Below are 112,832 nucleotides of genomic sequence, written 5' to 3'. Positions count from 1 at the left end.
CTAGTGTTCAAGGTTCCTTCGATTCGCTAGGGATCGCAGGCTAAGACGGGAATACGGTGCGGTTTGCCATGATGGCAAAACAAGGCCGGAGCTGCCCCCGCAACTGTAAGCGGCGAGCAACTGTCCGATTTCAGGTCACTGAGGCATGACGCTTTGGGAAGGCTGGGGGCAGGGTGCTTCGACCCGCGAGCCAGGAGACCTGCCTTGAACGAAACGTCCACGGGCGGGGTGTCCGGAAGGTCGCGTATATGTGAGGCGGATCAAATCCGCACCTGTTGCGCTGCCCCCGGAAGTCCGCATGAGCACTTCGGGGTTGAAGTCATGTCGAGAGCATCAAAGCCGCCGCCCGCGCAAATCCCGCGAGGGATCGAATCCGGCGTGTAAAACGCCAACTTTGCCAGATCAATATCGAGCGTTACCCCGGACGCCGCAAGGCGCCCGATCCTAGTTCTGCGTCCGGAATCCATTGACATCACGAGGAACATGATGAGCGTTACCGTTTACAGCAAGCCTGCCTGCGTTCAGTGCACCGCCACATATCGCGCCCTCGACCGCCTGGGCGTCGACTATCAGATCATCGATATCTCCGAGGATGCCGACGCGCTCGATCGCGTTCGCGGCATGGGCTACATGCAGGTTCCGGTCGTCGTTGCCGGCGAGAACCACTGGGCGGGCTTCCGTCCCGATATGATCAGCGCGCTCTCCTGATCGGAGAAGAGCGGTGGGCCTGATCGTCTATTATTCCAGCCGGTCTGAGAATACCCATCGTTTCGTCGAGAAGCTGGGACTGCGCGCGGCGCGCATTCCCGTAGGCGTTGAGGACATCCACATTCGCGAACCCTATGTGCTGATCTCGCCCACCTATTGCGGGGATGGCGGCCCCGGGATCGTAAAGGGAGCCGTGCCCAAGCAGGTGATCCGTTTCCTCAACGATGCGGAAAACCGCTCCAACATCCGTGGCGTCATTGCTGCGGGCAACAGCAATTTCGGCGAGACCTATGGGCTTGCCGGCGACGTGATCTCGCAGAAATGCCAGGTGCCTTACCTCTACCGGTTCGAGCTTCTGGGGACTGCCGAGGATGTCGCCAATGTCAAAGACGGGATGGGACGATTTTGGACACAGGAACAAATTTGAAGCGAGATGCGGGCGCAAAACCGCTAAAGGCAGCGGACGCGCTGGATTATCACGCGCTGAACGCGATGCTGAACCTCTATGACGAGCAGGGCAAGATCCAGCTCGACAAGGACCGCATGGCGGCCAAGCAGTATTTCCTGCAGCACGTGAACCAGAACACGGTGTTCTTCCATAATCTCCGGGAGAAGCTCGATTATCTGGTGACCGAAGGCTATTACGAGCAGGAAGTGCTCGACCAGTATTCCTTCAACTTCGTCCGCGACCTGTTCGACGAGGCCTATGCCAAGAAGTTCCGTTTCCCGACTTTCCTCGGCGCCTTCAAATATTACACCAGCTACACGCTGAAGACCTTCGACGGAAAGCGCTATCTGGAGCGCTATGAAGATCGCATCTGCATGGTGGCGTTGGCACTTGCCGAAGGCAATGAGCAGCTTGCCCGTGATCTGGTCGAAGAGATCATCACCGGCCGCTTCCAGCCGGCAACGCCGACTTTCCTCAATGCCGGCAAGAAGCAGCGCGGCGAGCTCGTCTCGTGCTTTCTGCTGCGTGTCGAAGACAATATGGAATCGATCGGCCGCTCCATCAATTCGGCGCTGCAGCTTTCCAAGCGCGGCGGTGGCGTGGCGCTATCGCTGACGAACATCCGCGAGGCTGGCGCGCCAATCAAGCAGATCGAAAACCAGTCTTCCGGCATCATCCCCGTCATGAAGCTGCTCGAAGACTCGTTCTCCTATGCCAACCAGCTCGGTGCTCGGCAGGGTGCGGGTGCCGTTTATCTCAACGCCCATCACCCTGACATCATGCGCTTCCTTGATACCAAGCGCGAAAATGCTGACGAGAAGATCCGTATCAAGACGCTGTCGCTCGGCGTCGTCGTGCCCGACATCACTTTCGAGCTCGCCAAGAACAATGAGGATATGTACCTCTTCTCGCCCTACGACGTGGAACGGGTCTATGGCGTGCCCTTCACCGAGATATCGGTGACGGAGAAGTATCGCGAGATGGTGGCGGATGCCCGTATCACCAAGAAGAAGATCAAGGCGCGCGAATTCTTCCAGGTGATTGCCGAAATCCAGTTCGAGAGCGGTTATCCCTACATCATGTTCGAAGACACGGTGAACCGGGCAAACCCGATCGCCGGCCGCATCAGCATGAGCAATCTCTGCTCTGAAATCCTGCAGGTCAGCGAAGCGAGCACCTTCAACGACGACCTTTCCTACAAGGTGATGGGCAAGGATATCTCGTGCAATCTCGGCTCGCTGAATATCGCCATGGCTATGGATTCGGCCGATTTTGGCAAGACGATCGAGACCTCGATCCGCGCGCTGACGGCCGTTTCTGACATGAGCCACATCTCATCCGTACCTTCGATCGAGAAGGGCAATGACGACAGCCACGCGATCGGCCTTGGCCAGATGAACCTGCATGGATACCTCGCCCGCGAGCGCATCCATTACGGTTCGGAAGAGGGCGTCGATTTCACCAATATCTATTTCTACACGGTGACCTATCACGCGCTGCGCGCCTCCAACCGTCTGGCGGTCGAGCGTGGTGCGGGCTTCAAGGGCTTCGAGAATTCGAAATATGCCTCTGGCGAATATTTCGACAAATATACCGAGCAGGGATGGAAGCCGGCGACCGAGAAGGTTCAGGCGCTTTTCGACGGTGCCGGCATTCATATCCCGACGCAGGAAGACTGGCTGGAGCTGAAGAAGGCCGTGATGGCCTCCGGCCTCTATAACCAGAACCTGCAGGCGGTGCCGCCGACGGGCTCGATTTCCTATATCAACCACTCGACTTCCTCGATCCATCCGATCGTCTCGAAGATCGAGATCCGCAAGGAAGGCAAGATCGGCCGCGTCTATTATCCGGCGCCGTTCATGACCAACGACAATCTCGACTACTATCAGGATGCCTACGAGATCGGGCCAGACAAGATCATCGATACCTATGCTGCGGCTACCCAACATGTCGATCAGGGCCTGTCGCTGACGCTGTTCTTCCGCGACACGGCAACGACGCGCGACATCAACCGCGCCCAGATCTATGCCTGGAAGAAGGGCATCAAGACGATCTACTACATCCGCCTTCGCCAGATGGCGCTGTCCGGCACCGAGGTGCAGGGCTGCGTATCCTGCACGCTTTAAACGACCGGAGATAATGATGAACATGCAATTCAAACCGGTCAGCCGCGTGCGCGCCATCAACTGGAACCGTATCGAGGACGACAAGGATCTCGAAGTCTGGAACCGTCTGACCGGCAATTTCTGGCTGCCGGAAAAGGTGCCGCTGTCGAACGACATTCCCTCCTGGGGGACACTGACGCCGGCCGAGCAGCAGCTGACGATCCGCGTCTTCACCGGGCTGACTCTGCTCGATACGATCCAGAACGGTGTCGGCTCGGTGAAGCTGATGGCCGATGCGGCAACGCCGCATGAGGAAGCGGTGCTCTCCAACATCTCCTTCATGGAGGCGGTGCATGCGCGCTCCTATTCCTCGATCTTCTCGACGCTCTGCCTGACGCCCGATGTCGACGATGCCTATCGCTGGTCTGAAGAGAACGAATTCCTGCAGAAGAAGTCGGCGCTGATCATGGAGCATTATGCTTCCGGCGATCCCCTGAAGAAGAAGGTTGCGAGCGTCTTCCTCGAAAGCTTCCTCTTCTATTCCGGCTTCTATCTGCCGATGTACTGGTCGAGCCGCGCCAAGCTCACCAACACGGCCGACATGATCCGCCTCATCATCCGCGACGAGGCCGTGCACGGCTATTATATCGGCTACAAGTTCCAGCGCGGACTTGAAAAGCTTTCCGGAGAGCGACGCCAGGAGATCAAGGATTTTGCCTTCGACCTGCTGCTCGAGCTCTACGACAACGAAGCGAAATATACCGAAGCGCTCTATGACGGCGTCGGGCTGACCGAGGACGTCAAGAAGTTCCTGCATTACAACGCCAACAAGGCGCTGATGAACCTCGGCTATGAGGCGCTGTTCCCGGCTGACGCCTGCAAGGTCAATCCGGCGATCCTGTCTGCGCTTTCGCCGAATGCCGATGAGAACCATGACTTCTTCTCGGGCTCCGGCTCCTCCTATGTCATCGGCAAGGCGGTGGCGACCGAGGACGAAGACTGGGATTTCTGAGGTTTATCTTTACGAAGCCTCTTATCATTCGGTCCGCTATCGCCCACATTCAGCGCGGTGTATTCGTTGAATGTGGCGTAGCGGGAGTTTTTTATGAGGCCCTCTTTCGAAGCGACTGATCCGGCAAGTGAAGCTGCCGAAGGCGTCTGGCCAATCCGCAGGCGCCGAATTCTCGATTGGCTGATCAACGAGACCCGCAACGAGCGTTTCATCGACAATATCCTGGTGGAGATGTGCAAGCGGCTGCTGGCAGCCGGCGTGCCGGTGAACCGGTCGAGCTTGCATTTCCGCACGAACCATCCGCAATGGATCGGCGCTCGCATCCTGTGGGTGGAAGGCATGGAAGAGGCAAAGATCGACACCTTTGCTTACGGGGTGGAAACCACGCCGCAATTCCTCAATAGCCCGGTCAACGAGATCCACAAAGGCGCCAACGAGGTGCGGAAGAACCTTGAGGATTTATGGGAGGGCGACGACTATCCCTTCTACCAGGAACTGCGCGACGACGGCTATTCCGAATATATCGCCTGGCCGATCGATCATACGTTCGACAAGCGCCACGTCGTTACGTTCTCCACCAATAGGCCAGGCGGTTTTACCGGCGAACACGTGGATTTCCTGCGCGATCTGCTGCCGGCTCTCACTCTCGTCAGCGAGATCCGGCTCAAGAACATCATGGCGCGCACGCTGCTGCAGACTTATGTCGGGCCGCATGCGAGCGAACAGATTCTCTCCGGCGTCATCACCCGCGGCAGCGGCACGACCGTCGGCGCGGCGATCATGATCTGCGACCTGCGCGATTTCACGGCGATCTCCGATCTCTGGCCGCGCGATGACGTGATCCAGTTGCTCAACGACTATTTCGATGCCATGTCCGATCCGATCGAGCGGCATGGAGGCGAAATCCTGAAATTCATGGGTGACGGACTGCTTGCTATCTTCCCGCTGTCGAAGCCTTCGGCCTGCGAGGATCTGCTGACGGCGATCCGTGAAGGGCAGGAGGCGATGGCGAAACTGAATGAGCAACATCAGCGTTTGGGACGTGATCCGCTGCGCTACGGCGTCGGCGTCCACGTCGGCGACGTCATGTACGGCAATATCGGTTCGCGTCGGCGGCTGGATTTCACCGTCATCGGCCCAGCAGTCAACGTCGCCTCGCGGCTTGAAACCTTGACCAAGGAGGTCAAGCGGCCGGTGCTTCTGTCGCGCGCTTTCGTTGAGATGGCGACCTGCACTGAAGAGATGGACAATCTCGGCACCTTTCCGCTGCGCGGGCTCGGAGAGCCGGTCGACGTCTTTGCCTTCCGCGAGAAGCCGATAAACGGTCGTGACGCGGCTTAGGCTTAGGCCACCGGAAAATTGATCTGCGGTGGCAGGAGCAGGCTCTGGCTCTCCGCTGCCGGATTGCTGATGCGCTGGAGAAGCATCTGGCCGAGATGTTCGCCTGCCTCGACCAGATCCTCGTAGATGGTTTCGATCTTCGGCTGAAGATGCGTGAGGAGATGTGACGTCTCCTTAGCAACGATATCATAGTCCTCCGCCAGGACGTGGCCCGCATCGCCCATGGCACTGACAAGCGCCAGCGCGGAAACCTCGCCCGGGCAGACAAAGCCATCGGGAACATCGGGGGCTGCGGCGCGGGCGCGGAAGAAATCCCTGATCTCGTTGGCCGGTGAATCGAGCGTGACCGCTTCCGATATCTCGTAGGCGACGCCTGCCTCGCGCACGGCGGTCATGAAGCCATGAAGGATGTGCTGGCTGAAGGTCAGCCGCTTCGGCGGCATGATGACCGTAACCTTCTTCCTGCCCTTGGCGATCAGGCGCCGCGTGGCTTCATAGGCGAAAGCATAATTGTCGTAATCGACGTAGGGATGCGGCGTCGAAAATTCGGTGCGCCCGTGGGACACGAAGGGAAAGCCGACCTCCTGCAGCATCCGCACCCTCGCATCGAAGGGTTCCGTCCGCGTGAAGATCAGGCCGTCTGCGAAATTGTTGCGGACGATATATTCTGCCGCTTCGAGATCCGTCGTCGACAGGAAGTTCGGGGCGACGACGAGGTGATAGGATGTCTCTTTCAGCACCTTGGCGATGCCGTACATAATGGCCGTGCCGAAGCCGACCACTTCCTGATGCGGGTCGAGAAGAATGCTGATGACGTTGGTGCGGCCTGTCTTGAGGCGCTGGGCGGCGCGGTCCGGCAGGTAGCCGATCTCGCGGGCAATGCGATGGACGCGCTCGCGAGTCTCAACTGATATTTGCGGCGCGTCGCTGAGTGCGCGCGAAACCGTCGTCACCGCAAGACCGGTCAATGTCGCGATGGTACGCAAGGTCGGCTTGCCGCGCTTTTGCGCACCATCCGGATTTTCACCGCGTTGCAGTTGGGACGATTCGGTCACTGGGGACATTCCGTGCTGGATCGCGGCTACAATAACACGATGAAACCGGCACGCAATCAATCAATGCAAACGATTTAAATTTTTACAGTTTCTTAGGCGATCAGAAAAAAGGCAAATAAAATCAATATTTATCGGACTAATCATATTTTTCTCGGGAGTCGAGGAAGGACTTGACGTGACCGCGTTTATAACGTTTTAAATTGTTAACCGCGCTGGGAGGTGCGGTGTAGTGTGGTGTTTAGCCGCCCTCACGGCGGAAGACATCGTGGCGGCCGAGGTGGGTCTCGCCGCCACTTACGAACGGGAGGATATTCATGCGCAAGTTTTTGAGCTCGGCAGCTCTTGCTGTCGTGATGATGGCTGGTTTCGGCAGCGCTCACGCGGCTGACGTCAAGGAAGTTCAGATGCTGCACTGGTGGACATCAGGCGGTGAAGCCGCGGCGCTTAACGTGCTGAAGCAGGACCTTTCTAAGGAAGGCTTTGCCTGGAAGGACGTGCCGGTTGCCGGTGGTGGCGGCGACCCCGCCATGGTCGCGCTGAAGGCGATGGTGGCTGCCGGTAATCCGCCGACCGCCTCGCAGATGCTCGGCTATACCGTGCTGGACTATGCCGCAGCCGGCACGATGGGCGACATCACCGACATCGCCGTCAAGGAAGGCTGGGACAAGGCGGTTCCTGCCGCCCTGCAGAAGTTCACCGTTTATGATGGCAAATGGGTGGCGGTGCCGGTCAATGTCCACTCGGTCAACTGGCTGTGGATCAACAAGGCCGTCATGGACAAGATCGGCGGCACCGAGCCGAAGACCTTCGACGACCTGATTGCGTTGCTCGACAAAGCCAAGGCGGCCGGCGTCATTCCGCTCGCCCTTGGCGGTGAGAACTGGCAGGAAGCAACCATGTTCGACTCGGTCGTGCTGTCGACCGGCGGGCCTGAATTCTACAAGAAGGCGATGAACGATCTCGACGAGGAGTCGCTGAAGTCCGACACGATGAAGAAGTCGTTCGATAGTCTGGGCAAGCTGATCACCTATGTCGACCCGAATTTTTCCGGTCGTCAGTGGAATCAAGCGACCGGCATGGTCATCAAGGGTGATGCACTAGTGCAGGTGATGGGTGACTGGGCCAAGGGCGAATTCAAGGCTGCCAACATGGCCGCCGGCACCGATTTCCTGTGCTACCGCTTCCCCGGCACCGACGGCAGCGTCGTCTACAATTCCGATATGTTCGGCATGTTCAACGTATCTGACGACCGCAAGGCAGCACAGGCAGCACTTGCCACCGCCACCTTGTCGAAAAGTTTCCAGTCGGCCTTCAACGTCGTCAAGGGCTCGGTTCCGGCGCGTACCGACGTTCCGGACACCGACTTCGATGCTTGCGGTAAGAAGGGCATAGCCGATCTTGCCGCTGCCAACGAGAAGGGCACCCTGTTTGGCTCGCTCGCCCAGGGCTATGGCGCGCCTCCGGCGATCGCCAACGCCTATAAGGATGTAGTGACCAAGTTCGTCCATGGCCAGATCAAGACGTCCGACCAGGCCGTCGAAGAACTCGTCAAGGCAATTGACGACGCTCGCTAATATTCCACCGACCAAGGCTTTCCCGCACTCTTGCGGGGAAGCCACAGCCCCTGCGGTGCGGGGAGGAGATGACCACATGAGTACAGTTGCGACCACGGATCCGGTCCTGACGTCGAAGTCTTCAACCCGCTCGTCTATTCGCGGCCGGCTGCAGGACGCTCTGCCGAAGATCGTATTGGCGCCGAGTTTCTTGATCACCGTGATCTTCGTCTATGGCTTCATCGTCTGGACGGCCTATCTCTCCTTCACCAATTCCAAGACCTTTCCATCCTATGCAATCACGGGCGCGCGTGCCTATCAGCGCCTCTGGCGCTGGACCTTCGAGAGCGATCCGCCGTCCTCGTGGTACACGTCGATCACCAATATGGGGATCTTCGGTTTCCTCTATATCTTCATCTGCCTCGGGCTCGGGCTGCTGTTGGCGATCCTTCTCGACCAGAAGATTCGCGGCGAAGGCGTGCTGCGGCCGATCTTTCTCTATCCTATGGCGCTGTCCTTCATCGTGACCGGTGTTGCCTGGAAATGGTTCCTCGATCCGGGCCTCGGCCTGGAGCAGACGCTGCATCATCTCGGCTGGACGAGCTTTCACTTCGATTGGATCAAGAACAAGGACTTCGTCATCTACACCGTCGTCATCGCCGGTGTCTGGCAGGCTTCCGGCTTCGTCATGGCGATGTTCCTCGCGGGCTTGCGGGGCATCGACGGTGAGATCATGAAAGCGGCGCAGATCGATGGCGCCACACCGTTCCAGCTCTACCGGCGCATCGTCATTCCGCTGCTGCGGCCGATCTTCCTCTCCGCCTTCATCGTGCTCGCCCATATGGCGATCAAGTCCTACGACCTCGTGGTGGCGCTGACCTCCGGCGGGCCCGGTGGCTCGGCGTGGCTGCCTTCCAATTTCATGTATGAATACACGTTTAAGCGGAATGAAATGGCTGTCGGTTCTGCAAGCGCCATCATCATGCTGATGACCATCTCGGCGATCATCGTTCCCTATCTCTATTCCGAACTGAAGGAGAAGGCGCGATGAGCAGCGTGACCTCTTCCGATATCGCGCGCACGCATGGCGGCAATGGCGGCCGCTGGATTGGCCGCGTCATCATCTACGGCCTGCTGCTGATCTTCGCCGTTCTCTACCTGATGCCGCTCTTCGTCATGCTCACCACCTCGTTCAAGACCATGGACGAGATCCAGAACGGAAATATGCTGGCGCTGCCGCAGTCACCGACGCTTGATCCCTGGCTCAAGGCCTGGGGGGAGACCTGCGTCGGTCTTACCTGTGCCGGCATCAAGGGCTATTTCTGGAACTCGATCAAGATGGTCGTGCCGGCTGTCGCGATCTCGACCGTTCTCGGCGCGCTCAACGGTTATGTGCTGACCAAGTGGCGGTTTCCCGGCGATACGCTGGTTTTCGGCCTGATGCTGTTTGCCTGCTTCATTCCGTTCCAGTCGGTGCTGCTGCCGATGGCGACCATTCTCGGCGCACTCGGCCGCTTCGGCATGACGCTTCAGAACGCGACCGGTTTCAGCTTCGGCTTCGGCAATCCGACGGTCAACCTGGTTTTCGTGCATGTCGTCTACGGTCTCGGCTTCACGACACTGTTCTTCCGCAATTTCTATGAGGCCTTTCCGACGGAACTTGTGAAGGCCGCGCAGGTCGATGGCGCGAGCTTCTTTCAGATCTTTCGCCGTATCATGCTGCCGAATTCGCTGCCGATAATCGTGGTGACGGTCATCTACCAGTTCACTAATATCTGGAACGACTTCCTCTTCGCCTCGGCCTATGCCGGTACGGGTGACTCCATGCCGATGACGGTGGCGCTCAACAACGTCGTCAATACCTCGACCGGCGTGGTCGAATATAATGTCAACATGGCTGCGGCGATGATCGCGGCCGTTCCTACGCTCATCGTCTATATCCTCGCCGGCCGCTATTTCGTGCGTGGTCTGATGGCGGGCGCCGTCAAAGGGTGATCCATGGCTTTCCTTGAAATTTCCGGTCTCAAAAAGCGCTTCGGCGCCGTCGACATTCTCAAGGGGATCGACCTGGAACTCGAAAAGGGTGGCTTCCTGGTGCTGGTCGGCCCGTCCGGCTGTGGCAAGTCCACGCTGCTCAACACCATCGCCGGGCTGGAAGCGATCACTTCGGGTGAGATCCGCATCGATGGCCGCTCCATCAACGGTTTGCACCCGTCCAAGCGCGATATCGCCATGGTATTCCAGAGCTACGCGCTCTATCCGAACATGACCGTGGCCGGCAATATCGCCTTCGGCATGGAAATTCGCGGTGTGCCGAAGGATGAGCGCGAGAAGGCGATCAAGCAGGTCTCCGACATGCTGCAGATCGGCCATCTCCTGGATCGAAAGCCTTCGCAGCTTTCCGGTGGCCAGCGGCAGCGCGTGGCAATGGGCCGCGCGCTGGTGCGCAATCCGCAAGTGTTCCTGTTCGACGAGCCGCTCTCCAACCTGGATGCGAAGCTGCGCGTTGATATGCGCACGGAAATCAAGCGCCTGCACCAGCGCATGGGAACGACGATCGTCTACGTCACTCATGACCAGATCGAGGCGATGACGCTGGCGACGAAGATCGCGGTGCTGAAGGACGGCGTGCTGCAGCAGTTCGGTACGCCGGCGGAAATCTACAACAGCCCGGCCAATGTCTTCGTAGCAGACTTCATGGGCTCGCCGGCGATGAACCTGCTCAACGCGACCGTCGAAAACGGCGACGGCGGCTTGCAGGTCTCGCTGGAGCGGCCCAATGCCGAGCCGTTGAAGCTACCGGTCAATTCGGGCAGTAACAGCCTTACCGGCTACGCGGGCAAGCAGGTGATCTTCGGCATTCGTCCCGAAGCATTGACGGACCCTGACGGGGCCGACCGCAAGGCGAAGTCGGTCGTTCATGGCGACTGCGCTATCGAAGTCGTGGAACCGGCCGGTTCGGATACGTTTGCCGTCACCAAGCTCGGCGGCAAGTCGGTGGTGGCGCGCCTTGGAGCGGATACCGGCATTCTGCCTGGTCAGAACACCCGCCTTGCCTTCAATCTCGACAAGGCGGTGTTCTTCGATCCTGCCAGCCAGCTCAGGATCGCGTAGAGCAATTCCAGCAAAAGTGTGCAGCGGTTTTGCGTCCCGAATTGCGTGAAAGCAAAAAGGCAGAGCATTTCCGTAATTCGAAGAAAAACGGAAATGCTCTGTCGGCCGTCAGACGGCCGCCACCGAAAGCGTTACCGGTGCGAAGTGGCTCGATGTCGCTTCGACCGTGATTTCGCCTGTCAAGCCGGTTGCTTCCAGCCAGAAGCCCGTCGTGCCGCCCTGGAGCGGTACGGTCGTCGGACCGACAATCTTGGCAGGGCCTTTGACCGTCAGCGTTACAGCATCGTTCAGGAAGGGCAGGCGCTGGCCGCGCTGGTCGAGCGCGCGGATAATGACACGGGTCGTGTCGCGTTCGCGGGCCTTCAGCGTGGTGCTGTCGGGCGCGACTTCCAGTGCGGTCGGCAGCGGATCGGCTGCCAGCGTCAGTCTGGCCACGGGCTCTCCGTCGATGAAGCCGGTGAATTCACCGTCGATCCATTCCAGACCCCAGCGGCCGAGTTCATCCTGGGTGAAATGGCGATGGTCGAGCACGACGGGTGGATGCGGCAGGTGCGGATAGTTCTCGCGATCCGGACCGATGCGCTTGGTCAGCGAGCCGTATTTCAGCTCAACCTCGTCACAGTTGGTCAGGATGATCAGCGGCAGCACACCGCCGATGCTGCGTTCGCCGCGCGCCCAGAACGTGACCGGCTTCATGATGATTTCATCTGAGGGGTCGCACTGGCTGGCATAGGCGTATGCCGCGAATTTCGGTTCGCGGAACATGTCCATGACGCCGTGATAGCAGATGCGGTCGCCGGAGCCGAAATCCTTGTGGGTATTGTAGTCGAACATGCACCAGCCGATCGCGCCCGAAATATCGGGGTCGCCGTAAGCAGCGTTCAGCACTTCCAGGTGGCGGCGCACATGCTCGGCCTGGCGCTGCTCGGCATCATGCATCTTGGTCGGATGCATGTGGCCGTTGAATTCGGTGATGATGTAGGGGACCTTGTAGGAGAGGCCGGTATTTTCTTGCTGGCCGCGCAGCGCCGTGCGCGGGCGGTTGGCACCCGGCAGTTCCTCATTGCCCAGGATGAAGTCGTTCATCGTATAGACGTCTTCCAGAAGCTCGCTTTCGGTCAGGTAGCGAACGCCGCCAGTCTGGCGCGTGGAATCGAGCTCATGGGCCAGCCGGTTGGTCGCAGTATAGAAGTCGTGGCTGTCGAGCGACTCGTTGATGCGCACGCCCCAGATGATGATCGAGGGGTGATTCCAGTCGCGCTCGATCATGCGGCGAACGTTTTCGACGGACTCTCTCTGCCAATCGAGATCGCCGATATGCTGCCAGCCGGGGATTTCTTCAAAGACGAGCAGGCCGATGCGGTCACACTGGTCGAGGAACCATTTCGACTGCGGATAGTGCGAAGTGCGCACGATATTGCACTTCAGCACCTTTTTCATGATGTCGGCGTCACGCTCCTGTGCGGAGCGGCCGGCTGCATAACCGATATAAGGGTAGGCCTGATGGCGGTTGAGGCCCTGAAGCTTCACGGACCGGCCATTGAGCAGGAAGCCTTCCGGCGTGAATTTGGCGGTGCGGAAGCCGAAATGGGCGGATGCCCTGTCCGAGCCATGTTCGGTTCTGAGATCAACGACAACTTCGTAGAGCGCCGGGTTTGACAGGTCCCACAGTTCGATGCCCGTCAGTCCGCCGAACGAGAGCGTCGTCACGGAGCCGATCGTTTCACCGGCAGCACTTGCGAGCACGATACCATCGGCACCCTTCAGCGAGGCCGTAACGGTCGCGGCATAGGTCAGGCTCTGCGGATTGGCGACATCAACGCGGACCGTGGCCGACTTCATGTCGGACAGAACGTCATGTGTCTCGATCTTGAGATTGCGGATGGAGACTTTGTCGGTGACCTTCAGCCAGACGTCGCGATAGACGCCAGCATAGGTGAGGTAGTCGATGCGACCGCCGAAGGGCGGGATGGCGGGGTTCTCGCTGCCGTCGATCTTGACCGTGATCAGGTTCTCGCCCTTGACGAGTTTGCCGGTCAGGCGGGCTTCGAAGGGCGTATAGCCGTCCTTATGGGCAATGATCTCTTCGCCGTTCAGGTAAACGACGCTGTCGGCCATGGCACCATCGAAGAGGATGGAGACTTCACGGCCTTCGAATTCCGGCAGCCAGCGCAGCACCTTCTGATAGGTGAAGGCGCGCTGATAGCGTTTCTCGTCGAAATAGTTGAACGGCAGCTCGACAGCCGTATGCGGCAGGCTGACCATATGGTCGCCGTCGAAAGCCTCGGTCAGGCGCTGGCCAAAGCCTTCGTGGAAGCTCCAGGATTCGTTGAGGGAAACGACGGAACGCATCTCAGGCTCCCCGGCAAGCGGCAGGGGAGGGGCGGCGCCTGGCCGCGGCGCGTGAAAGGGTGATCATCGATATTCCTCCTCGATGCGAATGACTGGAGTCGCCCCTCAGGCGGTTGAACCCCAGCGGGGTGTGCAGGCAAGCGTAATGCTGTGCGGGCCTTCATCGCCGGCCTCATGGCGTTCGATCACCTCGACGACCGCGTCCATGAAGGCCACGTGGTCGAGGCTCAGCGTCGTCAGGTCGTTGCAGTCCCAGGCGGCCATGGCAATGCCATCCTGGCCGACGATGGCGATATCCTCAGGCGTATTCTTTCCAAGCACGCGGCGGGCGGCATCGCGCGCGCCGATCGCCATCACGTCGTTGCCGCAGATGATGGCATCGACCTTGGAACGGTGCAGCAAGAGAACGGCCTCCTTGAAGCCGGAATCGTAGGAATAATCGCCGAAGGCTTCCGCTTCGAAGGCAAGGCCGTGACGCGCCAGAGCGTCGGCAAACCACTTGCGGCGTAGCTTGTCGATCCAGCTCGACTTGGTGCCGGAGAGATAGGCGAAGCGCCGTTTTCCGTCGCCGACGATCTTGTCGATGATCTCGCCAGCGCCGACCGCGCCATCGATGCGGATGTTGGAGACATCCTCGTTTTCCAGCGGCTCGAAGGAAACGATAATCGGCTTCGTCGTGTGGAAGATGTCGACGGCGTCCTGCATGGACACCATGTCTGAGAAGATGACGACGTGATCCACCTGGTAGGTCGAGGCAAGCCGCATGAGCTGCAGCCGATCCGAATGATCGGCGCAGCAGAGAATGATGGGCAGGAGCTGGCGGGCCTGCAGGCGATGGACGAGAAGCTGCTGCTCCTCGGCCTCGCAGGGGTTGCCGATGGCGTTGACGACGAGCGCGACGAGGCGCGAACGCTGGTTGTTGAGGGAACGGGCGATCGCGTTCGGCTGATAGCCATATTCACGGGCGACGGCGAGGATGCGGTCACGCGTGGCGCTGCCGATCCTCGAATCCGGCGAAAAGGCCCTCGATATCGTTGCCGAGGAGACGCCGGCGAGTTTCGCCAGTTCCTTCGAGGTGATCCGCCGTCTGTTCGTTCCGCTCATCGTCTTGCGCCTATGCGGTGATCCTGACGGGTACGCCGTCGGCCGCTGCCGATTCCTTGATTGCATCCCAGAGCCTAGCGAATCTGAGACCCATTTCAACGGAGCCGGAGTTTTCCATCGTTCCGGCGCGGATGGCGAGGAAATTCTTCATGGGATTGCCGAGAATCTCGGCCTCTTCACGCGGTTCGCTGGTGCGCCCTATGCTGATTTCACGCCAGCCGCCCCAGGCGTCGATGCGCACGATCGCCTTCGAATAGAAGAAGGTGATGTAGGAGGCGCAGCCGGGAGGGCCTTCACCGGCGGCCGTCAGCGTCGCCAGCGCGCCGTTCTTCAGCCGGGCGGAGACGGCGGTGGCGATATCTACCTTTTTGCCGTGGTTGTTCATATAGGCGGAGACGCTGTCGAAATCGGAATTGGCGAGCAGGCAGACGGTGTTCATCATGTGCGCGCCGGTATCGAACATGAAGCCGCCGCCGGAGATTTCGGGCTGCTGCTTCCAGTGCCCGTCATAGTTCGAAGACCAGCTTTCCCAGATCATTCCGGAGATGGCGATCAGTTCACCGAATTCGCCTGACAGAGCGCGTTTGCGGGTGTCGAGCACTAGTGGTGAGAGGCCGCCCTGGAAGGCGGTGACGATTGTCACGCCGCACTTCTTCTGTGCCGCGATCAGCGTCTCGGCCTCGGCGACCGTGGTCACCATCGGCTTTTCAAGGAAGAGATCGAGGCCGGCTTCGGCAACGGCCGTTGCCTGCTCGGCATGGGAAGCGTGCGGGGTCGAGACATAGATGATGTCGAGTTCGTCGCGGCATTTTGTGAGCAGATCCCGGTAATCGGCGAAGCCCTTCGGCTCCGGCGCGCCGGCCGCCGTGCAGACGTCAATCAGGCGCTTGCGGGAGGCTTCGCTGGTGTCGGCGAGTGCTGCGAATTCAATTTCCGGCATCCTTGCCCAGCTCTCTGCATATTCAGCCGCTTTCAAGCCGGCGCCGATGACGCCGAGGCGCAATTTCTGAGACATCGAAATCCTCCCTGATATCGTTGTGCAAACGATTACACAAACGGTACATTTGATGCAAGTCATAAATAATACAGTAAAATCAATTAGATAATTTTGCGGCGATAAAGGATTTAAAAATCATCTTGTCAGCATTCAGAATGCGTGTACATTTTCCTCACCGGTGCTGGAGGGCGCCGTGGCTCTAAAAAAGGGAGGACTTCCGTTGAAGAAGACGGTTATCGGTGGCCTGTGCGCCATCCTGCTCAGCGCGGTTTCGACGCTGGCGCATGCTGAAACAATTCGTATCGCCAATCACGGTCAGGCCGGCATCGACGCGATGAAGTCGACCGTTGAGCGGATCGAGAAAAAATACGGCGTAACGGTCGAGGTTGTCGAATATCCGGCGCCGGACAAAGACTATCTCACCAAGCTTCTGACCGAGCTCGGTGCCGGCAATGCACCCGATCTCTTCTCCATTCCGACGACGGCCGCCGTTGCCGACATGGTTGAGGCCGGTTACCTCGCGCCCGTGACCGCCGAATTCAAGGCCTGGGACGGTTATGCCAATTTCTATGACGTCGCCAAGCAGCTCGCCGTCAGCCCTGACGGAGAAACCTATGTGATGCCGTTCATGCTCGGCATCCAGGAAATCTATTTCCGCAAGGACGTTCTCGAAAAGGCCGGCATTTCCACGGAACAGCCGAAGACCTGGCAGGAGCTCCTCGACCGCGCCGCCGAGGTGAAGCAGAAGACCGGTTCCTACGGCCTGCTCTTCCCGGCCGGCGTTTCCTGGGGCAGCGGTGCCTTCGATGAAGGCTTCCAGCACCTGATCGTCGGCTCCAAGACGCCACAGCTGGTCGATGCTGACGGCAAGCTCGATCTGAATGGCGAAGGCGTAAAGGATGTCTTCAACGTCTACAAGACGCTGATAGACAAGGACCTGATGCCGGTGCAGCCGCTTCTCGGGCCGGAGCCCTGGGTCGTGCCGAAGTACGAGATGTTCCCGGCCGGCAAGCTTGCCGCCACCACCTGCGGTTCCTGGTGCTACATCTTCGACTGGGGTCGCGAGAGCAAGAACCCGATCCCTGACGTGACCAAGATCGTCGGCACCTGGACCGTTCCGGGCCAGAGCGGCGGCCAGTACGTGCTTGCCAACCTCGCCGCTCCGTGGGCCGTCAACTCCAAGTCCGCCAATGTGGAACTTGCCAAGAAGGCACTGATGGAAATCGGCTCGGTCGAAACGCAGGTTTCCTATGCTGCCCGCATCGGCAACATTCCGGCCAGCAGGGATGCTGCCAAGGATCCGGAATTCCAGAAGCTGACGGAACTGGTTCCGATCCATGCTGCTGCCGGAAACGGCGTCTTCCTGAAACAGGCTTCCGGCTTCGGCACTGTTGCCGAAGGCGTGGCGCGCGCCACGGAAGCCCTGCTGCGCAAGGAAACGGATGCTGCCGGCGCCCAGAAGATCCTTGTCGACTACGTCAAGGAAACGCTCGGCGACGACATGGTCAAGTAAGCCACTGATATCTTTCTCCCGCCCAGGACGGGGACGCGGCATGATCGCCGCGTCTTCCCGCTTTCATTCGATAAGCCGGATTCATTCGATAAGGTTGTGAGCTTCAATGGCCCGAAACTCTCATGAAAAGCGAACCGAGCGCCAACTCTTGCTGGTTCTGCTGCCGTCGCTGATCCTGCTTCTGGCCTTCGTGATCTATCCCGCTCTCTATTCCGTCTATCTGAGCTTTACCAATGAGGCGCTGACGGGGGCTGCGGCGCTGCGGCCGCGCTTTGTCGGCATTCGCAACTACACGCGTCTGCTCAACGATGCGAAGTTCTGGAATTCGCTGTTCGTTACCTTCGTCTTCGTCATGGGTTCGGCCGTCATCGGGCAGTTCGTGCTCGGGTTGATATCGGCCATGGCGCTGCGCCGACCGATCCGTTTTCGGCGGTTTTTCTCCTCGATCATTCTTCTGCCGAACGCGGCACCTGAGGTCGTTGCCGGCTTCATGTGGATTTCGATGCTGGCCGGCGGCGAGCATGCCACACTGTCGCGCATCGTCGCCTTCTTCGGCATCGATCCTGCCGACTGGCTGAACGCTTTTCCGCTGTCGATGATCATCATTGTCAATACCTGGCGCGGCATCGCCACCGCGATGATCCTGCTGACGGCCGGCCTCAGCACTATTCCCTTCGAGATCTACGAGGCGGCGCGCATGGATGGCGCAACACCCTCGCAGATGTTTCGCCGCATCACCCTGCCGCTGATGATGCCGACGATCCTGCTCTACATGCTGATCTCGGCCGTCTCCACCATTGCCGTCTTCGGCCTTGTCTATGCGCTGACGCGCGGCGGGCCTGGCGGAGCTACGGAGGTGGTCAGCATCTATATCTATAACCAGTCGTTTACGGCCTTCCAGCTCGGTTACGGCGCTGCGGTCGCGGTCGTCGCGCTCCTCATCTCGCTGATCCTGGGCATCGGCTATGTGCGCGCCATGAAAGTGGAGGTCTGACATGGCCGTTATTTCTCCGAGCGAAGGGGCTAACAAGACCCGCTCCGATCTGCTTGCCTATGCAACGCTGTCGATCATCTCGATCTTCTGCGCCGTGCCCTTCTTCTGGGTGCTGCTTGCCTCCTTCGACGGCAATGCGCAGCTCTTCCTGCGCTGGCCGGAGCAGTGGACGCTTGCAAATTACGCGCGCGTCTTCACCAAGGAGGACGGGGCGAAGTGGCTGTTCAACTCGCTCTTCGTGGTCGGCGGCGCGACGCTTATCGTCATGGTTCTGGCGGGGCTCGGCGGCTATGCGCTGTCGCGCACGCGGGCCTGGTGGAAGCTGCCGTTCCTCTACGCGATCCTGCTGATCCGCGTGCTGCCGCCGACGGCACTCGTCGTGCCGCTCTACAAGTTTCTGCTGACGCTGAACAATGCGGAAGGCGCGATTCTCAGGCCGATCTTCGGCAGCTATGCCCGCGATATCATGCGGTGGACCGGGTTCATCGACGGCTATCTCGGCATCATGCTGGTGCTTGCTACCATGCAGTTGCCGCTGGGCCTCTGGATCATGAAGACCTTCTTCGACGGCTTGCCGCGCGACTATGAGGAAGCGGCCGTCATGGACGGGGCGACGATGATGCAGCGCATCCGCCGCGTGCTGATCCCGCTTGCCATGCCGGGGCTCGCGGCTGCCGGCCTCTTCGCTTTCATGTCGGCTTGGGGCGATTTCCTGCTGCCGCTGATCTTCCTGTCGTCGCCGGAGCTGCAGACGCTGCCGCTCGGTCTCTTCCGCGCCTTCCTGCGTATCAACGAGATCGATTACGGCCTGCTGACGGCTCTCGCCTTCATTTACCTGCTGCCGGCCGTCGTCGCCTTCGGCTTTGCGCGGCGCTTCCTCGTCCAGACCTTCGCGGGCGGTGTGAAGGGCTGAGATCAAGAAAGAGAAACGAATGATCAATCTCAGAAACGTTCGCAAATTCTACGGCGCGCTCGAAGTCATCAAGGGCGTCGATATCACAGTGGAAGACGGCGAGTTCGCCGTGTTCGTCGGCCCGTCCGGCTGCGGCAAGTCCACGCTGTTGCGCATGATCGCCGGCCTCGAAGGTATCGACGAGGGCGATCTGGTGCTGAACGGCCAGCGCATCAACGATGTGCCGCCAGACAAGCGCGGCATCGCCATGGTGTTCCAGTCCTACGCGCTCTATCCGCATATGACGGTCGCGGAAAATATCGGCTTTTCGCTGAGCCTCAAGAAGGTGCCGGAAGCCGAAATCAAGAAGCAGGTCGAGGGCGTCGCCGAAATCCTGCAGCTGACCGACTATCTCAACCGCAAGCCGGCAGCCCTTTCCGGCGGCCAGCGCCAGCGCGTAGCGATCGGCCGCGCCATCATCAAGAAGCCGTCGCTGATCCTGTTCGACGAGCCGCTGTCGAACCTCGATTCGGCGCTGCGCGTGCAGATGCGCGCCGAGCTGCAGCGCCTGCATCGCGAGCTGAAGGCAACCGTCGTCTATGTGACGCACGATCAGGTCGAGGCGATGACGATGGCCGATCGCATCGTGGTGCTTAACAAGGGCGTCGTCGCCCAGCAGGGCGCGCCGATGGAGCTGTATCACCAGCCGGAAAACGAGTTCGTCGCGACCTTTATCGGCTCGCCGAAAATGAATGTGCTGCCGATGACGGCGACGCGTCGGAATGCCGGCAAGGTGCATCTGGAAAGCCCGCTCGGCCTTGCCATCGATCTCTCGGATGCCAATGGCGCCGTGCCGCAGGGCGAGGCGAAACTCGGCATCCGGCCGGAGCATCTGAAGCTCGCACCGCAGGGGCAGGGCGATTTTTCGGCCGAGGTCGTCATCGTCGAGCGGCTCGGCGTCGAGACCTATCTGACGGTCGGTTCGCAGCAGCAGCCGATCGTCGTGCGCACCGAGGGCGACATGACCATCCGTCCCGGCGATCGTGTGTCGCTGACGGCAGAGCGCGCCGGTTGCCATCTGTTTGATTCCGCCGGCCGGGTCATCCGGTCGGCGACCGCCTGAACTATTAGGGCTTGAAACATCGAGGCCCAGAACATCGAGGAATAGCATGACAATCAAGGTCACGATCTGGAACGAAGGACGCCACGAACAGGTCCACAAGGAAGTTCAGGATATCTATCCTGATCGTATCGACGGCGCGATCGCCGCCGGTATCGCCCATCCCGATTTCGAGATCCGCCGCGGCACGCTCGACGATCCGGATGAAGGCCTGCCGGATTCCGTGCTCAACGATACCGACGTGCTGCTCTGGTGGGGTCACATGGCGCATGAGGAGGTCAGCGACGGGCTGATCGACCGCGTCCAGCAGCGGGTGCTGAAGGGCATGGGCCTGCTGGTCCTGCATTCCGGCCATCATTCCAAGCTCTTCCGCCGGCTGATGGGCACCAATGCCAATCTCTCGTGGCGCGAAACGCCTGAGGGTGATCTGGAGCGTGTCTGGGTGGTCAATCCCTCGCATCCGATCGCCGAGGGCCTGCCGCCCTATTTCGAGGTCAATGCCTCGGAAATGTATGGTGAGCCTTTCGACATTCCGCAGCCCGACGAACTGGTCTTCATCTCCTGGTATTCTGGCGGCGAAGTGTTCCGCAGCGGCTGCACCTTCCAGCGCGGCCGCGGGCGCATCTTCTTCTTCAGCCCGGGCCACGAGACCTATCCGATCTATCACGACAAGACGGTGCACAAGGTAATTTCGAACGGCATCCGCTGGGCGCAGCAGAAACACACGGATGGCCGCATCCTCGAAAACTGGCACCGCAAGGAGCCGCTGCATGGCCGGCCGGACAAGGTGAAGGCTTAAATAGTTCCTCCGCGGGGGCTGGGGTCATGATGGCTTCGGCCTCCGCGAGGGGTAAACGATGGAGGCAGAAATGCAGACTGTTTCGATGAAGGCTGATGGAGATGCCTTTCTCAGCAAGGCATTCTGGGTTTCCATCCATCGCGATCTGCCGCAGCGGCTCGATACGCTGGCGAGGCTTGCCGCCGAGCGGCCCGATGTCTTCGCCTTCGAAAGCAGCCAGAAGATTGCCGAGCGCTGCAATGTCTCGCAGACCAGCGTCATCCGCTTTGCGCATCATCTCGGCTTTGACGGTTTTGCCGAGATGAAGCAGGTTTTCCAACAAGGTCTCAGGGCCGCAGTCCGCAAAGGATAGGTTTACGGGTACTGCGCGCCGTTCGTCGTCGTATAGATCGAATAGAGCGATTGCGTCGCGGTGATGAAGAGGCGGTTCTTCTTCGGGCCGCCGAAGGTGATGTTGGAGACGGTCTGCGGCACCTTGATCTTGCCGATCAGCGTGCCGTCAGGCGCAAAGCAGTGCACGCCGTCGGCCGCACTCGTCCAGAGATTTCCGGAGACATCGAAACGGAAACCATCCGGCACGCCGCTGTCGATCGAGCAGAAATAGCGGCTGTTTGTCAGCTTGCGGCTATCCACGACATCGAAGACGCGGATATGGCGTGGGACTTCGTGATTGGAGGAGCCGGAATCGGCGATGAAGAGCTGGCGTTCGTCGGGCGAGAAGGCGAGGCCGTTCGGCTGGATGAAATCGGTGACGACGGCTTCGATCTCGCCGGTTGCGGCGTCGATGCGGTAGACGTTGCGGCTTTCCTGCTCTTCCGGAGATTTGTGGCCTTCGTAGTCTGACATGATGCCGTAGCTTGGATCGGTAAACCAGATCGACCCGTCGGATTTGACCACGACGTCGTTCGGCGAATTCAGCCGTTTGCCGTTGTAGCTGTCGGCAAGAACGGTAATGCGTCCATCAGGCTCAGTGCGGGTCACACGGCGTCCGCCGTGCTCGCAGGAAACGAGACGGCCTTGCCGGTCACGGGTATTGCCGTTGACGTAGTTGGAAGGCGAGCGGAATACGGAGACTGTTCCATCCGGCACCCAGCGCATCATGCGCTCGTTCGGAATGTCGCTCCAAAGAAGGCAGTTCAGATCGGAAAACCAGACCGGACCCTCGGCCCAGCGGCAGCCTCTGTACAGTTCTTCCAGTACCGCGCTACCGGCGATCAGCGCCCCGAAGCGCTCGTCTCTGACGTCATAAAGCTCGCTTCCAGCCATGCCCGATTCCTCCCAGATCGATGTTGCATCTTCGTAGCGGCAAATGATTGAATCTGCTATAGCCCGGCGGCAGAAAGCGTCGAGCTATGGGTGTTTTTACGCAACTCCGAACGCAAAGCCGCTGCACAGTTTTGCTGGAATTGCTCGTGAATTTTCAAAGCGCGGCAACAGGATGCGGCGAACCGTCATAGGCGCCCCAGATCGACTGATCGAAGCAGATGACGGAGCCGGTCATGAGGCCGGATTCGGCTGACGAGAGATAGGCGCAGGCGCGAGCCACTTCTTCCGGGTCGACAAGCCGGCCGAAAGGCTGACTTGCGGCGGCCTTGGTGAGCCAGTCATCCGAAGCCTTGTGAAACTCTCTCTGGATGCGGTCTTCGCCCTCGGAAGCCATCCAGCCGATATTCAGGCCATTGACGCGGATGCGGTTACGCAGCAGCGCATAGGCAGTGTTCTTGGTCAGCGTTTCCAGCGCACCCTTGGAGGCGCAATAGGCGGCGATGAAGGGCTGGCCGGCCTTGGCGGACATGGAGCCGATATTGACGATGGTGCCTTCGATCTTCTCGCGACGCATAACCTTGACCGCTTCCTGCATGAGGAAGAAGGGGGCGCGGACATTGACCGCGAACATGGCATCGAAGAGCTCGGGGCTGGTATCGAGGATCGTGCCGCGGTCGGTGATGGCAGCGGCATTGACCAGAGCATCGACGCGGCCGAAGGTCTGATCACAGACATGGACGACATTTTGCGCGTCCTCGACCTTGCCGAGATCGGCCTTGACGTAGACTGCCTTCGCGCCTGTCTTTGACGAAATCTCCTCGGCTTTCGCCTTGCCCTTGGCCTCGTTGCGGCCGCAGATGACGATGCCCTTGGCGCCGCGTTCGGCAAAGAGGCGGGCGATGGTGGCGCCGAGGCCCTGTGTGCCGCCGGTGACGATGGCGATCTTGCCGTCGAGGCGGGCGTAATCCGTGCTCATGTGTCTTTTCCTCCTGATATGCGAATGGCCCCTTACCGGCGGTAAGGGGCTCTGGGATGATGGTGTTGTGATGGCCGTGTCAGCTCAGCTTCCTGGCTGCCTGTTCGGCAAGTGCCTCGGTGAAGGTGTGGTCGCTCCAGTTTTCGGCGAGGGCCTCGTGCATCAGCTGGGCCTGTGTCTTCGGCGCGAGGCCGCCGAGCGGCGGGTCGCGGTCGAGATTGGTCGGGAAGGAATAGCCCTCCGCGCAGGAGGCGACGGCGTTGGCGATCTCGCCTGCCGAAAGCTTGCCCTTCAGCGCCTTGAGGGCAGGGAACAGTTTTGCGCTCATGCGCTCGCGATTGACGGTTTCCATCGCCCGGCCGAATGCAGAGGAGACCTGCAGCAGGTTCGCCACACGCTTGACATCCTTCGAGCGGTTCGTGCCGGCGGCATGGAAGAGGGCGGGATTGAAGAAGACGACATCGCCCTTTTCCAGCGGCAGCTGGATATGGTTCTGGTCGAAGTAATCCTTGAATTCCTGGCGCTTGAGGGCGAGGTAGCCCGGCTGATAGGTCTGGCTGTGCGGCAGGAAAAGCGTCGGGCCGCTTTCGAGCGGCATGTCGCAATGAGCAACCGCGCCCTGCAGCGTCAGCACCGGCGAGAGGCGGTGAACATGCGCGGGGAACTGCTCGATCACCTTGGATGACTGGAAGCCGAGGTGATAGTCGCGGTGGGCCGATTGTGCGGCACCACCGGGGTTCACGCGGTTGACCTGCGCCGTCATCTGATAATGTGGGCCAAGCCATGCCTCGCTTGCCAGCGCCACGATGGCATTGCCGTAGTAGCGGGCGAAATTCTCAGGATCGGCCAGGCAGTGTTTTTCCAGCGAGTTCCAGATGCGGTCGTTGGCGCCCGGCTTGGCGAAATGGTCGCCGCCGCCGGTCGAGGTGCGGTGCTGCTCCTCGATGATCTCGTCGAAGATCACGCTCGCCCGGTCAATGACCCCGGTGTCTTCGTAGGCATGTTTGAAGACGACCACGCCGGGGCCGATGCCGAAGGCCTCGCAGATTTCGGCGAGAATGGCGCTACGGCCTTCCGGCGTCGATACCGCCTCGATCACCTTAGGGCTGTCATAGATCAGCACGTTCTTCTCGACGGCTGAGGCCGTCGGATAGTCGGCAAGGATAGTGGTCTTTTCGGCGAGCGCACGGAAATCGTCGAGATCGCAGGCGTCCTCTGTCAGCCAGACGCGGTCGGCGCGCAGTTTTTGCGGGTCGTCGGTTTTCATCGGGTGATCCTCCATTTCCGATGGATGGACTATACGCCGCTGACGATCCTGATATAGATCAGGAATCCATCAAAAATCCATCAGAACGCCGGGGTATGACTGCGGCATGGCCCATCCCTTTCTCGTCAAGGATATCGCTTTCCAGGCCGGGCTCAGCACGGCGACCGTCGACCGGGTGCTGAACGGCCGGCCGGGTGTCAGGCGGCAGACCGAGATGCGGGTCAAGGCGGCGATCGCCGAGCTCGAGAAACAGGCGGGCGCCGATGTGGCCGGCCGCAAGCTCACCATCGATATCGTCATGGAGACGCCTGACAGGTTCAGCACGGCGGTGCGGGCAGCTTTCGAAGCAGAGGTCGCGACATTCCTGCCGACCATCTTCCGCTGCCGGTTTCATTTTGCCGAAGTGATGCGGGCGGCGGAACTGGTGCAGCTTCTCGATCGTATCCGGCTGCGCGGTACGCATGGCATCGTGCTGAAGGCGCCCGATGTGCCCGATATCGTCGCGGCCGTCGCAAGGCTCGATGCTGTCGATATTCCGGTCGTCACCCTCGTCACTGATCTGCCGAATTCGGCGCGCTCCGCCTATGCCGGCGCCGATAACCGGGCGGCCGGCGGGACGGCCGCCTATCTCATCGGCCGGCTCATCGGGGCTTCCGGCGGCAAGGCGCTGGTTACGCTGTCGAGCGGCCGGTTCCGCGGCGAGGAGGAGCGGGAGATCGGCTTTCGCCAGGTGATCCGAGGCCATTATCCGTCGATCGGCATTATCGAGGTGAGCGAAGGGCATGGCACAGATGCTGCGACCGGCACGCTCGTTGCTGCCGCCCTTGCGGAAGATGCTGCAATCAACGCCGTCTATTCGGTCGGCGGCGGTAATCGCGCGGTGCTTGCGGCCTTCGAGGCAGCGGGCCGGCCGGTCTCGATTTTCGTGGCGCATGATCTCGATGCCGACAACCGCGCTCTGCTTGCCGAACGGCGGATCGATTTCGTGCTGCATCACGATCTGAGGACAGATGCGCGTTCGGCCTTTCGCGCCATCATGGCCCGCACTATCCCTGCCGGCAGGACGGCGCAGGCGGCGTTTTCGGCCGTCGAAATCGTCACGCCCTACAATATGCCGGCTCTGCAATAGTCTGTTCGGGTTGATTGTCTTTCCATCGGCGGCAGATTCACGCTACAGCTTGGTGATAATGAGGAGCGCGCATGGACTATAGCGACGTCAGCACAATTGCGGCTTGGGTGACGGAACAGGGCCTGAATGGCGTGTCTGAAGCGGAGTTGCTGATCGGCTTTTGCCAGGCCTGCCGCAAGGCCGGCATGCGGCTCGATCGTGCCATGGCGCTGATGGACACGCTTCATCCTGTCCATGAAGGCCGGGCCTTCCGCTGGGACAATTCAGAGGCCTTCGAAGGTGAGTTCGAATACGGACCTTCGAGCGAAGGTCAGGGACTGGATACCTGGCGTCGCTCGGCTTTCTATCATCTCTGGACAACAGGCACCAAAGAGGTACGGCGCAGGATCGGTTTTGGCGATCCGACCGATTTCATCATGCTGGAGCAGATCCATGCGTCGGGCCATACCGATTATGTCGCCATGGCGCACCGTTTCGCGCCGGCCGGCACGATCGGCGAGATGGATTGCTTCTTCTCGCACTTTTCCACCAAGCATCCCGAAGGCTTCTCGGAGCATGATCTCGCCATCCTGCGCAAGCTGGTGCCGGTGCTGGGACTCGCGATCAAATGCGTGGCGCTCGCCCGCATCGCGCGCACCATCGCCGAGGTCTATCTCGGCGAGGATGCGGCGCGCCAGGTGATGGACGGCAAGATCTCGCGCGGCAAGACTGAGCGGATTTCGGCCGCGCTCTGGTTTTCCGACCTGCTGAACTACACGAAGATTTCGGACAATTCGGCCCCGGAAGAGATCATTCCGTTGCTCAATGAATATAGCGAGGTGGTGATCACCGCGATCCATGAGGCCGGCGGCAATGTGCTGAAGCTGATCGGCGACGGCGTGCTTGCCATCTTCAAGGGCGAGGATCCGGCGCAAAGCTGTTCTGCGGCTCTGCAGGCGGAGCGTCTGCTGCGGCAGAAGCTTGCGGCGCTGAACGCGGCGCGCGAGGTGGACCGGCGGCCGACGACCGATGTCTATATCGGCCTGCATATCGGCGATGTCTTCTACGGTAATATCGGCAGCCAGGACCGCCTTGATTTCACGGTCATCGGCCCGGCCGTCAACGAGGTGAGCCGCATTGCCTCGATTTGCCGTTCGGTCGATCTCAACGTGCTGATGTCGTCGGATTTCGAAGCGGCGATCCCCGAGGCGGAGCGCAATCTTCTCGCCTGTATCGGCCGCTATGCTCTGCGCGGCGTCAAGCGCCCGCAATTGCTTTACACGCTGGAAAGCGCGCGGCTGAACGGCTGACCAGCAAGATCCATCCGCGTTCAGAGCCCGCATAGGATGCATAAGATGCAGGGGCAGTTTCCCACGCCTTCTAGGAAATGTCAGATTCGTCGTGTGTCATGTGAATGTTTGACATTTCTCCACGAAAGTAGGAAGAAACCTATGCAAGTTATGCATCCTATGCACTCTGCTGATGGTCCGGTCGGCCTGAGGCATAGGCGACTCGAATTCATTGCCCGAGCGATGGACCGGATCCGTTGCGGATCGTTTCACATTTTCGCACGACAGGCTTCAAGCTTAGGCAAGATCTGCGAGGCTTGAGTGCCTGCATAGGCTGCAGGGGCCGCATAGGCACTTCCCTACGCCTTACAGGAAATGTCGGATTATGTATCCGTCATGTGAATGTCTGACATTTTTCCACATACGACCAAAAATGCCTATGCAGCCTCTGCTGCCTATGCACAGTGCCGCTCATCCGGTCGGCTGTTCGCTCCGAGCAACTGCTCTAACGCAGCAATCCCTGTCCGCCGTCGATCCAGACGGGCGTGCCGGTAATATGCCTGGCGCGTTCGGAGGCGAGGAAGAGGATCGTTTCGGCGACATCATCGCTTGATCCCGCCCTGCCGCCGGTGATCGGGATTTCGCCCTCCGGCCAGATGACGGGCACTTCGGTTTCCTCGCGATGGCGCGATGTGGTGTTGGCGGAAATGCTGGTGTCGATCGCGCCGGGACAGACGGCGTTGACGCGGATGCCGTGTTTGCCGAGCTCCAGCGCCAGTTGCTGCACCATGGCGACCTGGCCGGCCTTGGTGGCTGCATAGGCCGTGGCGCCCGGCGTCGTGAAGGTGCGTGTGCCGTTGATCGAGGAGACGACGATGATCGAGCCGCCGTTCATCTTCAGATAAGGGACGGTCAGATGCAGGGTTAGATAAGTGCCGCGCAGGTTCACGGCCATGGTCTGATCCCACTCGTCGGGCTTGAGGTCGTCGATCGGCGCCCAGACGCCATTAATGCCGGCATTGGCGACGACGATGTCGATGCCGCCGAGGCTTTCGGTCATCCTGTCGATGGCCTTGCGCATCTGCGCTTCATCACTGGTATCGGCGGTCAGTTCGATCGCCTGGCCGCCGGCGGCAATGATCTCCTGGCAGGTCTGTTGCACCTCGCTTTCGGTGCGGCTCAGCACCGCCACCTTTGCGCCTTCGGCGGCGAGCTTCAATGCGGCTGCTTTGCCGATGCCGGAGCCTGCGCCGGTCACCAGTGCGATCTTTCCCTGCAACTCCATAAACCGCTCCTCTTCGCGCTTGCCGGTAAGGCAATGAATTGGAGCGGCTCTTGGTTCCGGTACGATCGTTCCACGAGATTATTTCAGAAGGCTATGACGCAGCGCCCACTTTTCCGGTCCGTGAACGGCGGCGAAGAGCAGGCCCGCTAGGAAACTGAAGTGATCGACGAAGAAGCCGAACTCGGCCTGGTTCTGCTGCCAAAGCGACGGGCCATGAAAAGAGAAGGCGAGGAAGATCACATAGACAGCTGCGAGCAGGCACGCTTCGCTGAAGAAGGCGCCTGTGATGAAGGCAAGCGCCAGCGCGATCTCGAAGAAGGCGGCGACCCAGGCGAGGAATGTCGCCATCGGAAAGCCGGCCGAGGTGATGTAGCCGGCGGTCGCGCCGATATCGGCGAACTTGAAGCCGGCGGCCATGAAGAAGATGAAGCTGAAGATGATGCGGGCAATGATGATTGCGATTGCTCTGGCCATGTGGAATCTCCTCTTTGAGCTTCCACCATGACGGATGAGGTGTCCGCTATCCGACAGGGCGAATGAAAAAGGACCGCTTTCGCGGCCCTTCTTTTTTTACCATTCGGCGAAGCTGCCATCTTCGTGGCGCCAGATCGGGTTGCGCCAGCGGTGGCCTTCCTTGGCGCGCTCGATGACATAGGCTTCGTCCACTTCGACGCCGAGGCCTGGGCCTTGCGGAATGGAGACGAAACCGTCGGCGTATTGGAAGACTTCCTTGTTGGAGATGTAGTCCAGGATGTCGTTGCCCTTGTTGTAGTGGATGCCGAGGCTCTGTTCCTGAATGAAAGCATTGTAGGAGATGGCATCGACCTGCAGGCAGGCGGCAAGCGCGATGGGACCGAGCGGGCAATGCGGGGCGAGCGCCACGTCATAGGCTTCGGCCATGGCGGCGATCTTGCGGCATTCGGTGATGCCGCCGGCATGGGAAAGATCGGGCTGGATGATGTCGACATAGCCGTCGGAGAGAACCGACTTGAAATCCCAGCGGGAATAGAGGCGTTCGCCGAGCGCGATCGGTGTCGAGCAATGATTGGCGATTTCCTTCAGGGTTTCGCGATGCTCTGAGAGGACCGGTTCCTCAATGAACATCAGCTTGTAGGGCTCGAGTTCCTTGGCGAGAACCTTGGCCATCGGCTTGTGCACACGGCCGTGGAAATCAACGCCGATGCCGATATGCGGGCCGATCGCCTCGCGGATGGTCGCAATAGTCTCGACCGCCTTGTCGATCTTCTCGTTGGTATCGACGATCTGCATCTCTTCACAGCCGTTGAGCTTGATCGCCTTGAAGCCGCGGGCGACGACGTCCTTGGCGTTGCGGGCGACATCAGAGGGGCGGTCGCCGCCGATCCAGCTGTAGACCTTGATGCGATCGCGCACCTGGCCGCCGAGCAGCGAATGGATCGGCTGGCCGAGCGCCTTGCCCTTGATGTCCCAGAGCGCCTGGTCGATGCCCGAGATTGCCGACATGTGGATGGCGCCGCCGCGGTAGAAGCCGCCGCGATACATGACTGTCCAGTGGTCTTCGATCAGGAAGGGGTCCTTGCCAACAAGATAATCGGCGAGCTCGTGAACGGCGGCCTCGACGGTTAGAGCACGACCTTCGACGACCGGTTCGCCCCAGCCGACGATGCCCTCATCGGTTTCGATTTTCAGAAACAGCCAGCGCGGTGGGACGATGTAGGTGGTCAGTTTGGTGATCTTCATGGAAATCGTGCTCTCGTTTCGCTTCGTGTTCCCATCAGCGGCCGAGCCGCCGATATTGTTCTGAGTTCTGTTATTTCGTCATTTCTTTATCTCGTTCGGCCGGCGGCGGTCAGGTCGCGTTTGGCGAGGTCGAGAATTCGGTTGACGCAATCGCGCGCGCCCGCCGCGTCCCGCAGACGCAGTGCCTCGACCACCTTGCCATGCAGGGCAAGCGCCTCGCGGTGATCAGGCATGGCGAGGTTCGAGGCGTGGAGCGCAAATTTCAGGGCGGCATGGATGGCGCTGGAGAGGCGATGGAAGACCTGGTTATGGCTCGCCTTGAGAAGCACCGTATGGAAGAGGAGGTCGGCCTCGGTGAAAGCTTCGGAATCGTCGCGCGCCGACTGCATGCGTTGCCAGGCATCGTCGAGATTGGCGATCTCCTGGGCGGTCGCGCGGCTTGCAGCATATTCGGCGGCAGCCGGCTCGATGGTGCGGCGGGCTTCAAGAATGCTGGCAAGCAAGTCGAAATCGCCCAGATGCGGTCCCATCCATTCCAGCACATCCTGATCGAGGATATTCCACTCGTCCTTGTCGCAGACGGTGGTGCCGATGCGCGGCTTGCCGCGCACAAGTCCCTTGGATTCCAGAACCTTCAGGGATTCGCGTATGACGGTGCGGCTGACGCCATGGAGTTCGCAGAGATCGTTTTCGCGCGGCAGCAGTGTACCGACAGCATAGCGGTTGGCGCAGATATCTTCGGCAATCGCCGCCGTGACGTTACGGCGAACGCGCGGCCGGCGCTCGGGCGCCGAGCTCTTTTCGTCGCGTCTTGCTGCAGGCTGCATCGAAAGGCTCCTCGTGACCGGTCTTTTAAAGCAATCATCATACATAAACAATGCTCTTGTATGATGATTGGCATTCAATCTGGTGTCGTCTTCCGCGGATAGAGGACTATATTGCCGGTCGTAAGGGCAGAATGTCCTTCGCGGTGGAGCGGCGCAACGCTTCGACAATCAATCGAAACAGGAGGACGGCATGCAGATCAATCGTACAGCTTCGGCCCAGTGGTCGGGTGGTCTCAAGGACGGAAAGGGGCAGATCTCGACCCAGAGCGGCGCGTTGAGCAATTATCCCTACGGCTTCGCAAGCCGCTTCGAAGGCATTGCCGGCACCAACCCGGAAGAGCTTATCGGCGCTGCCCATGCAGGCTGCTTTACCATGGCGCTGTCGCTGATCCTCGGCGAAGCCGGCCTCAAGGCCGACCATATGGAAACCTCGGCCAAGGTGACGCTGGAAAGCGTCGAAGGCGGCTTTGCCATCACTGCCATCCACCTGTCGTTATCGGGCAGCATTCCAGGCGCCGACCAGGCGAAGTTCGAAGAACTTGCCGGCATGGCGAAGGCTGGTTGCCCGGTTTCCAAGGCACTTTCCGCCGTTCCTATCACGCTCGACGTCAAGCTCGTCTGATCTTTCAAACCTGTTTTCGTTGCTATGCCGCAGCTGCCCAGGCTGCGGCATTTTTGTTTGCATCGCAAAATCATTGACAAATGAAGGATGATATTTTACGACTGACGAAATTCAAAATTCGTCAGTCGTTAATATCGGGCCTGAAACCATGAATGACATCGCGGAAAATACGCTGGACGTCACACGGCAGGAAAATATCACCCGCATCCTGGATGCGGCCGAGCGGCTTTTCCGCCACTACGGCTATTCCAAGACGACCGTCGCGGATGTGGCCCGCGACCTTGGCATGTCGCCTGCCAATATCTACCGTTTCTTCGCCTCCAAGGTTGAGATCCACCAGGCGATCTGCGGACGCATGCTGGCGATGAGCTATGAGCTTGCAGCCAATATCTGCGATCAGAAGATCAGCGCTCCCGACCGGCTGCGCCAGTTCGTGCGCAGCCAGTATCAGCTGACGCTCGACACCATGCTCGATCAGCAGAAAGTGCATGAGATGGTGATCGTCGCGATCGAACGCGACTGGCATGTCATCGAGAAGCACATCGACTCCATTCACGCATTGATTGCCGACGTTATCCGCGACGGCATCGCTGCCGGTGAATTCGCCGACCAGGACCCCGAGGTCGCCTCCCGCTGCTTCGGAGCGGCGACCATCAATCTCTGTCACCCGCAAATGGTTGCCCAATGTCTTGCCAAGACAAACCGGGCGACCGTGGACGAACTGATCGAATTTGCGATCAGGGCACTCAGAAAATAAGCGCGGCAAAGACCGTCAAGAAAAACCCGAAACGATCAGGAGTGCGAAAGATGTTTTCGCTCAAGACCTTCAGCAACCGCGTGCCGTCCGTCATGAGCCTCGCGCTCCTTAGCGCGGTCGGGCTCGGCGTCGCCGGCTGCACGGAAGAAAAGGCAGAGGTCAAGGACGTTATCCGTCCGGTCAAGGTGGTCGAAATCGCCAAGGCCGGCGATACCCGTACGCTGGATTATTCCGGATCGGTAAGGGCGCGCACGGAAATGAACCTCGGCTTCCGCGTCGCCGGCAAGATCACCGAGCGTCTCGTCGATATCGGCGAACAGGTGAAGCCGGGTGACGTTCTCGCACGGATCGACTCGACCGACTACCAGCTTGCGGTGAAGACTGCCGACGCCAATCTCGCCGCTGCCGAAAAGGCTGTCGAGACCGCTGATATCGTCAACCGCCGCGCCGAGCAGCTGTTCGACAAGAATGTAGCGCCGAAATCCCAGGTCGAGCAGGCTTCGCTCAGCCATGACCAGGCGATTTCGAGCCGCGATGCTGCGGCTTCCGCGCTCGACCAGGCGAAGAACCAGGTGAGCTACACGGAACTCAAGGCGGACCATAGCGGTATCGTCACCACCATCAATGCCGATGTCGGACAGGTCGTGGGATCCGGCACGCCGGTCGTTGCCGTTGCCGTCGATGGCGAGAAGGAAGTGCAGATCGCGGTGCCGGAAAACGATATCGCCCAGTTCAAGCCCGGCAAAACCGTGAAGGCGAGCTTCTGGTCCGATGACAAGCTGGTGCTTGATGGCACCGTTCGCGAGGTCGCGGGCAGCGCCGACCAGCAGTCGCGCACCTTCGCTGTGCGTGTCAGCCTGCCGAACGACCCGCGCGTGCTGCTCGGCATGACGGCGACGATCGAGGCCGATGTCAGCAACAGCGATACGTATGTCTCCATTCCGCTCAGCGCGCTGGCGCAAAAGGACGGCAAGAAGGTCGTTTGGACCGTCGATCGCGGGACGGCGACCGTACACTCCCGTGGCATCGAGGTCGCCGATTTCACTGGTGATGGCGTGCGCGTAACCAATGGGCTCGACAATGGCGATCTCGTCGTTGCCGCTGGTACCCAATTCATGAGCGAAAACCTGAAGGTCAAGCTTCCCGATCAGCAATCGGCTGCCGCCGAAACGGACGCAGCCGTCCGCTGAACGGCTCAAGGAGAGGGAACAGGATCATGGACGCCAACAGCACTGAAAAGCGCCCCTTCAATCTTTCGCGCTGGGCGATCGGCCATCCGGGCATCGCACGCTTCCTTTTCGGTTTGATCCTGATCACCGGCGTGCTCGGCCTGACGCGCATGGGCCAGAAGGAAGATCCGGACTTTACCTTCCGCGTCATGGTCGTCCAGGCGCTCTGGCCGGGCGCTTCCCTTCAGGACATGGAAGACCAGGTCACCAACAAGATCGAGCGCAAGCTGCAGGAAACCCCGCATCTCGACTGGGTAAAGTCCTATACACGCGCAGGCAGCACGATCATCACGGTGCAGGTGAAGGGCGATACGGATTCCGCCCAGGTGGCCGATGCCTTCTACCAGGTGCGTAAGAAGGTCGGCGATATCAACGGCGACCTGCCGCAGGGCCTGCTCGGCCCGTATTTCAACGACGAATTCGGCGATACCTTCATCACGCTGCATTCGATCAGCGGCGACGGCTATTCCTATCCTGAGCTGAAAAAGTACGCGATCCAGGCGCGTGACATGCTGCTGACAACGCCGGGTGTCGAAAAGGCGGTCATCATCGGCGACCAGCCGGAGAAGATCTATATCGACGTCTCCTCCAAGGCGCTCGCCGAGCGCGGTCTGACGATCCTCGACCTGCAGAATGCCATCAAGGGCCAGAACGCCGTCGATCCTGCGGGCAGTGTCGATACCGGTCTGCGTTCGGTGCGCATCTCGGTCGAAGGCAATGTCCACAAGGTGGAAGATATCCGCGAACTGCGGCTGCGCTCCGGCAATCAGGTGACACGCCTCGGCGATATCGCCACCGTCACGTCCGGCCTCGAAGATCCCTACCAGCGCAAGTACCGCTATAATGGTCACGACAGCGTGCAGGTCGGCGTCGTCATGGCCAAGGGCTTCAAGGTCACTGACGTCGGCAAGGACGTCGACGCGACCTACAAGCGCTTCGAGGACTCGCTGCCTTATGGCGTCTCTGTCGACCAGATTTCCAACCAGCCTGACGTCGTGACCGATGCGGTCAGCGAATTCATGCATGCGCTCGGCGAAGCTCTCGCCATCGTGCTCATCGTCTCGTTCCTGTCGATCGGCTGGCGCTCGGGTCTGGTAATCGCCATCGCCATTCCGCTGGTATTGGCTGCGACCTTTGCCATCATGTACGAACTCGGTATCGACCTGCAGCGCATTTCGCTCGGCGCGCTGATCATCGCACTCGGCCTGCTGGTCGACGATGCGATGATCGTCGTGGAACTGATGGAGCGAAAGCTCGAGGAGGGTCTCGTCAAGATCGATGCGGCGAGCTTCGCCTATTCCTCGACCGCCTTCCCGATGCTGACGGGTACGTTGATCACCACGGCCGGCTTCATTCCCGTCGGCTTTGCGGCATCGACGGCCGGCGAATATGTGCGCTCGCTCTTCTATGTCGTCGGCATTGCGCTGGTGACCTCCTGGTTCGTGGCGGTCTATTTTACGCCATGGCTCGGCTACATGATCCTCAAACAGCGCAAGCATGCCGGCGAGCATCATGACGTGTTCGACACCCGCTTCTATCGCGGCCTGCGTCGTACAGTCGGTTGGGCGGTCCGCCATCGCGTCATCGTACTTGCGCTGACGCTTGCCACTTTCGTCACCAGCCTATGGAGCTTCCAGTTCATTCCGCAGAACTTCTTCCCGCAGTCCTCGCGTCCGGAAATCCTCGTCGATCTCTGGCTGCCCGAGGGCACCAGCATCAAGCAGGTGGAAGTCGAAGCCAAGGCGCTGGAAGCCAAGATGATGGACGATCCCGACAAGAAGTTTATCGCCACCTATATTGGCGAAGGTGCGCCGCGCTTCTTCCTGCCGCTCGACCAGCAGCTTCGCAACCCGAACTATGCCCAGCTCCTGATCATGGCCAATGACGAGCCGGCCCGCGAACGGCTGATCACCAAGCTCAGGACGATCCTCGCGGAAGATTTCCCCGACATCCGCGGCAAGGTCGATCGTCTCTTCCTCGGCCCGCCGACGGGCTGGCCGGTGCAGATGCGCGTGATGGGTCCGGATCGTGCCGAAGTGCGCAGGATTGCCGATCAGGTGAAGGAGCGCTTCACCAGGGATCCGATACTCGGTGCCGTTCATGACGACTGGCTGGAACCGGTGCCGGCGATGAAGCTGGTCATCGACCAGGACCGTGCCCGCGCACTCGGCGTCACCTCGCAGCGCGTTCGCCAGATGCTGCAGACCGCCATGTCCGGCGCGCCGCTCGACGACTTCCGCGATGGCGAGGAGACGGTCTCGATCGTCGCCCGCGAGCCGGACGCGAACCGTTCGCTGCTCTCGGCCGTCAACTCGGTCTATGTGCCGACGGATTTCGGTGGGTTCGTCCCGGTCTCACAGATCGCCAAGGTCGTGCCTGTCGTTGAACAGGGTCTCGAATGGCGGCGCGATCGCCTGCCGACGATATCGGTGCGTGCAACCCTGCCCGACAATGTCCAGTCGAACGACGTGGTGACCAAGCTCTATAACGACATGCAGGACCTGCGCGACAGCCTGCCTGCCGGTTACAAGATCGAGATCCAGGGCGGTGCCGAGGACTCGGCCGAAAGCCAGGCCTCGATCGCCGCCAAGGCGCCGATCATGCTCGTCGTCATCATGATCCTGCTGATGGCCCAGTTGCAGCACTTCGGCAAGGCGATGCTGGTCTTCGCCACCGGTCCGCTCGGCATCATCGGCGCGGCCTCGGCCCTGCTGATCAGCGGCGCACCCTTCGGCTTCGTGGCGATCCTCGGCGTCATCGCGCTGCTCGGCATCATCATCCGCAACTCGATCATCCTCGTCGACCAGATCGACCAGAATATCAAGGCGGGCATGCACAGGCAGGAGGCGATCATCAGCGCGGCCGTGAACCGCTTCCGGCCGATCACGCTGACGGCGCTGACGGCCGTGCTTGCGCTGATTCCGATCTCGCGCGGCGTCTTCTGGGGTCCGCTTGCCTACGCCATGATGGGCGGCATCCTGGTCGCCACCGTGCTGACCATCCTCGTGCTGCCGGCCGGCTATGCCCTGTTCTTCGGTCGTGAGCCGAAGGCCAGGAATAACGAACATGCCAATGCCAACCAGGAAGAGGCGGATGGGGATATCCATCATCCGCCGGCATTGGCAGCCGAATGAGGCAATGGCGCGGTCGAGGCCGCGCCATTTTTGTTTCGGCCCATAGGGTTCGGCAGGTAGCCGGTACAGCCTGATATTTTCCAGCGGCCGAGAAGACGGTGGCGCTAAACGGGAGTAAAGATCGCTCTATATAAGCTGGAGGGAGGTATGACCGTGGCCGATTACCGTCTGGAAGCGAGCTGGAGTCCGGTCGAAGGAAGCTTTGGGCGTTTCACCTTCACGCTATTCAATCTGTCCGCCAAGCCGCTGTCCGGCTTTACGCTTGCCTACACGTCGTTAACCCGCCTGGCGGACAAGCATGTCGCCGAGGGTGCGACACTGAAGCGGCGCGTGGCGAATTTTCATGAGTATTCTCCGCCCGAGGGGCTCACCATCAAGCCAGGTGGCAGCTGGCAGTTTACGGTGGAAGGCCTGACGAACGGCCCGAAACATGTCACGTCGGGCATCAAATCCGCCTACCTCACGCTAGCCGATGGCCGGCACGTGCCCGTCAGCTTTGGCGATCTGATGCTCGATGGTGCGGAGCGCGGCGAATTGCCGGAGCTTCTGCCGAAGGGTGAGGTGACTGAGCCATATTCGTTGCTGCCCTGGCCCTTGCACCTGTCGCTGCGGCCGGGCGATGTGCCGCCCGTCGCACTTTATCCGGCAGCCGGCTCGAGTGCCAAGAATATCAGGGCCGTGGAGAAGGTGCTCGCCCTCTACCAGCGGCTCTTTCCGGCGGACAACGTGCCTTTCACGCTGCAGCCGGTTCAGGGGGGCCGACAGATCCGCTTCAGGGGGGAATCCTCGATCATGGAGGCGGCCTATGAGCTACGTTTCACGGCACAGGAGATCATTCTTGGTACCGATGATGCGGCCGGGTTGCTTTACGGGTTGATCAGTCTTGTGCAAATGCTGCATGGGGCGCGCCATGATCCGGAAACCTTCCAGTTTCCGGTCTTCGGCACTATCGCCGATCAACCCCGCTACGTATGGCGCGGCTGTCATCTCGATGTCAGCAGGCAGTTTTATCCGGTCCCTGATATCAAGCGGCTGATCGATATCCTCGCCTGGAACAAGCTCAATATTTTTCACTGGCATCTGACCGACGATGAAGCCTGGCGGTTGGAGATCAAGGCCTATCCCGAGCTTACGGAGATCGGTGCGAAGCGCGGGCCTGACGAAGTTCTATTGCCGCAGCTCGGCGATGGCGCGGAGCCACGTTCAGGATTTTACAGCCAGGATGATGTCAAAGGGATCGTTGCTCATGCAGGCATGCTGCGTGTCGAAGTCGTGCCGGAGATCGATATACCCGGTCACAGCTCCGCCGCACTCCTCTCCCTACCGCAGCTCGTCGATGGACAGGAGGCACCGGACGGCTACCGGTCGGTGCAGGGATATCCCAATAATTCGCTCAATCCAGCGGTTGAATTCACCTATGAGTTCCTCGGCAAGGTGTTCGACGAAATGCTTCCGCTCTTTCCGTCCGAATATATTCATATCGGCGGCGACGAGGTGCCACATGGCTCCTGGCTTGCCTCGCCGCTTTGCAGAACGTTGATGGAGCGTGAGAAGCTTGCGGGTACGGCTGAACTGCAATCCTATTTCCTCCGACGGATCAAGGCGATGCTTGCCAAGCGCGGCAAGAAGCTTGCCGGCTGGAACGAGGTTTCTCAGGGCGGCGGCGTCGATCGCGTGGGCACGCTGCTGATGGCCTGGGAAAAACCTGACGTCGGCATCGAGCTGGCACGTGAGGGTTATGATATCGTCATGACGCCGGGTCAGGCCTACTATCTCGACATGGCGCAGGCAGAAGACTGGGGAGAGCCGGGTGCCAGCTGGGCCGGCTTCACGCCACCGGAAAAGACCTATGCTTACGAAGCCGAAGGCGAATTGCCGGAGGAGCTGAGAGAGCGGATGCGCGGTATCCAGGCCTGTATCTGGGGCGAGAATTTCGTCTCGCGGGCCTATTTCAACAGGCTGGTCTTCCCGCGGCTGCCGGCCATCGCCGAAGCGGCCTGGACTCCCTGTCTGCGGAAGGACTGGCTGCGCTTTGCCGCGATCGTCCGGATGTGGCCGACGCTTTAGAACTCTGTTTCTACGCGATCCAGCAAAGCGCCGCACCGTTTTATTGGAATTTCACTATGCAGCTTCAGCCTTGAGGCCCAGAAGGGCCGCGCCGATCAGGCCCGGTTCGATACGGCATTCACTGCGCACGACCAGCGGGCGATCGAATTTCCGCAGGATACGAGCGCGCACCGCCTGATCCAGCTCCGCCAGAAGCGGCTCCACATTCGAAAGACCGCCGCCGACGGGCACGATGGTTGCGCCTGTGATGTTGATGGCGAGTGCTAGTGGCGAGGCGACGAGATCGACATAGACGTCGATCGTGCGATTGGCCTTTTCCTCGCCATTGCGCCAGTTGGCGATGATTTCCTCGCTGGAGAAGTCGAGATCGTGCAGCGTCTTGTGCAGGCGTTCCAGACCACGCGCGCCGCCGACGGTATCGACACAGCCCTTCTGGCCGCAGCCGCAGGCATAGGCGGGGATGGCAACTGGCGGAGTGCCGGCCTGCGATGCGATGATCGGGCCATGGCCCCACTCGCCGGCAAAGCCGCCCGACGCATTGATGAGGCGACCATCTGAGACGACGCCGCCGCCGACGCCGGTGCCGAGGATGGCGCCGAAAACGATACGATGGCCGCGACCGGCGCCGAGTTCGGCTTCCGCCATGGCGAAACAATCGGCATCATTGGCGATCAGCACAGGCAGGCCGAGTTCATCCTCCAGGTCGGCGGCGAGGTTGCGGTCGTGGATGCAGGGGATATTGGCGACGATGAGGCGCTGCGTGTCCGGGTCGACGACACCGGCAATCGAGAGAGCAATGCGCAAGGGCTGTTCGCCGGTCTCGGCGATGATGTTCTTCAGCGTCTCGACGAAAGCCGGGAAGTCATCCTTGGGAGTCGGGCGGCGGCCAAGCGGTACGATGTCGGATTCCGAACGCGCAATCCCGCCCTTGATGGCGGAGCCTCCGATATCGAATGAAATAATCATCTGATGTCTGCCAATTGTCTGTGCTTGGCGTCTGCTCGCACTCTTGGCGGCGAATTACAAGGATTATTCGATAAATGAACAAAGCCTGATCGTTATGAGCTGATAATTTGATCCGCCAAGGTCATGCTATTGGCATATTGCATGGGCAAGCTTCCTATCATTCACCCTTCCGACGCCGGATCCATGACAATCGAAAATACCGAAACTCACAGAACCACCGCCCGCAGGCCGCGTCCGAAAGGCAAGCGCCTGTCTTCCATCCTGCGACAGATGGCGGCGGATCGAAGCCGCGAACGCGTGTCGATCGGCGACCTGTTCCAGACGATGGGCGACCGGGCGATCGGCGCGCTGATGCTGATCTTTGCGCTGCCGAACGCCTTTCCGACGCCGCCCGGCACCTCGTCGCTGCTCGGAGCACCGCTGATCTTCCTTGCCGCACAGCTTACCTTCGGCCTGAAGCCGTGGCTGCCGAAGGCGATTGCGGCGCGCTCCATGCTGCGGGAGGATTTCGAGACGATCGTCGGACGCATTCATCCCTGGCTTGCCTGGGCGGAGCGCATGCTGCAGCCACGATTGAGCATTTTCGTCGAGCCGCCGGCGGAATATCTGGCTGGCTTCTGCTGTCTGGTGCTGGCGATCGTTCTCGTGCTGCCGGTGCCGCTCGGCAATATCCTGCCGGCGATTGCGATTTCGCTCTTCGCCTTTGCCATTCTTGGCCGAGACGGGCTGTTCTCGCTTCTCGGCTTTGCCATGACGGCAGTCTCGCTCATCGTTGCCGGCGGCGTGATCTACGGTCTCGTCAAGGCGGCCATCTACATCGTCATGCAGTGGTTTGGATAAGGAAGCGACTGCTCATTTTTTCAACGCCCTCGACATTTGCCCGATTTTTGTTTTGATCTGGCGCCAGATAGACTCAAAGAAATTAATCGGCGGCGATAGATGGTAAAAAGAGCGGAGACTTCCGGACGGCTGGACGATGCGGCGCGCGCCGGCTGGCTTTATTATGTCGCCGGCCGCACACAGGATGAAATCGCATCCTCGATGGGTATTTCGCGCCAGTCGGCGCAGCGGCTCGTTTCGCTTGCCGTGGCCGAGCGGCTGATCAAGGTGCGGCTCGACCATCCGATTGCCGCCTGCCTTGAGCTCGGCAACCAGCTGCGCAAGAAATTCGGTCTGCGGCATGTCGAGATCGTTCCGAGCGATCCCGGCTCATCGTCGACGACGGTTGGCATTGCCGAAGCGGCTGCTTCCGAAATCGAGCGCTGGCTGAAGCGCCCCGATCCGATCGTGCTTGCCGTCGGCACCGGACGAACGCTGAAAGCGGCTGTCGACCAGCTGCCGGCGATCGAATGTCCCAATCACCGTATCGTCTCGCTGACCGGCAATATCGCGCCGGATGGTTCGGCCGCCTATTACAACGTCATCTTCAGCATGGCCGATGCCGTCAAGGCGCGGCACTATCCGATGCCGCTGCCGGTTCTCGTCACCTCGGCGGAGGAGCGGGAGCTTCTGCACGGTCAGCAACTCGTGCGCTCGACGCTGGCGATCAGCGCGCAGGCGGATGTGACCTTCGTCGGTATCGGCGAACTCGGCATCGATGGCCCGCTCTGCGTCGATGGTTTCCTTGAAAAAGACGAGATGATGGAACTGATGCGCGACGGCGCCGTGGGTGAGATCTGCGGCTGGATTTTCGACGTGGACGGCAGGCTGCTCGACAACCCGATCAACGAGCGTGTTGCTTCTGCTCCCATCCCGCCGCGCGATTCGTCCACGGTCATCGGAATTGCCAAGGGCAAGCGCAAGTTCAAGGCGATCAGAGCTGCCATCACAGGCCATCAGGTGAACGGTTTGATTACCGACGAAGAGACGGCTGAGTTTTTGCTCAGTAGTTGAGCAAAAATATATTCCCTTTAAATCAATGAGATAGATGTTTTGTTCGGCGTCGCAGCAACGATTGCCGATTGACAAAATCTGCCCGCTGATGAGTAATTGCCCATGAGCAAAGCGAATGCTCACACTCATCTTCTGGGAGGAAGATATGACATTGAGAACTTTCCTGCTGGGCGCTTGCTCAGCAATGGCGTTTGCCGGCATGGCTTCGGCCGAGACGCTGACAATCGCGACCGTGAACAACGGCGACATGATCCGGATGCAGAAGCTGACGGATGACTTCAAGGCGAAGAATCCCGGCATCGACCTTGAATGGGTAACCCTCGAAGAAAACGTTCTGCGCCAGAAGGTCACGACCGACATCGCGACCAAGGGCGGCCAGTACGACGTCCTGACGATCGGCACCTATGAAGTTCCGATCTGGGCAAAGCAGGGCTGGCTTCTGCCGCTCGACAACCTCGGCGACAGCTACGACGTGAATGACCTGCTGCCGGCCATCCGCAGCGGCATCAGCCAGGACGGCAAGCTCTATGCAGCTCCGTTCTACGGCGAAAGCTCCATGGTCATGTACCGCAAGGACCTGTTCGACGCTGCCGGCCTGAAGATGCCCGATGCGCCGACCTGGGATTTCATTGCAGATGCTGCAAAGAAGGTCACCAACAAGGACAAGGAAATCTACGGCATCTGCCTGCGCGGCAAGGCCGGCTGGGGCGAAAACATGGCCTTCCTGACGGCTATGTCGAACTCCTTCGGCGCCCGCTGGTTCGATGAACAGTGGAAGCCGCAGTTCGATCAGCCCGAGTGGAAGGACACGCTGACCTTCTACGTCAACCTGATGAAGGAAGCCGGCCCTCCCGGTGCTTCTTCCAACGGCTTCAACGAAAATCTGGCGCTCTTCCAGACCGGCAAGTGCGGCATGTGGATCGACGCAACGGTTGCTGCCTCCTTCGTAGCCGATCCGAAGCAGTCGCAGGTCGCCGACAAGGTCGGCTTTGCGCTGGCTCCGGACAAGGGCCTCGGCAAGCGCGGCAACTGGCTCTGGGCCTGGAACCTCGCCATCCCGGCAGGCTCTCAGAAGTCTGAAGCCGCCGAGAAGTTCATCGCCTGGGCAACGAGCAAGGACTACACCAACCTCGTTGCTGAGAAGGAAGGCTGGCTGAACGCACCTCCCGGTACCCGCAGCTCGCTCTATGCGAATGCCGACTACCAGAAGGCTGCTCCCTTTGCGAAGATGACGCTCGACAGCATCAACTCCGCCGATCCGACCAAGCCGACTGTGAAGCCGGTTCCCTATGTCGGCGTCCAGTTCGTGGCGATCCCGGAATTCCAGGGTATCGGCACGGCTGTCGGCCAGCAGTTCTCCGCAGCTCTTGCCGGCCAGATCTCGGTCGACCAGGCCCTGCAGAGCGCGCAGCAGCTGACCACCCGCGAAATGACCAAGGCGGGTTACATCAAGTAAAAACCTCCTGAGACGTACGGAATGCTTGACATTCCGCACCTCTGGGCCGCCGATTGCCCGAACTGCATCGGCGGCCGCTTTTTTCAAAGCTGTTTCGCAGCCATTTCCGCTTCAGATCAGACCGGTGATTGCTATGGCAACGTTCCACACTCGCTCCGCAGCACGCCTGATGATAGCACCTTCCGTGGTGCTGCTCTTCGCGTGGATGATCGTCCCGCTGGCGATGACGATTTACTTCTCCCTGCTGAACTACAATCTGCTCAGCCCGGGCATGGAGAATTTCGTCGGTCTCTTAAACTACCAATACTTCCTCACCGACCCGGCCTTCTTTGCCGCGCTCATCAACACGCTGGTTCTGGTTGCGGGCGTGCTCGTTATCACCGTGGTCGGCGGCATTCTCTTCGCATTGCTGCTCGATCAGCCGATGTATGGCCAAGGCATCGTGCGCATCCTGGTCATCGCGCCCTTTTTCGTCATGCCGACGGTGGCGGCCCTTGTCTGGAAAAACATGTTCATGAACCCGGTCAACGGCCTCTTCGCCTATATGGCGAAGGCTGTCGGCCTGCAGCCAATCGACTGGCTGGCCAGCGTACCGCTGTTCTCCATCATCCTGATCGTCGCCTGGCAGTGGCTTCCCTTCGCCACGCTCATCCTGCTCACCGCGCTGCAGTCGCTTGACGAAGAGCAGAAGGAAGCCGCCGAAATGGACGGCGCCGGCCCGATCTCGAAGTTCATCTACATCATCCTGCCGCACATGGCCCGCGCGATCACCGTGGTCATCCTAATCCAGACGATCTTCCTGCTGTCGGTCTTTGCCGAAATCCTGGTTACCACCAATGGCGGTCCGGGCACGCAGAGCACGAACCTCACCTATCTCGTCTATGTCCAGGCGCTGCTGCAGTTCGATATCGGCGGGGCATCCGCAGGCGGCATCGTTGCCGTCGTGCTCGCCAATATCGTCGCGATCTTCCTCGTCCGCCTCGTCGGCAAGAATCTGGAGGCTTAAGATGGCTAGGAAGGTTACTACCCAACGCAAGGTCATCATGACCGCGATCGCCTGGGCACTCGGCATCCTGATCTTCTTCCCGATCCTCTGGACGTTCCTGACGAGCTTCAAGACGGAGGCGGATGCCATCGCCTCGCCGCCGCAGTTCCTGTTCTTCCACTGGACGACGGAGAACTATGCGGAGGTGCAGAGCCGCTCAAACTATCTCAGCCACTTCATGAATTCCGTGGTGATCTCCTTCGGCTCGACGCTGATCGGTCTCATCATCGCCATTCCGGCCGCCTGGGCCATGGCCTTTGCGCCGACCAAGCGGACGAAGGATGTGCTGATGTGGATGCTGTCGACAAAGATGATGCCGCCCGTCGGCGCGCTCATCCCGATCTACCTCATGTTCCGCAATTCGGGCCTGCTCGATACGCGCACCGGTCTGGTGATCGTTCTGACGCTGATCAACCTGCCGATCATCGTCTGGATGCTCTACACCTACTTCAAGGAAATCCCCGGAGAAATCCTGGAAGCCGCCCGCATGGACGGCGCCTCGCTCGCCAAGGAAATCATCTACGTGCTGACGCCGATGGCGGTGCCGGGCATTGCCTCGACGCTGCTGCTCAACATTATCCTTGCCTGGAACGAAGCGTTCTGGACGCTTAACCTCACGGCCTCCAAGGCGGCACCGCTCACGGCCTTCATCGCCTCCTATTCGAGCCCGGAAGGTCTGTTCTATGCCAAGCTTTCGGCGGCTTCGACCATGGCGATTGCGCCGATCCTCATCCTCGGCTGGTTCAGCCAGAAACAACTTGTCCGCGGCCTGACTTTCGGCGCGGTGAAATAAGATCATAGGGAGAGAAACATGGGCAGCATTACCCTTCAAAAGGTTTCGAAGGTCTTCGGCGAGGCCAAGGTCATCCCTTCGATCGATCTCGATATCAGGGACGGCGAGTTCGTTGTCTTCGTCGGCCCGTCGGGCTGCGGGAAGTCCACCCTACTGCGCCTGATCGCCGGCCTCGAAGATGTCTCCGGCGGCAAGATCGTCATCGACGGCAAGGATGCGACCGAGAAGGCGCCATCCGAGCGGGGTCTGGCGATGGTGTTCCAGTCCTATGCGCTCTACCCGCATATGAGCGTGCGCAACAACATCGCCTTCCCGCTGAAGATGGCGGGCATGGACAAGACAGAGATCGACCGCAAGGTGGACGATGCCGCCCGCGTGTTGAATCTCGGCGACTATCTGGATCGCAAGCCGCGCCAGCTTTCGGGCGGCCAGCGTCAGCGTGTCGCCATCGGCCGCGCTATCGTGCGCCAGCCTTCGGCCTTCCTCTTCGACGAGCCGCTGTCGAACCTCGATGCGGCGCTGCGCGTCAACATGCGCATTGAAATCAGCGAGCTGCACCAGCAACTCAAGACGACGATGGTCTACGTCACCCACGATCAGGTGGAAGCCATGACTATGGCCGACAAGATCGTGGTGCTCAACAGGGGCAATATCGAGCAGGTCGGTTCGCCGCTGGAGCTATACCGCAGCCCGCGAAACCTCTTCGTTGCAGGCTTTATCGGCTCGCCCAAGATGAATTTCATCAAGGGGCAGAATGCTGCGCAGCTCAATGCGCACACGATCGGCATCCGTCCCGAACATGTGCTGCTGTCGACCGAAAGTGGCGACTGGAAGGGCAGGGTCATGGTGGCCGAACATCTCGGCTCCGACACGTTCCTGCATGTCGATGTCGAGGGTATCGGGATGGTGACGGCGCGCAGCAACGGCGATTTTGCTTCCAAGGCCGGCGACACGGTCTACCTGACGCCGGACAAGACGCGCATTCATAAATTCAACGAGAGCGGCCTCGCCATCTGAGGCGGCCGCGGCTGGGGGCAGACATGCGGACCGGGCGCTCTCGTCCGGCCGCGCTACCGGGAGGACGAAAGCCCTTTCGCAAGACCTTCAAGAGGACTGAAACATGACGTGCAAATTATCGCTGGCAACGCTCGCCGAGGCAGCAAAGACTGCAGCCATTCCGGCCTATGACCGGGCGTCGCTGAAAGCCGGCATCGTGCACTTCGGCGTCGGCAATTTTCATCGTGCCCACCAGGCGATCTATCTCGACGACCTCTTCAACGCCGGCAGTGACCACGATTGGGCAATCATCGGCGCCGGTGTGCTGCCTTCGGATGCGGCCATGCGTGACAAGCTCGCGGCGCAGGATTTCCTGACGACCGTCGTCGAGCAGGACAACAACAAGACGGCGGCGCGGGTGACTGGGCCGATGATCGATATTCTGCCGGTCGGTGAACCCGCTGTTGTCATCGCCAAGCTTGCCGATCGTGAGATCCGGATCGTCTCAATGACGATCACCGAAGGCGGTTACTTCATCGATGCCTCGGGCAAGTTCAATCCGGCGCATCCGGCGATTGCCGCCGACGGACAGAACCCGGCGATACCGAAGACGGTCTTCGGCCTGATCGTTGCCGGCCTGAAGGCGCGTAAAGACAAGGGCATCGCGCCCTTCACCGTCATGTCCTGCGACAACATTCCCCATAATGGCGTCGTCACTGCGAATGCCGTCGTCGGCACGGCGAAGCTCTCTGATCCGGCTTTTGCCGACTGGATCAAGACCAATGTCTCTTTCCCGAACGGCATGGTGGACCGCATCACGCCGGCAACCAGCCAGCGCGAGATCGATTTCCTCAAGGAGAATTTCGATATCGAGGACAACTGGCCGGTCTATTGCGAAGAGTTCAAGCAGTGGGTGCTGGAAGACAAGTTCCCGATGGGCCGCCCGGCGCTTGAGAAGGTCGGGGTTACCTTCGTGCCCGATGTCACGCCCTATGAGCATATGAAGATCCGAATCCTCAATGGCGGCCATGCGACGATCGCCTATCCGGCGGCGCTGATGGATATTCATTTCGTGCATGAGGCGATGGAGAATGATTTGATCCGCGCCTTCCTCGCCAAGCTCGAGAACGAGGAAATCATCCCGATCGTGCCGCCGGTGCCGGATACGTCGCTCGCCGATTATTTCAAGCTGATCGAGCGCCGCTTCCTCAACCCGAAAATCGCCGACACGATCCCGCGCCTGGCGCAGGACGGTTCCAACCGCCAGCCGAAATTCATCCTGCCCTCGACGCTCGACAATCTGCGCCAGGGCAAGGATGTCGTCGGCCTCGCGCTCGTCTCGGCGCTATGGTGCCGCTACTTCTTCGGCAAGAGCGACAGCGGCAAGGAGATCGTCTTCAACGATGCCAGTGCCGACCGTCTGCATGAGGCGGCGGTGAAGGCAAAGGACGATCCGGCAGCCTTCCTCGTCTTCGACGATATTTTCGGCGACGTGGCGAAATCAGATCTTTTCCGCAAACGTTTCACCCACGCGCTGAAAACCTTGTGGGAAAAGGGCACGAAGGAAACGTTGCAGCTCTATCTCGACGGCAAGCTCGCAGTGTAAGGAATCACGGTGGCGACGTTTCTGCCGCCATCCCGGCCTTGCGGACAAAGCAGGACGGTTGCGTCCGAACTGAACTCAGGTTGGGTCTTCCATGGCTGATGCTGAACCACGGCTGGTCATTTTCGATTGCGACGGTGTGCTCGTCGACAGCGAACCGATTTCGATCAGCGTTCTCATCAAGGCGATGGCCGATCTCGGCGTGGCGATTACCGAGGACGAGGCCTATGAACGCTTCCTCGGCAAGAGCCTCGCAACCCTCATCTCCATATTGGAGACGGAATTCAACGTGCATGCCAACGAGGAATTCCTGGAAAGCATCCGCACCAATCTCTATGCCCGTTTCCGCACTGAGCTGAAGGCCATGCCGGGCATTGGCGATACGATCGATGCGCTTGGCGTTCCCTGCTGTGTTGCATCGTCCAGCCAGGTCGAGCGGATCAAACTGTCACTCTCTGTCACCGGACTGCTTCCGAAGCTGCCGAACATCTTCAGCGCCAGCATGGTCAAGCGCGGCAAGCCGGCGCCTGATCTCTTCCTTTATGCGGCCGACCAGATGCATGTGGAACCCCGTGACTGCATCGTCATCGAGGACAGTCCGGCGGGTATTGCTGCAGCCAAGGCGGCGGGCATGACGGTCTTTGCCTTTACCGGCGGCTCGCATGCAAACTTTGCCGGCTACCGTGAGGAACTCGACCGTCTTTCACCGGAAGTCGTGTTTGACGCCATGCCGGAATTGATACACCTTGTCCGCAAACAAAAGCTGGACGGGACTCAGCATTGATGCGTGATCATGTGGTTGCGGTGGATGTCGGCACGAGCAGCGCACGCGCCGGTGTCTTCGATACGCATGGCCGCCTGCTTGCCAAGGCTGAGCATCCGATCGTCATGAACCGGCCGCGCGAGAACCATGCCGAACATGATTCCGAGGATATCTGGTCGGCCGTTTGCACTGCCGTGCGTACAGCTATGGACCAGTCAGGCATTGGGGCTGCCGCAATCGGCGCGATCGGTTTCGACGCCACCTGTTCGCTTGTGGTGCGCGATACCGAAGGCAGGCAGATCAGCGTTTCCACTGGCGGTGAGACGCGGTTCGATACGATCGTGTGGCTCGATCATCGGGCCCTGAAGGAAGCCGATTTCTGTACGGCGACGAAGCATGAAGTGCTGGAACATTCTGGCAATGTCATGTCGCCGGAAATGGAAATGCCGAAGCTGATCTGGCTGAAGAAGAAACTGCCGGCGACCTGGGAGAAAGCCGGATACTTCTTCGACCTTGCCGATTTCCTGACCTGGAAGGCAACCGGCTCGGCTGTCCGATCCCGCTGCACGCTGACGGCCAAATGGAATTACCTAGCTCATAAGGAAAGGGGCTGGCAGCAGGATTTCCTGCAGCAGATCGGTCTTGAGGATTTATTGCTGCGCGGCAGGCTGCCTGAGGAGACAGTGGCCGTTGGGGAGAGCATCGGCAAGCTGACGCCGCAGGCTGCCGAAGCGTTGGGCCTGACCACCGATTGCCATGTTTCGTCCGGGATGATCGATGCCTATGCCGGCGCGCTCGGCACACTCAGCGGCTATGCCGGCGATCCGGCAAAGCTCGAGCAGCAGCTTGCGCTGATTGCAGGGACATCGAGCTGCATCGTCGCCTTTTCCCTTGAGCGGAAGCCGAGCGAGGGAATGTGGGGGCCCTATTACGAGGCGGTTTTTCCGCAATCGTGGCTCGTCGAGGCTGGCCAATCGGCGGCCGGTGCGCTGCTCGATCATATCGTGCGCATGCACGCGGCGGGTGGTGAACCGACTGCGGCGCTGCACCAGAGGATCGTCGCCCGCATCGCCGAACTCAGAACAGAAGAGGGTGACGCGCTCGGTGCAAGGATCTTCATTCTCCCGGATTTTCACGGCAATCGGTCGCCACTGGCCGATCCGCATGCTGTCGGCGTCATCAGCGGGCTGACGCTCGATACCTCCTTCGACGGGCTCTGTGCGCTCTATTGGCGGACCGCGGTCGGAATTGCGCTTGGCATCCGCCACATCCTCGAAAAGATGAGAGATCACGGCTACGTGCCGGATACGCTGCATGTGGCCGGCGGGCATGTGAAGAACCCCGTTCTGATGGAGCTCTATTCGGATGTGACGGGCTGCAAGGTCATCGTACCTGACATGAACGAGGCGGTACTGCTCGGCACCGCGATCGCCTCATCGGTTGCCTGCGGCTTACACAAGGATTTGGCGACGGCTGGCAAGGCGATGTATCCTGGCGGCTCTGTGCGGCTTCCCGACAGGAGCAAGCAGGCGCTTTACGATCACGACTATCGCCGATTTCTTGCCATGTATCGCCATCGGGCGGAACTGGAAGCGGTGGAATAGTTTAGCGATTTGCCGTTTCGCCGAGGATAGTTGCAAATTCCACCATGCGTCGGCGGCGTTGGCTTGCCTCTTCGCCGGCGCCCAAAATGACCGCCTCGGACAGACAATCGAGCAAGGCGATCAGCGGCGGCAGGTTATCCATGTCGGGCGCGCGGGCAGGCGGCAAAGGCAGGACGACGTTTGACTGTTCGGGCAGCCAGTCCGCATGCTGCGCGGAAATTAGGATCACCTTGTAGCCGTAACGCCGGGCAGTGCGCGCAAGCAGCCGTGACCTGGCGAAGCGCCGACAATCGATGATGACGAGCACGGCGTCCTCGACGAAGGAACGGGCGAAAAGCTCCGCGAAGCGGTTACCCGCGCCGTCGATCGCACGCACGCTGTCGCGGGCCAGGGTCAGTCGCTGGCAGAAATGATTGGAGAAGCCGGCGAGTCTGGCATGGGTGGCGACGAAAACCTCTCTGGAGGCGCCGATCATCGCGACGGCTTCACTCCAATGCGGCTGTGCGGTCAGATGATAGATGTGATGCAGCGCTTGTATCTGCTCCGCCACGAGAACGGCGAGCGGCTTGCCTTCCGACGCATCCGTCTGCAGCTCCGTCATCGCGCTCTGGAACTGGACGGGTGAGGTCGTTGCCGTCTCGCGGATCTCCACCTTGACGCTGTCCAGGCCCTGGTAGCCGAGCGCTCGCAGGAAACGGCCGACCGTCATCGGCGAAAGATCAAGCCGGTCGGCAACCGACGCAGCGGTTTCGAACGGCAGGTCGTTCAAATGTTCGGTGAAATATTTCGCGATTCGTCGTTCGGCGGGCGTGCCGGATTTCGCGTATTGCCTAAGTTTCTCTACAAAATCTTCCACGTCGCAGCCTCCCCCATTTCCTCAGAGGCCTTCCGTGGATTCATGCAGAGCCGAATCCTTGTTTCTTAATATTGTCCGGAAGCTCTTCTTAGGCCCACACGTATTTCCAACATTGAGAACTATATATTAGCATGTAATTTTCGACAAGTTTTCTATTCAAGCATGTAATTTTCAACTGACTTGCCGGGAGGACGCCGGCTCCCTACATCACGCTGCGTAACGGAGACGCCAGAGAATGATCCTTGACGCCGCTCGCCTTTCGCTTGCCAACCTGTTTGCGCCGGAGACCCGGTCGGCTTTCTGGAAGGTTCTCGGACTGACGGTGCTGGTGTTGATTGGCTTGTGGTTTGCGCTGCGCGGCCTGTTCATCAGTTTTGTATTTCCCTGGGTGGTCGGGTTCTTTCCCGAGATGCCTGACTGGGCCGGTTGGCTCAGCTTCGTTTTCCTTGTCGCCGCCGGGATCGGCCTTGCGCTCGGGCTGGCGCTGCTGCTCTCGCCGGTTACGGCGCTGATTGCCGGCCTCTTTCTCGACGATGTCGCCGAGGTGATCGAAAAAAGGGACTATCCACAGGATGCGCTGGGCAAGGCCATGCCGCTCGGCCCCGCGATGGCGAGCTCGATCAAATTCCTCGGCGTCGTGATCATCGGCAATATTATCGCGCTCTTCCTGCTCTTCATTCCCGGCGTCAATCTCGTGGCCTTCTTCCTCGTGAACGGCTATCTGCTCGGGCGGGAATTCTTCGAGTTCGCGGCGATGCGCTTCCGTTCGCCGCCGGAGGCGCGGCTGTTTCGCGCCAAGCATGGTCCGACCGTCTTTCTTGGCGGTCTGATGATTGCACTTTTCCTGGCGATTCCCATTGTCAATCTGCTCACGCCGCTCTTTGCGGCAGGCATGATGGTACATCTGCACAAGCTGGTTTCGGCTCGCGATCCCGGTTTCAAGGTCTAGCTGGGCAGCGCTGCGGCATCATACATCGCCGCAAATTCTGCACTCGGCGGGATCGGCTTGATGATATCGATCAGCACGCCATTCGGGTCGGCGGTGATGAAATGGCGCTGGCCGAAATCCTCGTCGCGGATCTCCCGGAGGATCGGCAGGCCTGCCTCCGTGCAGGCGGCATAGATGGCATCCACGTCCTCGACCTCGAAATTCAGGAGCAGGCCGGAAACCTTGCCGCGGCCCGCAGCCGGGATGGTTTCGTGGCTGCCGTCGAGCACGGCGAGTGTCACATGCTCATCCTCCGTCGATTGCAGATGAACGTACCAGTCGCTTTCGAAGAGTGGCTGGAAACGGAAATGGCGGCAATAGAAGGCAGCCGTGCCGGCAACGTTATCCGTCATGATGACGGGATAGTAGCTCGTCGATTTCATCCTTTTCCTCCTTTTGATTTTACGTACACATTGTATGTTTTTTTATTTAACATACAGGCAGATTGTATGTAAAGAGGAGTGATGAGCCGCAGCAATCGCGAAAGAACCGAACAGACCAGGCAGGCCCTGATGGATGCCGCGCGGCGGCTTTTCGTCGAGAAGGGATATGCCGAGACGGCCACGCCCGATATCGTTGTAGAGGCCGGTGTCACGCGCGGTGCGCTCTATCATCACTTCGAAGACAAGAAAGCGCTCTTTCGGGCCGTGATCGAAAGGGAGGCGACCGATGTCGCCGACGAAATCGAGCGGCGCACAAAGCGTCAAATCGAACCGCGTGACGCACTGCTTGAAGGCGCCGCGGCCTATTTCGATGCAATGGATGTGGAAGGGCGGACGCGACTGCTTCTGCTTGAGGCGCCGGCGGTCATCGGCTTGCCCGCGACTGCGCAGATCGATGCCGAGAATGCGGAGGCGACATTGAGGACAGGGCTCGAAGCCTTGCTGCCGCAGGCCAGTGCTTTGCTCGGACCACTGACGACGATGCTGTCAGCGGCTTTCGATCGCGCGGCGATCGCCATCGAAGCAGGCGGCAGTCGTGAGGACTACGAGCAGGCGATAGCTGCCTTACTCGACAGCCTCGCCGATCACCTGCGGCGGTAACTCGACCAATGGTGCGGGGATATCGCTGCTCTTCTCCGGCGATTTGCAGATATCGGCGATGACGCAGCGCTCGCATTCCGGGCGACGGGCCTTGCAGGTATAGCGGCCGTGCAGGATGAGCCAGTGATGGGCGTGATAAAGGTATTGCTTCGGCACCACCTTCATCAGCCGGTCTTCAACCTCGTCCGGCGTCTTGCCAGGTGCGAGCCTGATGCGGTTGGCGATGCGAAAGATATGGGTGTCAACCGCCATCGTCGCCTGGCCGAAGGCCATGGAGAGCACAACATTGGCGGTCTTGCGGCCGACGCCCGGCAGGCGAACCAGTTCCTCGCGCGTCTCCGGCACCTTGCCGCCGAATTCATCGACCAGCATCTGCGAAAGCGCGACGACGTTCTTCGCCTTGTTGCGGTATAGGCCGATCGTCTTGATGTATTCGCGAACCTTCTCCTCGCCAAGATCGAGCATTTTCTGCGGCGTATCGGCGATCTTGAAGAGCGCGCGAGTCGCCTTGTTGACGCCGGCATCCGTCGCTTGCGCAGAGAGTGCCACTGCCACGACGAGGGTGAAGGGATTGGTGTGTTCCAGCTCACCTCGCGGCTCCGGACGCTGGATGGAGAAACGGCGGAAGATCTCCTCGCGCTCGGCTAATGAATAGGCGGTTTTCACCGCCGCCGCCGGCTTGCGGCGGACGATCACATTCGAGTTTTGCGACGATTTGGTAACGGATTTGAGTTTCGGATTCGCCATGGAAAATCTATACTCACTGGCCATGATGGAAGGCAACGTCGACAGCCGTAACGATCAGCCTGTTTTCGCAGCCGAACTTTTTCCCTACCGCTCGCTCGGCCGGAAGGGCTTCAAGGTGTTGCTCAGTGTTTCCGGCGCCATCTGCTTCGTGTACGGCATGTTTTTCATCGTCACCGGTGCTTGGCCAATCGGCTTCTTTTTCGGGCTGGATTTCCTGCTGCTCTACGGCGCCTTCTGGCTGAGCTACCGATCCGGCAGGGTGCGGGAAGAGGTGACGGTTTCGCGCACAGATGTGTCCGTGCGCAAGTTCTCTCCGTCCGGCCGTATGATCGAGCACCACTTCAATCCATTCTGGACGCGCTTCCTCGTGCGGCGGCATCAGGAAATCGGCATTCTCTCCATGCATATTTTCGGGGAGGGCAAACGTACGGATGTCGGCTCCTTCCTCAATCCCGACGATCGGGAGAGCTTCGCCAAGGCTTTCAAGCGCGCGCTGGCAACGGTAAAACAGCGTATCTGAGGCATTGCGTAAGAATCAGGGCGCAAGAAACGGGTGGCTTGGCTGCCCGCCCTTGATTATCTCCTTTGTAAAGGAGAAAGACGATGAACATGATCGCGAAGCTCGACACAGATATCACTCCTGATGGCCCTGATTACGATATCGTCCGTCAGGTCATCGAACTCATCAGCGAGGAATATCGCGACCAGCCGTCGCTGGAAGCGATTGCCGCTCGGCTGCACCAGTCGCCGACGCAGCTCCAGAAGACCTTTACCCGCTGGGCCGGCCTTTCGCCGAAAGCCTTCCTGCAAGCCGTGACGCTCGACCACGCCAAGCGGCTGCTGCGCAAGGAAGAAATGCCGCTGCTCGAAACCTCCATTGAGGTGGGTCTTTCCGGTCCCAGCCGCCTGCACGACCTGTTCGTGACACATGAGGCAATGTCTCCGGGCGAATGGAAGGCGAAGGGCGGCGGGCTGACGATCCGCTACGGGTTCCACACCTGCCCCTTCGGGACGGCCCTCGTCATGGTGACAGACCGCGGCCTCGCAGGCCTCGCCTTCAGCGATTCCGGTGATGAGAAGGCCTGCCTTGAGGATATGACCTGCCGTTGGCCGAATGCGGAATATGTGGAAGACCGTCAAGCGACGGCGCCTTATGCCGAGCGTATCTTCCAGCCGGGCCGTTGGACGTCGGACCAGCCGTTGCGGGTCGTGCTGATCGGAACGGATTTCCAGGTCAGCGTCTGGCAGAGCCTTCTGAAAATCCCCTTCGGCAAAGCCGTGACCTACAGCGATATTGCCAAGGACATCGGCCGGCCGACTGCCATGCGCGCGGTCGGTGCGGCAGTCGGGGCCAATCCGATTTCCTTCGTCGTGCCCTGCCACCGCGCGCTCGGGAAAAACGGAGCATTGACCGGTTACCATTGGGGTCTGACCCGCAAACGGGCCATGCTTGGCTGGGAATCGGCACACGCCTGAGCGATTGGGATCAGCCGAAGCCGTTCAGGCGGCTTCGGCGAGTTCCAGCAATGCCTTTGCCGCGCTCTCGTCGGTGATCAACGTATTACAGCCGATGCGCTTGATCGTTGCGCGGATCGCGACCGCACGATGCGCGCCGCCGGAGGACAGTACGATGTGTTTCGCCTCCTTCAGCGTATCGAGATCCACCGACATCACCCGCTGATTGATCGAGTGGTCGACGGAATTGCCGTCCTTGTCCAGAAAGTTGAACATGGTGTCGCAGACACAGCCGGCATCAATCAGTTGCTGCAGTTCGGCCTTCGAAATCCATCCCTCGGACAGCGACGTCGAATGCGGGCCGATATCGCCGCAGCTGACGATCGCGAGATCAAGGTTTTCCGCCAGCCGATAGATCGTATCGAGCCCGCATTTTTCGATGAGGTTGCGCTTGGTCTCGGTGGAATCGACGAGCAGCGGCGCAAGGAACATATAACATTCCGCTCCGAGCTGATTGGCAAGGCGCCAGGTGTAGTCGATTGGGTTTGTCTGGTGGACGGCGACGATGCCGCCGAGCAGGGAGACGATCTTGCAATTGTCGCGTCGTGGCGGCCGGAAGCTTGCGAGAGAGGCCGTCATGGTGCGGCCCCAGCCGACGCCAATCGTATAATCGTCCGGAATGGCTTCCGACAGGAACTGGCCGAGCGCCAGACCGACATTCTTTGCCAGTGAATTCACGTCACAATTGGCGGGTTCCGGCACGACGATCGCCTCATCGAGGCCATAGGCGCGTTCCAGCTTGACCGAAAGCTCCACGCAGTCGCCGATCGAGTCGTTGATCCATATCTGAACTTCGCTGCGCTTCATCGCCTCGTCGAGTAGGCGGATGACGGTCGTGCGGCTGATGCCGAGCTGTTCGGCAACATCTTTCTGGGTCAGGCCTTCATTGTAATAGAGCCATGCAGCCCGCAGCCGAAGCGAGGAGGCTTCGGAATAAGCAGTATGCGTGCCGCGTTTCAGCTTGACCACATCTCCTCCCGCGCCGATTTCGCCCTAGATCTTTGCTATCGATAGCATAAGGTTGTGGCATCGGCTTTGTTCCCGCGATAATGCCGGGTGTGACACTTATGTCAATTGAAATGCACAAATGTCCTTGACTTTTCGTTGCCGGAGCGGCGATAGTCAGGGTCGACAACATCGTTCTTGTCCGTCCGAGGAGGACAATGTGCGGGCATGCGGAAAGTCTCGACCGGCCTTTAAGCCGCAGGCGGTATCGCTTGCGATGTGCTCGTCGTATTCCGGCGTTGGGAGCCCCGCCCCCGGGAACACCGCCAGTGTCTCTCACGTTTACGACTCACCCGTGACGGACGCGCGACTATTCGCCTGCTGTATGCAAACCATCTGTCCTTAGATCACCTCTTTGCCGGGCGGAACTCGCGCCGGTCCGCAGCCCAAGTTCACAAAGGAATTTGACCATGACATCCAAGCTTGACCAACTCCGCGAGATCACAACCGTCGTCGCCGACACCGGCGATATCCAGGCTGTCGCTCGCCTGAAGCCGGTTGATTGCACGACCAACCCTTCCATCGTTCTCAAGGCGCTCGGCACCGACATGTTTGCCGACGACATGAAGGAAGCGATCGCCTGGGGCAAGAAGCTCGGCGGTAATGCCGATGCTACGGCCGCAGCCGTTGCCGATCGCCTCGCGATCTCCGTTGGCGCAGCCCTCGTAAAGCTCGTCCCCGGTCGCGTTTCGACCGAAGTCGATGCCGATCTCTCCTTCGATACGGAAGCGTCGCTGAAGAAGGCACGCAGCATCATCGCGGCCTACAAGGAGCGCGGTATCGAGAAGGACCGCATCCTCATCAAGCTCGCTTCCACCTGGGAAGGCATTCGCGCAGCGGAAGTCCTGCAGAAGGAAGGCATTGATTGCAATCTGACGCTGCTGTTCTCGAAGGCTCAGGCAATTGCCTGCGCTGACGCCGGCGTATTCCTGATCTCGCCCTTCGTCGGCCGTATCCTCGACTGGTACAAGAAGTCGACCGGCAAGGATTTCACCGCCGAGGAAGATCCGGGCGTTCTGTCCGTCCGCGACATCTACAACTACTACAAGGCCAATGACATCAAGACGGTCGTCATGGGCGCCTCTTTCCGCAACACCGGCGAAATCGAAGCGCTGGCCGGTTGCGATCGCCTGACGATCGCTCCGAACCTGCTCGACGAACTGTCCAACGATCAGGGCAAGCTTGAGCGCAAGCTGTCGCCGGAAACCAAGAAGGCCGAGCCAAAGATCACGGTCGACGAGAAGACCTTCCGCTGGATGATGAACGAAGATGCCATGGCGACCGAAAAGCTCGCAGAAGGCATTCGCGCATTCGCAAAGGATCTCGGCACGCTGCGCAGTCAGGTCCGCAAGGAGCTGCAGCTCGCTGCTGCGTAAGGCCGCGCAAGCCGCACTTTGATGAAAGGCGCGGGTGCCGCTGGCATCCGCGCCTTTTTCATGTTGATATCAAGGGCATAGAGGCAGGAGTATCGTGGTGGCTGACGAGGATGACGGAAATTCGCTGGTCTCGATTGTCTACAAGCATGCAAGCTTCTTCCTTTCGGTGCTCGGCGGTTTCATCGTGTTTCTACTGCTGACCTCGCGGGAGGTCAGCGCCAGCAACATCCTGTTCGGCTGGAATGCCTCGGCGATCTTCTTCATCGGGCTGAGCTGGCGCAAGATGCTTCGCGCGACCGTTGAGAGCATCAAGAAGCGATCGGAAGATCTCGATTTTTCCGATACTTTCCTGCTCTTCCTATCAATCGCAGCGGCTCTCGCCAGTATTGCCGGAATCGGTATCGAGCTCCATTCGATCAAGGATGCACCGGCAGATGTCGCGCTGTGGCGTGCGGCTGCGGCGATCCTGACTATCCTGATCTCCTGGTTTTTCCTGCACACGCTTTTCACGATCCATTATGCCCATTATTTCTATGGCGGCTCGGATAAGTGCGAAGGGCTTAAATTCCCTGATGGAATCGAGGAGCCCGCTTATTGGGACTTCCTCTATTTCTCCTTCACAATCGGTGTCGCGGCGCAGACGGCCGATGTAGCAGTGACCTCGACGAGGATGCGCAAGTTCACCCTGCTGCATGCGCTCCTGTCGTTCCTGTTCAACACCACCATTCTGGCACTTGCGATCAATGTTGGCGCAAGCCTGCTTTAGAGCCTTGCTGCAGACCGGAAGAAGCTCTCGAACTCCGCAAGGTCACCAGAGGCGACATCCGAAATCGCCCAGAACGTCAGTCCGCCATCCGACCATTGCACCATGTTGTAGCCGTCGTGCTCCGTTGTCGTTTGGGCACCTGAAGCCGCAGGCCAAATGAACAGGTTGATGACATGGCCATGGCGTCTGTACACGAGAGCGGCGACGGCACGGCCGCCGATATAATCGACACGTCCGCCGACCAGCGGGAAACCATCCTTGGCGAGATCGCTGACGGGCGGCGAAAAATCGATCCTACCATTGAACCAAGGCTTTACCGTGTGCTGATCCGAGGTCAGGACGTCGGTCAGATGATCCGCCATCATGGATCGAACATGGCTTGCCATGATCTCGTCCTGCAGGATCAGGGTCTGCGACGGCGCATTGACGAACAGAAAAGCACTTGCCGCGAGCACCGCCAAGGACGGTACGAAGCTCCATTGCCGGATGAAGTCGAAAGTGCGGCGCCGGAAAGGCGCTTGGCGTGGCACCGGCAGGCTGGAGCTCGCCGCCGTCTGTTCGAAAGACAGCATGGAAAGTACCTGTGAACGCAGAGCCTCCGGCGGCCTCCATCGCACGCCATCCTGATCGATGATCTTCCTCACGGCAGCGACCCCTTCCATCTCCGCCCGGCAATTTTCACAGGTCGCCAGATGATCCTCGAACTGTGCTGCATGAACGGAGTCGAGTTCGCCGTCGATAAAACCATGCAGCATGATGCGCCATTCGGGGCAGCCTTTCTGATGGGCTTCACTCATCCTGCCGCCTCGCTCTTGTTGCATGCATCCCAGATGTCGGCGAATTCGCGCCGTGCTCTCGCAAGGCGCGACATGACGGTGCCGATCGGTGCATCGATGATTTCGGCGATCTGCCGATAGGAGAGATCTTCGAGTTCACGCAGGACGAGGATCTCCCGCATCGTTTCCGGAAGCTTGCTGATGACGGATCGTACACGCCGCTGCTCGCTTGCCCGGATCATCGCCGTCTCCGGAGAATCTTCCTCCGAAGCGATCTGGTAGCCTTGATCCTCATCGGGGTCGGCACCATCGGTGTCGTCAAGATGCCGCTCGAAATGTGTCTTGCGACGATCCTGCTGGCGCCAGACGTGGCAGCAGTTTCTGACGATCGCAAAGAGCCAGGAACGTGGATCGCCGCCGCGATAGGTCTCAAAATTTCGGTAGGCTCGCAGGAATGCTTCCTGGACGATATCTTGCGCGGCCTCGGCATCGCGGCTGAGGAAGCGGGCGAAATTATAGGCCGCGTCCAAGTGCGGAACGATCACGTGCTGGAAGCGCTGCATGAATTCATGCTGCGCGGTCGCATCGTCCTTCGACGTGATACGGCTGTCGGCCGATTTTTCAGCTGCCATAAGGTGGAACAGCCGCACAGCGCCCGCCAAAAGCGTTGCCAGCGCTGATGTTCGAATGCGTGTCTCTGGCAGCGGCCGATTGAGCAGCAGCATCCAGTCGATCGATCCGACGGGATAGGTGATCTGAGCGTTTGTCATCATCTTCCCTGCTTCAACAGCAGCCGATTTGCACGCGAGAGCCGCGGTCACATGCGGGTCCCTTGCAGTCTAGACCGATCGGCGCGCGATTTTATTCCAAATAGCGCCGGTTTATTTGCACGCAGCGGTACGAAAGATGTGCGCCGTTAAAATAACAAAGCATTTTCAATGGCTTGTCGAAAATATCGTTCGGGCCGGGAATAACAGCGCCCCGCTGGCGATCTAGTTCGTCAGCGAGGGCGTCAGATGAATTGCAGTCTTCGCCAGTCGAAATACCATCAACAAGAGGAGGCATATTCATGTTTACCATGTCACGTCGCGCCGTCCTGGGATCGGCCGCTGCTGCGGCTGCATTCGGCCTGTCATCGAAGCTCGAATTCGTCATGCCGGCACTTGCCGCGACACCGTTGGAGCCGACGGTCGGCTTTTATAAATACAAGGTCGGCGATATCGAGGTTACGGCGATCTATGACGGCATCTGGAAAAAACCGCATGATCCTGCATTCATCAAGAACGCCTCGATCGAGGATACCAAAGAGGCGCTTTCCAAGGCAGGGCTGACGACCGAATTCATGCCGATCCCGCTGACGGTGGTCGTTTTGAAAGTCGGCGGGCGGCTGATCATGATGGATGCCGGCTCAGGCGTCGGTCAATGGCAGGAAAATGCCACACATCTTCCGGCGAATATGGCGGCGGCCGGTATCGATTATAAGAAGATCGATACGATCATGATCTCGCATTTCCATCCGGACCATGTCTGGGGCCTGATGGAAAAGGGAACGAACAATCCGGTCTTCCCGAATGCCGAGCTCATCGTCAATGCTGCCGAATATAACTGGTGGACGGCACCGGGTCGTGTCGAGAAGCTTGCCGAAGGCCGCAAGCCGGCCGGCAAGCGCATCGCCGCCGTTTTCCCGACATGGAAGAACTGGAAGCTGGTGGATGACGGGGCCGAGGTTGCACCCGGCATCAGGCTGCTTTCAGCGCCTGGCCATACGCCCGGTCATTCAACCTATCTCGTGACCTCGGGCAACAAGCAGCTGCTCGTCTCCGCCGACATCATGTATGTGCCGGCGCTGCTCGCCCCGCATCCCGAATGGCAGGGCAGCTATGACCAGGACGGGCCGACAGCCATCGACACGCGTCGCCGTCTCATCGATCGCGTCATTGCCGACAATATCGCGATCTGCGGCTCGCACTTCCCGTTCCCCGGCTCAGGCACCTTCGTCAAGGACGGAAGCGCCTATGCCTTCACCCCAACAATCCAGGCCTGAAAGGCCGAAGGACGTTACAATGATGAAGTATGCAATTCTGGGATTCATCTGGGTTTGCGCCATTTCCGCCGGCTTTTCCGCGGTTACCGCATTTCCAGCCTTTGCCGTCGACAACATGGAGTCGACTGACGCTCCGGACCTGACTGCGGTGCGGGCCAAGATCGACGCCAAGGACTATACCGGCGCGCTTGCAGAGCTGCGCGATCTTGCCGAAGATAATCAGCAGGCGGACGTCTACAATCTGATGGGGTTCACGCTGCGCAAGACCGGTGATTACCGGACGTCGCTGACCTATTATACCAAGGCGCTGGAGCTTCAGCCCGATCATAAGGCGGCACGCGAATATCTCGGTGAACTCTATGTCGAGACCGGCGATATGGCGAAGGCTGAAGAGCAGGCGGCGGTCCTTAAACAGCTTTGCCCCGGCGGCTGCGAGGAGCTCGAAGACCTTCAGGGAGCCATCGCCGCAAAGGGCGGTAAGTGACCGACATATCAACGGCACGAGCAGGCGGTTCGCCGCCTGCTCGTGATATAGTGGAGGATATGATGGAAAACGCTGCAAGCTGGCCTCGGCTGGCCGATCTCATTCTTCTTCTGGGTAGGCTTCTCCTATCCCTGATCTTCCTGCATGAGGGTTCGTCGCTCATCTCAGACATCACCGCGACGCTTGCTATCTTCGAAAAGCTTGGCCTGCCGGCGCTGGTGACGTTTGCCGTCATTGCTCTGCAGCTGGGTGCCGGCCTTTCTATTGCTGCCGGTTTCCTCAGCCGGCTCGGTGCGGTGGCCCTCGGGCTGTTCTGCCTCGCGACGGCTTTTCTGTTCCACACCAACTTCGCGAGTCAGAACGAACTGCTGCATTTCGAGAAGGATCTCGCAATTGCCGGCGGCATGTTCGTGCTTTCGGTTTCGGGTGCAGGATCGGTGTCTATCGACAATCTCATGAAAAGGCGGGTTAAGGGAATGCATCCCTGGCTGACGGCGGTGCTGTAGCGAACTTGTTTTGAAAAGCTGCCGTCGTCGTCGTTATGCCATCTGGCATAGCCCCGTGGCTAGAAGATCGCCTGTCCTGCCATCAAGGCCAGGATGAGGAAGATCAGGAAGACGACGAGGAATATGCCGAAGAGCACGCGGGCGATCGTCGCGGTCGCCGCGGAGATGCCGGAGAAGCCGAAAAAGCCGGCGACGATAGAAATTACCAGAAATATAAGAGCCCATTTTAACATGGATATCTTCCTTCCGTGATTGCCGGAAGAAGACGCGCCAAAACTGATTTTGTTCCAGATCGGTTAGAATGGAACGGCATTCCTTAAAGGCGTGCTGCTCCGGCCTGCAAGGGCATTTCAAAGGTGTCTCGATCTGTTTGAAGGGATCATCATCGATTTGCCCCATCGACGAAAGCCACCCTCCATGCACGCTTTTCTGGACCCCCAGGTCATTTCCGCCTACCTCGAAGTCATCATGATCAACATCATCCTGTCAGGGGATAATGTGGTCGTTATCGGTATGGCAGCTGCAGGCCTTTCCACCGAGCTGCGCGGCAAGGCGATCGTCACCGGCATTGCCGCAGCCGCCGTTATCCGCATCGTTTTCGCCGTCATTGCCGCGCAGTTGCTCGTCATCAAGGGCATCAATCTCGTCGGAGGTCTGCTGCTTCTGTGGATCTGCTGGACGATGTTCAGGGAATTGCGCGAGGCAGAGGAAGAAGGGGCCGGGCAGGAAGCCGGTCACCACGCTCACAAGCCGAAACTTTTCCGACAGGCGATCGGCCAGATCATCTTTGCGGATCTTTCCATGTCGCTCGACAACGTCCTGGCCGTTGCCGGTGCTGCGAAGTCGAACATGAATGCCTTGATCTTCGGCCTCATCCTTTCCGTCGTCCTCATGGGTGTCGAATCCAACTTCGTGGCAAAGCTGCTCAACCGCTTCCGCTGGATCGGCTGGATCGGCCTTGCCATCATCGTCTATGTGGCGTTCGACATGATATGGGAAGGCGGCATTGAGCTGCTTGCGCTCTACGGTCAGGCCTAATAACCGGGTCTAGATTTTCAGGCTTGAGAGCAGGGAGATAAGCTGGGACTGGCGCTGTGTGCCAGTCTTGGCGAGAACCTTCTTCACGTAGCCGCGCGTTGTCTCATAAGTCAGGCCGGATATTTCGGCGATCTGGCGCGGCGACGAACCATCCATCAGCAGGCGCGCTACCGTCGTTTCCTGAGGAGTGAGCGAAAAGAGCCGGCGCAGCAGATCGCGGCTCGGGGCCGCGCGTTCGGAGAGATCCGTGATGATGGCGACGGCGGCGGAATGCGAGAAGAGTTCGGCCGGTACTCCGTTCAGCCGCTGGGCACGGATTATCAGCGGCGCCTTTCCCGGGCGGGAAAACAGAACCGGCGTGGAGACGGCCGGATTGGTGAAAGGCTCCTTCGAAAGGATTGCCTGCAGATGGCGGCGCAGGAGCCCCGTCTCCTCCTGACTGAGAGCAACGAGCTCCCGATCGAGAACCCGGATATTGCCATCGAGCAGCATCTCAGCGCGCTGGTTCAGCCGGGTGATGCGGCCAAAACGATCGAAGAAGACCACGGCAGTGCCGGCGAGCTCAAATGCCTCGCTCATGCTGTCGATCTTGGCGACATGCAGCGCGCGAATGATCTCGGCTGCGGCGGTCAGTTTCGACTGCATCTTTATGAGCAAGCGCTCGTCATCGCGATCGAACGGCTGGTCTTGAATGCGGCGCTGCAGGTTGATGCTTAGCATCGTATCGCCGGAGGTGAAGCCCACCATGGCGGAGTAGCGGAAGCCGAAGCGGGCCAGGAACTCCGTATAGAAGATCTGATGATTGAACTCCTCATCGCCGGCGATGTCGTGTTCGATGATGACCCCCTTGGCCATCGCAACCGCCAGGCCGCGTTCGCGGAAGTCGCGCTTGTACCATTCTTCGTCAAAATAGACCTGGAAGGCCTCCAGCAGATTCGGCGTGCTCAGGAAGCCGGAGGGGAATTTCCCGCGCACCGGCATGATATGCGTGCCGATGGAGCCGGTGGCGCGGCTGATCTGCTCCAGCGTGCGCTCCCAGCTTGCCGGCACCAGAGCGGATTCCAGCAATCCGTCCAGGGCCGTTTCGAGCTCGGAGATGTCGATGCGCGTCGCCATGGGTAAGTAATGCCTGACCGATTTCTTTGATCCAGTGAAGAACCACGTTTATCGCGGGTTGCCATATATAGCGAAACGGCAATTCCACGCCAGAAATAGTATCTGCAGTTGTATTGTGACAAAGTGACAAAAGTCACTGATGGCGGCAGTGACTTTTGAAGAAGATTAAGACGCTTCTGTTCAACTATCCGTGATTGATCATCACATGGCGAACTGCCGTATAGTCTTCCAGGGCGTAGACAGACATGTCCTTGCCGTAGCCTGATTGTTTCAGGCCACCGTGCGGCATCTCATTGACCAGCATGAAATGCGTGTTGATCCAGGTACAGCCATATTGCAGGCGAGCAGCAGTCTTCATGCCGCGGCCGACATCCTTGGTCCAGACGGAGGAGGCGAGGCCGTAATCGCTGTCGTTTGCCCAGTTCACCGCATCCTCGACATCGGTGAAGCGGGTAACAGAGACGACGGGGCCGAAAACTTCGCGGCGGACGATTTCATCTTCCTGCGTGGCGCCTGCAATAACCGTCGGCGCGAAGAAGAAGCCCTTGTCGCCCGAGACCTTGCCGCCGGTGGTGATTTCCATATGCTTGTGTTCGGAGGCACGGGTGACGAAGCTTTCGACACGATCGCGCTGGCGCTTGGAAATCAGCGGGCCGATTTCGTTGTCGGTGTCATCGGCGTGGTTGAAGCGGATGCTGGAAACAGCGGAGGTCAGATCGGCGACGAAATTGTCGTAAACCTTCGTATCGGCATAGATGCGGCAGGCGGCAGTGCAGTCCTGACCGGCATTGTAGTAACCGAAGGTGCGGATGCCGGCGACGACGGCATCGATATCGGCGTCGTCGAAGACAATGACCGGCGCCTTGCCGCCAAGTTCCAGATGGGTGCGCTTGACGGTCTTGGCGGCAGCCTGCAGCACTTTCTTGCCGGTCGCGATGTCGCCGGTGATCGACACCATATTGATTTTCGGATGGTTGATCAGCGTGTTGCCAACACTCTCGCCGCGGCCGAGGATGACATTGACCACGCCCTCGGGGAGAATATCGGAAAGGAGCTTTGCCATCTTGAGCGCCGTCAGCGGCGTCTGTTCAGACGGCTTGAAGACGACGGTATTGCCGCCAGCTATGGCGGGCGCCAGCTTCCAGGCCATCATCATCAATGGATAGTTCCACGGCGCAATCGAGCTGACAATGCCGATAGGGTCACGGCGGATCATCGAGGTGTGTCCGGGAAGATATTCGCCGGCGACCGGTCCGTGTAGATTGCGCACCGCACCGGCAAAGAAGCGGTAGCAATCGACAATGGCCGGGATTTCGTCATTCAGCACGGCATTGATAGGCTTGCCACAGTTCAGCGCCTCGAGCGTGGCGAAGCCCTGCGCGTCCTTTTCGATCGCATCGGCGATTTTCAATAGATAGGCGGAGCGTTCGGATGGCGTCGTCTGCGACCAGGCGACAAAGGCCTTCTCCGCCGCATCCACGGCGGCATCGATCTGGCCGAGCGAGGCTTCGGCAAGGTTCAGCACGGTCTCACCCGTCTTCGGGTTCAGGATGTGCTCTTCCGTTTCCGTGCCGGTCTCGAAGTGGGAACCGATCAGCATTTGCGTGTCCATGGGTGTTCTCCCTTGTGGTTGATCGAGTGGAATGCGGAAGGGGCTCCGCGTCCCATTCCGGTTATTTGCCGGCGCCGGCGATCTGGTCGCCGTCGCGCGTGAGGTAATAGGCTGCCAGGATCGGCAGGAAGGTGACGAGCACGACGACCATGGCGACCACATTGGTGACCGGGCGCTGGCGCGGGCGGATCAGCTCTTCGAGCATCCAGATCGGCAGAGTGGATTGCTGGCCACCGGTGAAGGTGGTGACGATGACCTCGTCGAAGGACAGGGCGAAGGCGAGCATGCCGCCGGCCAGGAGCGCCGTGCTGATATTCGGCAGGATGACATGGCGGAAGGTCTGGAAGCCGTCGGCGCCGAGATCCATCGAGGCTTCGATCAGGGAGCCCGACGTGCGCCGGAAGCGGGCGACGGCGTTGTTGTAGACGACAACCACGCAGAAGGTGGCGTGGCCTAGCACGATCGTCCAGACCGAGAAGGGTATGTCGAACAGGCTGAAGGCGGAGCGCAGCGCAATACCGGTGATGATGCCCGGCAGCGCTATCGGCAGGATGACGAGCAGGGAGATTGCTTCCCGGCCGAAGAATTTCGTCTGGCTGACGGCGGCCGCGCAGAGCGTGCCGAGGATCAGGGCGACCACGGTCGCGATACAGGCAACCTGCAGGGAGAGGCCAAGTGCCGACCAGACATCCGGCCGGTTCCAGGCGATGCCGAACCATTGCAGCGTCAGGCCGGGTGGTGGCCATTGGTAGCTCTTCTCTTCGGTCGTGAAAGCGTAGACGAAGATGAGCAGGATCGGCAGATGCAGGAAGAGCAGGCCGCCGGCCGCGGCGATCTTCAGGACGAGGGGTGATTTCTGTCCGCGGTCAGAGCGCATCGAAGGCCCCCATGCGTTTGGCGAGCCAGAGATAGATCGCCATGATGACGATGGGTACGACGGAGAAGGCGGCGGCGAGCGGTACATTGCCGGCCGTTCCCTGCTGCGTATAGACGGCCTGACCGATGAAGAGGCGGGAAGAGCCGATGATCTGAGGGATGATGTAGTCGCCGAGCGTCAGTGAGAAAGTGAAGATCGAACCGGCGACTATGCCGGGCAGCGCCAGCGGGAAAAGCACAGTGCGGAATGTCTGGCGCGGGGTGGCGCCGAGATCGGCGGACGCTTCGATCAGATTGCCGGGCACACGTTCGAGTGCTGCCTGCGTCGGCAGGATCATGTAGGGCAGCCAGATGTAGACGAAGACGATGAAAGTGCCGAGATAGCTGACGGAGAGCGAATTACCGCCGACAACAGGCAAAGCGAGGACGCCGTCGAGCAGCCAGGAGAGATAGAGCTTGTCGAAGAGCCAGGTGAGGATGCCTTCCTTGGCGAGGATCAGCTTCCAGGCGTAGATCTTGACGAGATAGCTCGACCAGAGCGGCAGCATGACACCAAGGTAAAACAGGGCCTTCCATTTTCCTTGCGCATAGCGGGCGGCGTAATAGGCAATCGGGAAGGCGATGACCGCGGAGGCCACCGTCACCAGCGCCGCCATCAGGATGGTTCTGACGATGATGTCGAAATTGCCGGGGTTCAGGAGCTGGGCATAGGTATCGAGGGTGAATTCGTGGTTCACCATCCCCGAGAAATCATCGATCGAGAAGAAACTCTGCAACAGCAGCGCGATCAACGAGCCGATATAGATGATGCCGAGCCAGAGCAGCGGCGGCGTCAGCATCAGGAAGAGAAGGAGTTTCGGGTGACGCCAGAAGCTATCCGACAGGCCGCCGAAGAAACCGCCGCGGCGCGGCAGGATCGAGGTTTCCGCCTTGATCATCGCCAGAGCCGTCATGCCGCATCATCCATGTAATGCACGTCGCCCTGCTGCCACACGAGGTGGATGGCGGTGCCGATATCGGGGATGTCGCTGCCGGCCGGCAGCATGACATGCAGGCACGTTCCCCTGATATCGACGGTAAGCCGGGTCGCCGCGCCGAGGAAGCTGGCATTCTCGACCCTGGCTTCGACGCCGTCAGCGGCGAGGTGAATTGCCTCGGGACGCAGGCTCGCCCAGCGCTTCTCGCCGCCAAGAGCCGTCATGACGTCAGGGGAAATGACATTCGACGAGCCGACGAAATCGGCGACGAAGCGGGTCTTCGGACGGCGGTAGATATCCTGCGGCGTGCCCTGCTGGACGATGCCGCCATTGTTGAAGACCGCAACACGGTCAGCCATGGAGAGCGCCTCCCCCTGATCGTGGGTGACGAAGATGAAGGTGATGCCGAGGGCGCGCTGCAGGCTCTTCAGCTCTTCCTGCATCTGCTCGCGCAGCTTCAGATCCAGAGCGCCCAGGGGCTCATCGAGCAGGAGCACCTGGGGCTTGTTGACGAGTGCGCGGGCGAGCGCCACGCGCTGCCGCTGGCCGCCGGAAAGCTGGCCGGGGCGGCGGCTGCCATAGCCCGGCAGTTTCACCAGTTCCAGCGTCTTTTCAGCCTCTTTGATCCGCTCCGCCTTGCCGACGCCTTTGACCATCAGTCCGTAGGCGACGTTGTCGAGGATATCGAGATGCGGAAAGAGCGCGTAGTCCTGAAAGACGGTGTTCACGTTGCGGCGATAGGGCGGGATGCCTTCGGCGGTTTCGCCGAAGATTTCGATATGTCCCGACGTCGGCTGTTCGAAGCCTGCAACCAGCCGCAGGCAGGTGGTCTTGCCGGAACCGGACGGGCCGAGCATGGCGAAGAACTCGCCGGGTACGATTTCGAGATCGACGCCATCGACGGCGCGCACCGCGCCGAAATGGCGAGAGACCTTCTGGAAACGGACGGCGGACGTCATAGGGGCTCCGGAGCTGTATTATCTGAGAGAGGCTTTGATCTTCAAAAAGACCCCGCCCCAAACCCCTCCCCACAAGGGGGAGGGGCTTAATCTGCCGCGCCCACGCTCAAACCTTTCGGCGTTTCGGCAGGAATGCGGCGGCGCCACTCTGGCCCCTCCCTTGCGGGGAGGGGTTGGGGAGGGGACTTTGTTTACGTGAACCGGCTTGGCGTTACCGCCCGCCGATCACACCGATAAAATCCGATACCCAGCGATGATAGGGTACGCATTCGCTCTCGCTTGCGCATTTGGCGACCGGCGTTTTCCAGAACTTGATCTTGTCGAAGTGATCATAGCCGTTGGTATTGCAGCCTGCATCGGTCAATAGTTCATTGCCCTTGCAGGCAGCCGGAACGGATGGCACGGCGCCGAACCAGGCGGCAGCATCACCCTGGACCTTGGCCTTCAGCGAATGTTCCATCCACATATAGGCGCAGTTCGGATGTTCGCTGTCGGCGTGCAGCATAGTCGTATCGGCCCAGCCGGTGACGCCTTCCTCGGGGAAGGTGGAGGCGATCTTCTGTTTGTCGGCCTGCAGCAGGTTGACCTGGAACGGCCAGGAACCGGAGGCGACGACACCTTCGTTCTTGAAGTCGTCGACCTGGATCATCGCATCGTGCCAGTAGCGCGAGACGATCTTGCGCTGGCCGCGCAGCAGGTCGAGAGCGGCCTTGTACTGGTCCTCGTTGAGCTCATAGGGGTCCTTGATGCCGAGATCGGGCTTGTGCGCCATCAGATACAGAGCGGCATCGGCGATGTAGATCGGGCCGTCATAGGCCTGCACGCGGCCCTTGTTGGACTTGCCGTCCGGCAGGTTCTGTTCGTCGAAGACGATGTTCCAGCTCGTCGGCGCCTTATCCTTGAAGGCGTCGGTATTATACATCAGCACGTTCGGCCCCCAGAGATAGGGCACCCCGTAATGGACGCCGTTCACCGTATTCCACGGCGCATTCTGCAGGCGCTCGTCGACAGTCTTGAAGCTCGGGATGAGATCGGTGTTGATCGGCTGGACGCGTTTACCGGCAACGAGGCGGAGGGAGGCGTCGCCTGAGGCGGTGACGAGGTCGAAACCGCCTTCGTTCATCAGCGCCACCATCTCATCCGAGGTGGCGGCGGTCTTGACGGAAACCTTGCAGCCGGTTTCCTTCTCGAAGTCGGTGACCCAGTCGTAATTCTTGTCGGTCTCGCCGCGCTCGATATAACCGGCCCAGGCGACGATGCTGACGGCGCCTTCCCCCTTGCCCAGTGTCTTCAGGGGTTCGGCAGCAACAACCTGTGTGGCGAAGCTCAGACTCGCGAGCGCAGCAGTGCACGATTTCAGAAGATTCATCGTCTGTCTCCCGGTTCGGTGCCGCTTTTGCGGCGTTTTGTTCCCAGAAGAAAGGGTGACGCGGAAAGGCCGGTTTCGCAAATTCATTTATCAGAAAGGCGATATCGGAAATTCCGATATCTAGCGGGATCTTCCCGATCGCATGTTCTCGGCGATGGCCACGAAATCGCGTGCGGCCTGCGGCAGGCTGGAGCCCCTGCGCCAGACCATGCCGACCTGCACGACGGGCAGGGCGCCCGAAACATCGCGGCTCTCTATGCGGTCACCTTCCAGCGACCAGGGGCGGTAGACGAGATCGGGCAGCAGCGCGACGCCGGCGCCGGTCGCAACCAGGCTGCGCACGGCTTCAACCGAGCGGGTGCGGAAGGCGACATGCGGGCGGGCGCCGAGTGCGGTCAGCAGCTTGCCGGTATTCTCCTCGATTTCATCCACTGTCAGCATGATCAGAGGCTCGCGGGCGATATCGGCGATGGAGATGATATCCGCCGAAACCAGAGGATGCCCCATCGGCAACCAGAGGCGATAGGGTGAGGTTTCAAGGATTTCGGCCTGCAGGGCCATGCGATCACGCAGATTTGAAATCACCATGACGGCGACATCAAGCTCGCCGCCGACCAGCAGATGCTCAACGTAACTGCCATTGTCCTCAATGGCGCTGACCTCCACACCGGGACAGGCGCGGCGATAGCGTGCCAACAGGTCCGAGAGCACATAGCCCGCAACGAGCGAGGTGACGCCGATATTGAGCGTGCCGGAGGGTATGTTCTCCTGGCCGGAAAAGCTGGTGCGGGCGTCGGAGACGGTTGCCAGGATTTTCGTGGCGTGCCGCAGGAACTGATGGCCGTTGTGGGTGACTGACAGCCCCCGCGGGTGACGCTCGAACAGCACGACGCCAAGGTCGTTTTCCAGTTCCTTCAGCGCCTCCGTTATCGAGGATTGGGAGATCGACAGGTTCTGCGCGGCGCGCGTGACCGAACCCTGTTCGGCAACGGCGACGAAATATTGAATCTGGCGAAGCGTGAAGGCCATGGCATTTTAGAGCATGTGCTTGAGTGATCTGGCAAGCTTGCGAATGGCTGGACCTTTTTTGGTATTTATTCAATTCGAGACAAAGTTGGACGGTCCACTTAAAGATTCGGAAACGTCATTTCCCTAGCTTCACAGTCACTTGTATTGCGTTGGAGTTTTCAGATGGCGGAGCAGTTGGCGTGAAGGCCTTACTGCGCATATTCCGGCCTTCCCGGAAATTGGCTTTGATCATCGGTGGTAGCGCCCTGTTAGCGGGCGTTTCCGGCGGTGCTGCGGTTTATGTCGGTAAAGACAGGCTGCTCGGTGATGAGGAATCCGCTGATGGCGTGGCCTGCACCGACGTCAATCTGGTGACGATCAAGAAGCAGGATCACGTCTGGGTCCGCAAATACATCAAGACCGAACCTGTTGACGGCATGACGCGCATCAAGACGGCGTTGCGTGTCGCTCAGGCGGTCTATGAAGCGCAGAAACCCGACCTCGTGCAGGTCGTCGTCCTCGACGAGAATGGTCCGACCTTGCGTTCGGATATTCGCGGCCGGGCGATCGGTGCCGATGTGGTTTATATTGCGCATCCCGACAAGATGGTCGAAGGTCTCGACGACAAGCCCTATACGGCCCGTTATTATGACGGCAAGGCGAGCGAGCAGGGCCTCTTTTATGGCGAACGCATCGAATTGCCGGACGATCGGATCGCGGCGCTGAATGCGAGCCTCGAGGATCCTGCCGATTGCATCGATCCGGTTGCCGTTGCTTCCACCAAGAAAGAGAGCAAGCCGGAGGCCAAGGAGCCCGAGGAAACGTCTGCTGAAGAGCAGGCTGCCAAAGATGCCGCTGCTCCGGGAGAAGCCGCCCCCGCAGAGGCACCGCCGGCCAAGAGCGGGCACTAACCCGAAATCGTCAGGCTGCAGGCCTTATGTTTTCCATCATCAATAGGAATCGCAAAACGGAGCGTCCTTACGGGCGCTCCGTTTCTTCATTCAAACAGCGTGTTATTCAGTCGGCCTTGTTGCGACGAGCCGGGAAGAGAATGACGTCGCGGATCGACGGTGCATTGGTCAGCAGCATGATCAGGCGGTCGACGCCGATGCCGAGACCGCCGGCGGGCGGCATGCCCTGGTCGATCGCATCGAGGAATTCCTCGTCGAGCTGCTTTTCCTTCTCACCGCGGGCGTGGGCCTGTTCGAGCTGCTCGACCATGCGGCGACGCTGCTCTTCCGGATCGTTGAGTTCGGAGAAGGCGTTGCCGAGTTCCCAGGCGTTGCAATAGGTCTCGAAACGTTCGACGAGACGCGGCTCGCCCGGCACTTCCTTGGCGAAGGGCGAAATGTCCTTCGGGAAATGGGTGACGTGCGAGGGCTGGATCAGAGTTTGCTCGACCTTCTCTTCGAAGATGAAAGCGAGGCATTCGCCCCAGGTCCAGTCCTTCTCAACCTCGAAGCCGGCTGCCTTGGCGGCAGCGCGGGCTTCCTCGTCGGTCTTGATCGCCAGGAAGTCGATACCGGTCGCTTCCTTGACGGCATCAGGCATCGGGACGCGCTTGAACGGCCCCTTGAAGGACATGGTCTTGTCGCCGAAGGGGAATTCCGTTGTCCCGTGGATGGAAAGCGCCAGGCTCTCAAACAGCCGCTCGACGAGGTCCATGATATCCTCGTAATCGGCGTAAGCCCAGTAGCACTCCATCATGGTGAATTCCGGATTGTGCCGGGTGGAGACGCCTTCATTGCGGAAGTTGCGGTTGATCTCGAACACTTTGTCGGTGAGGCCCGAGACCAGCGTGCGCTTCAGGAACAGTTCCGGCGCGATGCGCAGGTACATGTCGAGCTTCAGCGTCTTGTGATGCGTCTTGAACGGCTCGGCGGTCGCGCCGCCGTAGACCGAATGCAGCATTGGCGTTTCGACTTCCATGAAGCCGTCATTTTCCATGAAGCGGCGGATGCCGGAGAGGATCTTCGAACGCTGCTGGAAGCGCAGCTTCGATTCCTCATTGGTCATGATGTCGAGGTGGCGCTTACGGTAGCGCAGCTCGATGTCGGACAAGCCGTGCCACTTTTCGGGCATCGGCAGCAGCGACTTCGTCAGCATCTCGATCTTCTGGGCGTTGATCGTCAGCTCGCCGCGTTTGGTGCGGCGCACGACGCCTGTCACGCCGATGATATCGCCGATATCGATCATCGGCAGCAGGGCACGAGCCTCTTCCGGGGTCGTGTCCTTGTGACTGAAAATCTGGATCTTGCCGCCGGCGTCGTGGATGTCCATGAACATGCCGGAGTTGCGCGACGAGTAAACGCGGCCGGCGACGGTCACGACATCCTGTGTCTCGACGTCAGGTTCCAGGCCCTCGTATTTCGCGGCCAATTCGGCATTGGTCAGCGTGCGGTGGAAATGCGCCGGATAGACGTCGCCGATCTGCTCGCGCAGCAGCTTCAGCTTCTGGGCGCGCACTTCCGTTGCGTCGGAAGAAAGGGTGTTTTCGGTCTTGTTGTCAGCCATTGTCGAAATCCTCTGACTGTTCTTACTTCGCGCCGACGAGGGCGGCGACGGCCTGCGAGGCGAGCTTGAGGCGTTGGCGCACGACCGAGCGGCCGAGGATCGCCATGGAATCGAAGAGCGGCAGCGAGCGCGACGAGCCGGAAACGGCAACGAAGAGCGGGGCCACCACAACCTTCAGCTTCTTGCCCATACGGTCGGCGATGGCGCGCAGTTCGGCTTCGATCGTCTCGACATTCCATTCCAGGATCTTTTCGAGATCGGGCTGGACGGTGTTGAGGATTTCCAGGACCTCTTCCGGCGGCGACTTGATCTTGGCGAAGTCGGACGGCTGCAGGCTGAGATCGGACTTCAGCAGAAAGCCTGCGAGATCGGGCAGTTCGCCGAGCTTCGAGATACGCGTCTGCGACAGGCGCAGGCCCGCCATCAGGCGATCGTTTTCCATCGCCCAGTTGAGCACGCGGTCGCGGAAGTCCTCTTCGGACAGCTTTTCGCGGATCCAGCGTCCATTCAGCCAGTCGAGCTTCTGGATGTCGAAGATCGCGCCGGCCTTGGAGAGGTTTTCCGGATCGAACTTTTCGGACAGCTCTTCCATGGTCAGAAGTTCTTCGCCTTCGGAAATCTGGATGAAGAACAGGCCGAGGAAGTTCATCAGCGCTTCGGGGATGTAGCCGAGGGCGGAATAATAGGAGATCGAGGTCGGGTTCTTGCGCTTCGACAGCTTCGACTTGTCGGCGTTGCGCATCAACGACAGATGCATGAACACTGGCTGGTCCCAGCCGAAATAGCGATAGAGCAGAATGTGCTTTGGCACGGATGCCAGCCACTCTTCGCCACGCGCGACGTGGGTGATCTTCATCAGATGGTCGTCGATGACGTTTGCCATATGATAGGTCGGCATGCCGTCGGCCTTGATTAACACCTGCATGTCGACGGAATCCCACGGGATCGACACATCGCCATAGACGCCGTCGGTAAAGTCGCACGAGCCTTCGGTCGGGATCTTCATGCGGATGACGGTGGTTTCACCGGCTGCCATGCGCGAGGTGACTTCCTCGGCCTTGAGCGTCAGGCAGAGACCATCATATTTCGGCGGCTTGCCGGCGGCGCGCTGGCTTTCGCGCATCTGCTCCAGCCGCTCGGGCGTGCAGAAACAGCGGAAGGCATGGCCCTTGTCGAGCAGTTCCTGGGCGTAGGGCTGATACATGTCCTTGCGGTCGGACTGGCGATAGGGGCCGTAGGGGCCGCCGATATCGGGGCCTTCCTTCCATTCCAGCCCGCACCATCTCAGCGCATCCAGCACTTTGGTCTCGAATTCCGGGGTCGAGCGCGTCGCATCGGTATCCTCGATGCGCAAGATGAACTCGCCGCCGTGCTTCTTGGCAAAGAGATAGTTGAAGAGAGCGATGTAAGCGGTGCCGACATGCGGCTCGCCGGTCGGCGAGGGAGCGATGCGGACGCGGACGCCGGAAGCTGTCATTTTATGTGCCCGTCAATGAATGCCGAGCGGCTTTTCAATGAAAGCGACGTCCGGCCTGGAGAATGCAGATATCAACCAGAAATCGGCTGGAGCAAGGCGTCTGCCCGCATAATCCGCCGATTATCCGTGTGGCTGCGCTTAGGCCATATTCAAAAGGGCGCGTCAAGAAAAACCGCTTCCAGCGGGCCTCTTCCGGCCCCTCCGGGCGACCGTTTCGAATGATCTGTTCTTCGAGGTGAAGCCCGGCGACGACATGAAACAGGCGATGTCTGTGCTTTTCACCACGGCCACCATGCACAGAGGAACCTCCGCCTTACTGAGTAAGGCGGAGGCAACAATTGGGTCTCAGATGGATGGACCGCCTTAGTGGCCGCCCTCACGCTTTCGCCGGCGCGCGTTCCTCGCCAGCATGTTCAGCATCTCCACGAGGGCCGAGAAGGCCATGGCGGCGTAGACGTAGCCCTTCGGCACATGGAAGCCCATGCCATCGGCGATCAGCGTCGTGCCGATCATCAGCAGGAAGGCGAGCGCCAGCATGACGATCGTCGGATTGCGCTCGATGAAATTGGCGAGCGGCGTTGCGGCGACAAGCATGACCGTGACGGCGGCGATGACGGCGATGATCATGATCGGCAGATGCGGGGTCATGCCGACGGCGGTGATGATGCTGTCCACTGAGAAGACGAGATCGAGCAGCAGGATCTGGCCGATCGCCGAGGCGAAGCTTGTACCTGTCGCGCCTGCAATGAAATTCTCGTGCTGATCCTCCGGATCGACATTGTGATGGATTTCCTTGGTGGCCTTCCAGACGAGGAAGAGACCGCCGGCGATCAGGATGAGATCCTTCCAGGAGAAGCCGTGGCCGAAAAGCTCGAAAAGAGGTTCGGTGAGCTGGACGATCCAGGCGATGGTGCCGAGCAGGGCAAGACGCATGACGAGAGCAAGGGCGATACCAGTCTTGCGGGCCCTTTCCCGATGCTCGGGCGGCAGCTTGTTGGTGAGGATGGAGATGAAGATGAGGTTGTCGATCCCGAGAACCACTTCCATCACCACGAGCGTGACAAGCGCCACCCAGGCAGCCGGGTCCTGAATGAGCGTCATGATATCCTGCATCGGCGTATTTCCCCCTTGCGTCACCTATGGACGCGGACAATGTATCGTTGCGGCCCTGCCGGGCAAGCGCCGCAAGGGGGTATACGAAAACGATCAGGCTTTTATTCCTTGATCGGCAGCCAGATTTCCGTCACCCCCATCCCCGTATAGGGATCGAAGCGGTCATCATAGCGTTCGAACATGTCGGGCATGCTGCCATGTTCGAGGCCCGAGGTCGGCCACCAGTTACCGAAGATCAGGTCCATCGTGGCCGGTATGCCGGAAACATGACCGCGGTGGGAGAAGACGGCGTAGCGCTGGGTCGGCAACTTCAGTGTCGCAAAGCCATCCGGCAGATCATCGGCGTCGGACACCTCGGCCGCCGCCATATAGCGGAATTTCTCGGCCTCGCCGTCGATATGGGTACAGATCCCGTAGGCGACATTGCCCTTCTGGTTCGGGATATGGCCGAAATGCTGGTTGAACTTCTGCCAGAGCGAGGGGATCGCGGCATTGCCGCCATAGGCGTAGGTTTCCTGCAGGCCGGCAAAAAGCATCGGCGGCAGGGTTTCGAAACGCGGCGGTTCGAGATCGTTAAGGCTTGCGGTTTTCATCCTGATAGGCTCCATCAAAGCGAGATTGCGAATGTGCCCCTGTCGGCGCACCGCTTCCGGTGTCATGCCGAATTGGTCGCGGAAGGCACGGGTGAAAGCCTCGTGCGAGCCATAGCCTGCGCCGAGGGCAACCTCGAGAATGCTGGATGAGCCTGAGATGAGAGACAGCGCGGCGCCGCTCAAACGCCGTGCGCGGATATAGCCGCTGATCGAATGGCCGGTTACCAGACCAAAGACGCGCGAAAGATGGTAGCGCGACAATCCGGCGGCTTCTGCGATCTCATCGAGGCTTATATCGGTTTCGAAATGGCTCTCGATGAACCATATCGCCCGTCCGATGGCGCTCATCTCTTCTCCCCTGGTTGCCGCCTCATTCCTAGAGGAAATGCGGCGGCCGGATTTGATCGCTATTGCGCAAATCCGGCAGAAAACCAACCGGGGTCAAGATGGGATCAGGCGGGCCCGTGTTTGCGCACGCCGTAGGCGGCCATGAAGACATAGATCGCGCCGCGGATGACGCGCTCAATCTCGTTGCGCGGCGGCGGGCCTTCCATGTTACCGAAGAGGCGCAGCTTGAAGAAGCTGCCGCTTGCAAGGTCGAGGAATTGGCCGGCGGCGAGATCGATATCGTCGATCTTCAGGGTGCCGGCTTGCACATGCCGCTCCAGGAAGTCGTGCATGATGGTGCGCAGGTTCTGCGGCCCCTTGAAGAAGCGCTGACAGAGAAGGGGCATGCGTTCACGCACGCCGAGCACGGTGCGCATGGCGTCGATGACCTTGTCTTCGGTCATATGGGTGACGAAGGTTATCCCGAATTCGTACAGGCCGGCCTCGACATCGTCGTGCTCCGCAAGGACCATGCGCACGGCTGCGACGAAGGCGGCGCGCTCGGTCTCGACCATGGCGTGGAAGAGCTCTTCCTTGTTGGCGAAGTAGACATAGAGCGTTCCCTTGGAAACACCGGCCTCGCGGGTCACATCATTCATGCTGGCCGCGTCGAAGCCCATCTTCAGGAACACGCGCCTGGCACCATCAAGGATCTGCTGGCGCTTGGCAGGATCCTCACCCGCAGCAAAGCGGCCTCCCGGAACGGGTGGGCTGAATAGGGCGGTATCCTCGGGCTTCAGTGTCATGTCTCCTTAACCGTCTTGGCGAATTCGTGGTTTCTTTTAAAGAAATCGAACCGATTGGTTCTATGCATCTTGATATGAAGTCAAAAACCATTTATGTCAACTGAACCGAACCGTTCAGTTCGATTATTTTACTCCAGATCGGTAGCCTGTCCATGTCGACAAACCAGAAAAGCAACGTCGCGCGCATCGTCAGCGAAAATGCCGACGCCGAAGAGGCAAAAGCGGAAACCGCAGTTCCCGTTGAAGCCCCGAAGGCCGAGGCACCGCAGACGGCTCCCGCGCAGTCCGCGCCTGCTGTCGCACCGGCTTCGTCTGCCCCGAAGAAGCGCCGCAGCTTCATGCTGCCCGTCATCGTGCTCGCTTTTCTCGCCGGCGCCGGCTGGTATGGCTACGACTGGTGGACCAATGGCCGCTTCATGGTGTCGACCGACGACGCCTATATCGAGGGCGATATCGCGACGATCTCGCCGAAGGTCACCGGCTATGTCGCGAAGGTGAATGTTGTCGCCAACCAGGAAGTCAAGGCAGGCGACGTTCTCGCTACCCTTGATAATGGCGACTACCAGAACGCCCTCGACCAGGCTAACGCTCAGATCGAAACCGAGCAGCTGTCGCTCAGCCGCATCGATGCGCAGATCGAAGGCGCCAAGGCGAGCCTCGTGCAGGCCCAGGCCCAGAAGACTGCCCTCGAAGCCACCGTGCGCGGCGCTGAGATCAAGCAGAAGCGTCAGAGCGACCTGCAGGCGAAGTCGGTCGGCACCACCGCAGATCTCGACGACGCCAATACGACTCTCGATCAGGCGAAGGCAAATCTTGCCGGCGGCGATGCCAATATCGTTGCTGCCCAGGCCAACATTGCCATCCTCGAAGCCCAGCGCAAGGAAGCTGAGGGTTCCGTCCGTACGCTGGAAATCCAGCGCGACAAAGCCGCCCGCGACCTTTCCTTCACGGTGCTGAAGGCACCCTATGATGGCGTCGTCGGCAATCGTGCGGTTCAGGAAGGCGATCTCGTCTCGCCCGGCCAGCGGCTGATGGCGCTCGTGCCGACCCGCCAGCTCTATATCGACGCCAACTTCAAGGAAACGCAGATCCAACATCTCGTTGCCGGCTCGAAGGTGAACGTGCATGTCGATGCCTATAGCGATTATCCTGTTGTCGGCACCGTTGAATCGATCGCGCCGGCCTCCGGCTCGGTCTTCTCGATGCTACCGCCGGAAAATGCGACTGGTAATTTCACCAAGATCATCCAGCGCGTGCCGGTTCGCATCGCCTTGCCGCAGGATGCGCTTGATAGCGGCCGCCTGCGCGCCGGTCTCAGCGTCGTCGTCGACGTCGATACCCGCACGGCGCCGGTGAAGTAAGCGCCAGGGCGGAGGTAATCCCATGGCCGGGAGCGCGACAGCAACGGCAGGTTCGATCCCGGCAGCGCCTGCGCATGCCGCCGATCGCATGGATCCCAAAAGGCTCATCGCTTTCTTCGCGATGGTGCTTGGCATGTTCATGTCGATCCTCGACATTCAGATCGTCTCCGCTTCGCTCGCCGAAATCCAGGCAGGCCTATCTGCCGGCACGGACGAGATCGGCTGGGTGCAAACTGCCTATCTGATCGCCGAAGTCATCATGATCCCGCTGTCGGGCACGCTGGCTCGTATCATCTCGACACGGTATCTCTTCGCAATCTCGGCTGCCGGTTTCACCATGGCGAGCGCGCTCGCCGCAACCGCGACGAATATCGACCAGATGATCGTCTACCGTGTCATTCAGGGCTTCATCGGCGGCGGCATGATCCCCTCGGTCTTCGCGGCCGCCTTCACGATCTTCCCGCCGTCGAAGCGTGCGATCGTCTCGCCGATCATTGGCCTCATCGCGACGCTGGCGCCGACCATAGGCCCGACGGTCGGCGGTTACCTGAGCCATGCCTTCTCCTGGCACTGGCTGTTCCTGGTCAATATCGTGCCCGGTATCATCGTCACGATCGTCACCTGGAATTTCATCGATTTCGACAAGCCGGAACTGTCGCTCTTCAAGAAGTTCGACTGGTACGGCCTGCTGTCTATGGGTGTTTTCCTTGGCGCACTGGAATATGTGCTGGAAGAAGGCAATTCGAACGACTGGTTCAACGACAGCTACATCGTCATCGGCGCCGTTGCCTCCGCCGTCGCCTGTGTCGTCTTTTTCTACCGGGCCTTCACGGTGGAATTTCCGGTCGTCGATCTCACGGCTTTTGCCAACCGCAATTTCTCCTTTGGTTCGGTGTTCTCCTTCGTCATGGGCATCGGCCTTTACGGGCTCACTTATATCTATCCGGTCTATCTCGGCCGCATCCGCGGTTACGATTCGCAGATGATCGGCGAGACGATGTTCGTGTCGGGCCTTGCGATGTTCTTCACCGCGCCGATTGCTGGCCGGCTGTCGACGAAACTCGACCTGCGTTTCATGATGGCGATCGGTTTCGTGAGCTTTGCGGCCGGCACGTATATCATGACGCATTTGACGCAGGACTGGGACTTCTACGAGCTCTTCATCCCGCAGATCCTGCGCGGTTTCGGCCTGATGATGTGCATGGTGCCGATCAACAACATTGCGCTCGGCACCCTGCCGCCGCAGCGTATCCGTGGCGCATCCGGCCTCTTCAACCTGACGCGTAACCTCGGCGGCGCCGTTGGCCTTGCTGTTATCAACACGGTGCTGACCACCCGACAGGACGTGCACTACGAACGCCTGCGTGAAAACGTGCACTGGGGCAACACGGCTGCGATCGACCAGATGAACAACATGACCAACAACTTCAATAATTGGGGTCTGGATGGTGCGAATGTTGCAGTCAAGCAGATGGTCGGCTTGGCCACCAAACAGGCGATGATCCTTTCGTTCGGCGACATTTTCCTGATGCTGACTGTGCTTTTCCTGGCGATGGTCCTTGGCGTCTTCATGATCAAGAAACCCGCGCCGCAAGGCGGCGGGGGAGGCGGTGGCGGCCACTGACCTCCGGCCGTCATTGCGAGAAAGGCCCTCTTCGGAGGGCCTTTTTGTTTTTCTGCACAGGTGGTTTCAGTTCCGTTGAACAGGGTGTTTTCTGGGTCGCGCATTTTTTGATTTACGTACATCAAATTTGGCGCTAATGGTCTCGTCCAGGAGGAGTGATGAGGCCAACCGTTCATGATATCGCCGCTGCGGCGGGCGTCAGTCTTGCGACCGTGGATCGGGTTCTGAACCAGCGGCCGGGCGTACGTCATGTGACGCGGGAGAAAGTCGAAACCGCGATCCGCGATCTCGGCTATGTGCGCGACGTGGCCGCTGCAAACCTTGCCAAAGGTCGCGTCTATCCGCTGACCTTCATCCTGCCCGCCAGCGACAACTCATTCATGCATGGCCTGAATGCCGAAATCCGCACAGCGATCGCGCGTTCGGTCGCCGAGCGTACGGATATCCGCATCGTCGAGGTGCCCGCCTTCGATCCGCAGGCGCTGGTGCGTGAGCTGGAAACGCTCGCGGCCGAAAAGCCCTCCGGTGTCGCACTTGTCGCGACCGATGCGCCCGATGTGCGCTCCGCCGTCGACCGGTTGGTGAAAGATGGCATTCCGGTCGTCACGCTCGTTTCCGATCTGACGGGTTCGCTGCGCCACCACTATGCCGGCGTCGACAATATTGCGGCAGGGCGTACCGCTGCGCGCCTGCTCGGGCGCTTCCTTGGCGGCGCCAAGGGCGAGATTGCCATTCTGGCCGGCTCCATGCTGGTACGCGACCATCGCGAACGCCTGGAGGGTTTCGCCGCCGTCATGGCTCAGGAGTTTCCGGCGCTGCATCTATTATCGGTTCTCGAAGGCCGGGACGACCCTGAAGTTGCCCACATGCTGATTGCCGATGCGCTTGGGAAGAACGACGGCATCATCGGCATTTACAGTCTCGGTGCCGGTAATCGCGGTCTGATCCGAGCGCTCAAGGAAAAGGCAGCAGACAGGTCGCTGACGGTGATTGCGCATGAATTGACGGCACATACGCGCGCTGCCCTTCTCGACGGCACTATCGACGCAATCCTCAATCAGGATGCCGGCCATGAGGTGCGCAGCGCGATCCGTGTTCTCAAGGCAAAGGCGGACGGGCTTTCGGTCATCGACGCGCAGGAGCGCATTCGCCTCGACATATTCCTGAAAGACAATCTGCCGTAACGGCAAAGGGAGAAATACCACATGTATCTGGGTCTCGATCTCGGAACTTCGGGCGTCAAGGCGATGCTGATCGACGGCGATCAGAAGATCATCGGCTCCGCCAATGGTTCGCTCGACGTCTCGCGTCCGCATTCCGGCTGGTCCGAACAGGAGCCGGCCCATTGGGTACGCGCCACGGAAGAGGCTGTTGCCGGCCTCAAGGCCAAACATTTGAAGGAGCTTGCAGCCGTCAAGGGTATCGGCCTCTCCGGTCAGATGCACGGCGCCACTCTGCTCGACGCCTCCGATAAGGTCCTGCGTCCCTGCATCCTCTGGAACGATACGCGTTCCTATATTGAGGCTGCGGCCCTCGACGCCGATCCGCGCTTCCGCAAGCTGACCGGCAATATCGTTTTTCCGGGCTTCACCGCACCGAAGCTTGCCTGGGTCGCCAAGAACGAGCCTGAGATCTTCGCCAAGGTCGCTAAGGTTCTGTTGCCGAAGGACTATCTGCGCCTCTGGTTGACGGGTGAACATATCTCTGAGATGTCCGACTCGGCCGGTACGTCCTGGCTCGATACCGGCAAGCGCGCCTGGTCGCCCGAACTGCTGGCTGCGACCAATCTCGACGAGAAGCAGATGCCGACGCTTGTCGAAGGCACCGAGCAAGGCGGCAAGCTGCGCGCCGAGCTCGCTTCGGCCTGGGGCATTTCCGGCGACGTCGTCGTTGCCGGCGGAGCAGGGGACAATGCGGCTTCGGCCTGCGGCATGGGTACGGTCAGCGATGGGGCTGCTTTCGTTTCGCTCGGCACGTCGGGCGTTCTCTTTGCCGCCAACGCTGCCTATCTGCCGAAGCCCGAAAGTGCTGTTCATGCCTTCTGCCATGCGCTGCCGAATACCTGGCACCAGATGGGCGTCATCCTCTCGGCGACCGATGCCCTGAACTGGCATTCGTCGGTTACCGGCAAGTCGGCCGCTGATCTCACCGGCGAACTCGGCGAAAGCCTGAAGGCGCCGACCGGCGTCACCTTCCTTCCTTATCTCTCGGGCGAGCGCACGCCGCATAATGATGCGGTCATCCGCGGCGCCTTCATCGGCCTCGAGCATGAAAGCAGCCGTGTCGTGCTGACGCAGGCAGTGCTCGAAGGCGTCTCCTTCGCGATCCGAGACAATCTGGAAGCGTTGCGTTCTGCCGGCACGGATATTTCCCGTGTCACGGCGATCGGCGGTGGCTCGCGTTCACGCTACTGGCTGGCCTCTATCGCCACCGCGCTCGGCGTTCCCGTCGACTTGCCTGCGGACGGCGATTTCGGTGCTGCCTTCGGTGCTGCCCGCCTCGGCCTGATTGCGGCAACGGGCGCCGATCCGGTTGCCGTCTGCACACCGCCGGTCACGGCCGGCACGATCGAGCCGGTCGCCGCGCTCAGCGGCGCCTATGAAGATGCCTACAAGCGCTACCGCTCCGTCTACCCGGCGATTAAGTCGCTGGCCCATTGATCCATCCATACGAACTGAACCCAAGGAGAACCCAAATGAGCACCGGATTTTTCGGCGACATCCAGAAAGTGAAGTACGAAGGCCCTGACAGCACCAACCCGCTGGCCTTCCGTTACTACCAGCCGGACGAAATCGTTCTCGGCAAGCGGATGGAAGATCATCTGCGCTTCGCAGTCGCCTACTGGCACACGTTTACCTGGCCTGGCGGCGACCCCTTCGGCGGTCAGACCTTCCTGCGTCCGTGGTTTGAAGACACGATGAAGGCTGCCAAGCTCAAGGCTGACGTAGCCTTCGAATTCTTCTCGCTGCTCGGCGCGCCCTATTACTGCTTCCACGACGCCGACGTGCGCCCGGAAGGCAAGAACTTTGTCGAAAACACCAAAAACCTGAACGAGATCGTCGACTACTTCGCCGAAAAGCAGGCTGCCTCCGGCACGAAACTGCTCTGGGGCACGGCGAACCTTTTCTCGAACCGCCGCTACATGTCGGGTGCTGCGACCAACCCGGATCCGGATGTCTTCGCTTTCGCCGCTGCGACGGTCAAGACCTGCATAGACGCCACGCAGAAGCTCGGCGGAGAAAACTATGTTCTGTGGGGTGGCCGCGAAGGCTATGAAACCCTGCTCAACACCGATATCGGCCGCGAGCTCGACCAGCTCGGCCGCTTCCTCAACCTTGTTGTCGAGTACAAGCACAAGATCGGCTTCAAGGGCACGATCCTCATCGAGCCGAAGCCGCAGGAGCCGACCAAGCACCAGTACGACTACGACGTTGCGACCGTCTATGGCTTCCTGAAGAAGCATGGCCTCGAAAACGAAGTGAAGCTCAACATCGAGCAGGGCCACGCGATTCTCGCCGGCCACTCCTTCGAGCATGAGCTGGCACTCGCCAACGCTCTCGGCATCTTCGGCTCGATCGACATGAACCGCAACGACTACCAGTCCGGCTGGGATACCGACCAGTTCCCGAACAATGTTCCGGAAATGGCGCTTGCCTATTACCACGTTCTGGCAGGCGGCGGCTTCAAGACCGGCGGCACCAACTTCGATTCGAAGCTGCGCCGTCAGTCGCTCGACCCGGCAGACCTGCTGATCGGCCATATCGGCGGCATGGATTGCTGCGCCCGCGGCCTGAAGGCCGCTGCCAAGATGATCGAGGACAAGGCGCTCTCCCAGCCGCTCGCAGACCGCTATGCCGGCTGGAATTCGGCTGAGGGACAGAAGCTCTTCCGCGGCGAATATTCGCTGGAAGAGATCACCCATTGGGTCGAGAGCAAGGACGTCAACCCGCAGCCGAAATCCGGTAAGCAGGAACTGCTCGAAAACATCGTCAACCGCTACGTTTGATTGCCGGTTTGATTTTACTGGAAGAGCCGGGGAGCGAAGCTTCCCGGCTTTTTCGTTTACGGAGACGGGAGATGGCCAGTTGTGCTGGTCGGGCAGACGGAAATCTGGCATGCCATCAGTGGCGGTGGAGAAAACGTTTGGAGCGTTTCATGACTGACGATCGCAAGCTGCACTGGGAAAATGTCTATTCGACCAAGGGCGAGAATGATGTCAGCTGGTTTCAGGAAAATCCAGCACCCTCCCTCGAGCTGATCCATCTGGTGCAGGCAAAACAATCGGACGCCATCGTCGATGTGGGCGGCGGAGCTTCAAGGCTGGTCGACAGCCTTCTTGCCGACGGGTTCGGCGATGTGACGGTGCTCGATCTTTCGGCGGCAGCCCTCGATACGGTGCGAAAGCGCCTTGGTGCCAAAGGCAACGAGGTGATGTGGATTGCCGCTGACGCGACCCTTTGGGAGCCGCCGCGGACCTATGATATCTGGCACGACCGAGCAGCCTTTCATTTCTTGACCGATGCGGCCCAGCAAGCAGCCTATATCGAGCGGCTGAAACGCGCGTTGAAAATGGGCGGACATCTAGTCATGGGGACTTTTGCCCTCGATGGGCCGGAAAAGTGCAGCGGCCTGCCTGTGGCGCGTCATAGTTCCGACAGTCTGAGAGAGCTAATCGGACCAGGTTTCGAGCTGATCGACAGCCGCCGCCACGATCATTCGACACCCTGGGGCAGCGTGCAGAGGTTTCAGTTCAGTACGTTCAAGCGGATCGCGTAATCGGAGGGGAAGCTCCGCGTTTCAAAGCTGGGCTTCGATGGCTGCCCTGTCTATGACCGACCAGACGCTCTCGATCTTTCCATCCAGAAACTCGTAGAAGACGTTTTCGGCGAACTGCACTCTCCTGCCGTTGACGGGAAGACCGAAAAGTTCGCCCTTCGGTATGCAGTCGAACTGCAAACGGCTCGCTACACGTGGCGGCTCGCAGATCAGGAGCTGGATGTCGAAGAAGAGATCGGGGATGGCGCGAAAATCACCTTCCAGCATTTCCCGATAGCCGGACAGGCCGATGTGCTTGCCATTGTAGCGAACCTCTTCGTGGACGAAATTTCCCAGGTTTGCCCAGTCCTGTTCGTTCAAGCAAGCGATGTAGCCTCGGTATCTATCGGCCAGCAGTGTCATTTCGGTTGCCTCGTCTTCGCAAAGGAGTCTGTCGGCAAACTAGAACGGGGCGGAGATCAGGCAATGGCAGATGGTTGGTCGAGGTTTCGAGGCTACCGCTTCTGCCAGTTACGCGGCGGTGCGGAGACCGAATTGCGCACCACAAGGTCCGGCCGCAGCAGGATTTCCGTCTCGGCAGGACGGCCATCGGAGAGGAGCTCCAGAAGCAGCGCCATGGCCTGCTTGCCGATTGCCGTGCGCGGCTGGCGAATGGTCGTCAGCGACGGGCTCATGAAGACGGCTTGCGGCACGTCATCGAAGCCGGTGACGGAGAAATCCTGCGGGATGTTGTAGCCGCGGGCGTTGAGGCCGATCATGACGCCGATTGCAGTCTGGTCGTTGACGCACATGAAGGCGGTGGGCAGCGTGTCGCGCATGAAGAGCTGCTCCACAGCATGGCGGCCGCTCTCGATTGTGCCGTCGCCCTCCAGCACGATACGCATGTCCTTGGGGACACCGGCTGCGTCGAGGCCGGCGTCATAACCCTGCCGGCGGCGGCTGTAGGCGAGGCGGGTGCGGGAATCGCCGATAAAGGCGATCTTGCGGTGTCCCTCGGCCAGAAGCAGGTCGACAGCCTTCCTCGCGCCTTCCATATCGTCGACGCCAACATAGGGAATGCCGCCATTGAAGACGGGTTCAAAGACGCCGACGCTCGGCGGCAGCTGCGCCGTCACCATCTGATGGCCGAAGGGCAGGATGCCGGTAAAAAGGATCAAGCCGGCCGCCTGGTTGGAATTGAAGAATTTCAGATATTCCAGGCCGCGCTGCGCATCATTCTGCGTGTGGCCGATCAGCACGCCGTAGCCATGGGCCCGTGCCTCGTTTTCCAGGCCGATCAAGATATTGGAAAAGTTGGGGTCGCCGATATCGGGCGCCACGACCAGGATCATGTTGGAGCGTCCAAGCCTCAGGCTGCGCGCCATGGCATTGGTCGTATAGCCGGTGATGGCGATCGCCTGGTTGACCTTCAGGCGCGTGGAATTGGCCACCTTTTCGGGCATGTGAATTGCCCGCGAAACCGTCGCGATGGAAACCTCGGCGATCCGGGCGACGTCTTCGATTGTTGCGGGCGTGGAATTCGACACGGGGGCTCTGCCTTGGGCTGTCTTCGCCGCACACTACACAGACTTGTCGGGAGGTCAAAGGTGACTGCCAACAAGTCTGTGTAAATCCACGATGTAAACCTTTACATGCCTGATGTAAAGGTTTACATATGCCCAACATAAGCGGATGGGAGCCGCAGGAGGAAATCATGACCGTGGATACCGCAGAGGCTGCACCGGTGGTGTTGTCCGCCAGGCGCATTTGCAAGTCTTTCAGCGGCGTGCAGGTTCTTTTCAGCGTCAACTTCGATCTTCGCGCCGGTGAAATCCATGCGCTGATGGGTGAAAACGGCGCCGGAAAATCCACCCTTGTCAAGATTCTCTCCGGCTTCGAGCAGCCAACATCGGGTGAGATCCTGCTCGATGGCAAACCCATAGTGCTGCCGCCGAATGGTGCTGCCGAGGCGCTGGGCATCGTCATCATCCATCAGGAATTCAATCTCGCTGAACATTTGACCGTGACGGAGAGCCTGTTTCTCGGCCGCGAGGTCACGCATTTCGGCGTGCTCGATCGCAAGTACATGCGCGGTGAGACGCGCCGGGTGCTCGACATGCTCGGTTCGCATGTCGACGAGAATGCGATGATCAGCTCGCTTTCCATCGCCGACAAGCAGATGGTCGAGATTGCCAAGGCGATCAGCCGCGATGCGCGCGTGGTCTTCATGGACGAGCCGACGGCGGTTCTGTCGCGCGAGGAGATCAATATGCTCTTCAAGCAGGTGCGCAAGCTTCGCGATAAGGGCACCAGTTTCGTCTTCGTTTCCCACAAGCTCGACGAAGTCATGGAACTGACCGACAGGGTCACGGTCCTGCGGGACGGCCAATGGGTGAAGACGGCGCCGACCTCCATGCTGGATGGCGAATCCATCGCGCAGCTCATGGTCGGCCGCGAGCTTTCCAGCCTCTATCCCGCCAAAGTCGAGCCCAATGTCGACGAGGAAGTTGTGCTTCGCGTCAGTTCGGTTTCGACCGGCTACGTGCAGGATGCGAGCTTCGAAGTGCGCAAGGGCGAGGTGATCGGGTTTTCCGGACTTATCGGTTCGGGTCGTACCGAGCTGATGGAAGCGATTGCCGGCCTGCGCTCGCGCCTGTCGGGCGAGGTCGTCATCCACGGCGAAAGCGCGTCTTCGGGTGATGCGCGCGCCGCCAATCGCGCCGGCCTTGCCTATATGACCAAGGACCGCAAGTCGAAGGGGCTGCTGCTCGGTTCGGGCATGATCGCCAACCTGACACTGCAATCGCTCGAACGCCATGTCAGCCATGGTTATCTGAGCCCGAACAGCGAAGCGGCAGCGCTTGCAAAGGCCAAGCGGCGCTTCGACATCCGCGTACGCGACGGCAATATCGTTGCCGGTCGCATGTCTGGTGGTAACCAGCAGAAGCTGCTGCTCGCCAAGGTCATGGAAACAGAGCCGCAGATCATCATCATCGACGAGCCGACGCGTGGCATCGATGTCGGTACCAAGCAGCAGATCTACCATTTCATCTCGGCGCTTGCTCGCGACGGGCGGTCGATCATCGTCGTGTCCTCGGAAATGCCCGAGATCATCGGTCTCTGCACACGCGTGGCTGTCATGCGTGAAGGCCGGATCGTTGGCATGCTCGAGGGGGATGAAATTTCCGAACAGGAAATCATGCGTTACGCCGCGGGGCTGAAGCGTCAGGCGGCTGCCTGAGCCGGCATGGCGCGGCACGAGCGTGCTGCGCGCGGGACAAACAAGGTGCCCAGCAGTCATGGGACGGGAGGTTGGTTTTGGACATGAGTGTTAACGAGGAGACCAGGGAAATCCGGCGCAGATCCTGGCGTGATGTCGATCTGCGCGCGGTTGCGCCCTTTGCCGCACTGGCCCTGCTCCTCATCGTGGGCGCACTGGTCAACCCGAATTTCATCGGCATCACCAACCTTACGAATGTCGCAACGCGCTGCGCCTTCATTGCCATCATCGCTGTCGGTGCAACCTTCGTGATCTCGGCCGGCGACCTCGACCTTTCCGTCGGCTCGATGGTGGCCTTCGTCGCCAGCCTGATGATCCTGCTTATCAATTCCGGCGTCATTGCCGATCCGGTGCTGATGCTGACCGCTGCCGTCGTCTTCGCCGTGGTCGCCGGTGCGCTTTGCGGTCTCGCAAACGGCCTCATCACGACAGTCGGCAAGATCGAACCCTTTATCGCGACGCTCGGTACGATGGGCATTTATCGCGGCCTGACGACATGGCTCTCGCAGGGTGGCGCGATCACGCTGCGCTCGGCGGACATCCAGTCTCTCTATCGTCCGGCTTATTTCGGTAGCATTCTCGGCATGCCGGTGCCGATCGTCGTCATCCTGGCGGTCACCGCCGTCGCGGCCTTCATCCTCTATCGTACGCGTTACGGCCGGCATGTCGTGGCTGTCGGTTCGAACAGCGATGTCGCGCGTTATTCCGGCATTGCGGTCAACCGCGTGCGCACAATTGCCTTCGTCATCCAGGGCTTCTGCGTGGCGATCGCCGTGCTGCTCTATGTGCCGCGCCTCGGCTCGACCTCGGCAACGACCGGCATCCTATGGGAGCTGCAGGCCATCACGGCTGTCGTCGTGGGTGGTACAGCGCTGAAGGGTGGTGCCGGCCGGGTATGGGGCACGATCTGCGGCGCCTTCATTCTCGAGCTCGTTGGAAACATCATGCTGCTTTCGAATTTCATCAGCGAATACCTGATCGGCGCAATCCAGGGTGCGATCATCATCATCGCGATGCTGGTGCAGCGGTCGCTGGTGCGCAAATCGTAAGACAAGTGCTTCTCGGATTGGCCGGGCTATCCAGGGCACCCGGCCCGGATTGAATAAGTCCCTGATATTTTTGGGAGGAAATAGCATGCGCAAGCTCATGTTGGGTCTGGCGGTTGCGGGGGTGGCTTTTGCCGGCGCAGCCTACGCCCAGGACAAGAATTACACGATCGGCGTGTCCATTCCGGCCGCTGACCATGGCTGGACGTCGGGCGTCGTGTTCCATGCCGAGCGCGTTGCCAAGAAGCTGATGGCCGAACATCCGGGCCTGAACGTCATCGTCAAGACCTCGCCGGATGCCGCAACGCAGGCAAACGCCGTGCAGGACCTCGACACGCAGGGCATCGACGCACTCGTTATCCTGCCGTCGGATCCGGATCCGCTCGTCAACGCCATCAAGGAAGTCAAGGGCAAGGGCAAGTTCGTCGCGCTCGTTGACCGCGCGCCGTCGAATAACGACAATTCCGTGCGTGACCTCTATGTCGCCGGCAACAATCCGGCACTCGGCGAAGTCGCCGGCAAGTATATTGCCGAAAAGACCCCGGAAGCTGAGGTCGTCATCATCCGCGGCTTGCCGATCCCGATCGACCAGCAGCGCCAGGACGGTTTCGACAAGGGTATTGCCGGCTCCAAGGTCAAGGTTCTCGACCGCCAGTACGGCAACTGGAACCGCGACGATGCCTTCAAGGTCATGCAGGACTATCTGACGAAGTATCCGAAGATCGATGTTGTATGGTGCCAGGATGACGACATGGCAGTCGGCGTCCTCCAGGCCATCGAGCAGGCCAAGCGCACCGACATCCAGTATGTCGTTGCCGGCGCCGGCTCCAAGGACATGGTCAAGAAGGTCATGGACGGCGACAAGCTGATCCCGGTTGACGTTCTCTATCCGCCGGCAATGGTCGGTACGGCCATGGAACTGACGGCTGCTGCGCTCTACGATCAGGTTCCGGTTCACGGCAACTACATCCTCGACGCAACGCTCGTTACCAAGGAGAATGCCAAGAACTTCTACTTCCCGGATTCTCCGTTCTGATAATACTTTCATGCATGCGCCCATTCGAAAGGATGGGCGCATTTTTCATGCCTTCAGACAAGTTGAAGCCAAAATGCGGCACGTACCTCTTGCCGATCCGCGGTGAGCGTGATTAGGTCCAGACCGCGTTGATTTTGGCCCACCCGCTAAATCTTTCGCACTGGCGGGGAGGCGCCTTTTCTTTGTCGAACGGCGCACTAAGATTTATCGGAAACGTTTACGATCGATATTCAGGGAGGAATCTGACATGAAGACGATCAAGGGACCGGGCCTGTTCCTCGGACAGTTCGCGGGTGATACCGCTCCTTTCAATTCCTGGGACGCGATCACCAAATGGGCGGCCGATATCGGCTACAAGGGCGTGCAGGTTCCGACCTGGGCAAGCCAGCTCATCGACCTCAAGAAGGCGGCGACCTCCAAGGACTACTGCGATGAATTCGCTGGCAAGGCGCGTGAAAACGGCGTCGAAGTCACCGAGCTTTCCACCCATTTGCAGGGCCAGCTCGTTGCCGTCCATCCGGCCTATGACGAAGCCTTCGACGGCTTTGCGGCGCCGGAAGTGCGCGGCAATCCGAAGGCGCGTCAGGAATGGGCCGTCCAGCAGGTCAAGTACGCGCTGACGGCTTCCAAGAATCTCGGCCTCAAGGCGCATGCGACCTTCTCCGGCGCGCTTGCCTGGCCCTTCATCTATCCGTGGCCGCAGCGCCCCGCCGGTCTCGTCGAGACCGCTTTCGACGAGCTTGCCCGTCGCTGGAAGCCAATCCTCGATCATGCAGACGAAAACGGCATCGACGTCTGCTACGAAATCCATCCGGGCGAAGACCTGCATGACGGCATCACCTACGAGATGTTCCTGGAGCGCGTCGGCAATCATCCGCGCGCCAACATGCTCTACGACCCGTCGCACTATGTTCTGCAGTGCCTCGATTACCTCGACAACATCGACATCTACAAAGACCGGATCAAGATGTTCCACGTCAAGGATGCCGAGTTCAATCCGACCGGACGCCAGGGCGTCTACGGCGGCTATCAGGGCTGGGTCGGCCGTGCCGGCCGCTTCCGTTCGCTGGGCGATGGCCAGGTCGATTTTGGCGCCGTCTTCTCGAAGATGACCGCCAATAATTTCGATGGCTGGGCCGTGGTCGAGTGGGAATGCGCGCTGAAGCATCCGGAAGACGGTGCGCGTGAAGGCGCTGAATTCGTTGCGGCACATATCATCCGCGTCACTGAAAAGGCGTTCGACGACTTCGCTGCCGGCGGCACCGATCAGGCGGCCAACCGGCGCATGCTGGGTCTGTCGTAAGCGGATCGGGATTTCGAGGAGAATATTATGGCAATCGAAGCATCATCCGAACAGACCCGCGAGCCGCGCATCCGGCTCGGCATGGTCGGCGGCGGGGCAGGGGCCTTCATCGGCGCCGTCCACCGTATCGCAGCGCGTATCGACGATCAGTATGACCTGATCGCCGGCGCACTGTCGTCGACGCCGGAAAAGGCTGCCCAGTCCGGTCGCGATCTCGGTCTCGATCCGTCGCGCACCTATTCCAGCTACCGGGAAATGGCGATCCGCGAAGCGAAGCTGAAGAACGGCATCGAAGCCGTCTCCATCGTCACGCCGAACCATGTGCATTATGATGCGGCGAAGGAATTCTTGCGCCGCGGCATCCATGTCATCTGCGACAAGCCGCTGACCTCCAACCTTGCCGATGCCAAGAAGCTGAAGAAGGTTGCCGACGAGAGCGGTGCACTGTTCATCCTGACGCATAATTATACCGGTTATCCGATGGTTCGTCAGGCGCGCGAAATGGTCGCCAATGGCGAGCTTGGTGATATCCGTATCGTCCAGGCCGAATATCCGCAGGACTGGCTGACGGAAGCGATCGAGCAGTCCGGCCAGAAGCAGGCTGCATGGCGCACCGACCCGGCACAATCAGGCGTCGGCGGTTCGACAGGTGATATCGGCACGCATGCCTACAACCTCGCTTCGTTCATCACCGGGCTGGAGCTCGACAGCCTTGCTGCCGATCTCGACAGCTTCGTGCCTGGCCGCCGTCTCGACGACAACGCCCATGTGATGTTGCGCTTCAAGGCCAAGGGTTCGGAAAAGCCGGCGAAGGGCATGCTCTGGTGCAGCCAGGTGGCGCCGGGTCATGAGAACGGCCTCAAGGTGCGCGTTTACGGCACCAAGGGCGGGATCGAATGGGTTCAGGCCGATCCGAACTATCTCTGGTACACGCCGTTCGGCGAATCCAAGCGGCTGATCACCCGCAACGGCGCCGGTTCCGGCGCTGCCGCCGCCCGCGTTTCCCGTGTTCCCTCCGGTCATCCGGAAGGTTATCTCGAAGCCTTTGCGACGATCTATACGGAAGCTGCGCACGCCATCAACGCCCACAAGAAGGGCAAAGCTGTCGACAAGGCTGTGGTCTATCCGACCGTCGATGACGGCGTGAAGGGTGTCGCCTTCGTGGAAGCCTGCGTGGCGTCGTCCAAGCGCAATGGCGCGTGGGTCAAGGTCTGAGCTTCTGAGCCGATAAGGCGCATGTCATTAAAAAAGCCGGGGCGGTTCGATATCGCCCCGGCTTTTCCTTTTGCGATGATCAGGCTGCAATCGCAGTGCGGCCGCGCTTTAGCAGGTTATCGACGCTGAGCGGACCTGCGCCGGCTGCGACCAGATAAAGGAAAACGAAGCAGAACAGGATTGCCGCGACGCCGCCGTTCTGCGCCGGGAAGAAGCTCTTCGATGCGTGGCCGATGAAATAGGCAAAGGCCATCAGGCCGGAAAGCACGAAGGCTGCGATGCGGGTCTGGAAACCGATGAGCACTAGGAAGCCGAGCGTGAGTTCGATAAGGCCGGCAACCCAGGACAGCGAGCCGACGGGCGGCACGCTTGCTGCGGCCGGGAAAAGCAGGATCTTCTGCGTTCCGTAGCTGAAAAGTACGAGGGACGAGATGATGCGCAGCAGGCTCAGGAGATGCGGCTGGAGCAAATGGATCGAAGAGAACATTCGTTTCCTTTCGTATTGTGATGCTCTTTCCGTGTAAGGATCGCGGTCGCAACAGCAAATCACGACTGCTGACATTGGCGTTATGAGATTGGGAAGAGGGCGTCTGGCGGGCTTGCAGCTGTCTTGTTTTTCTTCCTGCAACGTTGCAGTTTTCTTTCCGCCGGCCTGTACTTTGCCATCAGGCTTGGCTAAACCCCGCGCAGACGGTCAGTCCACAACTGAGAGATGGGATTCACAGATGATCGATCCGAAAAAGCTTGCAGACCGCTTCCCCGGTGATTTCACCTTCGGTGTTGCCACCGCTGCCTTCCAGATCGAAGGCGCCAGCAAGGCAGATGGCCGCAAGCCGTCCATCTGGGACGCCTTCTGCAACATGCCCGGTCGCGTCTATAATCGCGACAACGGCGATGTTGCCTGCGACCACTACAACCGGCTGGAACAGGATCTCGATCTCATCAAGGACATGGGTGTCGAGGCCTATCGCTTCTCGATCGCCTGGCCGCGCATCATCCCCGACGGCACAGGCCCGGTAAACGAGGCCGGCCTCGATTTCTACGATCGTCTCGTCGATGGCTGCAAGGCGCGCGGCATCAAGACCTTCGCGACGCTCTATCACTGGGATCTGCCGCTGCTGCTTGCCGGCGACGGCGGCTGGACGGCACGTTCGACAGCCTACGCCTATCAGCGCTACGCCAAGACGGTCATGAACCGCCTCGGAGATCGCCTCGACAGCGTCGCGACCTTCAACGAGCCGTGGTGCATCGTCTGGCTCAGCCACCTCTATGGCATTCATGCACCGGGCGAGCGCAACATGCAGGCCGCGCTTCATGCCATGCACCACATGAACCTGGCGCATGGCCTTGGCGTCGAGGCGATCCGTTCGGAAGCGCCGAACGTGCCTGTTGGTCTGGTGCTCAATGCCTCCTCGATCATTCCGGGCTCTGATAGCGCGGCTGATCTTGCTGCCGGCGAACGCGCGCACCAGTTCCATAACGGCGCTTTCTTCGATCCCGTCTTCAAGGGCGAGTATCCCAAGGAATTCGTCGAAGCGCTCGGCGATCGTATGCCCATCATCGAAGACGGCGATCTCAAGACTATCAACCAGAAGCTCGATTGGTGGGGTCTGAACTATTACAAGCCGGAGCGCGTTGCGGATGATGCGAGCCGGAAGGGCGATTTCCCCTGGACGGTGGAAGCGCCTCCGGCAAGCGACGTGAAGACGGACATCGGCTGGGAGGTCTATTCGCCGGGCCTCAAGCTGCTCGTCGAAGACCTCTATCGCCGTTACGAGCTACCGGAATGCTACATCACCGAGAACGGTGCCTGCGACAATACCGACGTGGTCAACGGCGCGGTGGATGACGTGATGCGCCTCGACTATGTCAGCGACCATCTCAATGTCGTCGCCGACCTCATCAAGGATGGTTATCCGATGCGCGGCTACTTCGCCTGGAGCCTGATGGACAATTTCGAATGGGCGGAAGGCTATCGCATGCGCTTCGGCCTCGTTCACGTCGATTACAAAACGCAGGTTCGCACGGTCAAGAAGAGCGGCAAGTGGTATCGGGAACTTGCCAGCCAATTCCCGAAGGGGAACCACAAGGCCGTCTGAGGCCAGGTATTTTCGGCAGGGCATCAATGCCCTGCCGATTCAGATCGCGTTCAACGTCTTCGCCGCGGCGAGACGTTTTCCTCTCGTCATTTTCCGCCCGTCGCGGAAATTGAGGGCAAGTAGCGTCAGCTGCACGGAGCCAGCCAGAACTTCGAGCGTCTGCATGGCGTAGAAGACACAGTCAAACAGGCCTGCCGCCGCGCGAAGGTAAAGCAGGATTGCCAGGGGCAGCAGGATCAGCAGCCCGTTTGCGGCGATAATCTTCATGCGTCCGCGCTTCCTTTCGATAGCCGGCGAATGACGACCTCTGGCCAGCGAAAATCCGCTGCCGCCAGTGATTGCCAGCATCGGGATCAGCAGACAGAGACCGGTAAGGATCGCTTTCTTGACGGTAAGAATAGCAGTCGTATCCAGACGAAATTCGGAGATCAGCGTTGCGGTCAGAAAACCCGCAATCAGGACCATGGCAAGAGTGCCTGCGCCGGCATGAACGATCGTTTTCATCTCTGCTCCTCGCTTTCCGTGGCGTCCAGCGCCAGCCGTTGGTCGAACCTGTTCAGGAGATCGAGCGCCGCCCGCAATTCCGGTGCATTTAGTCCGCCGGCCAGCGCATTGGCCCAGCCGGTATGAAGCGCTGATATCCGCGCATAGCTCTCAGTGCCTTGCGGTGTCAGCACATAGAAGGGCGAGCGCTGATGGCGCGGGTTGGGCCGCTTTTCGATAAAGCCATCTTCCTCGAGCTTGTTCACCTGCTTTTGGGCGCCCTGCCGGGTCGTGCCCATCATCTCTGCAATTCCCGGCACCGTGATATGACCTGGGGACAGCGAAATTGCTCCGAGTACCTGCCAGCGGGCACTGGTGAGGTTTAGCGATGCGCCCAGCCGGTCGCCGCCATCCAACAGTCGTCCGTTGATGCGGAAGACCATCAGCATGATGTCCGTCAGCAGATCGGCTTCGATCGTGCGCTTCAAAATTCGCAATCCTCCGTTTCCAATAATGGAAACTAGTTACCATTATTGGAAACTAGTTGTCAACTTGCGAAAACATGCGGTATTCAGGTAAATCCTGAGCCGGATTCTCGATAGTTCCCATGATCTTAAGCGTTTCTTGACCCTTGACTGCGAAGATTTCTCGAACGGGGAGTTGTATGAATTGCCGGCAGTCTTGAGGTCTAAAAGCAGCGGATCGGGTTTAGGCCGCCATACCACGGTTACTGGCGTGCTTTTTTCCTTTGCGGTCATTGTCGCAGTTGTCACCATCATGGTTCTGACAGCGCTGGAGCGCGTCTCGGAAAATGCCAATGTGCTCGATGACGAGCGCTCGCGTGAAACGACCGTCGGGGCGCTCAAGACCTTCGAAGATCAGCTTGCCGCCACGCTTGACGACTATGCCGCCTGGGATGATGCGGCTGCTAATGTCTATGAGCCGGAGGGCATGGCGTGGACGATCAGCAACTACGGCGAGATGTCCCTCAATAGCCCCCTCTTCGATATGGCCATCGTCATTGACGACCAGAAGAAAACCGTCATGTCCTATCAGGACGGTTTGCCAATGCAGATGTTGGTCAGTGATTTCTTCTCCCCCTCGCTTTGGCGGCTTCTGGACAAGGTTCGTGCACCTGATGCCGGCGAGAAGCCGGAAGCTATCGGTTTCATCAAGACCGCAAGAGGCATTGCCGCCGTTGGTATCGCGCTGGTGCGAGAGAAGTCAGGTGAGCTTGATATGCCTGCCCGTCAGCATCGCTATCTGATTTTTGCCCGGCATCTTGATGATGCAAAAATATCTGCTCTCGGCACCACTTATGTGCTGAATGGATTGCGGCTGGTGCCTGCGGACTTTGCCTCGGCCTATTCGGTGGAAATTGCAGATCCTGCTCGAGCGGTTCTTGGCAAACTTGTCTGGGTGTCGCGTTCGCCCGGCGATATCGGCTATGCGCAGGTAAGGCCCATGGTCATCCAGGCGCTTGGTCTGGTCGGCCTGTTCTTCGTCGTCCTGCTCATCATCGGCTGGCTGGCCGGGCGGCGGCTGAAGGCGGAGGAAAACAGTGCGCGGGAAGAAACACTTCGTGATCGCCTGAGCGGCCTTTCCAATCGCGATGGCCTGGGGCTTGCCGTCGACAGCTTCGTTGCAGAAGCACGGCAGACGAAGCGGAACGTCCTGCTGCTCTATCTCGATCTCGACGGCTTCAAGGAAGTCAACGACAGTTATGGTCATGGCACCGGCGACCAGTTGATCCGCGCTGTTGCGGCGGGACTGGACGTGCTGATCCCTGAGGATGCCGTGCTCGCGCGCATCGGCGGTGATGAATTCGCGATCGCTTTCCTTTCGGATGCGGAGAATGCGGCCGCGCTGCAGCTTGCGGAGCAGATCCTCGATTTCCTTGCCGAACCGCTCGAAGTCGGCCGGCGTATCGTCGTGGTCGGCGCCAGCATCGGCATCGCCATGTCGTCGCTCGGTTCGATCGGCCGGGAGGAACTGGTGCGCCGCGCCGACCTTGCCATGTATAAGGCCAAGGAAGCCGGCCGCGCCCGCATGACGCTCTACGATCCGGCCATGGATACCGATCGCGCGCAGCGCAACGCGCTGGAGCTCGATCTGCGCATAGCAATCGAAAGCGGCGATCTCACGCTTGCCTATCAGCCGCTCGTCGATGCCGCGACGCATGAGATGAATGGCGTGGAGGCGCTGGTGCGCTGGAACCGGCCGGGCCACGGTCCGGTTTCGCCTGAGGTTTTCATTCCGATCGCAGAGACCAGCGGGCTCATCGAATCCCTCGGCCTTTTCGTATTGCGCAAGGCCTGCGAAACGGCAAAGCAGTGGCCGGAGCTGAAGATCTCGGTCAACGTTTCACCGGGCCAGTTCCGCAATCCGGCCTTCACCGATTATGTTCGCTATGTGCTGAAGCAGACGGAGATCGAGGCGAGCCGCGTCACGCTGGAAATCACCGAAGGCTACATGATCCAAAATCCGCAGCGCACGCGCCAATCGATCGAGCGACTGAAGTCGCTCGGCGTCAAGGTGGCGCTCGACGACTTCGGCTCCGGCTTTTCTTCGATCGGCTACCTGCGGCAGTTCGGCTTCGATCGCATCAAGATCGACCGCTCGCTCGTGACCGATATTACCGGCGACAGCCGGCAGCGGGAAATGCTGCAGGCGACGGTCGCACTTGCGCGCGCGCTGGATATCCCCGTCACCGCGGAGGGCATCGAGACCGAAGAGCAGGCGGTTGCGCTCCGCCTCTTCGGCTGCGACAGTCTGCAGGGCTATTTCTTCGGCAAGCCCATGCCCGCCGACCAGATCAATGGCCTGTTGCAGGAGCGCCGCGAAGCCCGGGTCCTGCGCCGGATCGCAGGCTAAAACGTCGCTCTATCTCTTTGTTTTCATGCAATTCCGGACGCAAAACCGCTACGCAGTTTTGCTGGAATTGCTCTACGTGCCGATATGCTTCTGGCCGCGCTTCTTGGCGAGTGCGATCTGGTGCTGGCGCTGACGATAGCGCAGGCGGTCTTCTTCACTGCGCGTATGGTAGCAGTTGCTGCAGGAAACGCCTTCCTCGTAATAAGGCGAGGTAACCTCTTCTGCCGTGATCGGGTTGCGGCAGGCGTGGCAGAGCTTGTGCTCGCCTTCCTTCAGACCATGCTCCACTGAAACGCGTTCGTCGAAGACGAAGCATGCCCCGTCCCAAAGACTTTCCTCCTGCGGCACTTCCTCCAGATATTTCAGGATGCCGCCCTTGAGGTGATAAACCTCTTCGAAGCCCTGTTCCTTCATGAAGGCCGTCGCCTTCTCGCAGCGGATGCCGCCGGTGCAATACATGGCGATCTTCGGCTTGTTGTGCAGGCCGGGATTGTTGCGCACCCAATCCGGAAACTCACGGAAGGTTTTGGTCTTGGGGTCAACCGCGCCGCGGAAGGTGCCGATTGCCGTCTCGTAGTCGTTGCGGGTGTCGATGACGATCGTATCGGGATCGGAGATCAGGGCATTCCAGTTGCTTGGATCGATATAGGTCCCAACCACCTTGTTGGGGTCGATATTCTCGACGCCCATGGTGACAATTTCTTTCTTCAGCTTTGCCTTCATGCGCAGGAAAGGCATTTTGGATGCGCGGCTTTCCTTGTGCTCCAGGGCAGCAAATTCCGGCTGTGCACGCAGGAAGGAGAGGACGGCATGGATGCCGGCATCCGGTCCTGCAATCGTGCCATTGATGCCTTCATGGGCAAGCAGAAGCGTACCCTTCACGCCATTCTCCTCGCAGAGCGCCTGCAAAGGCGCCTGCAGGCTCTCGAAGCGTGGCAGGGATACGAAATGATAGAGCGCTGCCACCAGGAAGGGGCTTGTTTGGGTCGCATTGTCGGTCATGCGCGTGGAAATACAGAATATGTCGTCCCTGCGCAATGACATTACGCAAGGACGGCATTGTGGGATTGTGCCTATCCGCGCGCCTTCCATTCGGCGTAGGACCGCATGCCAAACGCAGCATCCGGCTCTTCGTCGAGCACGCTCAGGAATTCGATCGAATGTCCGTCGGGATCGTTGAAATAGAGCGACAGTGCCGGCACCCAGCCGATGACGATCGGTTCGGTGATCGGCTCGCCGTGAAAGCCATGCAGCTTCAGGCCCTTGTGGATCAGCAGCGCCGGCGCCCGCATCATTTCTTCCCGCGACAGGCGGAAGGCCATGTGCAGGCGCATCTTCAAGGGGCCGGTGCCGGTTTCCCAAAGGCCGAGCATGGCGTTCTTCTTGCCGTTCACCCAGAAGAAGGCAATGCGGCGCTCGGGAAATTCGGCGGCGAGCTCCAAGCCGAGAATATCGCGGTAGAAAGGAATGGAGGTCTTCAGATCGGCGACGGTGAGATGGGTTTCATAGATGCCCTGGATCTGGGGCGTCGCGGCATTGTCTGCAAACATATTTTCCTCGATCGGTTCATTGACCGGGTCGAGGCTAAGACCTCAAGTAAAGTTGAGGTCAACAGATCAAATGCGTCAATTGCCGATAGACACCCAGAGCAGTTCCAGACGCTGGGCCTCATCGTCAGGATCATCGCCATAGAGTGTTTCGGCGTCGCTTAACGCTTCGCGCCGATCCTCCTGTTGGCGGAAGATGATGGCATCCAGCAGATGGGCGAGATCGTCGTTGCGGGTGAAGAGCTGCGGTTCTGCCTCCACGAGGCCTGAAAGCACGGCGAGATCGTTGATATGGCCGAGACGTTCAACAAGGTCCTTGGCGAAGTCGCGCTTGGCCTTCATGGCGCTTGGCCAGAGATCGCGCAGAAGCGCGTGATAGAGGCGATAATCGTAGGAGCGCTTGCGCAGCTCGTGGAAATCACCGGCCGCTGTGTCCTCTTGGCAGGCATCGAGCGCCTCCCTGGCGCGCGATGCCGTCCTGCGCCAGCTTTTTGCCAGCATACGGGCATTCTTGCGGTGGCTCTTGTCGAAGGCGACATCGTCGAGTGCCGCGATCGCTTCCCGCAACTTGCCGGCAGCATCATGCAGCCTTTCCTCAAGGCCGCTTTCGGCCTCCGCCATCCAGTCGCGCCGGGCTTCCAGAATGGAAACGATACGGCCGAGCGCCTCGGCCTCTTCCAGATTGCGAGCATTGTCCTGCAGGTAGCGGGCGGTACCAACGATTGCCGCGGCATCGCGGATGGCCGACAGCGACCGTGCCGTTTCTCTCAGCCGGGCATTTTCCCGCTTCTGGAATTCCGGCACTTCGCGGGACACAAGACGATAAAGTGAACGCAGCCGCTTGATGTTCTTGCGGAAGGCGTGGATCGCCTCATGGGCGCCTTCCGGCCGCTTGTCGAGAACGGTGATGGCACGCTTCAGCTGCTCCTCAGCGGTGCTTCGGAACTCGTCGGTAAAGTCGGCCTCAGGCCGTATGCGATAGCCCATGCCTGTCGTGCTCAAATTCTGTGGCCAGCGCCTGATTGGAATAGCGGAAATCGCCTGTGACCTCGCGGCCGAGCCAGGCGGGCAGGGGAGGATTGTCAGTTTCGGCCTGCATCTCGACTTCGGCGATGACGAGGCCGCGATGGGCGCCGGCAAAGACATCGACTTCCCAGACGAAACCTTCATAGGGGACGCGGTAACGCGTTTTTTCGATGACGATACCGATGGCGTTTTCCAACAATTCCTCGGCGTCGGAGACAGGGATCTCGTATTCGAATTCATCGCGGGTGAGGGTGCCGCGGCCGATTTTCATCGTCAGCCGCGCGGTCTTCTCATCAAGGATGCGAATCCGCACAGAGCGATCATCCATCGAGGCGACATAGCCTTGTTTCAGGACCGACTTGGACTCTACGGCAGAGCGCCATGCTTCGCCGCGTACGAGGAACTTCCGTTCGATCTCTTTCGCCATACGAATGAACCTTTTGTGACGATCGTCGCACGGTACCCCAATTTATAATGATTTAATACCCGGCTTGTCGTAGGGGCCGGTTTTATCTCGACAAGCCTCTGTGAGGGCGCTATTCGAAAACCGATTTCAATCGTTTAAGGGAACTGTGGCCATGGGCGAGAAGACAGAAAAACTCCTTTCCATCCTGAAACTCCAGCCCGTCGTTCCGGTCCTGATCGTCGAGGACGCGAAGTCGGCCGTGTCTCTCGCTCGAGCCCTCGTTGCCGGCGGTCTGAAGGCCATCGAGATCACGATGCGCACCCCGGCCGCTCTCGAGGCGGTGCGCGCGGTTGCTGCTGAGGTAGAGGGCGCTGAAGTCGGCGCCGGCACGATCCTCAACGCAGCCCACTGGGAAGCCGCCGTGCAGGCAGGCTCCAAGTTCATCGTCAGCCCCGGCACAACCCAGGAGCTTCTGGATGCCGCCGCCGATTCTCCGGTGCCGCTGCTTCCGGGCGCTGCCACCGCAAGCGAAGTCATGGCGCTACGCGAAGAAGGCTATCAGGTGCTGAAGTTCTTCCCGGCCGAACAGGCTGGTGGTGCGGCCTATCTCAAGGCGCTTTCCTCGCCACTTGCTGGCACGTTCTTTTGCCCGACCGGCGGCATCTCGCTGAAGAATGCCAATGACTATCTGTCGCTGCCGAACGTCATCTGCGTCGGTGGTTCGTGGGTCGCACCGAAGGAACTGGTTGCTGCGGGCGATTGGGCAGGCATCACCAAGCTCGCCTCCGAAGCGTTCGCGCTGAAGGGCTGAGCTCTCAAAGCTTGTCGGTTTTTAGAGCAGGTGGATTTTGAACGAGGGTGGCCGCGCCGCCCTCGTTTGTATTTCGGCAGTCGCAAACCTATGTTCTCCTCCAGCCTCTAGAATAGGGAGAAGATGAGGACATGTTCGACGCAAAGAAGCTACTCGACCAGTTTCTGGGATCACAAGTGCCGGGTGTGGGCGGCAGCGTGCGCGACCGGGCGGGCGACGCGATCCAGATGGCGAAGGACAATCCGTTGAAGACCGCCGGTCTTGCCGCCGTCCTTCTCGGCACCAAGACCGGCCGCGACATTGCCGGCAATGCCGTCGCCATCAGCGGTCTCGCAGCAATCGCAGGTCTCGGATATCAGGCCTGGAAGAATTATCAGGCCGGGCAAGCGCCTGCGGCACCCTCTGATGCGCCGACGGCGAACAATCCCGTTCTCCTGCCTCCGCCCACGGAATCCGGCTTCGGTCCGGCCTCGCCGGCGACCAGCAATGAATTCGTGCTCATCCTCATCCGTGCCATGATCGCTGCCGCCAAGGCCGATGGCCATATCGACGATGCAGAGCGCGCGCTCATCATGGACAAGGTCAAGGCTGCCGATGTCAGCGGCGAGGCAGCGAGCTTCATCGAACGCGAGCTTTCGGAGCCGACGGATATCGATGCACTTATCGCCGCAGCCGTGACCGAGGAACAGAAGGTCGAGCTCTACACAGCCTCGCGCCTGACGATCGAGCCGGATTCGCGTGCCGAACGCGGCTATCTCGATCTGCTTGCGGGCAGGCTCGGTCTTCCCGATCAGCTCGTCGACCATATCGAGGCGACGGTTTCCTCCGCCAAGATCACCCTCTCTCAGTGATGTCAGCGGTACAGTGATCCTGGGGCCAGTTGCCTTTGCGAAGCGGCTGGCCTATCCACTCCCGGACAAGAGGAGTGAGCATGTCCATGAGCCCGGAAAGCCGTTCGCAGGCGATCGCCGCCGCTATCATCCTGTTTTCTGCCGGGCTGGTGATCTACTTCCTGCCGACCATCGTGCTGTGGATCGGCAGTTTCTCGCCGACATTGGCGGTCATCGTCGGCGTCTGCCTGCTGATGTGTTTCTTCGGCATATTCTGGCTGCGGGCGCGCTATCAGCGCAGCAGAAAGCCCTGAAGACTATCCCTGCAGGGAGGCTCCGAGCAGCAATACACCCATCAAGATTACAAGAATTGCACCTGATATCTCGATCGCATTGCCGATCCAGACGGAGGCGGACGAACCGCGGCCGGAGAGGCGCACCGCGGTGCTCTTGGCAGTGACGGCGAGCGTGGCAAGAATTGCAACGGTAATGGCGGTGCCGAGCGACATGGCGACGACCGAGAGCACGCCGCCGAGATAAAGCCCGTTCAGCAGTGAGAAGGTCATGACCAGCAATGCGCCGGAGCAGGGGCGCAAGCCCACGGCAATCACCGCAGACCACGCCTCACGCGCGCTAAACTTGTCGCCGCTGACCAGCGAGGGATCGGGTAGGTGTGAATTGCCGCAGGTCTCGCAGACCATGCCGGGCACATAGGTATGGCCGGGATCCACGGCCTGCGCCTTGCCGTTGAAGCTGAAATTGGCGCTCTGGCGTTCGGCGGCATTGTCCTTCCAGTCCAGCATCATGCTGACAGGCCCGGCCGGCGTTGCCATGAGCCGACGGCGTGGCAGGCTGCCGGCCATCGAGCGCAGCTTTCGGAAGAGCAGCCAGCCACCGAAGAGGATGACCATCACGAAGCTTGCGATTTCCATGGCCTGTGTTGCCATGGTCAGCGTGATACCGGTGCCGCGCAGCACCAGCCACGCGCCGCCGACAAGCACGACGGCCATAACGCCCTGGACGAAGGCTGAGATGAAGGAGATGACGATGCCACGTCGAAGCTCGACTTCGTTGGCGATCATGTAGGACGAGATGACGGCCTTACCGTGGCCGGGGCCGGCGGCATGAAAGACGCCATAGGCAAAGGAAAGGCCGATCAGCGAGGAAAGCTGCCAGGGATCCTGGCGCATCTCCTTCAGCGCGCCAGTCAGCGCACGATAGAAGGCCTGCTGCTCGTAATTCACGTAGAGAAAGAGTGGCGCCAGCGGCCCGCCCGTCGGCTGGAAGCTCGGCTCGGCCGTACCGATGCCGAGCGGCGATTGCGCATGGGCAGCGACGGTCATGACAGCGATCGCAAGCAGGGCGAGGGGCAGGCGCTTTATCAGCATGTGACCTCCAGCCGGGTGGCAAAGAGCTTCGACATATTGGTGCCGGTCGGATCGTTGAAGAAAGCGTCGGTCAGCGACTGCTTGTTTTCCGAGATTACCTCGTCTGCGTCCGGGCGCACGACTGCGTGCTTGCAAGCCTTGAAGCCGTCGCCGACCGTGGCGAGTTCGTTGTCGGTCGGGAAGTCGATCGAGGTGTAGAGCGTCGGATCATAGACGCCGAAGGTCAGCTTGCCCTTCAGCGGCATCTTTTCGACCGGTTTGACCGCAAAAAACATCAGAAGCTGACCTTCCTTGTAGTCGACGTGGATGATGTCGGGCTTCTGGACGGTGATGTTCTTCCCGTTGATCGTCAAGTTCATGTAGTAATCGTAGTCGGCAAGCGAATCTCGGACCGTTTTGCCGACCTCGGCAAGTTCGTTCGGCTCCAACTTCAGATCGGTGTTCTTGTCGAAATCCATGACGACCGAAGAGGAGAAGACCTCATCGAAGCGCCAGACATTGCGCAGTTCCTGAATGCTGCCGTCGGGTGCTGCGACAACTTCCAGCCGCGCTTCCACGAAGATATGCGGATGGGCGAAGGCGGTGGCGGGGGCGAGCGAAAGAAGCCCAGCCGTCAGAAGTGTCGATCTTTTCATGCTTACCCGCTGCCCTGTTCGGTTGGGGTGATTTCTCACCAGAAAATGGGACGGAATTGGGACCGCCCCTGCGACGCTTGGGCGCGCATCCCGCTCGCTTCAGGGATGTTTCTTAAACCAGTTGTAAAGGTAGTCCACGAAGATCCTGACCTTTGCCGGCAGATAGCGGCGGTGCGGATAGACGGCATAGATGCCGCGGTCAGTCGGAATATAGTCGTTGAACAACGTCACCAGCCTGCCGTCCTCAATCGGTTTGCGAGCGATGAAGTCTGGAATCAACGCAATGCCGATCCCTGACAGCGCGGCGCGCAGTGTCGCGTGCGGGCTGTTGACTTCCATCGGGCCGGAAACGGCGACCGCAAAGGAGGTGCTGTCGGGATTGTAGAAGCGGATGCTCGCCTGGTTGCGGGAATTGGTATCGACGATGAAGGGCACGTTCGAGATATCGCTCGGATGCTCGATATTGGGGTAGCGTTCGAGGAATTCCGGCGTGGCGCAGATATGGACGCGGAAATCGGAGATCTTGCGGGCGATCATACCGGAATCTTCGAGTTTGGTGACGCGGACCGCGACGTCGAAGCCTTCCTCGATCAGGTCGACGAATCGGTCGTCGGCGGCGATCTCCAGCTGCAGGTTTGGATTTTCCTTGGCGAAATCGATTAACGATTGGCCGACATCGGCATCGACGAAGGTGCGCGGCACAGAGACCTTCAGGCGGCCCTTCAGCTGCGCATTATTCTCGCGCACGAGGTCGGCGAGGTTGTCGATCTCCTTCAGGATGTCGGACGCCGTGCGATAATAGGTGTGTCCGGCCTCGGTCATCGAGAACTGACGGGTGGTGCGATTGAGCAGCAGGGCGCCGAGTTCGTCCTCCAGTTCGCGTACATATTTCGAGAGCAGCGCCTTGGAGCGGCCGGTGCGCCGCGCGGCGGCGGAAAAACCTTCCGCTTCGACCACATCGATGAAGGCGCGTATGCGGGTCAGCGTGTCCATGATTCCTCCGATCTGTTTCAGAATGTTGAACAAATCTGGCTGTCGTGTTCAATTTATTTTTGGGGCTTGATCAAAAATTCTCTTGATTATGTCGGCGAATATTCTTATTTCCACCTCAGCCCAAAGTCGCACGTGCCCATGGGTGTCCGCCGAACCCTCGAATTGGTGAGGAAATCGGTAAGGTACCTGGAATTAACCCCTCCAGTCGCTATTCCGGCCAACCGGAAAATGCGAGGACGCCTGAAGCAACGACGGTGCGGGCCTTTTTGTTCTCTCCCTGCTTTCCATCAGCGGGGGTTACTGAAGAGGCACACCTTCATTGCCGGAAGTGCGGCAGGGATACTCCCTCCAATCCATGGCAGACAAAGCCGAACCCATACCGCGTCAGCGGCGTTGGTTCACTATTCGCGCATCAAGCGCCGTCAAGGATCCGGGGTCTCCACCGGCTGGTTCCTGAGCGGTTCTTGTATGCCCTTTGTCCTCCGGTTCGTGCCGGAGCTCTGGAATTGGAAGAGGGAATCGATATGACCACCCAGCGCATCCGCGACTTTCTCGCAACCCGACGTCCCGACGGTCCCTGCCTCGTGGTTGACCTCGACGTCATCAGCGACAATTTTCACGCCTTCCGTCACGCCATGCCGGACAGCGCCATCTACTATGCCGTCAAGGCCAACCCGGCTCCGGAAGTGCTGAAGCTGCTTGCAGGCCTCGGCTCCAACTTCGATTGCGCGTCCGTCGCAGAAATCGAAATGGCGCTCGAAGCCGGTGCGACCGCAGCCCGTATCTCCTACGGCAACACGATCAAGAAGGAACGCGACGTCGCCCGTGCGCATGCACTCGGCGTCAGCCTCTTCGCCGTCGACAGCCACGAAGAAGTCGAGAAGATTTCCCGTGCAGCTCCGGGTGCGCGCGTTTTCTGCCGCGTCCTGACCGATGGTGAAGGCGCTGAATGGCCGCTGTCGCGCAAGTTCGGCTGCGTTCCGCAGATGGCCGTCGACGTTCTCGTCTACGCTCATCAGCTCGGCCTGCAGTCCTACGGCGTCTCGTTCCATGTCGGCTCGCAGATGACCAAGGTCGATGCCTGGGATTCGGCTCTTGCCGATGCCAAGCGGGTCTTCGTCCAGCTTGCCAAGCAGGGCATCCACCTGCAGATGGTCAATATGGGCGGCGGCTTCCCGACCAAGTATCTGCGCGATGTTCCGTCCGCAGAAGCTTACGGCAAGTCGATCTACCAGGCGCTGCGTACGCATTTCGGCAACCAGATCCCGCAGACGATCATCGAGCCAGGTCGCGGCATGGTTGGCAATGCAGGTGTCATCAAGGCTGAAGTCGTGCTGATTTCCAAGAAGTCGGACAATGACGACGCCCGCTGGGTCTTCCTCGACATCGGCAAGTTCGGCGGTCTCGCCGAGACGATGGACGAGGCCATCCGCTACCCGATCCGCACCGAGCGCGACGGCGACGAGATGGAGCCCTGCGTGATCGCCGGCCCGACCTGCGATTCGGCCGACGTGCTGTACGAAAGGAACCTCTATCCGCTGCCGATGTCTCTGACGATCGGCGACGAGGTTCTGATCGAAGGTACCGGCGCCTACACGACGACCTATTCGGCGGTCGCTTTCAATGGCTTTGAGCCGCTGAAAGCCTACGTCATCTAAGGTCTTGTTTCTGCCAGCCCCGTAACCAGCCGGGGCGGCAACTTCACAATTTCCAGTCATCACCGCTGATAACGGTATTGGGTACGGGAGGCCAAGATGGCCGCTGTTCTTGATTCTGTCCGCGCATTCTTTGCGCCTGTTACTTTCACCATCGACGCGGAAAATCCGTCCGATGTCGTCGCTCGCGAAACCCTGCTTGACCGCGTCATGGGCTCGGATCGCCGCAAGAAGTCGTCGGAAATGATCCGCCGCAACCGTGTACCGGCCGAAGGCCTGGCGCTGGTCGCGCGCGATCGCGACGGCCATGTGATCGGCACGGTGCGCCTCTGGAATGTCGAAGCCGGCATCAACTACGAGGGTACGCCGCTCGACGCGCTGCTGCTCGGCCCGCTCGCCGTCGATGGTAAGCATGGCGGCAAGGGCATCGGCTCTGCGCTGATGCGCGCGGCGATCCTCGAAGCAAAAAACCGCGGCCACGGCGCGATCCTGCTCGTCGGCGATGCGGACTATTACGAGCGTTTCGGCTTTTTTGCCGAGAAGGCTCGTCACCTTGTCATGCCCGGCCCCTTCGAACGCTCGCGCTTTCTGGCGCTTGAGCTCGTCGAGGGCTGGCTTGGCGGCGCGGCCGGCATGATCGTTCCTTCGGGACGCATGCTGGCCGGCGCGCCGGTCCGGAAGGCGGCCTGACCGGCTGAAGCCCCTCCCTTTCTCGGGAGCGGCTTTTTTGTTGAAGGGCTATCACTGATAGCTCAGGGAGCCTTTGCCTCGACGCGGCCATTGCCGATCAGCCAGCGGACGGCTTCCTGCACGGCTTGTAGTGAGGTGTGCCGCGGCGCGAATCCGAGCAGCCGGCGGGCTTTTTCCATCGAACAGTTGGGGCTGCGGGCGATATGCTCCCAGGTAGCTCTGGCCTCTTCCGGGTTCTGTTTTTTTGCCCAGGCCTCATAGGGAAGGAATTCCAGCTTCGCTTCCTGGCCGAACCAGGCCGCCATCGCCTCGGCGTAGCCTCGCAGCGTGACAGCCTTTTCCGATACCGCGTGGAAGGCCTCGCCAATCGCCGCCTCGGGCTTTGCGATGGCGGCCATGAAGAGCTCAGCAATGTCGTCGGCATGGACATGATGCACCGTTTCCATGCCGAAATTCGGCAGCGCAAGCGTTTCGCCGCGTGCCAGCGTCGTGAAGACAGCGGGGTTGAAATGGCCGGCGGGGTTCAACGGGTTCCAGCCGGGACCGACGATGTGGCCGGGATGGATCAGCGTTACGGGAAAGTTTTTCTCTCGCGCCCTCCGCAGCAGGTCGAATTCGATCGCCGCTTTCTTCACGCCGTAGTCACCGAAGGGCTTCTTCGGTGCCTCCTCCGGTGTCGGGACCACCGTTGAGAAACCATGCGTCCAGATCGTGCCGGTATGAAGAAAATGGCGGACATGACCCTCAAGCGCGGTTGCGAGCTGTTCGTTGCTTTCCGGCGTGAAGCAGATCATGTCGATGACGATCTCGCCCTCCAGCGCACGGATCGCATCGCCGAAGCGGCCTTCGGCTTCGAGCGCTGCGCGGTCCATATGCCTGATATCGGCGCGACTCCATGCTTCATGCGCCTTATAGGGCGCGGCCGTGCCGCGGCTGATCGCTACCACCTCATGGCCGGCCTCGACGAGGCGGGGTACGAGATAGGTGCCGACATGTCCTGTTGCTCCGATGACGATCACGCGGGCCATGCAGTCTCCTCCAGATGCGCATATGGGCTGGTCATGCGCAGTATGTCGTGCCGCTTCGCGGAACTGCAAGTGGCCAGTGCGCGGATCATAAAGTTTCACGTCCGCGTGAATCGGCGCTTTCCGCTGCTGATTTCACCGCGTAGCTGCGCTAGCTCATCGCTCCATGATCAAGCGCCTCGCTCTCTGCCTTCTGCTGCTCGCCCCTATTGCCGCTCTCGCCCAGCAGCAGGGAAGCTCCGTCTCCACTCTTCTGGATAGTCTCGGAAGTCGGGATGAGCTGAAACCGCTGAAAACCGTCATTGTCGCCCGTAATGGGCGCGCGGTGGCAGAGCATGGCTATCGCGGTCATACGCCGTCGGAGCCGAGCAACATCAAATCCGCTTCGAAATCGATTATTTCGGCGCTGGTCGGCATTGCTATCGGCAAGGGCCTGCTGGAAGGGCCGGATCAGAAGATCGCGCCGATCCTGAAGGCGGATCTGCCTGCTTCTCCGGATGCTCGCCTCAACGATATCACGATCGGCAATCTGCTCTCCATGCAGGCGGGGTTGGATCGCATGTCCGGGCCGAATTACGGCCGCTGGGTCTCCTCACGCAACTGGGTGCGTTTTGCGCTCTCGCAGCCTTTCGTCGATCAGCCGGGCGGGGAGATGCTCTATTCCACGGCCTCGACGCATCTTCTCTCCGCTATTTTGACCAAAGTCGGCGGCAAGTCGACGCTGGCGCTGGCGCGAGAGTGGCTCGGTCCCGTCGAGGGCTTTAGCATCGGTGCTTGGGAGCGCGATCCGCAAGGCATCTATCTCGGCGGCAACCAGATGGCGATGAGCGCCCGATCCTTGCTTGCTTTCGGTGAGCTTTACCGCAACGGCGGGCGCACGGACGAAGGCAAACAGGTGGTTCCGGCGGACTGGGTTGCCCAATCCTGGCAGCGCCGCACCAATTCGCGCTTCTCGGGCGATGAATATGGTTACGGCTGGTTTACGCGGCAGATCGGCGGAGAGCAGGTGCATTTCGCCTGGGGCTATGGAGGCCAGATGCTCTATATCGTGCCGTCGCTCAATCTCACGGTCGTCATGACCTCCGAGGAGAGCGGCCCTTCCGCGCGCAACGGCTATCGGGATTCGCTGCACGGCCTGCTGGCTGACATCATCGGCGCGGTACGGGCTGCCTGACGCTGAAAAACCAAATGTCGCTAAATTTTTAGCGAAGCATCCAATCAAACTGCAAATCGCTTCCTGTAGGGTCTGCGGTGTGGGACTTCGGGATAGGCTCGATGCTGCTGGATCTGCGGACAATTTATTTCATCGTTGCGGTGAGCTGCGTCGTTCTGAGCGCTCTCCAGTTCGCTGCCTATGCGACGGGCCGCTTCGAACGCTGGCCGCTCTGGTGGGGCGCCAGCAACCTGCTCGTCGGTATCGGTTCCTTCCTCGTCGCGCTGCGCAATCTCGTTCCCTACTATATCTCCATCGACGCGGGTAATGTGCTGACCATCGTCGGCTACATGCTGATGTTCTTTGCCGTCCGCGCCTTTGCGGGACATCCCATCGACCGGCGCTATTCCTGGCTCGTGATAGTCTGCGGCAGCATGCCCGTGGCGCTTTTCATCAGCGATCCCGCAGCGATATCTGAGCGTCTCCTCTATGTCTCGGTGATCTGCTGCCTCTGTGATATCACGATCGCGAGGGAAGCAGCCGGCATTCTCCGCCGCGAGAAACTTTATTCGGCGGCTCTTCTTCTGGGGCTTTACGTCGTCACCGCGGCGATCTTCGCAGTTCGCAGCCTTCTCGCCGCAACCGGAGACATCGGCGGGCCGGATCCCTTCGGCGGCAGCGTCATCCATAGCTGGATGGCGGTATCGGCCGTGGCCTTCATCATGCTTCGCAGCATGGCAATGGTGCTGATGGCGGCCGAAAGGAGCCGGAACCAGCTCATCGAGCTTGCGCATCACGATCCCCTGACCGGAATGCTCAACCGTAGCGGCCTGGCCCAGCATGTGCCGTTGCTTACCGGCCAGCCGGTATCGCTCCTCGTCATCGATATCGACAATTTCAAGCAGTTGAACGACCAGCACGGTCATGCCGCCGGCGACGAGGTCCTGCGACTTTTCTCTAAAGTGTCGAAGGGCATCATGCGCTCCGGAGATCCGCTCGCCCGGCAAGGCGGGGATGAATTCCTGGCGGTGCTCCGCAATGTCGATCGGGACGAGGCGATAGAGATCGCAAACCGCATCCGTCTTTCCTTTGCGGCAGCCGTCATGCAGATGCCGGATCTGGCGATCTTCCCAACGTTGAGCATCGGCGTTTCCACACGCACGGACGAGGCCGGGGATTTCGAGCGGCTCGTGCAGAAGGCGGATGAGGCGCTCTACCGTTCGAAGCGCGAAGGCCGCAACCGCGTCGAGGCGGCAGGAGAAAACCAGCAAGCCGCTTAGATATTCTGATCCATCGTTTCGGCCGGAATTTCATCATTGCGATGAATACGCACGACAGCCGCCGGAACACCGGCAACCGTGCAATGAGCTGGGACCGCTTTCAGTACGACACTGCCGGCCGCGATCTTGCTGAAAGCGCCGATCTCGATATTGCCGAGGATCTTTGCACCGGCGCCGATCATCACGCCGTGGCGGATTTTCGGGTGGCGATCACCTGTCTCCTTGCCCGTACCACCAAGCGTAACGTTCTGCAGGATAGAGACTTCATCTTCGATGACGGCCGTCTCGCCGATGACGATGCCCGACCCATGGTCGAGCATGATCGAGGAACCGATACTTGCAGCCGGATGGATATCCGGACCGAAGACCAGCGAGGCGAGGTTTGAAAGCCAGCTCGCAATCTCGACACGGCCAACCATCCACAGGGCATGGGCAATGCGATGGGTCTGCAGGGCGTGAAAGCCCTTGAGGTTCAACAATGCGTGCAGATAGGTGGTGCAGGCGGGATCTCGTTCGCGCACGGCCAGAAGATCGGCTTCGATGGCGGCGCCGATATCGGGGTGTTCCTGCAGTGTGCTGTAAAACAGCTGGAACAGGTCTTCGGCATCGACCCTCGCGACTGAGAGGCGCGCCGAAATCACATGCGCGATGATG

The 112,832-nt window shown here is 59.9% G+C and carries 108 protein-coding genes and 1 riboswitch (2 of these 109 only partly in view); of the genes, 62 read left to right on the top strand and 46 right to left on the bottom strand.

The genetic code is table 11. The annotated features are described in order from the left end of the window. Positions 1-221: riboswitch (cobalamin riboswitch) on the top strand; it begins 7 nt to the left of the window's first position. A gap of 265 nt (positions 222-486) precedes the next feature. The 5 genes from nrdH (at position 487) to AB8B33_RS20185 (ending at position 5,614) form a co-directional block, all read left to right on the top strand. After that, positions 487-708: a glutaredoxin-like protein NrdH gene (gene nrdH / locus AB8B33_RS20205; RefSeq protein WP_007820342.1), complete on the top strand. Its 222-nt coding sequence runs from the start codon at positions 487-489 to the stop codon at positions 706-708. 13 nt (positions 709-721) lie between these two features. Further along, positions 722-1,135 carry a class Ib ribonucleoside-diphosphate reductase assembly flavoprotein NrdI gene (gene nrdI, locus AB8B33_RS20200; RefSeq protein WP_439016678.1) on the top strand — a complete coding sequence of 138 codons (414 nt, stop codon included), beginning with the start codon at positions 722-724 and terminating at the stop codon, positions 1,133-1,135. Then, positions 1,114-3,282 carry a class 1b ribonucleoside-diphosphate reductase subunit alpha gene (gene nrdE, locus AB8B33_RS20195; RefSeq protein WP_439016677.1) on the top strand — a complete coding sequence of 723 codons (2,169 nt, stop codon included), beginning with the start codon at positions 1,114-1,116 and terminating at the stop codon, positions 3,280-3,282. The genes nrdI and nrdE overlap by 22 nt, the downstream gene beginning before the upstream one ends. Positions 3,283-3,298: 16 nt before the next feature. Continuing rightward, positions 3,299-4,273: a class 1b ribonucleoside-diphosphate reductase subunit beta gene (nrdF, locus tag AB8B33_RS20190; RefSeq protein ID WP_439016676.1), complete on the top strand. Its 975-nt coding sequence runs from the start codon at positions 3,299-3,301 to the stop codon at positions 4,271-4,273. 93 nt (positions 4,274-4,366) lie between these two features. After that, the gene (locus AB8B33_RS20185; RefSeq protein ID WP_113325408.1) at positions 4,367-5,614 is read left to right on the top strand and encodes an adenylate/guanylate cyclase domain-containing protein; all 1,248 of its coding nucleotides are present in this window, start codon (positions 4,367-4,369) and stop codon (positions 5,612-5,614) included. A gap of 2 nt (positions 5,615-5,616) precedes the next feature. Here the strand turns inward: AB8B33_RS20185 and AB8B33_RS20180 are convergent, their stop codons facing one another. Beyond that, positions 5,617-6,669 (bottom strand): LacI family transcriptional regulator, encoded by a 1,053-nt coding sequence (locus tag AB8B33_RS20180; protein ID WP_113325407.1) that lies wholly within the window; start codon positions 6,667-6,669, stop codon positions 5,617-5,619. Between the two features lie 314 nt (positions 6,670-6,983). Between AB8B33_RS20180 and AB8B33_RS20175 the strand changes: the two genes are divergently transcribed. From AB8B33_RS20175 to AB8B33_RS20160, 4 genes are all read left to right on the top strand, one after another. Further along, positions 6,984-8,243: an ABC transporter substrate-binding protein gene (locus AB8B33_RS20175; protein WP_439016674.1), complete on the top strand. Its 1,260-nt coding sequence runs from the start codon at positions 6,984-6,986 to the stop codon at positions 8,241-8,243. Positions 8,244-8,319: 76 nt separating this feature from the next. Then, complete coding sequence (locus AB8B33_RS20170; protein WP_439016673.1) at positions 8,320-9,273, top strand: carbohydrate ABC transporter permease; 954 nt, start codon at positions 8,320-8,322, stop codon at positions 9,271-9,273. Next, a complete protein-coding gene (locus AB8B33_RS20165) occupies positions 9,270-10,217 on the top strand; it encodes a carbohydrate ABC transporter permease (protein ID WP_439016672.1) in 948 nt (315 codons plus the stop codon). The genes AB8B33_RS20170 and AB8B33_RS20165 overlap by 4 nt, the downstream gene beginning before the upstream one ends. Positions 10,218-10,220: 3 nt before the next feature. Then, the gene (locus AB8B33_RS20160) at positions 10,221-11,336 is read left to right on the top strand and encodes an ABC transporter ATP-binding protein (RefSeq protein WP_439016671.1); all 1,116 of its coding nucleotides are present in this window, start codon (positions 10,221-10,223) and stop codon (positions 11,334-11,336) included. Between the two features lie 108 nt (positions 11,337-11,444). Here AB8B33_RS20160 and AB8B33_RS20155 read toward each other — a convergent pair whose 3' ends face one another. From AB8B33_RS20155 to AB8B33_RS20145, 3 genes are all read right to left on the bottom strand, one after another. Continuing rightward, positions 11,445-13,688: a glycoside hydrolase family 2 protein gene (locus tag AB8B33_RS20155; protein ID WP_439016670.1), complete on the bottom strand. Its 2,244-nt coding sequence runs from the start codon at positions 13,686-13,688 to the stop codon at positions 11,445-11,447. Positions 13,689-13,793: 105 nt separating this feature from the next. Then, positions 13,794-14,792: a LacI family DNA-binding transcriptional regulator gene (locus tag AB8B33_RS20150; RefSeq protein ID WP_007820370.1), complete on the bottom strand. Its 999-nt coding sequence runs from the start codon at positions 14,790-14,792 to the stop codon at positions 13,794-13,796. A 10-nt stretch (positions 14,793-14,802) separates the two neighbouring features. Beyond that, entirely contained in the window at positions 14,803-15,807 is a 1,005-nt protein-coding gene (locus AB8B33_RS20145; protein WP_439016669.1) for a Gfo/Idh/MocA family protein, read from the bottom strand. A gap of 202 nt (positions 15,808-16,009) precedes the next feature. On the opposite strand from AB8B33_RS20145, the gene AB8B33_RS20140 reads away from it, so the two are divergent. From AB8B33_RS20140 to AB8B33_RS20115, 6 genes are all read left to right on the top strand, one after another. Continuing rightward, positions 16,010-17,302, top strand: a complete 1,293-nt coding sequence (locus AB8B33_RS20140; protein ID WP_439016667.1) for an ABC transporter substrate-binding protein — start codon at positions 16,010-16,012, stop codon at positions 17,300-17,302. Between the two features lie 106 nt (positions 17,303-17,408). Then, positions 17,409-18,296, top strand: coding sequence for a carbohydrate ABC transporter permease (locus AB8B33_RS20135; RefSeq protein WP_439016666.1), 888 nt, complete (start codon positions 17,409-17,411; stop codon positions 18,294-18,296). A 1-nt stretch (position 18,297) separates the two neighbouring features. Continuing rightward, the gene (locus AB8B33_RS20130; protein ID WP_439016665.1) at positions 18,298-19,209 is read left to right on the top strand and encodes a carbohydrate ABC transporter permease; all 912 of its coding nucleotides are present in this window, start codon (positions 18,298-18,300) and stop codon (positions 19,207-19,209) included. 19 nt (positions 19,210-19,228) lie between these two features. Beyond that, complete coding sequence (locus AB8B33_RS20125; protein WP_439016664.1) at positions 19,229-20,311, top strand: ABC transporter ATP-binding protein; 1,083 nt, start codon at positions 19,229-19,231, stop codon at positions 20,309-20,311. A 46-nt stretch (positions 20,312-20,357) separates the two neighbouring features. Further along, positions 20,358-21,107, top strand: coding sequence for a ThuA domain-containing protein (locus AB8B33_RS20120; RefSeq protein ID WP_113118099.1), 750 nt, complete (start codon positions 20,358-20,360; stop codon positions 21,105-21,107). A gap of 70 nt (positions 21,108-21,177) precedes the next feature. Further along, positions 21,178-21,459 (top strand): MurR/RpiR family transcriptional regulator, encoded by a 282-nt coding sequence (locus tag AB8B33_RS20115; protein WP_439016663.1) that lies wholly within the window; start codon positions 21,178-21,180, stop codon positions 21,457-21,459. Between the two features lie 2 nt (positions 21,460-21,461). On the opposite strand, the gene AB8B33_RS20110 is transcribed toward AB8B33_RS20115, so the two are convergent. The 3 genes from AB8B33_RS20110 to AB8B33_RS20100 all read right to left on the bottom strand — a co-directional run bounded on the left by AB8B33_RS20110 (position 21,462) and on the right by AB8B33_RS20100 (position 24,616). Beyond that, positions 21,462-22,373 carry an SMP-30/gluconolactonase/LRE family protein gene (locus AB8B33_RS20110; protein ID WP_439016662.1) on the bottom strand — a complete coding sequence of 304 codons (912 nt, stop codon included), beginning with the start codon at positions 22,371-22,373 and terminating at the stop codon, positions 21,462-21,464. Positions 22,374-22,527: 154 nt separating this feature from the next. Continuing rightward, complete coding sequence (locus tag AB8B33_RS20105) at positions 22,528-23,349, bottom strand: SDR family oxidoreductase (RefSeq protein ID WP_439016661.1); 822 nt, start codon at positions 23,347-23,349, stop codon at positions 22,528-22,530. A 79-nt stretch (positions 23,350-23,428) separates the two neighbouring features. Continuing rightward, the gene (locus AB8B33_RS20100) at positions 23,429-24,616 is read right to left on the bottom strand and encodes a phytanoyl-CoA dioxygenase family protein (RefSeq protein ID WP_439016660.1); all 1,188 of its coding nucleotides are present in this window, start codon (positions 24,614-24,616) and stop codon (positions 23,429-23,431) included. Positions 24,617-24,722: 106 nt separating this feature from the next. Here AB8B33_RS20100 and AB8B33_RS20095 point away from each other — a divergent pair, with 106 nt between their 5' ends. Together AB8B33_RS20095 and AB8B33_RS20090 are read left to right on the top strand one after the other, a co-directional pair. After that, positions 24,723-25,745: a LacI family DNA-binding transcriptional regulator gene (locus AB8B33_RS20095; protein ID WP_439016659.1), complete on the top strand. Its 1,023-nt coding sequence runs from the start codon at positions 24,723-24,725 to the stop codon at positions 25,743-25,745. 71 nt (positions 25,746-25,816) lie between these two features. After that, a complete protein-coding gene (locus tag AB8B33_RS20090) occupies positions 25,817-27,034 on the top strand; it encodes an adenylate/guanylate cyclase domain-containing protein (RefSeq protein ID WP_439016658.1) in 1,218 nt (405 codons plus the stop codon). Positions 27,035-27,518: 484 nt separating this feature from the next. Here AB8B33_RS20090 and AB8B33_RS20085 read toward each other — a convergent pair whose 3' ends face one another. From AB8B33_RS20085 to AB8B33_RS20070, 4 genes are all read right to left on the bottom strand, one after another. Next, positions 27,519-28,298, bottom strand: a complete 780-nt coding sequence (locus AB8B33_RS20085; RefSeq protein WP_439016657.1) for an SDR family oxidoreductase — start codon at positions 28,296-28,298, stop codon at positions 27,519-27,521. A gap of 78 nt (positions 28,299-28,376) precedes the next feature. Further along, complete coding sequence (locus tag AB8B33_RS20080; RefSeq protein ID WP_439016656.1) at positions 28,377-28,772, bottom strand: DoxX family protein; 396 nt, start codon at positions 28,770-28,772, stop codon at positions 28,377-28,379. A gap of 96 nt (positions 28,773-28,868) precedes the next feature. Next, complete coding sequence (gene dgoD, locus AB8B33_RS20075) at positions 28,869-30,017, bottom strand: galactonate dehydratase (RefSeq protein ID WP_007820404.1); 1,149 nt, start codon at positions 30,015-30,017, stop codon at positions 28,869-28,871. A gap of 86 nt (positions 30,018-30,103) precedes the next feature. Next, on the bottom strand, positions 30,104-30,844 hold the full coding sequence (locus AB8B33_RS20070; protein WP_439016655.1) for a FadR/GntR family transcriptional regulator: 741 nt from the start codon (positions 30,842-30,844) through the stop codon (positions 30,104-30,106). Positions 30,845-31,034: 190 nt separating this feature from the next. Between AB8B33_RS20070 and AB8B33_RS20065 the strand changes: the two genes are divergently transcribed. The 5 genes from AB8B33_RS20065 (at position 31,035) to AB8B33_RS20045 (ending at position 38,653) form a co-directional block, all read left to right on the top strand. Next, complete coding sequence (locus AB8B33_RS20065) at positions 31,035-31,466, top strand: OsmC family protein (RefSeq protein ID WP_113320446.1); 432 nt, start codon at positions 31,035-31,037, stop codon at positions 31,464-31,466. A 148-nt stretch (positions 31,467-31,614) separates the two neighbouring features. Then, entirely contained in the window at positions 31,615-32,223 is a 609-nt protein-coding gene (locus tag AB8B33_RS20060) for a TetR family transcriptional regulator (protein WP_439016654.1), read from the top strand. A 50-nt stretch (positions 32,224-32,273) separates the two neighbouring features. Then, the gene (locus tag AB8B33_RS20055) at positions 32,274-33,413 is read left to right on the top strand and encodes an efflux RND transporter periplasmic adaptor subunit (protein WP_439016653.1); all 1,140 of its coding nucleotides are present in this window, start codon (positions 32,274-32,276) and stop codon (positions 33,411-33,413) included. Between the two features lie 26 nt (positions 33,414-33,439). Continuing rightward, complete coding sequence (locus tag AB8B33_RS20050) at positions 33,440-36,586, top strand: efflux RND transporter permease subunit (protein ID WP_439016652.1); 3,147 nt, start codon at positions 33,440-33,442, stop codon at positions 36,584-36,586. A 153-nt stretch (positions 36,587-36,739) separates the two neighbouring features. After that, positions 36,740-38,653, top strand: coding sequence for a beta-N-acetylhexosaminidase (locus AB8B33_RS20045; RefSeq protein WP_439017282.1), 1,914 nt, complete (start codon positions 36,740-36,742; stop codon positions 38,651-38,653). A 54-nt stretch (positions 38,654-38,707) separates the two neighbouring features. On the opposite strand, the gene AB8B33_RS20040 is transcribed toward AB8B33_RS20045, so the two are convergent. Next, a complete protein-coding gene (locus AB8B33_RS20040) occupies positions 38,708-39,619 on the bottom strand; it encodes an ROK family protein (RefSeq protein WP_439016651.1) in 912 nt (303 codons plus the stop codon). Between the two features lie 261 nt (positions 39,620-39,880). Here AB8B33_RS20040 and AB8B33_RS20035 point away from each other — a divergent pair, with 261 nt between their 5' ends. The 9 genes from AB8B33_RS20035 (at position 39,881) to AB8B33_RS19995 (ending at position 49,772) form a co-directional block, all read left to right on the top strand. Beyond that, the gene (locus AB8B33_RS20035) at positions 39,881-40,459 is read left to right on the top strand and encodes an exopolysaccharide biosynthesis protein (protein WP_439017281.1); all 579 of its coding nucleotides are present in this window, start codon (positions 39,881-39,883) and stop codon (positions 40,457-40,459) included. Between the two features lie 99 nt (positions 40,460-40,558). Beyond that, the gene (locus AB8B33_RS20030) at positions 40,559-41,512 is read left to right on the top strand and encodes a sugar-binding transcriptional regulator (RefSeq protein ID WP_439016650.1); all 954 of its coding nucleotides are present in this window, start codon (positions 40,559-40,561) and stop codon (positions 41,510-41,512) included. Between the two features lie 145 nt (positions 41,513-41,657). Further along, positions 41,658-42,968, top strand: coding sequence for an ABC transporter substrate-binding protein (locus AB8B33_RS20025; protein ID WP_113325011.1), 1,311 nt, complete (start codon positions 41,658-41,660; stop codon positions 42,966-42,968). A gap of 133 nt (positions 42,969-43,101) precedes the next feature. Next, positions 43,102-43,974 (top strand): carbohydrate ABC transporter permease, encoded by an 873-nt coding sequence (locus tag AB8B33_RS20020; RefSeq protein ID WP_113325010.1) that lies wholly within the window; start codon positions 43,102-43,104, stop codon positions 43,972-43,974. 1 nt (position 43,975) lies between these two features. Then, positions 43,976-44,806 (top strand): carbohydrate ABC transporter permease, encoded by an 831-nt coding sequence (locus tag AB8B33_RS20015; protein ID WP_113325006.1) that lies wholly within the window; start codon positions 43,976-43,978, stop codon positions 44,804-44,806. Positions 44,807-44,824: 18 nt separating this feature from the next. Beyond that, entirely contained in the window at positions 44,825-45,823 is a 999-nt protein-coding gene (locus tag AB8B33_RS20010) for an ABC transporter ATP-binding protein (protein WP_113325005.1), read from the top strand. A gap of 103 nt (positions 45,824-45,926) precedes the next feature. Continuing rightward, on the top strand, positions 45,927-47,408 hold the full coding sequence (locus AB8B33_RS20005; protein WP_439016649.1) for a mannitol dehydrogenase family protein: 1,482 nt from the start codon (positions 45,927-45,929) through the stop codon (positions 47,406-47,408). A 91-nt stretch (positions 47,409-47,499) separates the two neighbouring features. Next, complete coding sequence (locus tag AB8B33_RS20000) at positions 47,500-48,189, top strand: HAD family hydrolase (protein WP_113325003.1); 690 nt, start codon at positions 47,500-47,502, stop codon at positions 48,187-48,189. Next, on the top strand, positions 48,189-49,772 hold the full coding sequence (locus AB8B33_RS19995) for an FGGY-family carbohydrate kinase (RefSeq protein ID WP_113325002.1): 1,584 nt from the start codon (positions 48,189-48,191) through the stop codon (positions 49,770-49,772). The genes AB8B33_RS20000 and AB8B33_RS19995 overlap by 1 nt, the downstream gene beginning before the upstream one ends. A gap of 1 nt (position 49,773) precedes the next feature. On the opposite strand, the gene AB8B33_RS19990 is transcribed toward AB8B33_RS19995, so the two are convergent. Next, complete coding sequence (locus AB8B33_RS19990; RefSeq protein WP_113325001.1) at positions 49,774-50,628, bottom strand: MurR/RpiR family transcriptional regulator; 855 nt, start codon at positions 50,626-50,628, stop codon at positions 49,774-49,776. A gap of 235 nt (positions 50,629-50,863) precedes the next feature. On the opposite strand from AB8B33_RS19990, the gene AB8B33_RS19985 reads away from it, so the two are divergent. Beyond that, a complete protein-coding gene (locus tag AB8B33_RS19985; protein ID WP_113325000.1) occupies positions 50,864-51,577 on the top strand; it encodes a sulfate transporter family protein in 714 nt (237 codons plus the stop codon). On the opposite strand, the gene AB8B33_RS19980 is transcribed toward AB8B33_RS19985, so the two are convergent. Beyond that, complete coding sequence (locus AB8B33_RS19980) at positions 51,574-51,999, bottom strand: VOC family protein (protein WP_439016648.1); 426 nt, start codon at positions 51,997-51,999, stop codon at positions 51,574-51,576. The two genes, AB8B33_RS19985 and AB8B33_RS19980, sit on opposite strands and share 4 nt — an antisense overlap. Positions 52,000-52,080: 81 nt before the next feature. On the opposite strand from AB8B33_RS19980, the gene AB8B33_RS19975 reads away from it, so the two are divergent. Beyond that, positions 52,081-52,659, top strand: coding sequence for a TetR family transcriptional regulator (locus tag AB8B33_RS19975; RefSeq protein WP_439016647.1), 579 nt, complete (start codon positions 52,081-52,083; stop codon positions 52,657-52,659). Here AB8B33_RS19975 and nth read toward each other — a convergent pair. Continuing rightward, entirely contained in the window at positions 52,624-53,406 is a 783-nt protein-coding gene (gene nth / locus AB8B33_RS19970; RefSeq protein ID WP_439016645.1) for an endonuclease III, read from the bottom strand. The genes AB8B33_RS19975 and nth overlap by 36 nt on opposite strands. Positions 53,407-53,428: 22 nt before the next feature. Between nth and AB8B33_RS19965 the strand changes: the two genes are divergently transcribed. Next, positions 53,429-53,926, top strand: coding sequence for a DUF2244 domain-containing protein (locus AB8B33_RS19965; protein WP_439017280.1), 498 nt, complete (start codon positions 53,429-53,431; stop codon positions 53,924-53,926). Between the two features lie 83 nt (positions 53,927-54,009). After that, positions 54,010-54,882 carry a bifunctional helix-turn-helix domain-containing protein/methylated-DNA--[protein]-cysteine S-methyltransferase gene (locus AB8B33_RS19960; RefSeq protein ID WP_113324996.1) on the top strand — a complete coding sequence of 291 codons (873 nt, stop codon included), beginning with the start codon at positions 54,010-54,012 and terminating at the stop codon, positions 54,880-54,882. A 24-nt stretch (positions 54,883-54,906) separates the two neighbouring features. Here AB8B33_RS19960 and AB8B33_RS19955 read toward each other — a convergent pair whose 3' ends face one another. Beyond that, complete coding sequence (locus AB8B33_RS19955; protein ID WP_037103335.1) at positions 54,907-55,890, bottom strand: sugar-binding transcriptional regulator; 984 nt, start codon at positions 55,888-55,890, stop codon at positions 54,907-54,909. Positions 55,891-56,336: 446 nt separating this feature from the next. On the opposite strand from AB8B33_RS19955, the gene tal reads away from it, so the two are divergent. Next, a complete protein-coding gene (gene tal / locus AB8B33_RS19950; RefSeq protein WP_439016644.1) occupies positions 56,337-57,302 on the top strand; it encodes a transaldolase in 966 nt (321 codons plus the stop codon). A 97-nt stretch (positions 57,303-57,399) separates the two neighbouring features. Next, on the top strand, positions 57,400-58,068 hold the full coding sequence (locus AB8B33_RS19945; protein WP_113325734.1) for a DUF1345 domain-containing protein: 669 nt from the start codon (positions 57,400-57,402) through the stop codon (positions 58,066-58,068). Here AB8B33_RS19945 and AB8B33_RS19940 read toward each other — a convergent pair. The 3 genes from AB8B33_RS19940 to AB8B33_RS19930 form a co-directional block, all read right to left on the bottom strand. Beyond that, positions 58,065-58,865, bottom strand: coding sequence for an anti-sigma factor family protein (locus tag AB8B33_RS19940; protein ID WP_439016643.1), 801 nt, complete (start codon positions 58,863-58,865; stop codon positions 58,065-58,067). The two genes, AB8B33_RS19945 and AB8B33_RS19940, sit on opposite strands and share 4 nt — an antisense overlap. Further along, entirely contained in the window at positions 58,862-59,617 is a 756-nt protein-coding gene (locus tag AB8B33_RS19935) for a sigma-70 family RNA polymerase sigma factor (RefSeq protein ID WP_439016642.1), read from the bottom strand. Before AB8B33_RS19935 ends, AB8B33_RS19940 begins: the two co-directional genes overlap by 4 nt. Positions 59,618-59,705: 88 nt before the next feature. Continuing rightward, positions 59,706-59,924 carry a hypothetical protein gene (locus AB8B33_RS19930; protein WP_439016641.1) on the bottom strand — a complete coding sequence of 73 codons (219 nt, stop codon included), beginning with the start codon at positions 59,922-59,924 and terminating at the stop codon, positions 59,706-59,708. Here AB8B33_RS19930 and AB8B33_RS19925 point away from each other — a divergent pair. The 3 genes from AB8B33_RS19925 (at position 59,914) to AB8B33_RS19915 (ending at position 61,878) form a co-directional block, all read left to right on the top strand. Then, positions 59,914-60,888, top strand: coding sequence for an MBL fold metallo-hydrolase (locus AB8B33_RS19925; protein WP_439016640.1), 975 nt, complete (start codon positions 59,914-59,916; stop codon positions 60,886-60,888). The genes AB8B33_RS19930 and AB8B33_RS19925 overlap by 11 nt on opposite strands. Before the next feature lie 19 nt (positions 60,889-60,907). After that, a complete protein-coding gene (locus tag AB8B33_RS19920) occupies positions 60,908-61,372 on the top strand; it encodes a tetratricopeptide repeat protein (protein ID WP_439016639.1) in 465 nt (154 codons plus the stop codon). 62 nt (positions 61,373-61,434) lie between these two features. Beyond that, on the top strand, positions 61,435-61,878 hold the full coding sequence (locus AB8B33_RS19915; RefSeq protein WP_439016638.1) for a DoxX family protein: 444 nt from the start codon (positions 61,435-61,437) through the stop codon (positions 61,876-61,878). Positions 61,879-61,937: 59 nt separating this feature from the next. On the opposite strand, the gene AB8B33_RS19910 is transcribed toward AB8B33_RS19915, so the two are convergent. Further along, positions 61,938-62,111, bottom strand: coding sequence for a DUF1328 domain-containing protein (locus tag AB8B33_RS19910; RefSeq protein ID WP_007817547.1), 174 nt, complete (start codon positions 62,109-62,111; stop codon positions 61,938-61,940). 184 nt (positions 62,112-62,295) lie between these two features. Between AB8B33_RS19910 and AB8B33_RS19905 the strand changes: the two genes are divergently transcribed. Further along, positions 62,296-62,916, top strand: a complete 621-nt coding sequence (locus AB8B33_RS19905) for a YjbE family putative metal transport protein (protein ID WP_439016636.1) — start codon at positions 62,296-62,298, stop codon at positions 62,914-62,916. Positions 62,917-62,925: 9 nt separating this feature from the next. Here the strand turns inward: AB8B33_RS19905 and AB8B33_RS19900 are convergent, their stop codons facing one another. The 7 genes from AB8B33_RS19900 to AB8B33_RS19870 form a co-directional block, all read right to left on the bottom strand. Next, on the bottom strand, positions 62,926-64,032 hold the full coding sequence (locus AB8B33_RS19900; protein WP_439016635.1) for a helix-turn-helix transcriptional regulator: 1,107 nt from the start codon (positions 64,030-64,032) through the stop codon (positions 62,926-62,928). Between the two features lie 184 nt (positions 64,033-64,216). After that, positions 64,217-65,644 (bottom strand): gamma-aminobutyraldehyde dehydrogenase, encoded by a 1,428-nt coding sequence (locus AB8B33_RS19895; protein WP_439016634.1) that lies wholly within the window; start codon positions 65,642-65,644, stop codon positions 64,217-64,219. 61 nt (positions 65,645-65,705) lie between these two features. After that, complete coding sequence (locus AB8B33_RS19890) at positions 65,706-66,521, bottom strand: ABC transporter permease (protein WP_439016633.1); 816 nt, start codon at positions 66,519-66,521, stop codon at positions 65,706-65,708. Continuing rightward, a complete protein-coding gene (locus AB8B33_RS19885) occupies positions 66,511-67,473 on the bottom strand; it encodes an ABC transporter permease (RefSeq protein ID WP_113324696.1) in 963 nt (320 codons plus the stop codon). The genes AB8B33_RS19890 and AB8B33_RS19885 overlap by 11 nt, the downstream gene beginning before the upstream one ends. Next, the gene (locus tag AB8B33_RS19880) at positions 67,470-68,456 is read right to left on the bottom strand and encodes an ABC transporter ATP-binding protein (RefSeq protein ID WP_439016632.1); all 987 of its coding nucleotides are present in this window, start codon (positions 68,454-68,456) and stop codon (positions 67,470-67,472) included. The genes AB8B33_RS19885 and AB8B33_RS19880 overlap by 4 nt, the downstream gene beginning before the upstream one ends. Before the next feature lie 211 nt (positions 68,457-68,667). After that, a complete protein-coding gene (locus AB8B33_RS19875; RefSeq protein ID WP_439016631.1) occupies positions 68,668-69,825 on the bottom strand; it encodes an ABC transporter substrate-binding protein in 1,158 nt (385 codons plus the stop codon). A gap of 120 nt (positions 69,826-69,945) precedes the next feature. Then, positions 69,946-70,854 (bottom strand): LysR family transcriptional regulator, encoded by a 909-nt coding sequence (locus AB8B33_RS19870; RefSeq protein ID WP_113321935.1) that lies wholly within the window; start codon positions 70,852-70,854, stop codon positions 69,946-69,948. A 179-nt stretch (positions 70,855-71,033) separates the two neighbouring features. Between AB8B33_RS19870 and AB8B33_RS19865 the strand changes: the two genes are divergently transcribed. After that, entirely contained in the window at positions 71,034-71,744 is a 711-nt protein-coding gene (locus AB8B33_RS19865) for a hypothetical protein (RefSeq protein ID WP_439017279.1), read from the top strand. 106 nt (positions 71,745-71,850) lie between these two features. Here AB8B33_RS19865 and lysS read toward each other — a convergent pair whose 3' ends face one another. From lysS to AB8B33_RS19840, 5 genes are all read right to left on the bottom strand, one after another. Further along, positions 71,851-73,347, bottom strand: coding sequence for a lysine--tRNA ligase (gene lysS / locus AB8B33_RS19860; RefSeq protein WP_439016630.1), 1,497 nt, complete (start codon positions 73,345-73,347; stop codon positions 71,851-71,853). A 22-nt stretch (positions 73,348-73,369) separates the two neighbouring features. After that, entirely contained in the window at positions 73,370-74,824 is a 1,455-nt protein-coding gene (gene gltX, locus AB8B33_RS19855; protein WP_113321932.1) for a glutamate--tRNA ligase, read from the bottom strand. 363 nt (positions 74,825-75,187) lie between these two features. Continuing rightward, positions 75,188-75,937, bottom strand: a complete 750-nt coding sequence (locus AB8B33_RS19850) for a TerC family protein (protein WP_113321931.1) — start codon at positions 75,935-75,937, stop codon at positions 75,188-75,190. Between the two features lie 101 nt (positions 75,938-76,038). Then, positions 76,039-76,878, bottom strand: a complete 840-nt coding sequence (locus AB8B33_RS19845; protein ID WP_439016629.1) for an AraC family transcriptional regulator — start codon at positions 76,876-76,878, stop codon at positions 76,039-76,041. A 104-nt stretch (positions 76,879-76,982) separates the two neighbouring features. After that, entirely contained in the window at positions 76,983-77,663 is a 681-nt protein-coding gene (locus AB8B33_RS19840) for a TetR/AcrR family transcriptional regulator (protein WP_439016628.1), read from the bottom strand. A gap of 152 nt (positions 77,664-77,815) precedes the next feature. Between AB8B33_RS19840 and AB8B33_RS19835 the strand changes: the two genes are divergently transcribed. The 6 genes from AB8B33_RS19835 to AB8B33_RS19810 all read left to right on the top strand — a co-directional run bounded on the left by AB8B33_RS19835 (position 77,816) and on the right by AB8B33_RS19810 (position 85,424). Further along, positions 77,816-79,024, top strand: a complete 1,209-nt coding sequence (locus AB8B33_RS19835; protein ID WP_439016626.1) for an HlyD family secretion protein — start codon at positions 77,816-77,818, stop codon at positions 79,022-79,024. A 22-nt stretch (positions 79,025-79,046) separates the two neighbouring features. Next, positions 79,047-80,648, top strand: a complete 1,602-nt coding sequence (locus AB8B33_RS19830; RefSeq protein WP_113321927.1) for a DHA2 family efflux MFS transporter permease subunit — start codon at positions 79,047-79,049, stop codon at positions 80,646-80,648. 158 nt (positions 80,649-80,806) lie between these two features. Further along, a complete protein-coding gene (locus tag AB8B33_RS19825; protein WP_439016625.1) occupies positions 80,807-81,832 on the top strand; it encodes a LacI family DNA-binding transcriptional regulator in 1,026 nt (341 codons plus the stop codon). A 21-nt stretch (positions 81,833-81,853) separates the two neighbouring features. Further along, on the top strand, positions 81,854-83,308 hold the full coding sequence (xylB, locus tag AB8B33_RS19820) for a xylulokinase (RefSeq protein ID WP_439016624.1): 1,455 nt from the start codon (positions 81,854-81,856) through the stop codon (positions 83,306-83,308). 35 nt (positions 83,309-83,343) lie between these two features. Beyond that, complete coding sequence (xylA, locus tag AB8B33_RS19815) at positions 83,344-84,654, top strand: xylose isomerase (protein ID WP_439016623.1); 1,311 nt, start codon at positions 83,344-83,346, stop codon at positions 84,652-84,654. A 149-nt stretch (positions 84,655-84,803) separates the two neighbouring features. Continuing rightward, entirely contained in the window at positions 84,804-85,424 is a 621-nt protein-coding gene (locus tag AB8B33_RS19810) for a class I SAM-dependent methyltransferase (RefSeq protein ID WP_439016622.1), read from the top strand. A 21-nt stretch (positions 85,425-85,445) separates the two neighbouring features. Here the strand turns inward: AB8B33_RS19810 and AB8B33_RS19805 are convergent, their stop codons facing one another. Together AB8B33_RS19805 and AB8B33_RS19800 are read right to left on the bottom strand one after the other, a co-directional pair. Continuing rightward, entirely contained in the window at positions 85,446-85,826 is a 381-nt protein-coding gene (locus AB8B33_RS19805; RefSeq protein ID WP_439016621.1) for an ester cyclase, read from the bottom strand. A 92-nt stretch (positions 85,827-85,918) separates the two neighbouring features. Next, entirely contained in the window at positions 85,919-86,950 is a 1,032-nt protein-coding gene (locus tag AB8B33_RS19800) for a LacI family DNA-binding transcriptional regulator (protein WP_113321922.1), read from the bottom strand. Between the two features lie 167 nt (positions 86,951-87,117). Here AB8B33_RS19800 and AB8B33_RS19795 point away from each other — a divergent pair, with 167 nt between their 5' ends. The 5 genes from AB8B33_RS19795 to AB8B33_RS19775 all read left to right on the top strand — a co-directional run bounded on the left by AB8B33_RS19795 (position 87,118) and on the right by AB8B33_RS19775 (position 93,283). Continuing rightward, on the top strand, positions 87,118-88,644 hold the full coding sequence (locus AB8B33_RS19795; protein WP_439016620.1) for a sugar ABC transporter ATP-binding protein: 1,527 nt from the start codon (positions 87,118-87,120) through the stop codon (positions 88,642-88,644). An 83-nt stretch (positions 88,645-88,727) separates the two neighbouring features. Next, positions 88,728-89,732 carry an ABC transporter permease gene (locus tag AB8B33_RS19790; RefSeq protein ID WP_439016619.1) on the top strand — a complete coding sequence of 335 codons (1,005 nt, stop codon included), beginning with the start codon at positions 88,728-88,730 and terminating at the stop codon, positions 89,730-89,732. 85 nt (positions 89,733-89,817) lie between these two features. Next, on the top strand, positions 89,818-90,765 hold the full coding sequence (locus tag AB8B33_RS19785; protein ID WP_007817501.1) for a substrate-binding domain-containing protein: 948 nt from the start codon (positions 89,818-89,820) through the stop codon (positions 90,763-90,765). A 247-nt stretch (positions 90,766-91,012) separates the two neighbouring features. Next, a complete protein-coding gene (locus tag AB8B33_RS19780) occupies positions 91,013-92,068 on the top strand; it encodes a sugar phosphate isomerase/epimerase family protein (protein ID WP_439016618.1) in 1,056 nt (351 codons plus the stop codon). 27 nt (positions 92,069-92,095) lie between these two features. Beyond that, complete coding sequence (locus tag AB8B33_RS19775; RefSeq protein ID WP_007817496.1) at positions 92,096-93,283, top strand: Gfo/Idh/MocA family protein; 1,188 nt, start codon at positions 92,096-92,098, stop codon at positions 93,281-93,283. Between the two features lie 79 nt (positions 93,284-93,362). On the opposite strand, the gene AB8B33_RS19770 is transcribed toward AB8B33_RS19775, so the two are convergent. Beyond that, complete coding sequence (locus tag AB8B33_RS19770) at positions 93,363-93,770, bottom strand: DoxX family protein (RefSeq protein ID WP_113321919.1); 408 nt, start codon at positions 93,768-93,770, stop codon at positions 93,363-93,365. Positions 93,771-94,008: 238 nt separating this feature from the next. Between AB8B33_RS19770 and AB8B33_RS19765 the strand changes: the two genes are divergently transcribed. Then, on the top strand, positions 94,009-95,382 hold the full coding sequence (locus AB8B33_RS19765) for a GH1 family beta-glucosidase (RefSeq protein WP_439016617.1): 1,374 nt from the start codon (positions 94,009-94,011) through the stop codon (positions 95,380-95,382). A gap of 39 nt (positions 95,383-95,421) precedes the next feature. On the opposite strand, the gene AB8B33_RS19760 is transcribed toward AB8B33_RS19765, so the two are convergent. Then, positions 95,422-95,886, bottom strand: a complete 465-nt coding sequence (locus tag AB8B33_RS19760) for a hypothetical protein (RefSeq protein ID WP_439016616.1) — start codon at positions 95,884-95,886, stop codon at positions 95,422-95,424. Continuing rightward, the gene (locus AB8B33_RS19755) at positions 95,883-96,353 is read right to left on the bottom strand and encodes a MarR family winged helix-turn-helix transcriptional regulator (protein ID WP_439016615.1); all 471 of its coding nucleotides are present in this window, start codon (positions 96,351-96,353) and stop codon (positions 95,883-95,885) included. Before AB8B33_RS19755 ends, AB8B33_RS19760 begins: the two co-directional genes overlap by 4 nt. 181 nt (positions 96,354-96,534) lie before the next feature. Here AB8B33_RS19755 and AB8B33_RS19750 point away from each other — a divergent pair, with 181 nt between their 5' ends. After that, positions 96,535-98,739, top strand: coding sequence for an EAL domain-containing protein (locus AB8B33_RS19750; protein WP_439016614.1), 2,205 nt, complete (start codon positions 96,535-96,537; stop codon positions 98,737-98,739). 72 nt (positions 98,740-98,811) lie between these two features. Here AB8B33_RS19750 and trhO read toward each other — a convergent pair whose 3' ends face one another. The 4 genes from trhO to AB8B33_RS19730 all read right to left on the bottom strand — a co-directional run bounded on the left by trhO (position 98,812) and on the right by AB8B33_RS19730 (position 101,739). After that, positions 98,812-99,741 carry an oxygen-dependent tRNA uridine(34) hydroxylase TrhO gene (gene trhO / locus AB8B33_RS19745; protein ID WP_037103410.1) on the bottom strand — a complete coding sequence of 310 codons (930 nt, stop codon included), beginning with the start codon at positions 99,739-99,741 and terminating at the stop codon, positions 98,812-98,814. A gap of 71 nt (positions 99,742-99,812) precedes the next feature. Then, positions 99,813-100,289, bottom strand: a complete 477-nt coding sequence (locus AB8B33_RS19740) for a VOC family protein (RefSeq protein WP_439016613.1) — start codon at positions 100,287-100,289, stop codon at positions 99,813-99,815. A 75-nt stretch (positions 100,290-100,364) separates the two neighbouring features. Further along, the gene (locus tag AB8B33_RS19735; RefSeq protein ID WP_439016611.1) at positions 100,365-101,273 is read right to left on the bottom strand and encodes a CHAD domain-containing protein; all 909 of its coding nucleotides are present in this window, start codon (positions 101,271-101,273) and stop codon (positions 100,365-100,367) included. After that, complete coding sequence (locus AB8B33_RS19730) at positions 101,251-101,739, bottom strand: CYTH domain-containing protein (protein WP_113321912.1); 489 nt, start codon at positions 101,737-101,739, stop codon at positions 101,251-101,253. The genes AB8B33_RS19735 and AB8B33_RS19730 overlap by 23 nt, the downstream gene beginning before the upstream one ends. 151 nt (positions 101,740-101,890) lie before the next feature. On the opposite strand from AB8B33_RS19730, the gene AB8B33_RS19725 reads away from it, so the two are divergent. The 3 genes from AB8B33_RS19725 to AB8B33_RS19715 all read left to right on the top strand — a co-directional run bounded on the left by AB8B33_RS19725 (position 101,891) and on the right by AB8B33_RS19715 (position 103,673). Further along, positions 101,891-102,529, top strand: a complete 639-nt coding sequence (locus AB8B33_RS19725) for a 2-dehydro-3-deoxy-phosphogluconate aldolase (protein WP_113321911.1) — start codon at positions 101,891-101,893, stop codon at positions 102,527-102,529. Positions 102,530-102,660: 131 nt separating this feature from the next. Next, positions 102,661-103,380 carry a tellurite resistance TerB family protein gene (locus AB8B33_RS19720; RefSeq protein ID WP_439016610.1) on the top strand — a complete coding sequence of 240 codons (720 nt, stop codon included), beginning with the start codon at positions 102,661-102,663 and terminating at the stop codon, positions 103,378-103,380. Positions 103,381-103,466: 86 nt separating this feature from the next. Further along, on the top strand, positions 103,467-103,673 hold the full coding sequence (locus tag AB8B33_RS19715; protein ID WP_037104016.1) for a hypothetical protein: 207 nt from the start codon (positions 103,467-103,469) through the stop codon (positions 103,671-103,673). A gap of 3 nt (positions 103,674-103,676) precedes the next feature. Here AB8B33_RS19715 and AB8B33_RS19710 read toward each other — a convergent pair whose 3' ends face one another. The 3 genes from AB8B33_RS19710 to AB8B33_RS19700 all read right to left on the bottom strand — a co-directional run bounded on the left by AB8B33_RS19710 (position 103,677) and on the right by AB8B33_RS19700 (position 106,375). Next, positions 103,677-104,747, bottom strand: a complete 1,071-nt coding sequence (locus AB8B33_RS19710; RefSeq protein WP_439016609.1) for a nickel/cobalt transporter — start codon at positions 104,745-104,747, stop codon at positions 103,677-103,679. Further along, complete coding sequence (locus AB8B33_RS19705; RefSeq protein WP_113321908.1) at positions 104,741-105,382, bottom strand: DUF1007 family protein; 642 nt, start codon at positions 105,380-105,382, stop codon at positions 104,741-104,743. The genes AB8B33_RS19710 and AB8B33_RS19705 overlap by 7 nt, the downstream gene beginning before the upstream one ends. A 99-nt stretch (positions 105,383-105,481) precedes the next feature. Continuing rightward, positions 105,482-106,375, bottom strand: coding sequence for a LysR family transcriptional regulator (locus AB8B33_RS19700; RefSeq protein ID WP_113321907.1), 894 nt, complete (start codon positions 106,373-106,375; stop codon positions 105,482-105,484). A gap of 524 nt (positions 106,376-106,899) precedes the next feature. Between AB8B33_RS19700 and odc2 the strand changes: the two genes are divergently transcribed. Both odc2 and AB8B33_RS19690 read left to right on the top strand, forming a co-directional pair. Beyond that, positions 106,900-108,033: an ornithine/lysine decarboxylase gene (gene odc2, locus AB8B33_RS19695; protein WP_439016608.1), complete on the top strand. Its 1,134-nt coding sequence runs from the start codon at positions 106,900-106,902 to the stop codon at positions 108,031-108,033. Positions 108,034-108,129: 96 nt separating this feature from the next. After that, entirely contained in the window at positions 108,130-108,720 is a 591-nt protein-coding gene (locus AB8B33_RS19690) for a GNAT family N-acetyltransferase (protein ID WP_113321905.1), read from the top strand. 62 nt (positions 108,721-108,782) lie between these two features. On the opposite strand, the gene AB8B33_RS19685 is transcribed toward AB8B33_RS19690, so the two are convergent. Further along, positions 108,783-109,748 carry an NAD-dependent epimerase/dehydratase family protein gene (locus AB8B33_RS19685; protein ID WP_439016607.1) on the bottom strand — a complete coding sequence of 322 codons (966 nt, stop codon included), beginning with the start codon at positions 109,746-109,748 and terminating at the stop codon, positions 108,783-108,785. A gap of 163 nt (positions 109,749-109,911) precedes the next feature. Here AB8B33_RS19685 and AB8B33_RS19680 point away from each other — a divergent pair, with 163 nt between their 5' ends. Together AB8B33_RS19680 and AB8B33_RS19675 are read left to right on the top strand one after the other, a co-directional pair. Further along, complete coding sequence (locus AB8B33_RS19680; RefSeq protein ID WP_439016606.1) at positions 109,912-110,919, top strand: serine hydrolase domain-containing protein; 1,008 nt, start codon at positions 109,912-109,914, stop codon at positions 110,917-110,919. A gap of 101 nt (positions 110,920-111,020) precedes the next feature. After that, positions 111,021-112,178, top strand: coding sequence for a GGDEF domain-containing protein (locus AB8B33_RS19675; protein WP_439016605.1), 1,158 nt, complete (start codon positions 111,021-111,023; stop codon positions 112,176-112,178). On the opposite strand, the gene cysE is transcribed toward AB8B33_RS19675, so the two are convergent. Continuing rightward, positions 112,175-112,832, bottom strand: partial view of a serine O-acetyltransferase gene (gene cysE / locus AB8B33_RS19670; RefSeq protein WP_439016604.1) — the 3' portion only. It continues 155 nt past the right edge of the window; 658 of the gene's 813 nt are visible here — the last part of the coding sequence; the start codon falls outside the window, past its right edge — the gene reads right to left on this strand; its stop codon occupies positions 112,175-112,177. The genes AB8B33_RS19675 and cysE overlap by 4 nt on opposite strands.

The sequence above is a fragment of the Rhizobium sp. 768_B6_N1_8 genome, assembly GCF_051811225.1.
Taxonomy (GTDB): Bacteria; Pseudomonadota; Alphaproteobacteria; order Rhizobiales; family Rhizobiaceae; genus Rhizobium.
The sequence above is the reverse complement of the archived record's forward strand: the minus strand, read 5'-3'. Positions and strand labels throughout refer to the sequence as shown.

What these genes read in the sequence shown, in the direction of transcription:
- AB8B33_RS19715 (WP_037104016.1), top strand. Translation starts at nt 103,467, where the DNA reads ATGAGCCCGGAAAGCCGTTCGCAGGCGATCGCCGCCGCTATCATCCTG.
- AB8B33_RS19920 (WP_439016639.1), top strand. Translation starts at nt 60,908, where the DNA reads ATGATGAAGTATGCAATTCTGGGATTCATCTGGGTTTGCGCCATTTCC.
- AB8B33_RS19725 (WP_113321911.1), top strand. Translation starts at nt 101,891, where the DNA reads ATGGGCGAGAAGACAGAAAAACTCCTTTCCATCCTGAAACTCCAGCCC.
- AB8B33_RS19900 (WP_439016635.1), bottom strand. Translation starts at nt 64,032, where the DNA reads ATGGCGACGCGCATCGACATCTCCGAGCTCGAAACGGCCCTGGACGGA.
- AB8B33_RS19995 (WP_113325002.1), top strand. Translation starts at nt 48,189, where the DNA reads ATGCGTGATCATGTGGTTGCGGTGGATGTCGGCACGAGCAGCGCACGC.
- AB8B33_RS20085 (WP_439016657.1), bottom strand. Translation starts at nt 28,298, where the DNA reads ATGGAGTTGCAGGGAAAGATCGCACTGGTGACCGGCGCAGGCTCCGGC.
- AB8B33_RS20105 (WP_439016661.1), bottom strand. Translation starts at nt 23,349, where the DNA reads ATGAGCACGGATTACGCCCGCCTCGACGGCAAGATCGCCATCGTCACC.
- AB8B33_RS20060 (WP_439016654.1), top strand. Translation starts at nt 31,615, where the DNA reads ATGAATGACATCGCGGAAAATACGCTGGACGTCACACGGCAGGAAAAT.
- AB8B33_RS20125 (WP_439016664.1), top strand. Translation starts at nt 19,229, where the DNA reads ATGATCAATCTCAGAAACGTTCGCAAATTCTACGGCGCGCTCGAAGTC.
- tal (WP_439016644.1), top strand. Translation starts at nt 56,337, where the DNA reads ATGACATCCAAGCTTGACCAACTCCGCGAGATCACAACCGTCGTCGCC.
- nrdH (WP_007820342.1), top strand. Translation starts at nt 487, where the DNA reads ATGAGCGTTACCGTTTACAGCAAGCCTGCCTGCGTTCAGTGCACCGCC.
- AB8B33_RS20050 (WP_439016652.1), top strand. Translation starts at nt 33,440, where the DNA reads ATGGACGCCAACAGCACTGAAAAGCGCCCCTTCAATCTTTCGCGCTGG.
- lysS (WP_439016630.1), bottom strand. Translation starts at nt 73,347, where the DNA reads ATGGCTGACAACAAGACCGAAAACACCCTTTCTTCCGACGCAACGGAA.
- AB8B33_RS19810 (WP_439016622.1), top strand. Translation starts at nt 84,804, where the DNA reads ATGACTGACGATCGCAAGCTGCACTGGGAAAATGTCTATTCGACCAAG.
- AB8B33_RS19830 (WP_113321927.1), top strand. Translation starts at nt 79,047, where the DNA reads ATGGCCGGGAGCGCGACAGCAACGGCAGGTTCGATCCCGGCAGCGCCT.
- odc2 (WP_439016608.1), top strand. Translation starts at nt 106,900, where the DNA reads ATGACCACCCAGCGCATCCGCGACTTTCTCGCAACCCGACGTCCCGAC.
- nth (WP_439016645.1), bottom strand. Translation starts at nt 53,406, where the DNA reads ATGGCGAATCCGAAACTCAAATCCGTTACCAAATCGTCGCAAAACTCG.
- AB8B33_RS19850 (WP_113321931.1), bottom strand. Translation starts at nt 75,937, where the DNA reads ATGCAGGATATCATGACGCTCATTCAGGACCCGGCTGCCTGGGTGGCG.
- AB8B33_RS19845 (WP_439016629.1), bottom strand. Translation starts at nt 76,878, where the DNA reads ATGAGCGCCATCGGACGGGCGATATGGTTCATCGAGAGCCATTTCGAA.
- AB8B33_RS19680 (WP_439016606.1), top strand. Translation starts at nt 109,912, where the DNA reads ATGATCAAGCGCCTCGCTCTCTGCCTTCTGCTGCTCGCCCCTATTGCC.
- AB8B33_RS19985 (WP_113325000.1), top strand. Translation starts at nt 50,864, where the DNA reads ATGATCCTTGACGCCGCTCGCCTTTCGCTTGCCAACCTGTTTGCGCCG.
- AB8B33_RS19915 (WP_439016638.1), top strand. Translation starts at nt 61,435, where the DNA reads ATGGAAAACGCTGCAAGCTGGCCTCGGCTGGCCGATCTCATTCTTCTT.
- nrdF (WP_439016676.1), top strand. Translation starts at nt 3,299, where the DNA reads ATGAACATGCAATTCAAACCGGTCAGCCGCGTGCGCGCCATCAACTGG.
- AB8B33_RS20175 (WP_439016674.1), top strand. Translation starts at nt 6,984, where the DNA reads ATGCGCAAGTTTTTGAGCTCGGCAGCTCTTGCTGTCGTGATGATGGCT.
- AB8B33_RS20135 (WP_439016666.1), top strand. Translation starts at nt 17,409, where the DNA reads ATGGCCCGAAACTCTCATGAAAAGCGAACCGAGCGCCAACTCTTGCTG.
- AB8B33_RS19700 (WP_113321907.1), bottom strand. Translation starts at nt 106,375, where the DNA reads ATGGACACGCTGACCCGCATACGCGCCTTCATCGATGTGGTCGAAGCG.
- AB8B33_RS20165 (WP_439016672.1), top strand. Translation starts at nt 9,270, where the DNA reads ATGAGCAGCGTGACCTCTTCCGATATCGCGCGCACGCATGGCGGCAAT.
- AB8B33_RS19790 (WP_439016619.1), top strand. Translation starts at nt 88,728, where the DNA reads ATGAGTGTTAACGAGGAGACCAGGGAAATCCGGCGCAGATCCTGGCGT.
- AB8B33_RS19740 (WP_439016613.1), bottom strand. Translation starts at nt 100,289, where the DNA reads ATGTTTGCAGACAATGCCGCGACGCCCCAGATCCAGGGCATCTATGAA.
- AB8B33_RS19685 (WP_439016607.1), bottom strand. Translation starts at nt 109,748, where the DNA reads ATGGCCCGCGTGATCGTCATCGGAGCAACAGGACATGTCGGCACCTAT.
- AB8B33_RS19730 (WP_113321912.1), bottom strand. Translation starts at nt 101,739, where the DNA reads ATGGCGAAAGAGATCGAACGGAAGTTCCTCGTACGCGGCGAAGCATGG.
- AB8B33_RS19925 (WP_439016640.1), top strand. Translation starts at nt 59,914, where the DNA reads ATGTTTACCATGTCACGTCGCGCCGTCCTGGGATCGGCCGCTGCTGCG.
- xylA (WP_439016623.1), top strand. Translation starts at nt 83,344, where the DNA reads ATGAGCACCGGATTTTTCGGCGACATCCAGAAAGTGAAGTACGAAGGC.
- AB8B33_RS19735 (WP_439016611.1), bottom strand. Translation starts at nt 101,273, where the DNA reads ATGGGCTATCGCATACGGCCTGAGGCCGACTTTACCGACGAGTTCCGA.
- AB8B33_RS20115 (WP_439016663.1), top strand. Translation starts at nt 21,178, where the DNA reads ATGCAGACTGTTTCGATGAAGGCTGATGGAGATGCCTTTCTCAGCAAG.
- AB8B33_RS19675 (WP_439016605.1), top strand. Translation starts at nt 111,021, where the DNA reads ATGCTGCTGGATCTGCGGACAATTTATTTCATCGTTGCGGTGAGCTGC.
- AB8B33_RS19765 (WP_439016617.1), top strand. Translation starts at nt 94,009, where the DNA reads ATGATCGATCCGAAAAAGCTTGCAGACCGCTTCCCCGGTGATTTCACC.
- AB8B33_RS20070 (WP_439016655.1), bottom strand. Translation starts at nt 30,844, where the DNA reads ATGCAGCCTGCAGCAAGACGCGACGAAAAGAGCTCGGCGCCCGAGCGC.
- AB8B33_RS19835 (WP_439016626.1), top strand. Translation starts at nt 77,816, where the DNA reads ATGTCGACAAACCAGAAAAGCAACGTCGCGCGCATCGTCAGCGAAAAT.
- AB8B33_RS19975 (WP_439016647.1), top strand. Translation starts at nt 52,081, where the DNA reads ATGAGCCGCAGCAATCGCGAAAGAACCGAACAGACCAGGCAGGCCCTG.
- AB8B33_RS20025 (WP_113325011.1), top strand. Translation starts at nt 41,658, where the DNA reads ATGACATTGAGAACTTTCCTGCTGGGCGCTTGCTCAGCAATGGCGTTT.
- AB8B33_RS20185 (WP_113325408.1), top strand. Translation starts at nt 4,367, where the DNA reads ATGAGGCCCTCTTTCGAAGCGACTGATCCGGCAAGTGAAGCTGCCGAA.
- AB8B33_RS20095 (WP_439016659.1), top strand. Translation starts at nt 24,723, where the DNA reads ATGGCCCATCCCTTTCTCGTCAAGGATATCGCTTTCCAGGCCGGGCTC.
- AB8B33_RS19780 (WP_439016618.1), top strand. Translation starts at nt 91,013, where the DNA reads ATGAAGACGATCAAGGGACCGGGCCTGTTCCTCGGACAGTTCGCGGGT.
- AB8B33_RS19870 (WP_113321935.1), bottom strand. Translation starts at nt 70,854, where the DNA reads ATGGCCTTCACGCTTCGCCAGATTCAATATTTCGTCGCCGTTGCCGAA.
- AB8B33_RS20150 (WP_007820370.1), bottom strand. Translation starts at nt 14,792, where the DNA reads ATGAGCGGAACGAACAGACGGCGGATCACCTCGAAGGAACTGGCGAAA.
- AB8B33_RS19785 (WP_007817501.1), top strand. Translation starts at nt 89,818, where the DNA reads ATGCGCAAGCTCATGTTGGGTCTGGCGGTTGCGGGGGTGGCTTTTGCC.
- AB8B33_RS19875 (WP_439016631.1), bottom strand. Translation starts at nt 69,825, where the DNA reads ATGAATCTTCTGAAATCGTGCACTGCTGCGCTCGCGAGTCTGAGCTTC.
- AB8B33_RS20055 (WP_439016653.1), top strand. Translation starts at nt 32,274, where the DNA reads ATGTTTTCGCTCAAGACCTTCAGCAACCGCGTGCCGTCCGTCATGAGC.
- AB8B33_RS20065 (WP_113320446.1), top strand. Translation starts at nt 31,035, where the DNA reads ATGCAGATCAATCGTACAGCTTCGGCCCAGTGGTCGGGTGGTCTCAAG.
- AB8B33_RS20110 (WP_439016662.1), bottom strand. Translation starts at nt 22,373, where the DNA reads ATGGCTGGAAGCGAGCTTTATGACGTCAGAGACGAGCGCTTCGGGGCG.
- AB8B33_RS19710 (WP_439016609.1), bottom strand. Translation starts at nt 104,747, where the DNA reads ATGCTGATAAAGCGCCTGCCCCTCGCCCTGCTTGCGATCGCTGTCATG.
- AB8B33_RS20015 (WP_113325006.1), top strand. Translation starts at nt 43,976, where the DNA reads ATGGCTAGGAAGGTTACTACCCAACGCAAGGTCATCATGACCGCGATC.
- AB8B33_RS20090 (WP_439016658.1), top strand. Translation starts at nt 25,817, where the DNA reads ATGGACTATAGCGACGTCAGCACAATTGCGGCTTGGGTGACGGAACAG.
- AB8B33_RS20020 (WP_113325010.1), top strand. Translation starts at nt 43,102, where the DNA reads ATGGCAACGTTCCACACTCGCTCCGCAGCACGCCTGATGATAGCACCT.
- AB8B33_RS19935 (WP_439016642.1), bottom strand. Translation starts at nt 59,617, where the DNA reads ATGATGACAAACGCTCAGATCACCTATCCCGTCGGATCGATCGACTGG.
- AB8B33_RS19940 (WP_439016643.1), bottom strand. Translation starts at nt 58,865, where the DNA reads ATGAGTGAAGCCCATCAGAAAGGCTGCCCCGAATGGCGCATCATGCTG.
- AB8B33_RS20160 (WP_439016671.1), top strand. Translation starts at nt 10,221, where the DNA reads ATGGCTTTCCTTGAAATTTCCGGTCTCAAAAAGCGCTTCGGCGCCGTC.
- AB8B33_RS20120 (WP_113118099.1), top strand. Translation starts at nt 20,358, where the DNA reads ATGACAATCAAGGTCACGATCTGGAACGAAGGACGCCACGAACAGGTC.
- AB8B33_RS20155 (WP_439016670.1), bottom strand. Translation starts at nt 13,688, where the DNA reads ATGCGTTCCGTCGTTTCCCTCAACGAATCCTGGAGCTTCCACGAAGGC.
- AB8B33_RS20080 (WP_439016656.1), bottom strand. Translation starts at nt 28,772, where the DNA reads ATGGCCAGAGCAATCGCAATCATCATTGCCCGCATCATCTTCAGCTTC.
- gltX (WP_113321932.1), bottom strand. Translation starts at nt 74,824, where the DNA reads ATGACAGCTTCCGGCGTCCGCGTCCGCATCGCTCCCTCGCCGACCGGC.
- AB8B33_RS20130 (WP_439016665.1), top strand. Translation starts at nt 18,298, where the DNA reads ATGGCCGTTATTTCTCCGAGCGAAGGGGCTAACAAGACCCGCTCCGAT.
- AB8B33_RS19770 (WP_113321919.1), bottom strand. Translation starts at nt 93,770, where the DNA reads ATGTTCTCTTCGATCCATTTGCTCCAGCCGCATCTCCTGAGCCTGCTG.
- AB8B33_RS19905 (WP_439016636.1), top strand. Translation starts at nt 62,296, where the DNA reads ATGCACGCTTTTCTGGACCCCCAGGTCATTTCCGCCTACCTCGAAGTC.
- trhO (WP_037103410.1), bottom strand. Translation starts at nt 99,741, where the DNA reads ATGACCGACAATGCGACCCAAACAAGCCCCTTCCTGGTGGCAGCGCTC.
- AB8B33_RS19840 (WP_439016628.1), bottom strand. Translation starts at nt 77,663, where the DNA reads ATGACACTGAAGCCCGAGGATACCGCCCTATTCAGCCCACCCGTTCCG.
- AB8B33_RS20170 (WP_439016673.1), top strand. Translation starts at nt 8,320, where the DNA reads ATGAGTACAGTTGCGACCACGGATCCGGTCCTGACGTCGAAGTCTTCA.
- AB8B33_RS19795 (WP_439016620.1), top strand. Translation starts at nt 87,118, where the DNA reads ATGACCGTGGATACCGCAGAGGCTGCACCGGTGGTGTTGTCCGCCAGG.
- AB8B33_RS20000 (WP_113325003.1), top strand. Translation starts at nt 47,500, where the DNA reads ATGGCTGATGCTGAACCACGGCTGGTCATTTTCGATTGCGACGGTGTG.
- xylB (WP_439016624.1), top strand. Translation starts at nt 81,854, where the DNA reads ATGTATCTGGGTCTCGATCTCGGAACTTCGGGCGTCAAGGCGATGCTG.
- dgoD (WP_007820404.1), bottom strand. Translation starts at nt 30,017, where the DNA reads ATGAAGATCACCAAACTGACCACCTACATCGTCCCACCGCGCTGGCTG.
- AB8B33_RS19895 (WP_439016634.1), bottom strand. Translation starts at nt 65,644, where the DNA reads ATGGACACGCAAATGCTGATCGGTTCCCACTTCGAGACCGGCACGGAA.
- AB8B33_RS20010 (WP_113325005.1), top strand. Translation starts at nt 44,825, where the DNA reads ATGGGCAGCATTACCCTTCAAAAGGTTTCGAAGGTCTTCGGCGAGGCC.
- AB8B33_RS19965 (WP_439017280.1), top strand. Translation starts at nt 53,429, where the DNA reads ATGATGGAAGGCAACGTCGACAGCCGTAACGATCAGCCTGTTTTCGCA.
- AB8B33_RS20100 (WP_439016660.1), bottom strand. Translation starts at nt 24,616, where the DNA reads ATGAAAACCGACGACCCGCAAAAACTGCGCGCCGACCGCGTCTGGCTG.
- AB8B33_RS19775 (WP_007817496.1), top strand. Translation starts at nt 92,096, where the DNA reads ATGGCAATCGAAGCATCATCCGAACAGACCCGCGAGCCGCGCATCCGG.
- AB8B33_RS19805 (WP_439016621.1), bottom strand. Translation starts at nt 85,826, where the DNA reads ATGACACTGCTGGCCGATAGATACCGAGGCTACATCGCTTGCTTGAAC.
- AB8B33_RS19930 (WP_439016641.1), bottom strand. Translation starts at nt 59,924, where the DNA reads ATGGTAAACATGAATATGCCTCCTCTTGTTGATGGTATTTCGACTGGC.
- AB8B33_RS20145 (WP_439016669.1), bottom strand. Translation starts at nt 15,807, where the DNA reads ATGTCTCAGAAATTGCGCCTCGGCGTCATCGGCGCCGGCTTGAAAGCG.
- AB8B33_RS19890 (WP_439016633.1), bottom strand. Translation starts at nt 66,521, where the DNA reads ATGCGCTCTGACCGCGGACAGAAATCACCCCTCGTCCTGAAGATCGCC.
- AB8B33_RS20040 (WP_439016651.1), bottom strand. Translation starts at nt 39,619, where the DNA reads ATGATTATTTCATTCGATATCGGAGGCTCCGCCATCAAGGGCGGGATT.
- AB8B33_RS19910 (WP_007817547.1), bottom strand. Translation starts at nt 62,111, where the DNA reads ATGTTAAAATGGGCTCTTATATTTCTGGTAATTTCTATCGTCGCCGGC.
- AB8B33_RS19960 (WP_113324996.1), top strand. Translation starts at nt 54,010, where the DNA reads ATGAACATGATCGCGAAGCTCGACACAGATATCACTCCTGATGGCCCT.
- AB8B33_RS19690 (WP_113321905.1), top strand. Translation starts at nt 108,130, where the DNA reads ATGGCCGCTGTTCTTGATTCTGTCCGCGCATTCTTTGCGCCTGTTACT.
- AB8B33_RS19760 (WP_439016616.1), bottom strand. Translation starts at nt 95,886, where the DNA reads ATGAAAACGATCGTTCATGCCGGCGCAGGCACTCTTGCCATGGTCCTG.
- AB8B33_RS19885 (WP_113324696.1), bottom strand. Translation starts at nt 67,473, where the DNA reads ATGACGGCTCTGGCGATGATCAAGGCGGAAACCTCGATCCTGCCGCGC.
- AB8B33_RS19880 (WP_439016632.1), bottom strand. Translation starts at nt 68,456, where the DNA reads ATGACGTCCGCCGTCCGTTTCCAGAAGGTCTCTCGCCATTTCGGCGCG.
- AB8B33_RS19705 (WP_113321908.1), bottom strand. Translation starts at nt 105,382, where the DNA reads ATGAAAAGATCGACACTTCTGACGGCTGGGCTTCTTTCGCTCGCCCCC.
- AB8B33_RS19980 (WP_439016648.1), bottom strand. Translation starts at nt 51,999, where the DNA reads ATGAAATCGACGAGCTACTATCCCGTCATCATGACGGATAACGTTGCC.
- AB8B33_RS19720 (WP_439016610.1), top strand. Translation starts at nt 102,661, where the DNA reads ATGTTCGACGCAAAGAAGCTACTCGACCAGTTTCTGGGATCACAAGTG.
- AB8B33_RS20005 (WP_439016649.1), top strand. Translation starts at nt 45,927, where the DNA reads ATGACGTGCAAATTATCGCTGGCAACGCTCGCCGAGGCAGCAAAGACT.
- AB8B33_RS20030 (WP_439016650.1), top strand. Translation starts at nt 40,559, where the DNA reads ATGGTAAAAAGAGCGGAGACTTCCGGACGGCTGGACGATGCGGCGCGC.
- AB8B33_RS19825 (WP_439016625.1), top strand. Translation starts at nt 80,807, where the DNA reads ATGAGGCCAACCGTTCATGATATCGCCGCTGCGGCGGGCGTCAGTCTT.